Source organism: Prochlorococcus sp. MIT 1307, assembly GCF_034092395.1.
Taxonomy (GTDB): Bacteria; Cyanobacteriota; Cyanobacteriia; order PCC-6307; family Cyanobiaceae; genus AG-363-K07.
This window is the reverse complement of the sequence record NZ_CP139301.1, coordinates 1,549,718-1,665,060: the sequence shown is the minus strand read 5'-3', so window position 1 is coordinate 1,665,060 and position 115,343 is coordinate 1,549,718. Positions and strand designations below refer to the sequence as shown.

The following is a 115,343-nucleotide window of genomic DNA, read 5'->3' as shown; positions in this document are numbered from 1 at the left end:
ACTATTGATGATGATTTAGCTGTTAGTGGTACGACAACCATGACCGGAGCCTTAGATGCCAATGGTGGTGCCAGTATTGATAACGTTCAAATTGGTGTGACTGGTGATAATGAAATTGATACCGCTTCTGGAAACTTAACCATCGATTCGGCTGGTGGCACAACAACTATTGATGATGATTTAGCTGTTAGTGGGGCTGCTACTTTAAACAGTACATTAGATGTCTCCGGTGATGTAGATATTGATGACACCACTCAATCAACGAATTCAACCACTGGTGCTTTAAAAGTTGATGGTGGTGCTGGTATTGCTAAAAACTTAAACGTTGGGGGTACTTTAGAAGTCACCGGCAATACTTCCCTATCAGGAATCTTAGGAGTCACAGGCGCAACGACATTAACTGGAGCCTTAGATGCCAATGGTGGTGCCAGTATTGATAACGTTCAAATTGGTGTGACTGGTGATAATGAAATTGATACCGCTTCTGGAAACTTAACCATCGATTCGGCTGGTGGCACAACAACTATTGATGATGATTTAGTCGTCAGTGGTACATTGACAGTCAATGGAACAGAGATTACTGGTAGCGATTCAGCTCAAACGACAACCAACACATCAGATATTGCTACCAACAGAAACAACATTAATAATCTTGGAGCTGCAGTAGCTAAAGCTACTGCACTATCAGCGGCTCTAACAGCTTTACCTCAAGCATCTACTGATTCAAAATTTAGTTGTGGTATCGGCTCAGGTGCTTATAGCCGCAGTTATGCAATTGGGGTTGGTTGTGCCTCTAAAGTCAATGAGAAAATTAATTTTAACTTTGGTGGTTCCTATGTTAATGGTGGTTCTGAAAACTATGGAAATGGCTCTTTAGATAACGTTGCTGTTAAAGCTGGTTTTGTTTTCAAGTTTGGAAAACCCAACGAAAGCACTCTCATCAGCATGAATGAAAAAAAAGCACTGCAATCCAAAGTCAATCTTCTTTTAACAAGCAACAAGAGAATCAAAGAAAACAATCGGAAAATCAAATTAGAAAGCAAAGAAATGAAGCTAAGCAATCAAGAGCTTAGAGATTTAGTTACACTGCAAAATAATCAAATCCATAAGCAGAATCAGCGGCTGGACAAACTTGAGCGTATTGCTTTTAATTCTCAAAAAAACAATAAACCAATATTCACTTCCCTTAACTTATCCAACCCATTATCAAGCCTGAAAAACTTTCTAATCTCAAGTCATAACAGAATCTTCGTCTTTGCACTTAGAATCATCAAATGAAAAATGCAATTGCCTCCATAGCTTCTCTAAGCTTTCTTTCCGCTTGTGGATATCCTTCTTTCTACGAAGCTCAATATGATTGCGCTAAATGGATCAAAGATGGTGGTACTTACAACGGAATCATTAAGGCTATTCCAGAGACAAATAACAATAAAAATCAGATGAAAGAAGTTTTTATAGACACGTTGAATACCTTTTCATTAAGGAAGTGTCAAAAAGATCTAGAAACAAATCAGGTCTTAGGACTCATTCTCAAAAACAGAGTTGCTGGACAAACCTATGTTTTTAATGAGAATCAAAGGCTTGAAAATTCGCCAAGTCGATTAATTGACCGTAACCTCGACTGGCAAGTCGAGAAAAGATTTAGGTATTAAGAAGAGAGTCCTTAGTCTTCTTTACGGGTCACAAATAACTTAGAAATACTAGTTTTCATTTTTCCAGTGAAAACGAAATAACTGAAGATCCAAGGAACTAACAGAATGCAACCAAGTTAGGAACGATTCCACCATTAATTTGTTCCTCTCCAAATGAGAGAAAAATCACAACAATAAAAACTCTTTCCAATTATCAGCAAAGTTCACAGACTAACCAAAGGAGCAATCATCCTTGCCACTCCACAGGAGTGAGCCAACTAAAATAGCTAAAAAGAAAGTGCACAGAAGATCAGAAATTCAGTGTTTGGCGACCCCTATTCAGTTCTATTGCTAGTTGGACTCATCTTCTTGGGTTTACAGCTTTATGTGCTCCTCACAACGGTCAAGAACAACAAAGGCGAAAGATTTTTCTTTGATCGAACTCAGATGTATGCGATTCAACTCCGCATAGAAAAGCTCTTCGGTCAGATCCATACGAGAAAGGATTGAGCGATAATGTCAGCAGACAAGAAGCTTGTTCAAACAAGTTTTCCTTTGATGGTATTTTCACTTCTTAAAGTGATCGCCAACTAGGCAACCTTTGTCTCTAAAGTGTAGTTATTCTAACTTTATTCTAACCCTGTATTTTCCTCTTAATCCCTTGGCATGACTGAAATAAACTACTGGCTAATGAACAGTTACAAGCCAATGATACCAATGGATCTGAGCGATCTCGGTAAATCTATTCTAGCAAAATTCTAGCAAGCAAATAGGCGAGAAATATTCAATTACATCTATCACAACCTGGATATCGCTAAAGATGTTCGGTACTACTTAGCTTTCAAGTTATCTCAAGAAGTATGAGGAGCATTGAAGTAGTAATAGCGCTTGTAATGGGCTCTCCATTGCGTTTGTCTTTAGGAGAAAATGGCTTAATACCTAATTAAATCTCCTTGATACCTGAGGTGATTATCTTTAAAGTTCTTTTGGAGATTTTCTAGGCGAACTACAAGCTTGTTATATCTTCGTGCTGAAGCAGAATCATCAAGATCAACCAAATCAAGTCTGCAAGTATCTAGATATTCCAAAAAGTCTTTAGGTTCACATTTCCCTGCTCCTTTCCAGGAATGGAAATCTGAATGGACATTGCCTTCAACTACCAAGATATTTTCATGTAGATCAGCCAAGTCTGGCCGAGTATTCCTATCAAACAAATGGTGTCCGTCTAATTGCAACCTGTTTCCTTGAGTCCTTTTTCTCCCTGTCACCTCACAGGTTTCTCCTGTTGCTCGTTTTGCAGCTGAAATTGCTTTATCAATATTCTTAGGAGCAGCTTTTAGTCTTTTTATTTCTCTTTTAAAGCAATCTTCTACAACCAATCCCACTGCATCCATCCAAGCCGTACGAGCCCTTGATTTCTTCACAGAGGATTTCTCTCTCATGTTAATTGCCATCCTGGCTATTCCTTTTTGACTCCATAATCTTTCTTCTTCTATAAGCACAAAATGCTTATCTATTTCAAGTGCTTCTGGTCCTTCTGCTGATCCTTCTTTACGAAGACGGTCCAGAGTATTTTTGTATCCAATACCATTAGTTTGAAGGATGTAAATAGTGCTTTTCTTAGGAACAAATGCCAATTCATTTTTAATGATAAAATCCTCAGCAGATTCAACAAATTCTTGAGTAATTCGGCGAGAAACAAGAGTTTTCTTTCTCTTTATCCTTCTTCGAGTTAGAAGCTCTTTAATAAAGTCTAGGAAACCATTTTTATCTTTTTCTATATAAGCAGCAATAGCTTCAACACCAGCCTCTGTAAATCTCCTAGCACGTCTACTGCGTCTACCATTCCTAGTGACAAATTCGAAATCTTTACCTTCTTCAAGCTTCCACTTGCCCGTTAGATCTGAATCGAAAGTCTTTACAATCTTATAGAGACTTGGTCTACTAATACCAAGAATAGTTGCGGTTTCTTTGTCAGTAAGTAGATCCTTCATTAGATAGTTAAAAGGTCGTTAATCCATGAGGGCTATCAAGGAATCCTTCATCATATGTAAACGCTGAAAAACTCTTGGGTCGCCGCCAGTATCTGGATGATGGAGCTTTGCTAAAGCCTTGAAGGCTTTTTTGACATCTTCTTTAGAAGCCGTATTGCTATCCAAACCAAAAATATGCCATGGCCGATTGTTTTCTAAAACATCAATTCCGTTAATGCATGTTGGCCCCATCCTCCCTCTCTCTTCAGGAGGAACACCGATCCATCTTCTATAGAGCTTCATCCAATCTTCTCGGCTTCTTAACGCAAAAGTCTCTCCAGTCATTGACATCATGAATGTCTTGTCTTTTCTCAACTCCAGGGCATTACTACATCCAAATTTCAGCAAAACTGCTGACTTGGCTTGCGCTGCGGTCATTGGCTTTTTCTTTGGTTCTAAAAATGGAGCACCGTTAACTTTTTCAGCAAAATCAAAGAGGACTTCATCCGTCCACAAACCATCTCTCCTGAGCTGAGTAATCAACTCCATTACTTGAGATTTAGAGAGTCGCTTGCGCCTTGGTGCCATAACCAATTATTAGCAGATCAGCTTTTTGGTACATTTTATTTTGCCGGTCACTGAAAAGGCTTTCAGGACAAGGGAGGCTAGAACTTGCCACATGATTCTCCCAAAGCACTGCAAAAGCTAAAAGCTCAAACCAGATAATTGAGTCAAAATAGGGAAAGGGAAAACTTGCTCAAATTCCAGCAAAATTCGAGCAAGCCTCTAACCCTTAACAAGCTTTCTAACCTCTTTTATCGCAATGGCTGACAAAAATATCTCGTATTGGCTAATGAAGAGTGAGCCAGAGGCATACAGCATCAGTCAACTCAAAAAAGAAGTCACGACACTATGGGATGGGATTCGTAACTATCAAGCACGCAACTTCATGCGTTCAATGAAAATTGGAGATCAAGCTTTCTTTTATCATTCAAACTGCAAGCCTCCAGGAATAGTAGGAATGATGCAAGTAACTAAAACTAGAGTAATAGATCCAACACAATTCGATGTAAATTCGAAATATTATGACCCGAAGGTATCAATCAATAGTCCTCGGTGGGATTGCACTGAAATGAGATATATAGGAATATTTAAAAAATTCATGAGTCTTGAGGAATTAAAAGATATATATTTGCCTGAAGATTTACAAGTTGTCCGTAAAGGTAATAGACTCTCAATCATGCCAATCTCACAAAAAACTGCCAATGATCTCATGGAAAGATTAGGCAAGCCAATAGAGTAGATCAACAACAATTAATACTGGAGATTGTAGCCCCTAAATTCATATTTAAAGACGTATCAAATTAATTTAACTTGGCAATTAGAATAAATATTGCTAAAAAGCCATCAAGATCTCATAGCAGCAAGCCTGCCAGGCTGACTTAGTCCATAAGGAAGAAAGTCTTGTATTAACTAAGGAATTACTGAGAAGACTCATGAATACTTCTCATTGCAGATGTAATAGATTGGGCTGCGGGAATAGGCCAATAAACTTCAAACCCACGAATAGAGGTTCCATGGTCTCCAAGAATCAATTGAAGACTCCAGGAATCCCGATCACCATCCAGACAAGCCCACCACGGCTTTCTCTCGATTTCTAAGGAGATTGACTCCTCAGGAATTAGTTGATTTTCTAACTTTTTATGTTGCTCAATAAGGTCCTCTAATAATGGAATCAATGAAGTCCACTCCTCCTCTGTCAATTCTAATGCCCACCCATCACCTCCAATAAGCACTGGGAAGCTACTTCGTGAAGAATCCCTTGCTACGCGCCAGCCAGAGCCTTCATGTTGAATCATGCTTTACCCATTCGATTACCCAGGTAGCAAATCAGGCTGGTCTTGCTCATCACTTAATTCGACGATTGCTCTCTGTACTGGCTTAACACTAGATTCTTCTAGCAGCCCATCAAAATCATCGAATCTTCTCTGCTTAGCACGAAATGCTATGCGAACTGTAGTTAGATAACGATTGCTAGATTGACGAATGAGGCTCTCACCTCGTTTAGCAAGATCTTTTGAATCCAAGCCAGATTTAATCACTGAATTCTACAAATACCAAAGTTACTCTAGGGGAAGAATGTACCCATTCACTTCAAAAGATCACTTTTTAAAGCAGACTTCAATCGGATGAGAGTATTTGATGAGTCCAGGGGCTCGCAAAATGATCTGCCTACCAAGACCTAACAAAGCAAATGGAGGTTCTAAATAAATCAGTAATGCTTTGAGTGATTCTAAGTGTTTTAAATCTAAGCAATCAATCTGAATGCTTTCCCAGCTTCGTGTAATGCTGCATGAATGCAATGGATCAAGCAATTTCTTTATTTCAGGTTCTTCTCTATAAAAAGAAAAAACCAGAAGCTGCAACTTACACATCTTCTCGTCCCTCTTAATCTCATATAGCAACAAATTTGACTAGAGGCATGGAGAGATTCTCGCCAAGACAAGAGCAGAAGAAGAATTCCAAGGAATTTGGGACCCTTGCGATAGATCTTGGAAACTCAACAACAGTCGTAGCCTTCCAGGGAGAAAAAGATAGAAATTCACAACTCATAGATCTACCGCCCATAAGTCGAGCCAAAGGGGAAATCCCAAGTCTGGTGTGGGCCTGCCATGAAAAGAATCAAAATGTTTTCGTGGGACAAGAAGTTCTTGACTTAGAACTTACAGAACAAGAAAAAACACATATTTGTAGTGATTTCAAGCGTTGGATCGGAGCTGATAATCAACCACAATTGGGACATTCAAATCTCTTGCCAGAAAAAGCAGGTGAACTTTTGATTCACCAACTTTGGAAGAGGCTCCCCTCTCAATTAGCAATCAAGAGACTTGTCTTAACTGCTCCTGTATCGACATATCGTGCTTATAGAAAGTGGCTCAATGAAGTATGCCATTCACTTCCAGTCGATGAAATTGCCCTAGTAGATGAGCCTACAGCTGCTGCAATGGGGGCAGGCTTAGCAGCAGGATCCAAACTACTAGTAGTTGATGTCGGAGGATGCACAATTGATCTGTCATTAGTTTCACTAGAAGGTGGAGAAGGGAGAGCAGAACCAGTTGCTCAATTACTTAGATTTGCAGGCGAAGATCTTGAAGGCAAAAGCACCCAAATCATGCGATGCGCAAAGGTTCTTGGAAAAGCAGGACTGCGTCTTGGCGGAAGAGATTTTGATCGATGGATCGCAAATCATCTCTTTCCAGATGTACCTCTCACCGATTCACTTCTCAATGCAGCTGAGAAACTTAAATGTCGTCTCAGCCAAGAGGGACTAAATAGAAACGAATTCCTTGAAGAAACTGTTAATTATCCTTCAAAAGGTCACCAGCTAATTCTTCGACTAAATAGATCTGAACTAGAAGAACTGCTTATTGAGCGTGGACTTTTAAAAAGTCTAACCAGACTTTTATCCCAAACTCTGGAACTTGGATATACAAATGATTGCAGCCTTAAGGATCTTCATGGAGCAGTGTTGGTTGGAGGAGGCGCAAGAATTCCTCTAATTCGTAATTGGATACAAAAAAATAGCCAGCCAGCTCCATTTTTAACTCCACCGCCTATAGAGGCTGTTGCCAAAGGAGCCCTTAGCCTCACTCCTGGAGTCACAATACGAGATGTACTGCGAAAAGGGGCATCCCTACGTTGTTGGGACAAGAAAAGTGAAAGACATATTTGGCACCCTTTATTTGTTGCTGGTCAACCCTGGCCTACGACAACAGGACTGCAATTAATTCTATCTGCAAGCAAAAAGAATCAAAATGAGATTGATCTAGTGATTGGAGAACCTGAAGAGAAAGGGGTTCATGAGGTAATTTATATCAATGGAGTTCCAACGATTAAAGATGAATTGACAGAACCTGAAATGACAAGTTGGTCGCAAACAATAAATAGCTTTTCTCTAACTCCCCCAGGTGAGCCTGGAGAAGATTGCTTACAATTAAATTTTATCATTGACACTGAAAGCAACCTCCAAGTAGAAGGGAAAGATCTGCGTACAGGTAAAGAGCTAAAGAGAAAGAATCTGGGTCTAATTCGTTAGGCAATTTAAATAGATAAGTTCCAAGAAATCAAAAAGAAATTTAAGGCCATTAAGACAGAGTCTGACGCAAAAATACTCCTTCTTCACCATCTAAATCGCGAAGTCGCAATTCTATTGTTTCTGTTCGTCGTGTTGGAACTGTACGACCACAAAAATCAGGCTGAATAGGGAGCTCCCTATGCCCCCTATCAACCATCACCAATAGCATGACCCTTTGAGCCCTTCCCCATGATTGAAGAGCCTCAAGGGCTGCGCGCACAGTTCTCCCAGTGAAGATCACATCATCTACTAAAACCACACTTCGCCCCTCTACACTCGCAGGAAGCTGAGTTGGTTGGACCATTCTGGTCCCAATTCTGACGAGGTCATCTCTGTGAAAAGTTGGATCGAGGCTCCCATGATCTATAGGGTGACCAACTATTGCCTCTAATTGTGTAGCCAAGACGCTGGAAAGTTGGACGCCTCTAGTTGGAATACCAAGTAAAAAAAGGGTTCTGCTATCGGAAACTGTTTCTAAAACTTGGGAAGCAAGACGTGAAATAGTACGTCCAAGTTCATCTTCCGTCAGTATCTCCACCCTTTCATCGTTTCGAGTATTGGTCATCAAAATATGAATTGGAGATAGATTTTATTACGAACCCTTATTGGATATATTGCATTGCATTCGCAAAAGCTGACGGAAGTCGATAGAAAAGGAAGCAGAGACCTTTTAGGCAGTAATTTGATATTTGGAAGTAAAGGAAGCAAGATTTATCCCGGTCACAATGCCCAACATTAGCTCCGGAAAGTCCCTGCGTTCAGGACATGTAGCACCTGTTGTGCTGGCAATACTTGATGGATGGGGCCACAGCGAAGAAAAACAAAATAATGCGGTTAAGAATGCTCACACTCCAGTTATAGATGCCCTTACAAAGGCATATCCCCACACCTTAATAGAAGCCAGTGGTGCCGATGTTGGTCTGCCAGATAATCAAATGGGGAACTCTGAAGTTGGCCATCTAACTATTGGTGCTGGAAGAATCATCCAACAAGAGCTAGTACGTATTACTAATACCGTAAAAAATCAAGAGTTAGCTAAAACTCCTGCTCTTTTAGCCCTGTCGAAAAGATTAAAAAAGAAAGGCGGCACTCTCCACATGATGGGACTTTGCTCGGATGGTGGAGTCCATAGTCATGTTGACCATCTATGTGGCCTTTTGAACTGGGCAGCCTCAACTGGACTCAGCAAAATAGCAATTCACGTTTTCACTGATGGAAGAGATACACCAACCCAAAGCGCAGGTAATTATTTGCACCAAATCGAAGAGTCAATCAAAGTTAACGGGGTAGGTGAGATAGCAAGCCTTTGTGGAAGATATTGGGCTATGGATCGTGACAACCGCTGGGAAAGAACTTCAAAAGCATATGAGTTGCTAACCAACCCTGAAATCTCAATAAGTGAATCATCTGCTCATAAAAGCCTAGCCAAAAGTTATAAAGCTGGAACAACAGATGAGTTTTTAGAACCTATCAGGCTGTCGTCTTCGTATCTCAAAGAAGGGGACGGTCTAATAATGTTCAATTTTCGTCCTGACCGAGCTAGACAATTAATGCGCGCCCTAACATTAGAAGAATTTCAAAGTTTCAAGAGAAAACAACATCCAAATCTAGATATCGTCACCTTCACACAATATGAAGCTGAATTACCTGTATCAGTAGCATTCCCTCCTGAGTCGTTAGATCACTTACTAGGGCAAATAATTTCTGAGCATGGGTTAAAGCAATACCGCACAGCAGAAACTGAAAAATATCCTCATGTCACTTATTTTTTAAATGGAGGGATAGAAAAGCCTTTAGAAGGAGAAGACCGACATTTAGTGCCATCTCCACGAGTTGCAACCTACGATCTGTCACCGGCAATGTCTGCAGATGCACTCACTGAAAGTTGTATTTCTGCAATCGAAAAGGGTATTTACTCTCTTGTAGTAATCAACTATGCAAATCCAGATATGGTTGGTCATACAGGTGTTATGGAAGCAGCAACATCAGCAATCCACAAAGTTGACTGTTGTCTAGGGCGATTACTCGAATCCACAGGGAAAATGAGCGGAACATTACTAATAACAGCAGATCATGGGAACGCGGAACAAATGAAAGGCCCTGATGGACAACCATGGACAGCCCACACAACTAACCCAGTTCCAGTAATCCTTGTTGAAGGTGAACAAAGAAAATTGCCTGGACATGGTAATTGCATTCAATTAAGAAAAGATGGTGGCCTAGCAGATATCGCCCCAACAATTCTTCATTTACTTAATTTGCCTAAACCTGATGCAATGACAGGAGAATCCCTAATTGAGAAAATAGATTCGGCTTCGATATCTGCTCGAATGCCACAACCAGCATAAATACTGTCAATCATTCAAAATGAATTACCTTTTAAAAGGCTTGCTAATCAACAAATAATGATTAATTCTTTTCTATCTTGGGCATGGGCAGTATCTGGGGTAGTACTTATCTTGTTAGTCCTTCTTCATAGCCCCAAAGGCGATGGGATGGGAGGCCTCGCAGCAAGCGGAAGCTCAATGTTCACAAGTGCCAGTAGCGCTGAAGCCACACTTAAAAGAACGACATGGGCTTGCCTAACTATTTTTCTCAGCCTGGCAATCATTCTTAGTGCAGGTTGGCTCGGCTAAATAAGTAAAAAAATATATTAAGAGCATCCAGACTCAAAATAATTTCAAGCAATAAATAGGGAAAATTAAATATACCCTTATTTATTACCTTAAGAGAGCATAAATAAAGAAGATAAGCCATTAATCCTTTTATTAATTCAATCCTCAATGCATCTCTTAAAAAGTAAAATTATTGACATTATTAAAAAGTTAACCTGCCAAAACGAACAAATAATGCTTCAAATTCTGTTTCAAACTTTTAAAAACTAAAAACAAAGAAAAGAGACTAGCAAGAAGCAAATCCCTTTTCTTTGTTTTTAGTTTTCTATTGAAGAGGCTAACTCATCAATAATCAAAATCACCACCCATTCCAGCTCCAGGATTAGCTCCCTCTTTCTTCTCTGGCAGGTCAGCAACTATACACTCAGTAGTTAGAACCATTCCTGCTATTGAAGATGCATTTTGAAGACCAGAACGAGTAACTTTTGCAGGGTCCACAATTCCTGCAGAAAGCATATTTACGTATTCTCCAGTTGCTGCATTGTACCCTTCACTTATTGGCTTGCTTTTCACATTTTCTGCAACTACTGCACCATTTGCACCTGCATTTTCTGCAATACGCATTAAAGGTGATGTCAAAGCAGCTTCAACAATATTTGCTCCAATTAATTCTTCTCCATTCAGGGTATTTGAAGCCCAATCTTGAAGAACAGGTGATAAGTGAGCAAGGGTTGTTCCTCCTCCAGGGACAATGCCTTCCTCTACTGCAGCTTTAGTCGCATTAATCGCATCTTCAAGTCGTAGCTTTTTATCTTTCATCTCAGTTTCAGTAGCAGCTCCAACCTTCACAACTGCAACTCCTCCTGCAAGTTTTGCAAGACGTTCCTGAAGCTTCTCTTTGTCGTAAGTGGAATCAGTTTCATCCATCTGCTTCTTAATTTGTTCACAACGAGCCTTGACGGCCGCCTCATTACCTTCAGCAACAATGGTGCTTGTGTCCTTGTTTATGGTGACTCGACGAGCAGTTCCAAGCATTTCGAGCTTTGCATTCTCAAGTTTGAGACCAGCATCTTCAGTAATTAGTTGACCATTGGTTAGTACTGCCATGTCCTCAAGCATTGCCTTACGACGGTCACCAAAGCCTGGAGCTTTGACAGCCGCTACATTCAAAACTCCTCTAAGTCGATTCACTACAAGAGTTGCTAAAGCTTCTTTCTCAATGTCTTCAGCAATAATTAAAAGAGGTTTTCCAGTACGAGCAATCTGCTCAAGGACTGGAACAAGGTCCTGAACTAAAGCAATTTTTTTGTCGGTAAGCAATATATAAGGCTCATCTAATACAGCCTCCATTCTCTCAGTATCAGTTGCGAAGTAAGGGGAAATGTATCCCTTGTCGAAGCGCATGCCTTCAGTGACCTCAAGCTCAGTGGTCATTGACTTTCCTTCTTCAAGAGAAATAACTCCTTCTTTACCAACTTTGTCCATCGCATCTGCAATCATTTGACCAACTTCCTCATCATTTCCAGCCGCAATAGTTCCACATTGTGCAATTGCACTGCTATCGCTAATTGGATTAGCACTCTGCTCAATTTTCTTTACAAGGAAATCAGTTGCCTTATCAATTCCTTTTTTTAAGGTGATGGCATTTGCACCAGCTGCAACATTTCGTAGTCCAGCCTTGACCATTGCATGAGCAAGAACTGTTGCGGTGGTAGTGCCATCGCCTGCAGCATCATTGGTTTTAGAGGCAGCCTGCCTAATTAAGGCAACACCAGTATTTTCAATGTGATCCTCAAGTTCGATCTCCTTAGCGATTGTGACGCCATCATTAATAATCTGTGGAGCCCCGAACTTCTTCTCGAGCACAACATTGCGACCTTTTGGCCCAAGTGTTACTGCAACTGATTCGGCAAGGATGTCGATACCACGCTCTAGTGCGCGACGTGCTTGCTCGTTGTAAATAATGCGCTTAGCCATGGGAGGCGATTTCCTTGAAGTGAGAAATTGTTGGAGGTTAGAAGTCTGTAATTATTTGGGAACTGGAAAGTCTCAGTTCACGACTGCCAAAATGTCCTTTTCAGATAAAAGAACATATTCATCGCCACCAAGTTTGATATCAGTTCCAGCGTATTTGCTGTAAAGAACTTTGTCCCCTACACCTACTTCTGGGGATTGACGAGATCCATCATCATTGCGCTTACCAGGTCCCACCTGAGCGACTTCGCCTACCTGAGGCTTTTCTTTAGCGGTGTCTGGGAGAAGGATTCCCCCAGCAGTCTTCTCCTCTGATTCAGAGACTTTTACAAAAACACGGTCTCCAAGAGGCTTAACAGTGGAAACGCTGAGAGAAACAGCTGCCATGGATGAATGCAGGAGCAACAACAGGGCGTCGGAACGCCACAAAATGGACTGAGCTAGCACTCGTAGTCCATGAGTGCCAACTTATTCGGCTGAGTGGGTGGCCGACCATAGTCCCCCTGTGCGGTTGACCGAACCCATAGGCCAATTTGCATGCAAAGTGGTAATGTTGCGCGGCTCTGGAAGGGCATGCACTTTTAGCGCATCCCATCATTTTTTTAGTTTCTTATGGCCGCTGCTGCTACTGCCTCCGCCGGGACCAAAGGTGTTGTTCGACAGGTGATTGGCCCAGTTTTGGATGTGGAATTTCCTGCTGGTAAGTTGCCCAAAATCCTGAATGCTCTTCGAATTGAAGGGAAAAACCCCGCAGGACAAGACGTTGCACTTACTGCTGAAGTTCAGCAACTACTTGGTGACCATCGAGTTCGAGCAGTAGCCATGAGTGGCACAGATGGCCTTGTCCGCGGAATGGAAGCTCAAGACACAGGTGCTCCAATTTCTGTTCCTGTAGGAGAAGCCACGCTTGGCAGAATCTTTAACGTTCTAGGAGAGCCTGTAGATGAGCAAGGTCCTGTAACAACCTCAACAACATCACCAATACATAGAGCTGCTCCAAAACTCACCGATCTAGAAACCAAGCCAAAAGTATTTGAAACTGGAATCAAGGTCATAGACCTGCTCGCTCCTTACCGGCAAGGAGGCAAAGTAGGTCTCTTTGGTGGGGCTGGAGTAGGAAAGACAGTTCTAATTCAAGAACTTATTAACAATATTGCAAAAGAGCATGGTGGCGTTTCAGTTTTCGGCGGAGTAGGAGAGCGCACTCGTGAAGGTAACGACTTGTACGAAGAATTCAAAGAATCTGGAGTAATCAATCCAAACGACTTACCTCAATCAAAAGTAGCTCTTTGTTTTGGACAAATGAATGAGCCTCCAGGGGCTCGAATGAGAGTTGGTCTTTCAGCTCTAACAATGGCTGAGCATTTTCGAGATGTGAATAAGCAGGACGTACTCCTTTTTGTCGATAACATCTTCAGATTTGTTCAAGCTGGTTCGGAAGTTTCTGCTTTGCTAGGAAGAATGCCCTCCGCCGTGGGTTACCAACCAACGCTAGGAACTGACGTAGGAGAACTTCAGGAGAGAATCACCTCTACTCTCGAAGGCTCAATTACCTCTATACAGGCCGTTTATGTTCCAGCTGACGACTTAACTGACCCAGCTCCAGCTACTACCTTTGCTCATCTAGACGCCACAACAGTTCTTGCCAGAGCACTAGCTGCGAAAGGTATCTATCCAGCCGTAGACCCATTAGATTCCACCAGCACTATGCTTCAGCCAGCAGTTGTTGGAGAAGAGCACTACACAACAGCAAGGGCAGTCCAATCAACTCTTCAGCGTTACAAGGAATTGCAAGACATTATTGCAATTCTTGGTCTTGACGAGCTCTCTGAAGAAGACCGTAAAACAGTGGACCGTGCAAGAAAAATTGAAAAATTCCTTTCACAACCCTTTTTTGTTGCGGAAATCTTCACTGGTATGTCAGGCAAGTATGTGAAGCTGGAAGAAACAATTGCAGGCTTCAACATGATCCTCAGTGGGGAACTTGATCATCTTCCTGAGCAAGCCTTCTACCTTGTAGGCAATATTGATGAAGTCAAGGCGAAAGCTGAAAAGATAGCGTCAGAAGCCAAAGCTTAGATTTCCAATTCGAGAGCGGTGAGAATTAAACTCACCGTTCTCTCATCAGGGTAAAAGCCTTTTTGCACGCCCTGCCCCTCTAAAAAACCCCTGTTCTCTTCAACACCCTCTAAAAATGTCCCTCACCCTACGAGTGCTGGCACCCGACCAGAGCGTGTTTGATGGCAAAGCTGAAGAAGTAATTCTTCCAAGTACTACTGGACTGCTAGGCATTCTCCCAGGACACATATCAATGGTGACAGCCATTGATATAGGAGTCTTAAGAGTACTAACTAATGGGAATTGGAATTCCATTGCACTTTTAGGAGGATTTGCAGAAGTAGAATCCAACGAAGTGACAGTTCTTGTAAATGGTGCTGAATTAGGAAGCAAAATAGATGCAGCAAGTGCAGAAGCAGAACTAGAGACTGCCAAGAATGAATTCAATCAAGTTCAAGACCAAATCAACACCACAGAAAAAGTAAAAGCTCAACAAAACCTCAATCGAGCAAGGGCATGGTTACAAGCAACGAAATCAGCCAGTTAATGTTCCCAAAATCTAAATAACATTATTTTGAGTGAGTATTAGTCTACTTCTTGATAACGCAGATCCACGAATTTGGGCCAAACTTTTTAAGTCAGGCCTGTTTAATGGGATAACAACTAACCCAACCTTGCTAAAAGTTGCCGGTCAGCCATGTACCCTTTCAAATATCAAAGAACTAGTTAAAAAAGCAAAACTTATTGGCTGCAAAGAACTTCATATTCAAGCTTGGGGAGGCAACGCCAGTGAAATTAAAGCTTGTGGGGTTTCAATAGGCAGCCTTTCCAGCCCTGAAATGCAAGTACATGTAAAAATACCAATTACCAAGTCAGGAAGTGAGGCAGCTAGAGAGTTAATCAACGCAAATTTTTCGGTAACATTTACTGCATGCTATGAAATCAAACAAGTACTTATTGCTGCTGCAATTGGGGCAAACTATATAGCTCCTTATTTAGGGCGGATAAATGACCAGGGAAGGAATGGAATGATCGAGCTAAAAACTATGCAAGAGATCCTCCAAAGGACTAATAGTAATTGTCAAATACTTGTTGCTAGCCTTAGAAGTATTAGCGAGATAAATCATCTGGCATCTCAAGGGATTAAGATTTTTACTATTAATGAACGATTGGCTCAAGATTTATTTAATTGTGAAGAGACCTTAAAAGCATCTGAAAAGTTTGAAGAAGACGCCAGTAATTGCTAAAGAATAAAACTAATCAGTGTTGCATCTTTTCTCTTGACCTGTATAGATCAAGCAGTACCACAAAAAGTCACATCTGGGAACTTAAGTTTTGCCTCTTCAAGAGTTTTCCCTTTTCCTTCTTCTTGCCAATAATTAATTACTTCTGTGGCTTTATTTAAAACTTCAACTCTCTCATTGTCTGTAATCCAACTCTTTCCTTCTAACTCTCCTTTGAGAGTTTCCCATGCATCTTCCCTAGGCCAGAAGAAATAAGCCGTAAGAGGGCTGGGACCACCACCTACTATCTGGTCTACAGCCAATGCCACGTTGTCAGGAAGCCAAAGAATCTTCAACAAAAAGCGACCTTCATCCGCCTTAGGAGTATGGCCTGAAGGGACGCCATCTGCATCAATGGTGGCAGTCGCAAGAGCAGCAGAAGCTCCAAGCATGCCCGAACGGCCTGGTTTTGATTCTTCAGTACTAGCAGGCTTCCCCTGTGAGGCTGTTTCATCGACACCTGAGGAAGAAGTAGGGGCCTCTTGATCAGAAGCAAGGCCTTCAGGAACAGTCATGTTGCCAGCAATCAAGGAAGTTAAACAAACAACTAACCTAACAGCCCTACATCACAATCAATTCTCAGAACTTGAGAGGTTTTCTTCTATTCGACATCGATGGAGTGATCCGCGATGTAGCAGGCAGTTACCGTCTAGCGATTCAGGAGTCCGTAAATCACTTCAGCAACTGGCGGCCATCGATCGAAAAGATTGATCTTTTAAAAGCCGAAGGGTGTTGGAATAATGACTGGCAAGCAAGTCAGGAACTAATTAAACGCCATCAAAAAAGCCAAGGAGTAACAGATCGAACTCCTAATTTAAATGAGATCGAGCAAGTCTTTAGTCGTTTCTACTTTGGTGGGGATCCTGATGGGGATTGTTTGCAATGGAAGGGTTTCATAAGAAATGAGCCACTGCTAATAAATCAAGATTTCTTCAAAGAACTAACCCTCAATGACATCAAATGGGGCTTCGTAAGTGGTGCAGAACCTCAATCGGCAAAGTTTATTCTGGAAACTCGTCTAGGCCTCAAAAAACCACCATTAATAGCAATGGGAGATGCTCCTGACAAACCAGACCCAACAGGCTTTCTTAGGCTCTCAACTGAACTTGCAGGATGCCGTCTAGGAGCTGGGCTTCCACCTATTGCCTATCTTGGAGATACAGTTGCAGATGTACTGACGGTACAGAGAGCACGCAAAAAGGTACCTGATCAACTTTTTATAAGTCTTGCAATTGCGCCACCACATCTACATGGCCATCAAAATCAACCAGCACGAGATCAATATGAGAAAAAGCTCAAGGAGGCAGGTGCAGACTTTATTCTTAGTACTACTTATGAAAGTCTAAACGTCGCAAAGAGCTGGTTTGGTATTCATAAATAAACCATTTGAAAGTTTCAAATAAAACAGTCTAATTCAAACCCATAAGGGTTACAAATAGAATCAATAAAAATCTTTTAAGTTAGCTTAAGAGGGTTTAAATCAATTAAAGAAACAACACTGCAATCCTATTTCTGCATATCCTCTAGCGATTTCAACGCATCCTCACTAAGGACTTCAGGTCTTTTATCTGTAACTAGCACATCATCTTCAATACGAATACCAATTCCCTTCCAATGATTATCTATTTCTGGCTGTCCCTCGGGAACTGGGAATCTATCGCTGACATAAATCCCAGGCTCCACAGTCAATGTCATACCTGGCTCAAGTTCTACTGGATAGTCACCCAATCTATAAGCACCCACATCATGTACATCTAAACCAAGCCAGTGACCAGTGCGATGCATATAAATATGACGATAAGCGTCCTGCTCAATTAAAGAATCTATTGAGCCTTTAAGTATTCCAAGATCTAATAAGCCTTCCACTATTACTCTTACAGCAATTGCATGAACAGCCTCGGCATTCTGACCAGGAACTACACATTCCAAAGCAGCCTGCTGAGCAGCTAAGACCACTTGATATAAATCTTTCTGCTCCCCAGAAAAGCGGCCATTAATAGGGAAAGTTCTAGTTATATCTCCGTTGTAATAATCAAATAAAGAACATCCTGCATCAATCAAGAGCAATTCACCATCTCTAAGAGGAGCATTATTAGAGGTGTAATGCAAAATGCACGCGTTATCTCCACCTGCAACAATCGAGCCATAGGCTGGCCCTCTTGCTCCATGTTCTAGAAAACACTTTTCTATTAGAGCTTGGACTTGTCGCTCGTTCATTCCAGGTCGAGCAAAATTTCTTGCTAATTCATGAGCTTTCGCAGAAATCCGAGCAGCTTCTCTCATAAGCTCTAATTCCCAAGACTCCTTATAAAGCCTCAACTGATGCAGAATTGGGCAAGGTGCAATCAAAGAAAATGGCAGTGATCCGCATCGTTGAACACTGTCCAGTTGCTCCGTCAAGCACTTAAGAACTATTGGCTCGATCTTTGGATGTTTACCAACTCTAAAAGCAATGCCTTCTGCTCCTTTGAGGTAATCCTTCAATCTAAGAGGCAGCTCTTCTAAAGGATGAGCAACCTCTGCTCCAAAATGATCCACTACTCCTTGAGTTCCAGACCGAGAACCAGTCCAAGCTTCTAGGGCTGGGTCCCTGGGTAAAACAAACAATACAAAGCGCTCACCCAAAGCCCTATGTGGCAAAAAAAGTGCGACTGCATCAGGCTCATCAAATCCAGTGAGATACCAAAAGTCGCTGTTCTGTCGAAAGGGATATTCACAATCGGCATGGTGTACAACCATTGGTGCAGCAGGAATAATCGCCGCATAGCCACCTAATTGCCTCAAAAAGCGATCGCGTCGTTTCACCAAGCCATGCTGATCGATCACAGAAGGCACATCTTCTAACGACTTCAGGATGGCAGAAGAAAGACTTTTTTGAAGGCAATTTGGTCAGAACTTTGCCAAAGGCATCTGATCAAAAGATTGATTAGGCGCTGGACATCAAAGTGGTTACTAGTAAGTATTAGTTAATTCTTGACTTCAGCAAGAATTAACTAATTCATTTGCCTTATGACTGAAAAGCCAAAAGTTACGGCCTCATCCAAGCATCATGAAGAGGCGAGGACCACAGAGACAACACATCATTAATCATGAGCGAGGACCTTCTGCAACTAGCACTTCTTGTATTAGTGGTACTTATCGGTTCTGCATTGTGCTCAGGAGTAGAAGCAGCTCTACTTACTGTAAATCCCTTGCGAGTCCATGAATTAGCCGCAAGGCCAAAGCCAATCCCAGGAGCCAAGCGCCTTGCAAGACTCAGACAAAAATTAGGTCGCACACTCACAGTTCTCGTTATCGCAAATAACGGTTTCAACATCTTTGGCAGTTTGATGCTCGGCAGTTACGCAACCTTTGTATTTGAACAAAACGGCATCAATGGGATTGCCTTACCAATCTTTTCAGTTGGGCTAACGATTTTAGTTATCCTTCTAGGAGAAATACTACCTAAATCAATTGGCAGTCGCCTGGCTATAGAAGTCTCGCTTGCCAGCGCTCCAGTCCTTCATTTCCTAGGATTGATAATGCGCCCCTTATTGCTGTTTCTGGAAAAATTACTGCCAGTCATTACAGAAGAGAATGAGTTAAGTACAGACGAAGAGGAAATTCAACAAATGGCTCATCTCGGTTCTCAGAAAGGCCAAATAGAGGCTGACGAGGCAGCAATGATCACTAAAGTTTTCCAATTAAACGATCTTAAAGCCAGAGATTTAATGACCCCCAGAGTCTCTGCTCCAACTCTTGATGGAGCAGCAAGATTGAATGATCTAAAAACCACTCTGCTAAACAACAATGAGGAATGGTGGGTAGTTCTTGGAGCAGAGGTAGATAAGATTCTAGGTGTGGTCAATCGTGAGAAGCTGCTCACAGCTTTACTAGTTGGTGATGGTGAAGAAACTCCTGCAGAGCTAAGTGAAGCAGTGGAATTTGTCCCAGAAATGATCCGAGTCGATCATCTATTAACGAACTTTGACAATGACAAAAAGGGAGTCAGAGTTGTAGTTGATGAATTTGGCGGATTTGTTGGTTTAATAGGAGCGGAGGCAGTCTTAGCCGTATTAGCAGGGTGGTGGCGAAAGTCCAGCTCATGACCTCAACACCAACAACTGCAGAACGCTGCCGATTGCTCCTAAATGAATGGCGAAAGCAGTTAATACTTACCAAAAGAGAACAAACACAATTAATTGGAGAGCTAAAAACACTTGATGGGCAAATAAAACGACTAAATCAGAAGCGGCTTCGTGTAGCAGCATTTGGTCGAGTTGGAGTAGGGAAGTCCAGCCTCTTAAATGCATTGCTAGAGAAAGCAATTTTCGCGACAGATGTAGCCCATGGCTGTACACGCATTACGCAATCAGCTGTCTGGGGACAATCAATTAATACCCTAGAAAGCATTGAATTAGTTGACACTCCAGGAATCGATGAAATTGCATCTAAAGCAAGAGCTCGATTAGCAGCCCGAATAGCTCTTCAGGTTGATTTAGTCCTGCTTGTTCTTGATAGCGATATTACAAGGGTTGAATTGGAAGCACTAGAAATACTCCTAAGTAGTGGCAAGCCTGTTCTGCTGACTCTCAATCGTTGTGATCAATGGAACCCAGATGAATTACATCAAGTTGTCCAAAGCATTCGTAGACGACTACCAGCTAATGCTCGCAATTTAGAAATCAAAGCAGTAGCAGCAGCACCACGAACAGTAAAACTTCAGGAAAATGGTCGAGTAAGAAGTGAACTCTCACCACCCAGAATCAAACCTCTCCTAAATCATTTAAAAATTCTTCTAACGGAACAAGGAGAGACACTTTTAGCACTGAACTCACTTCGCCAAGCTGACCTTTTCTATCAAGCCATAAAGCTTGGTCGCTTAAAACGAGGTCAGGCTGCCGCCCAAAGTCTGATTGGGAAATTTGCCGCCCTCAAAGCATCTGGGGTTGCTGTCAACCCTCTAATCATGCTCGATCTTGCTGGTGGACTGGCTTGCGATACCGCTCTTGTCGTCCAACTGAGCAACTTATATGGCCTAAACATGAGAGGTTATGCAGCAAGAAGGCTGTTAAAACGCTTGTCCCTATATAACTCTTTTATTGGTGGAGTACAGCTTGGAGTCCAATTAGCTCTAGGGATTGTGCGGCAGCTTCTAATATTTGCAACTCCTTTTACTAGCGGGTTGAGCCTTGCTTCAGCTGCCCCAGTAGCTCTAGCGCAGGCTGCATTGGCGGTATATACAACAAAAATTACAGGACGACTAGCTGCAGAAGTGCTCTTCATGGGGAGTCAAGAGCTTGGCGGTCAGCCAAGTGCACTTTTAAATCGTTTGGTTAAAAAAGATCCCCAAATAAGAGTTTGGTTAGGAAGTTTGCCAGAAAAGAACACAAATAACACAATCAAGCTGCAAACACTCCTGCCGTGAGTCGCTTCCTAGGAACCATCGCCCTATTAGGAACTAGTGCAGATCCTCCCACATATGGGCATCAAGCTCTTTTAAAAGGATTGCTAAAAATTTTTCCAAAAGTTATCACGTGGGCTAGCGACAACCCAATGAAAAAACATGGTGCATCTCTTCAGAGTCGTCATGCACTACTAAATGCACTGGTCAATGAGATAGCTAATCCCAATCTTCAACTTAATCAAGATCTGAGCAGTCCTAGGACAATAAAAACTCTAGACAAAGCCTCTAAAATATGGCCAACAAATGAATTAGTTTTTGTTATAGGAAGTGATCTTGTAGGTCAAATCTCTTCCTGGGAAAATCCAAAAGCTTTAATGCAAAAGGCTCGCATTGGAATTGCGCCAAGAGAAGGGTGGCCTATTCAAACAGAGCACCTCAAAAGTTTGAAATCTCTTGGTGGAAGAGTTGATTTATTACCTTTACAAATTCCTGCTGCTGCAAGTTCACAGGTACGTCTGAATCCAACAACCTCTCAGATACCAGACACAGTTTTATCTATGGTCTTAGAGCAAAATCTCTATGGTCTCCGCAGTAAACAATGAGACTTGCTCTCGCTCAAATCAACCCTTTAATAGGAGACCTCAAAGGGAATTCACAAATCATATTGGAAGCATGCCGTAAGGCAGCTTCAGAAGATGCCGACCTTTTACTGACACCAGAACTATCTCTCTGGGGCTATCCACCGAAAGATCTACTTCTAAATACTCTTCTATTTGAAGAGCAACGCAACATTCTTGATGAACTCACCAGATCTATAGCTTTAGAAGCTAAAGGGTTACGTGCGGTAATAGGAATAGCAGAGCCTACTCAAGATATACACCTGCCAACACTTTTTAATTCAATAGTCTTAGTAGAAAGCTCTGGTTGGAAGGTAATAGCCCGCAAACAATTGCTTCCCACATATGATGTCTTTGACGAAAAGCGATACTTCCGTCCTGGTGAAGGTCTAGGAGCTTTAAATCTAGAAATCAATCAAAGAATCTGGAATATTGGAATAACAATTTGTGAAGACCTTTGGGTTGATGAAAAGCTTCAAGGTCAACGAGTCCTAGGACCAGACCCTATAGCAGAGCTAGAGTCACAAAAGATTGATTTACTAATTAATCTTTCGGCTTCACCCTTTAGCCACAATAAAACATATCTACGTCAAAGTTTAGCTTCAAAAGCTGTAGAAAGATTGCAATGTCCAGTTATCTATCTAAACCAAGTAGGGGGGAATGATGAGCTTGTTTTTGATGGTGCAAGCTTTGTACTTAATGCAAAAGGTGAGTTAGTTCTTACACTACCAATTTGCAAAAAGAGTTTAGTGATATGGAGTCCAACAAGTCAAGAAAAGTCAGGAATAGAAAGAGCTTCTAGTAAACAAGAAGAGCTTTTTCAAGCACTTGTTTTAGGTGTTAAAGATTATGCCAAAAAGTGCGGTTTTGATTCAGCCATAGTTGGTTTAAGTGGTGGAATTGACTCTTCTCTAGTCACAATTATTGCAACAGCTGCTTTAGGTTCTAAAAATGTCACCGCAGTACTTATGCCCTCTCCCTGGAGCTCAATTGGCTCCATTCAGGATTCTTTGGGACTAGCTAATCGCCTTGGTATTTGCACAAAGACCTTGCCAATTAACTCTCTAATGCAAACTTATGACGCGACCCTAAAGGATCCCTTAGGCCAATTACCTGAAGGAATAACAGCAGAAAACTTGCAATCTAGAATTCGAGGAACTTTACTCATGGCCTTAGCGAACCAAAAAGGACATCTACTGCTTTCTACTGGAAATAAGTCTGAATTAGCGATTGGTTATTGCACTCTCTATGGAGATATGAACGGAGGACTATCAGTTATCGGAGATCTATATAAAACTTGTGTATTTGATCTATGTAAATGGCTGGATAGTAAAGCCGCTTCTCCTTGCAAGTCAGCCTTAGGTCTTCCAAGTCATACAGAGCTTGTAGGAGAAACTATTCTGAAAAAGCCACCTAGTGCAGAACTACGTCCTGGACAACTTGATAGTGATTCAATACCTGCCTATGAAATTCTTGATCCAATTCTTAAAGGCTTTGTGGAAGATCGCAAATCTTCGCAAGAGCTAATTAATTCAGGACATTGCGCAAAGTTTATCAATCAAATAGAAAAGTTACTGAAAAAAGCAGAATTCAAAAGACGCCAAGCCCCACCTTCACTAAAAGTCAGCAATCAAGCCTTCGGCAGCGGCTGGCGATTACCAATAGCAGCCAAATGATCAAAACAAATACTGGCAGCCCTTGCATTACTTGTGCAACCTAAGAGAAGTTACAGCCGTCCATGCCGTCTTCAATCCTCTCGGCTCCGATGGCCAGCATCGGAGTTCCAAAAGAAATCAAAGCAGATGAGCTCAGAGTCGCTCTTACCCCAGATGGAGCAAAAGAGTTAGTAACTCAAGGCTTAGAAGTCCGAGTACAGGCAGGTGCTGGAGATGGAGCCGGTATTAGAGATGAGGCTTTTGCAAATGCTGGCGCAAAAATAGTGACTAGAGATGAGGCCTGGGCTGCACATCTAGTGGTGAAAGTGAAAGAGCCGCAGCAGGAAGAATTTGAATTACTCAGAAAAGACATGGTTTTATTTACTTACTTACATCTTGCGGCCTACCCCAAGGTTAGTGAGGCCTTAATAACTGCTGGGACCACCGGAATCGGCTATGAAACTGTCCAAATGGAAAATGGCAGCTTACCTTTACTTGCGCCTATGAGTGAAATTGCTGGTCGCCTAGCAGCACAAGTAGGTGCACATTTATTAGAACGTCCTCATGGTGGAAGTGGTGTTCTTATAGGAGGTTGTACTGGAGTTCGGCCCGCAAGGGTAATTGTTCTAGGAGCAGGTACCGTGGGCTGGAATGCAGCAAGGCTTGCTGCTGCAATGGATGCGGAAGTAATGCTCTTGGATCGATCCCCAGAAAGATTGCGCAACTTAGAAGCAGACAGAAGAGGGCGATTAATGAGTGTTGTAAGCAATCGTGCCCTCCTAGAAAGACTTATTCCAACTGCAGATCTTCTTATAGGTGCCGTACTAACGCCAGGAGGGCGCTCACCCACACTCGTTAGCGAGCAAATGGTGAAGCAAATGAAGCCAAATTCAGTGATAGTTGATGTTGCAATAGATCAAGGAGGTTGCGTAGCCACCAGCATTGAAACCACCCACACCAATCCAACTGTGAACATTCATGGTGTACAACACTACGCAGTAGGGAATATGCCTGGTGCTGTACCTTTTACGTCCACTGAAGCACTTGTCAGTGTCACTCTTCCATACATACTCGGCATGGCAGGTCGTGGATTAGAAGAAGCTATCACTGAACGACCCGAACTCCTGTCAGGACTGAATACAATAGGCAGTTCTGTTTGCCACCCTGGCGTTGCAAAAGCTTTAGGAATAACTCCACGACATCCGATGGCTTGCTTACGCTAAAATTGAGCACCCTCTAAATTGTTAGCAATATTGCAGAAAAAGTTATTTAACTCGCACAAAAAGCATCGATAAATAAGCTTATCAATTCTTCTAAGAGATATGTGAGATTGGCCTACACACAGATTCAATATTTATCCCTTCCCTCAAAAGAGTAATGAACCCTGCGGCCTCACAATAACTATTGGCATGAAGTACAACTCTTTTGTTATTAGAAAGAGAATCTTTGTCAAGCCCCAAAGCTTTTGCAGTAACACGAAGAACATTTGAGTTTGATACAACTATTAAAGGGACATTTCTTTCCAAACAAGATAAGACAGCCGCGCCTCCTAAGGCTCCGTCAGGAGCAACCAAAGCTCCCAATTGATCAACATGTAAAGACCCTTGAATCTGACAATCCTCCACGCCATTCGCTCTCTTCACTTGAACAAGGTCAGGTGCCTTATCCAAGCCTACTAAGACACAAGGAAGAAAAGTATGACCTAGCTCCTCGCCTGCAGCTCGTGGATCCAATCCTGCATCAAGTGGCAAGGCAGACAATGCGGGTGCATGCGCACAAGGTAAGTAAAGATGTTTCACGAGCAAGTGACTTATAACTGCCTCAGCACCTGCAAGGACATCAACCCCATTCCCCTTTCGGTAACTATCTAATACTGCACTCCCAAGATCATCTGGAAACCTCGTCACTACAGCTATTGCTGTTGATCCAGCCTTTTTGAGTTTCTCACCAGCTTCCAGCAAAGCATCTACTTGAGCAAGGAAACCCCAACTCGACCCACTACGTCCTTCATGAAAGCTGATGTCTAAAGGTACTTCTGTAGTCACAACAGGTCCAATATTTAATCCCAAACTTGCTTTACAAGCTTCTGCCACCTGTAAATGCCTCAGTCTCAATTCTGTTTCTATACCTGCATCCAAAAGCAAACCAATTCTTTGTTGTCTCACTGATCGCAACACAATTTCGCCTGTGGCGAACCCATCCAATCCGAATCCTTCTACATATTTAATGCGTGGGTCACTCCAATAAAGGGCAGCTCCATTCATTACATTTGGATGTGTAATCAAACAACCTGAAGCACCTGCCAATAATCGAGCAGAAGGAATAGCATCTCCTGCGTACCCTCCTACCGAGCAACCAATACCAGTAGGGATGACTAGAAGTGTGGGCAGTTCAATAGCCAAAAATAAAAAACAAAATGAAAGGTTTAGGACTCATCAACCCAAATCTAAAGGCTCAAGATTCATTACTATTGCCTCAACTCGTAGCTTTTTTAGAGAATCAGGAGAGTGAGTAGATTCAATTGAAGTAATAGCCCATCTCAAAGGATCTCCAAACTCGCTTAACCGCATAAAAATCCAAGACCTGAGATCTTCAAGAGAAACTTCATCAGGCCATTTCAAATCAAGCTCAACTACCTGCAATTTCACTTCTGGTATTTAACATCTTATAACTAATTTATAATCCATAATTTAAGCAAAAACTACATATATATAGATTTTAAAATATAAAAATTAACATCTAAGTTTTTAATGCTATTAACCCCTAAAGATATTCACAATTCGAACAATTAACTACGCGCAGGCGCCACCAACAACTTCCAAAATCTCCTGTGTAATAGCTGCCTGACGGGCCTTATTATAGTCAAGGGTAAGGGTTTTCGCTAATTCTTTTGCGTTATCACTTGCATTATTCATGGCTGTCATTCTACTTGCCAATTCAGAAGCAGCTGATTCTTGCAACGCACGAAGTAGTTGGTTCTGCAAGTAAAGAGGCAAGAGTGAATTGAGAAGTTGTTCAGGGCTTTGTTCAAAAACAATGTCAGAAGGAAGGGCAGGCTGCTCATTCGCAGGACCAACATCCTTCTCAATAGTTAAACGACTATCTTTCGTGGTCAACCTAAAAATCTCATCATCAGCTTCTGCAATCCCTTGTGGATCTAAAGGTAGCAAAGTCTGTACTACTGGATTACAGCTAACGAGATTAATAAATTTGGTATAGATAACCTCAACTCTATCTGTACTCTCTGAAAGGAACTCAGCCAAAATCTCACTAGTAATTAACTCTGCATCTTGAGCTGTGGGAACTTGTTCAAGTTCCTTAAAGGTTGCACGTATTGTAAATTGATTGGAGCGATTCTGGAAATAAGTAATAGCCTTACGACCAATTAGTACAAGATCTGGACTAAATCCTTGACCTTTTAATTCGGCATAACGCTGCTCAGTGCGTTTGATGATATTGGAGTTGTACCCACCACACAAACCTCGATCGCCTGTCACAGCAAGAAGAGTAATTGAGCGAACATCACGAGTTTTAAGCAAAGGTGCATCAGCCGCTTCAAACCTCATGCGAGATTGAATGTTTTCAAGCACTCGTGCTAAACGATCGGCAAAGGGACGACTACGAAGCACCTGTTCCTGAGCTCTGCGGACTTTTGCAGCTGCGACTAGTCGCATAGCCTCAGTGATCTTTCTTGTGTTTTTGACAGAAACAATCCTGTCTCTAATGTCCTTAAGGTTGGCCATAAATAAGATTCTCCGAAATAATCTCTAGAGTCAAGCTGACGCCAACATCGAGGATTTAACCTCGTTAATAGCATCTTTGAGCATGGACTCAGAATCTTCACTGAGTACCTTTTCTGAAAGTACCTTACTTATGTAATCGGCTTTATTAGTCTTTAAGTAATCCCTCAATTCACGTGCAAATTGAGTTACTTGTTCCTCAGGGACTTCATCAATAAGCCCTTTAACACCTGCATAAACAATTGCGACCTGCTCAGCAAGGTTAAGAGGTGCAAACTGAGGCTGTTTAAGTAACTCTCTGAGACGCTTCCCCCTTCCAAGTTGTTTTTGAGTAGCCTCATCAAGATCAGAGGCAAACTGAGAAAATGCAGCAAGTTCATCAAATTGCGCAAGTTCAAGCTTCAAAGTACCTGCAATTTTCTTAATAGCCTTTGTTTGAGCTGCACCGCCTACTCGACTAACTGAAATTCCAACATTAATAGCCGGTCGCAATCCTGAGTTAAATAGGTCTGAACTCAAAAAGATCTGACCATCAGTAATAGAAATTACATTTGTTGGGATATAGGCCGAAACATCTCCTGCCTGAGTTTCAATAATTGGAAGCGCAGTCATTGAGCCCTTACCCATTGAATCAGAAAGTTTTGCAGCTCTTTCAAGCAAACGACTATGACAATAGAAAACATCCCCGGGATAAGCCTCACGGCCTGGTGGGCGACGCAAAAGCAAAGACATCTGACGGTAAGCCTGTGCTTGCTTAGTTAAATCGTCATAAATAACCAAAGTTGCCTTGCCTTTGTACATGAAGTATTCAGCAATAGCTGCCCCGGTATAAGGAGCCAAATATTGCAATGCCGCAGCGTCAGAAGCACTTGCATTAACAACAACTGTGTATTCCAATGCCCCCTTTTCACGAAGGACTTCAACAACATTTGCCACAGAAGCAGACTTTTGACCAATAGCTACATATACACAAACAACATCTTCTCCCTTTTGATTAATGATGGTATCTATAGCGATTGCAGTCTTACCAGTTTGGCGGTCCCCAATAATCAATTCGCGTTGACCTCGCCCAATCGGGATCATCGCGTCTATGGAAGTAATACCTGTCTGCATAGGTTCGTGAACAGACTTTCTTTTAATAATTCCTGGAGCTATTGCCTCAATAAGACGGGAGTCATTAGTAGCTATTTCACCATTGCCATCAACCGGTTGACCAAGAGGGCTAACTACACGACCCAACATTGATTCTCCAACTGGTACTGATGCAATCTTCCCAGTAGCCTTAACGGTACTTCCTTCCTGAATGCCGATACCCTCACCCATTAAGACAACGCCAACGTTGTCATCTTCGAGATTTAAAGCAATACCTTCAGTACCATCCTCAAATTCAACCAGCTCTCCTGCCATGACCTTCTCAAGGCCATAGACTCTGGCGATACCGTCACCAATTTGAAGAACAGTTCCGACATTGCTGACGGATACTGACTTATCGTAATCAGCGATCTGCTGTTTGAGTATCGAACTGATCTCGTCGGGACGTATGGAAACCATGAGAGAAGGTAAGGAAGAGGAGGAGAAAAGGAAGAGAAAGCGTTAGAGAACTTAGACGAGCTAACTAACTTTCGCCAGAGCAAGCCCTAAACGACGAACTTGACCAGACAGGCTTGCGTCTATGACTTTTGAGCCGACACTAACTACGAAGCCACCAATCAAACCTGGATCAATCTTAATATTGAGCTCAAGATTATCTGTTCCAGCTACAGATTGAATCTTCTTGAGAAGATCAGCCTGTTGATCTTCATCAAGTGCAGATGCAGAGGTGACTGTAGCCAATGCAATATTGCGTTGTTCACGATAGAGCTCAAGCATCCTTTCAAGGACAGAATCCAAGAGCCCTATGCGCTGGCGATCAGCTAGCAACTTAAGGAGGTTAAGAAAAGACGGAGTTACTTGTTTAGCAAAAAGCTTTTCAAGCGCTGCTTTTTTGGCATCTACCTCCAATACTGGCGAAGCCATAGCTTCGCCAAATTCAGGGCAATCATTCCAAAGAATTAATACAGCCTTAGCCTGATCTACAACCTGATCAACCTCCTTGCGACTTGATGCCACTTGAAGGAAAGCTTCCGCGTATGGAGTTGTGATGGTGTTGAGAAGAGGCATCAGTCTTTACTCATATTTTTGATTGATTGATTTAGAAAATTTGTCTGAGCTCTTTCATCAAGCTTTGCAGGAAGGGTTGCCAAGGCTTTTTCAATAGCCAGACGAGCTGCTTCTCGTCTTAATTGGGCTGTCACTCTTGAGGCCTCTGCATTTAGATCAGAAGCAGCACCTTGCTTTATGCGAGCCATTTCTTCAACAGTTCTCTTTTCTGTTTCTAAACGAATTGCTTCTGCTCTTGTCTTTCCATCATTTCTGATTTTGGTGGCTTTCTGTTCAGCAGAAGATAGCTCTTCTTTTGCTTGAGATAGTGCAGTGGATGCCTCATCAAGACGATCTTCAGCGTCTTTTAAATCAGACAGAATTGCTGAGCGGCGGCGCTCAAGCATTCCTCCGAGAAAATTCGGAAGGAATTTATAAAGTCCAAAAATGACGACTGCCAAATTGATGATATTTGTCTCAAACACATTGAGGTTGAGACCAAAACCTTCAGAAGCGAAGAGTAATGAAGAAGTCATTTTGATGCCAATAGTCGTTCGACAATTAAATTGCCCAGATTGTCGGCATCAGCCTTCAACTGAGTAAGCGCAATGTCCCTTTGAGAGTCAATCTCGCGCCTTGCTTTTTCCCTAGAGGCGTTGGCTTCGTTAGTCGCCAAAGACAAAGCTTCCCTATAAAGCTTGTCAGAATCCTGCTCTGCATCATTAATGACTTTTTGAGCAGCTTGACGAGCTTCTTTAAGCTGATCCCTGAGCTCAGATTCAAGTCTTTGAACCTCAGCAAGTTTTTGCTTAGCCTCAGCTCGACTAGTGGTTATATAACCTTCTCTTTCCTCAACCACCCGTCCTACGGGCTTAAAGAAAAGAGCGTTAAGTATGAAAGTAAGGAGTACCACCTGAGCCGCCATAAGGGGAAGAGTGGCATCGAAGTCAAAAAGACCTCCTTCAGTAGCACCGAACAGTAACGAGCTGGTCATGTAACAAAGGCGCGAGCTTTTAAAGCAAGCATCAAGGTGGGCAAAGAGCTAAAAGCCAAGGAATAGAAGTCTGCTTAAGGCAGGAATCTGACAAAATCCAAACAAGAGAATTTGAGGTGGTCAGATTCCTAACCTCACAAGCTTTTCGATTAGCCCGCGAAAGGGTTAGCGAAAAGAAGCACCAAAGCGACCACAAGGCCATAAATGGTGAGAGATTCCATGAAAGCGAAGGATAGAAGCAAGGTGCCTCTGATTTTGCCTTCAGCTTCAGGCTGACGAGCAATACCCTCAACTGCACCCTGTGCAGCGCTGCCCTGACCAATGCCGGGGCCGATAGCGCCAAGGCCAACAGCTAGGCCAGCGGCTACAACGGAAGCTGCGGTGGTAATGGAATCCATGATTGAGGTAAAAATGTGAAGCGCCTTATGAGCGCGAATAGTAGGGACCGGGAGTTTATACCTGCGGCATGGACATCTCAAAACTATTGAGATGGGCCCGGATGTATACGGACCTTACCGCAAGGGATTTGCAAGAAATTAATTAAGAGCTGGAAATAAAAATGTATTAATGATGCTCCTCAACAGCTTCACCGATGTAATAGGCGGCAAGAGTTGCAAAGATCAATGCTTGAATTGCACTCGTAAACAGGCCAAGGAACATTACTGGAACTGGGAGCACCAAAGGGACCAAAAACACAAGAACTGCTACTACCAATTCGTCTGCAAGGATGTTCCCAAACAAACGAAAAGACAGAGATAGAGGCTTGGTGAAATCCTCGACGATCTTGAAGGGGAGCATTATCGGGGTTGGGTGCACGTAATACTCGAAATACCGCAATCCTTTATTGCTTAAGCCTGCGTAGAAATAGGAGAGAGAAACCAACAGTGCCAAAGCAACAGTTGTATTTATATCTGCGGTGGGTGCTCCAAGTTCTCCGCTTGGAAGATGAATCAATCTCCAAGGCACCAAAGCCCCACCCCAGTTACTAACAAAAATAAACAAGAAAAGAGTACCTATAAAAGGCATCCAATCGCGGTAAACCTTTTCACCAATTTGCGTTCTCGCTAAGTCACGGATGTAATCCCATAGGAACTCAAGAAGGTTTTGAACCCCTTTCGGGTCCCGTTCCATCTTTTTAGTTCCTGCAACGACAAGAGCAAGCAATGCGCCTATCACGATCCAGGAAGTTAAAAAAACCTGACCGTGAATTCTTAGGCTCCCAAGCTGCCAGTAGAGGTGTTGACCAACCTCTAATTCAGCAAAAGGTAGAAACAGTAGATAGGAACCCATTCGGCGTGAAGTCGGTGTCGCATATACGACAGGAGTATAAGGTTGCCTAAATAAAGGCTGTTTTAATTAATCAGCTACAAGAATCTGATCGAGACTCAAGCAAAATCTGAAAAATTAGTGAGGGTTTGTAGAGAAGAAAACCCAATAATGCAGGTAATAACTCGAGCTGAGACAGTTTTGAAACTGCTAGCACAAGCACTACAGGAACAACCAACTGAATCTTGCTTACAGACTTTGAACTCTTCCCAAGCTTTCCAATACTGCGAGCAAGTAGACGCAGATAAAGGATTCCTGACAAGGCACCTATTAGCAAACTAATAGATACATGGAGGTCAAAGAGTAAAGCTGTAATCGAAACTGCAAATGCAGAAACAATCAAAGCAGCCCTGAATATGCGCTGCTGTAGCAGCACATATTCGTCAGACGAATCTTGTAAAGGCTCATCTGACGGGCCAAGACTCAGATTGCTCTCGGTACTTTTACCAGAATCCTGTGATTTTCCCAGCATTAAGTCACCTCCCTTAGGGGGATCATTTTTAAGCTGGAGCAGCGGGAATGCCAGCAAGGGGCTCCGAGGCTCTCTACGTAAAGGCCCGCGGAATCTATCATGCAGGTGAAATTAAATCGGATAAAGCAATAGCAATTGCCTTTTCTGAAGATCCCTTGCTATAGAGGCAGTCAAAGATTTATCCCAATTCAAAGGCAAAAAATTCATGGGCTTCCCTGGATGATTCTTTATTGCCTTCAAAAGTTGGAGGCAATCGTCATTGATTTCAAGTCGGTTCATTTCCGAATCATAAAAAGTGGTTGTGCTAGGCCACCCCAAAATGCGGCGACTGACCACTCCGGTTGTCGCTAATAAATCATTATCATTTTTCCATTCATACTTTGGTAATTCACCTTTAGAAAGAAAAAATTCAAAATGACTAATATCTTGATCTAAGTTTTCTACTAAATGAAGTTGTTGTAATTTTGGTAATATTTTTGCTCTCTTTAACAGTTCTCCATTCAAGAAGCGTTCCAAAGACCAAACATTTGGATTAGAAAAACCTATAAATTCAAGGTCTGAATTATCGATTAATTCCCAAAGCCTATGAAGATTGAAAGTCATTTCTCTTGGGTGTAAATACATATCAGCAAAATTGACATCAGAGGTACATTCAAATGCCCATCTCTCTTCGTAATTTCTTCTCAAAGAATTATTTGGGGGGAGATTTCTAATCAAGTCTCGTGCCAGTTGCAGTCCAAATTCTGTATCCAATACTCCTAAAGTCTTAAGTGCTTTCCGAACATGAGTTATCTCACTTCGACCTCCCTCTGCATATAGAAATAAGTGCAAAATACCTCCTTCTTTCAAAAGTGAACCTAATTCATTTAATCCAGATAGGGGGTCTTGAAGATGGTGCAAAACTCCTACTGAATTTATATAGTCAAATGGTCCTTCACCCTTCAAATCAAAAAGGCTCCTATTTTCAAAGCGTAAACTGACTTGCTTATCTCCGCCAGAGCGCCTTAATCTCTCAATTGCGACTTTGAGAGCAACATTGGAAATATCTACAGCAAGAATTTGTGAACCTGGATTGAGATAAGCGAGATAATCTGTACTTACTCCACTCCCACAACCTGCATCAAGAATTTTCTTAATCCCAGAAGAACTATATTTGAAAGGAAGAGCACCCGTACAAAATGAATACACATCATTGAAAGACCATCGCCAATTAAACCCTTGCGGCGGCTCATCTTTCAAAGTTTCGTCAGGATAAGGGTGTCGATCATAAAAAGCACTAACAAGTGATGACTCATTATCACTAGCTAGTTGATTAAGAAATGGCATCTGCAGTGAGAGGCTATGTAGAAATCAATAAAAGAAAATTGAAATAACTGAATTAGTTTGAAAAAAGCAAAAAATTGGTGGTGGTGTTCTAAACGTCTTTTTATTGTTCATCACTTGGCAAAGAGCTTCTAAGTAGGCTCAATAGGAAAGATTCATCTAAGCATCTCCCTTCGGCAAAAAGCCTTAATGCCAATTCAGAAGCGCTATAAAACGAAAGGGAAAGGTAATCCCACCTTGTTCGAGAACGGCGAAAGAGTACCAATTTGGCAAAAGCTACTTCCACTTCCTTGGTCAGTCTGGCCAGCTGAAGCAAGACTGCTAATTACCCTTATAGCTTTTTGGAGCTTGGCAGGGCTTTTTATTCTTGGCTCAGCGAGTTGGTGGGTTGCCAGCCGAGAGATGGGCGATGGCACGTACTACATCAAAAGACAACTTCTTTGGCTAATAACAAGTTGGAGTCTTCTTTATATCATCATTTCTACCAATCTACGAAGATGGCTAAAACTTGCAGGACCATCTCTTTTCATATCAATCATTCTATTAATTGCAACTTACTTTGTAGGTACAACTATCAACGGATCTACCAGATGGTTATTAATTGGCCCAATACAAATACAACCATCAGAATTAATGAAGCCCTTTTTAATTCTTCAAGCTGCGAACCTCTTTGCTCAGTGGAAGCGCTTAAACAGAGATCAACAGTTCTTTTGGTTAAGTATTTTTGGGTCTCTTTTATTACTAATACTTATTCAACCCAATCTCAGTACTGCTGCACTTATAGGTATCCTGCTTTGGTTAATAGCTTTAGCAGCAGGAATTAGATTTAGAAGTCTTTTTGGGGTGGCTTTTATAGGAGGAATCTTAGGAACTACAAGTATCTTATTTAAGGAATATCAACGCATTAGAGTCATATCATTCCTTGATCCTTGGCAAGACCCTCAAGGGACTGGATATCAACTAGTGCAAAGTCTCTTGGCTATAGGGTCTGGAGGATGGTTTGGGGAGGGCTACGGATTATCAACACAAAAACTGCAGTACTTGCCTTTTAGAAGTACAGACTTTATTTTTGCTGTTTTTGCTGAAGAATTCGGTTTTTTAGGCTCGATGATGCTATTGCTATTTTTAATGTTAATAGCATTCCTAGGGTTACGAGTAGCCCTTCGCTGCAACACAAATCAAACAAAACTAGTTGCAATGGGATGTAGCACAATTCTTGTCGGCCAATCATTGATGAATATTGCAGTTGCCTCAGGAGTAATGCCAACCACAGGATTGCCATTACCAATGATCAGTTATGGAGGAAGTTCTCTTTTGTCAAGCCTATTAATCGGAGGTCTACTTATCCGTTGTTCAATAGAATCAACTGGATTAATTGGAGGTCCTAATTTAAAGAAAAAACTTAAGTAGAATTGATGTAGGACTGTATATGACCAGGTAAAGCCAATTACTTCTCTAGATCTGACATTATCCGATCTAGCCCGCGCGAGCGAGCACATAATGAGCCAGGGTCTGCTCGATCCAGGCCCACAAACATTATTCTTTGTTTTTTTGGGGGGCCTACTTACAAGTCTCGGGCCATGCTCTCTTTCATTGCTCCCGATAACAGTCGCTTTTTTAGCAGGGTATAAAAACAATCAAAAGCCCATCCAAAGTAGTTTCATTTTCTGCAGTGGCATAGTTTTTTCATTAATTTTCTTAGGAAGTCTTAGCGGACTTGTAGGGAAGGTTTACGGCCAAATACCTTTAATAATTCCAAAGTTAGTAGCTCTTTTAGCAGTACTAATGGGGCTAAACCTTCTTGGAATTGTCAAACTTCCGTTACCAAATGGGCCGGACCCAGAAACTTGGCAAAAAAAAGTTCCTAGTCCATTAGCACCAGTTGCGGCAGGCTTAGCATTTGGCCTGGCATCATCTCCTTGCACAACTCCTGTATTGGCAGTGTTACTAGGGTGGATTGCCCAAAGAGGAAGTCCTCTAATAGGTATAACACTACTGGCCTTTTTTGGATTAGGACAAACCCTCCCCCTCTTTATCGCTGGAAGTGCAGCAGCAAGCATTCCCAACCTTTTAGCCCTTCGACCTTTAGGACAGTGGATCCCTCCATTAAGTGGAACCATCTTATTAACTGCAGGTCTATTAACCCTTCTGGCAAATTGGATCTAACACATGCAGGTTTTACGAAAAATCATTGCCTGGGCCTCCAGTCTCAAGGTTGCAATCTTCTTATTGCTTGTCATTGCACTAGCAAGCGCAATCGGCACAGCGATACCTCAAGAAGAACCAATTGGAAACTATCTGGAAGTTTATGGTAAACATCCCTGGCTAGGTTTCATTAATGGAAAGACTCTAATCAGACTGCAGTTCAATCAGGTTTATTCCAGTAATTGGTTTTTAGCTCTACTTGGCTGGCTTGGACTATCACTAATGATTTGCAGTTGGCGAAGGCAATGGCCAATGGTTCAGGCCGCTCTTAATTGGATCGACTACAAAGATCCTCAACAATTAAGCAAGCTGGCAATTGCTGAAACAATTCCAACTGCTCAATCATCACAAGGGTTAAATCAACTTGCTGTACACCTTCAAAAAAAAGGATGGCAAGTCAAGCAAAAATCAGGAAGACTTGCTGCCAGAAAAGGAGCTCTAGGCCGCATTGGCCCCCCACTGATTCATCTAGGACTGATATTGATCTTGTTTGGAGCGTCATGGGGCGCTGTAAAAGGACAACGCGTTGAAAAGTTTCTCGCTCCTGGTAGATCTTTTCAGCTACTTAATCGCGAAGGAGTTAATCAATTAACACTAACCCTGAATACTTTCAAAATTGAACGTGATCCCGCTGGAAGAGTAGAGCAGTTTCGTTCTACTCTCGAACTAACCGATCAAAGGGAGGAGGATGGAGAGATAAGAGAAGTAAGTGTAAATCACCCGCTGCGTATAAAAGGAATGACGGTTTATCAAGCCGATTGGTCCCTTGCAGCAATCACACTACAACTGGGTAAAAGTCCAAAACTGCAACTACCTTTACAAGAGTTTCCTCAACTAGGAGAACAAGTTTGGGGATTGGTTATTCCAACTAATCAGAATGGGAAAGAGCCAATCTTGATGAGTGTTTCAAGCGAAGCAGGGCCTGTACAAGTATTTGACGAAGGGGGGCAACTCATTGCTGGTCTAAGACCTGGAGGAGATGCACAAGAGATAAAGGGGGTCCCTCTCCGTGTAGTGGATGTCATACCCGCAACAGGACTTTTATTGAAACGTGATCCAGGAGTGCCAGTTGTATATACAGGTTTTGCAATCACCTTACTTGGTGGTTTTCTAAGTATTCTTTCAACACGACAATTATGGGCAGTTTCAGAACCAGAAAACGAATATATACACGTTGGAGGGTTAAGCAATCGAAACTTATCAGGGCTAGCGAATGAAATGCCAGAGCTTTTGGCCACCATCTCAAACAATGAACTTAATGAGGCTGCCTTTCGCCGTGCTTAACACGAACCACCATGTGAACATTTCCACGAGGGTTGAAATCTGCTTCTAGCTGCATCCAAGAGGGATTGCATACTTTGACTAAATCATCCAGGATCTCATTAGCGACCTGTTCATGAGAAATCTTGCGATCGCGATAGCTATTTATATACAGCTTGATAGCTTTTAATTCCAAAACCTTTTTATCTGGTTGATAAAGCAATCGCAATACAGCGAAATCTGGATATCCAGAAAAAGGGCATAGGCATGTAAATTCCGGTAACTCTATGGAAATTTCATAAGGGCGGCCTTCATTTGGATTATCAAAACAAATCAACTCACCCTGAGCGATAGCTCGTTCGCCATAAAGTGGAGTTATGTTTTTTGAATCAAGGGGAATCACCTGAAAATCTCCTTTAATAAAGAATTGACAAAGCGTTTTTAAATTATTGAAGGAATTAGAGAGGTTCCTTCAATATAAAGATGTCACTTACTTGCCCCCATAGAAATTATGTGAAAGAAGCTTTTTTAAGAAGTCAGAAGTATTACTAATTGGATATCAAACGCGCAATCCGTAGCAACAAGCACAATTTAGTCTCGCCTTACCCCCCCTAATAGTAGGCAGTGAGCTCCTTTTATATGGATATTTGGCTGATCGACACCGAAGAAGGAACTCAGCTTCGTCCTGAAAGCGTGCATGGCATGCTCTGGTTGCAAACCCATTTTGAAGATGAGCATTGGGAAGCACTATCCTCAAAAAAAGTTCGGCTGACTACAGAAGATGCCAAAGCCCTTTCATCTGATGCAGAAGAAGCAGGTTTAAGAATTAATCATGTTCCTTCACTATCAATCACACGTAAATTCTAAGAAAGGTAATTTATCTCTCAAATTAGCTATTGAAAATCATGAAAAAAGTTGAAGCTATTATCCGCCCATTCAAACTTGAAGATGTAAAGCTTGCTCTGGTCAAAGCAGGCATAGTTGGAATGACAGTTACTGAAGTACGTGGTTTTGGGCGCCAAAAAGGCCAAGTAGAACGCTATAGAGGCTCAGAATTCACAGTTGAGTTCCTTCAAAAACTCAAGGTTGAGGTAGTTGTTGATGATGCAAGTGTTGACGCTGTTTTAAAAGCAATTGCTGAAGCTGCGAAAACCGGAGAGATTGGAGATGGCAAGATTTTCATCTCTGCAGTGGACTCAGTGCTACGGATTCGCACAGGAGATAAAGATGAAACAGCTCTTTAGTTTGAAAGCAAAGTGTTTTTGACAAGACTCTCAATATTTGGCAACTTCCGGCCTTCACTAATACCTAACCACAACAGATATTCATGATTACCAGCAGGTCCCGTAATTGGTGAAGCAACAATGCCTTTTGGCTCCCATCGCAGTTCACCAGCGCTTCTTATAACCGAATGCAATGCATCAACATGTGCAGCAGGATTGCGTACTACCCCGCCTTTACCAACTCGTTCACGGCCAACCTCAAACTGTGGCTTAACTAAAACCACTGCTTCTGCATTGTCTGGCTGAAGCAAAGATCTAATAGCAGGCAAAACGATCTTTAATGAAATGAACGACAAATCAGCTACAGCAAAGCTTGGCCATGGATCATTGGGTCCATACAGTTCCTCATGAGTAAGTGTTCGAAGATTAGTGCGCTCCTTCAATACAACTCTTTGATCTGTGCGAAGGCGCCAAGCAACTTGCCCATAACCAACATCAATGCCATAAACCCGAGCAGCACCATTTTGCAAAAGGCAGTCTGTAAAACCACCGGTGGAAATGCCTCCATCCAGACAAACTTTCCGATCTACTGTCAATGAAAACGACTTAAAAGCTTGAGTCAACTTCTCACCACCTCTGGATACAAATCTGGGGGATTCTTTAATAAGAAGCTCAAGATCAGCAGAAACTTGTTGTCCAGGCTTATCTAGTAATTTCCCACTATGATCACGAACTTTTCCAGCCCTGATTAATTGTTGGGCCTTTTGACGAGAAGTAGCCAAGCCTTTCGTCAGGAGGTGCAGATCAAGTCGGAGTTTTCGGGGCATTTAGTCATAAAAGCAGACAGGAAACCGAATAAAAACCACTGAAGTTATTCAATTTGACAAATAACCCGAGACAATCTTTCCACCTACCGGAAAAGGAAGTGTCTGACCAATTCACAAAGTCAGCCAAAAAACGCAATCACAGATGCAATCGACTGCATCTGTTACCAACCCTAAAAAAGGCAAATGTGCTTGACCTCCTTGCCCCAGGGAGCTTTGCAAAACTAGAAAATCAGCCTAATGATTTACCTCCATTCCAAGTAATCAATTGCAAAGGGGGCCGCTGTTGGGTTAGGCAACAATCTTGGGGTCGACACGTTCAATGGGAAGTTGAACATTGCCGACTTAAGTCAGCTTGAGCTTTAGGTCCTAAGTTCATAACTTCTAGTAAATTTGCGATCCGTTGATCGAACGTTACACACTGCCCGAAATGGGCAACATTTGGACCGACAAAGCCAAGTATCAAAGTTGGTTAGATGTCGAAATAGCAGCTTGCGAAGCCAATTGCCAACTTGGTCGTCTTCCAGAGGATGTGATGCGGCAAATACGTGAGAAAGCAACTTTCGATCCAGAACGAATTCTTGAGATCGAGGCAGAAGTAAGGCATGACGTTATTGCTTTTCTTACAAACGTCAATGAATCTGTAGGTGATGCTGGAAGGTACATCCACGTTGGGATGACCAGTAGTGACGTATTAGATACGGGGCTTGCCTTGCAACTAAAGGCCTCAGTAAAGCTTCTCCAAAAGGAAACAAAAGAATTAGAGGAAGCAATACGGAACTTAGCTAAAGCGCATAAGACAACTGTCATGATTGGGCGCTCACATGCAATTCATGGCGAACCGATCACCTTTGGCTTTAAGTTGGCTGGCTGGCTGGCAGAAACCAATAGAAATAGTGAAAGATTGATACGACTGGAAAAGGATATTGCTGTAGGCCAAGTAAGTGGTGCTATGGGAACATATGCAAATACCGACCCAGAAGTAGAAAAACTAACTTGTGAAAGCCTTGGTCTCACACCTGATGTAGCAAGTACCCAGGTAATTTCTCGTGACAGGCATGCGGATTACATTCAAACAATTGCACTGATAGGGGCATCATTAGATCGCTTTGCTACAGAAATTAGGAACCTTCAGCGAACTGACGTCCTTGAAGTCGAAGAAAGTTTTGCGAAAGGTCAAAAAGGGAGTTCAGCCATGCCTCATAAACGCAACCCAATTCGTAGTGAACGAATAAGCGGATTGGCCAGAGTTCTCCGTAGCTATGTCATTGCAGCTCTAGAGAACATAGCTTTGTGGCATGAAAGAGACATCAGTCATAGTTCAACCGAACGAATGATGTTCCCAGACTCCTCTGTTACTCTCCATTTCATGCTTAGAGAAATGACTGAGGTGATTAAGGGGCTAGGTGTTTATCCAACCAACATGCTCCGGAATATGAATATCTATGGAGGTGTTGTTTTTAGCCAAAGGGTACTCCTAGCTCTTGTTGAAAGCGGCATGAGTAGAGAAGAAGCCTATAAAGTCGTTCAGAAGCATTCTCACTCAGCCTGGAATCAAGAAGGAGGGGACTTCAAAGCAAATCTTGAATCTGACCATGAAGTAATAAAACGCTTAACAACTAATGGACTAGAGAGCTGTTTCAACACTGATATCCATCAGGCAAACTTAGATGTGATCTGGAAACGTCTTGGGATCTAAAAAATGATCTAACGGTCACCACAATTGCATTAATTTCTTTTAGTGATACATCGTGAAAGACTACAAGCTATTCGCTAATGAATTATTAGGACCTTTCATTGTTCCTACACAGCTTACTTGAGTACTTTATTGGACCTAGTACACACCAACTACTACCACCAAAAAATAGATGTCTAAACAGTTACGAATAGAACAAGACAGTATGGGGGCCATTGAAGTTCCTGCTGAGGCACTTTGGGGAGCTCAAACTCAAAGATCCCTCCTGAATTTCTCCATTAGCGATGATCGCATGCCTATGGAAATGATTTATGCATTAGCCACAATCAAAAAAGCTGCTGCGACTGTTAATCACCGTTTAGGTGTACTTGATACAAAAAAGCGAGACTTGATAATACAAGCATCGAACGAAATCGCAAAAGGACTACATGACGACCAATTCCCATTAAGAGTCTGGCAAACCGGGAGCGGTACCCAGACGAACATGAATGTAAACGAAGTCATTAGCAACATCGCATCACAATCAATTGGAGAACCATTAGGCAGTCATAGACCTATTCATCCAAATGATCATGTGAATCAATCACAATCAACTAATGACACCTTCCCGGCTGCAATCCATATAGCAACTGTTGAAGGGATTACCAAAAAACTCCTACCTCAATTAGCCAATTTAACAAAAGTCCTTGGACAAAAAAGCCTTGAATGGAAAGGAATAATCAAAATTGGAAGAACTCATTTACAGGACGCTGTTCCAATCACTCTTGGCCAAGAAGTTTCTGCCTGGCAAGAACAGTTGTCAACAGCTTATTCCCGCATAGAAGCAGCATTAAAAGAGTTATATTCATTGCCATTAGGAGGCACAGCAGTAGGAACAGGACTTAATGCTCCGCCCCAATTCGACTTGGAAATTGTTGCAGAAATCTCAGATTTAACTGGCCTCCCATTCAATCCAGCCTCTAACAAGTTCGCCTTAATGGCGAGTCATGATGGCTTAGTGAATACAATGTCTCAACTCAAGTTGTTGGCTGTAACTCTACTAAAAATTGTCAATGATATCCGCCTCTTGTCTTGTGGACCAAGAGCAGGGATAGCCGAGCTGAACCTACCTGCAAATGAACCTGGCAGCTCAATAATGCCTGGGAAGATTAACCCTACCCAATGTGAGGCAATGTCAATGATATGTACTCAAGTAATAGGTCTAGATGTAGCTGTTGCTATGGCTGGCAGTGGTGGTCATCTGCAAATGAATGCCTATAAACCATTGATTGCTTTTAACCTATTACATAGCATAGAAATGCTTCACGACTCTTCAAAAAGTTGCAGATCAGCAATGATAGAAGGCATGCAGCCCAATTATTCAAAAATTCAAGAAGATTTAGACCAATCACTAATGTTGGTTACAGCATTAACTCCTGCAATTGGCTACAAAAAGGCAAGTGAAATTGCCCAATATGCTCATCAAAAAAGAATTAGCCTACGAGACGCGGCAATAAAGCTTGACTATATAAATGAAGTCGATTTCGATCGTCTTGTCGATCCTACATCTATGATCTTTCCCCATGTCTAGCAATTAACTATTTCTTCTCTACTCCTGAAACCCTTTCAGTCGCAGGGTTAAGTCTTTGCTCTTGAATTGACGATGTCTTCAATATATCTTCTGCTTCACAAACTGGAAAGCGATTAATAGCTTGAAATGCCAAGCGAGCATTACTGCGTAATCGCTCACTAATCGCCTCGCAATAGGGAACTTGTGACAGTAGATCAATTGTTCTTCTCATGATTCTTACTACATCACCTTCATCCAGAGAAGTATTCGAAATAAGTTCAGCCCATGATGTTCCTCTTGCCCAAGCCTCGACTAGCCCCATTAGCTCGAGCTCCCACCAAATCGGAACAACTACTTTAGAGCGATTTTGAGCAAGTGATAACTCCCGCCTGATACCTAAAAGGTCATTTAATACCTCATCAGCTATAGGTGAATTAGTAAAGCCGCTCCAAAGATCAGGACGATTTACTTCAGTACTAATTGCCTCAATAACTGCTGCCAACACCGGAGGATCCAAGTCATCCAAATGGCCACTAATCAATGCTAACCCGAGCCAAAGTTCGTTATCTCCACGCAGTGAAGCAACTGTTCTTCCTATTTCGGTCGGGAGAAGATCATCTAGGCATCCAAAATGTCTCAAAATTTCGATTAAGGCTAAAAAGGTTTCCCAGTGACTGTTCGCCCGATGATGAAGCAATTGCTGACGTTCCCTAATCTCAAGTTCTAACTCTTCCATACGTCGACGATGTTTCTTGAGCTTTTTGCGATCACCCCATTGATGTACTGGTTGTTTTTCTAAGTCTTCTTCTAAGGTCTTGACCAATTTTGCTTGAGCCAGAACCTCACCAGCAAGATCATATTGAGGAGTCCTCATTTCATGCCGTGTAGCGATATGGGCAATAGCCAAAGCTAAAGCCTTGCTCTGCTCGTCCCCATGACGCAACTCCCCAATTTTCTTAATTGAAGGCTCATTTATACCGGTAAGAACCATGCAACTCAACTCAGCATGCAAACTAACCACCGCCTGACACGGAACCAAAAGCCAAATATTCTGATCAGTAAGACAAAGCAGTAAAGGGAATTGCCCTGGCCCATCTAACTTGTCAAAAATCACAGCAGGTGTAATGCGTCCATGCAGTTGAGGTGCTTTTAAACTCACCAAAGTCCCAACACTTGCAAACTGCAAAGCCATAGTGAGCTCATTTGCCAAAGTTTCGGCAGCTTGTTGTTGGAGAATCCGCAATAATCTTCTTTCTTCCTTAAGACGTCCTCGGCGTTTCTCATAATCTTCAAAATCTTCCCAAGAGACATCGCCAGCCACTCCCTGCAAAGTACCCAATTGATGTCTTAGTTGTTCAAGTAAGTCTTCCTCTTCAACAAGGTCTAAGCTGGCCAAATAACGTCCAAAACTACGCTCTACAAGCTGTTTAGCCTTATCAAGTTCATATCGCTGCAAAAGATTCAAAACCATTCCATAGCTTGGTGTGAACTGACTAACCAAAGGTTCAGCCGAACTTGTAGCTAGTTGTCCTGCCTCTCTTACTCCTTCAAAACGACTCTGGACTGTGACCACATAGCCCTGAGAGTCGAGTCCTCTACGGCCTGCTCTACCTGCCATCTGCAAGAACTCACTGCCCATCAAGGACCTATGTCCACGCTCAGTCCGTTTAGATAGCGTAGAAATAACTGTACTGCGAGCAGGCATATTGATACCTGCAGCCAAAGTCTCAGTTGCAAATACCACCTTCACCAAACCATCTTGAAATAAGCTCTCAATTAATTCCTTCCAGGCTGGTAATACTCCAGCATGATGTGCAGCAATTCCTCGCAACAACGCATCAGAGTGAATTCCACTACGAACAGCCTCAGAATTTGTTGCGGTATATTCAAAAAGACGGTTTTGAATCAAACTCTGCTCTTTAGGTGTAACCAAACAGAGTGATCCAAGATCCTTTACAGCCTTATCACAGCCACGTCGACTAAAAATAAAATAAATAGCAGGAAGCATATCTCGATCTGCCATTTGAGAAACCACAAAACTGGCAGGTGGAGATTCTGGTTGAGGCGGTTTAGAAGGTCGACCCTTACGCTTATAGCCCTTAGGCGCACGCCAAACTTTGCAATTAGGGTGTAATCCATTCCCCGCATCATTCAATAACGGGTGAAGACCTTTAGCACTGCAAAAGTTATAGAGAAGTGGTACTGGACGGAATTTACTGCTCACTAAATGGGTAGGACCATGGACCTGTTGAATCCAATCAGTTAGTTGACAAGCATTGGCTATTGTTGCTGACAGAGCAACTATTTGAACGGATGAAGGGCAATGAATAATTGATTCCTCCCAGACAGTGCCACGCTGAGAATCATTCATGTAATGACACTCATCTAGAACGACTGCCTCTACTTCTGCGAGAGGGTCCTCTTGCTCATCAACTTCCGCATAAAGCATATTCCGAAAGATCTCAGTAGTCATCACGACTATTGAAGCTTCTCTGTTTACACTTAAATCACCAGTCATTAACCCAACGTTTTCGGGGCCAAACTGTTTACGAAAATCTCGAAGTTTCTGATTCGATAATGCCTTCAACGGAGTTGTATAAAAAACCTTTTGTCTATGAGCAATCGCTCGATAAATCGCATATTCCCCCACTAATGTCTTTCCAGAACCAGTGGGAGCACTCACAACAACTGAATGACCCTGACTTAGAGCATCGATGGCTTCAATTTGAAAAGCATCCAATGCGAAAGGAAAGATCACTGAAGGATCTAATTGAGCATTGGAGAGATCTGAGGCAGTCGTAAGGTTCGCCGATTAACTCATTCACTAAATCCTATAGAACCTTGCAATACATCTCATGAAATATCTTCACTAGTAGAAAGATCACTTGAATTAACGCCCACACTAAAAAATGGAAATTATTCCCCTGGCAAGACGTCGCAAGCTCAGAACATGGAGTCATGGCAAAGGCCCTAGTGAATTGAAAGTTCATAGAAGGTCCGGAAAAGCCATTTCACTATTAGACCTTGCAAGTAATGACTACTTAGGACTGAGCAGACACCCTGACGTCATAGAAGCCGCGAGAACAAGTATCGATGCTGATGGTGTAGGTGCTGGAGCATCACCACTAGTTACTGGGCATCGGCCAATTCATCAAGAATTAGAGGAAGCCCTTGCTGATTGGCTCAGTCAAGAAAGTGTTTTACTTTTTCCTAGTGGATTTCAAGCAAATCTTGCGGCAGTAATTGCAATAACCGATAGACATACCACTGTCCTAGCCGACCGGCTTATTCATCATTCCCTTTTGTTAGGAGTCAAAGCCAGTGGTGCCAAACTAAAAAGATTTGCTCACAATGATCTTAATGATTTAGAGAAACATTTAAAAATCTGTAGAAATCATCAAACCAATAAATCACCACTAGTACTTACTGAAAGCCTTTTCAGCATGGAAGGCACAAGCCCAGCAATCAAAGAAATAGCAGAACTATGTGACAAATATGGAGCACAACTCATAGTTGATGAAGCGCATTCGCTTGGGACTATGGGAATCCAAGGTAAAGGACTGTGTTATGAACTAGCTGTGCAAACAACCATTTTGAGCGGAACATTTGGCAAAGCATTTGGCAGTGGGGGTGCCTTCTTAGCGGGGAGCAAAAAATTGAAGGAACAACTACTCCAAACAAGCGGGGCCTTTAAATACAGCACAGCCCTTGCACCACCACTAGCTGCAGCAGCATTGGCATCACTAAAATTAATTAAAAAAAACCCTACTTGGGGAGAGAAGCTACAACAACGTGCAGAGAAATGGCGCTCTAGACTTTCAATTGAAGGTTGGAGTCGCCCTCTAGGTAATGGTCCGATACTTCCTCTAATAATCGGCAGTGACGAAAAAACTCTTTTTTATCAACATCAACTAGAAAAGTCAGGCCTACTAAGTGTGGCAATTCGTCCCCCTACAGTCCCTGAAAGGACTTCCCGTCTTCGAATAGCACTACGTCAAAACTTACCAAAAGGGACACTAAAACGACTAATCAACGCCTTAAAGGCACAATGAAACAAGTAATAGCCATGCACGGATGGAGTGGCGACAGTAACACTTGGCAATTATGGATTGATCAATTTCAAAAAACCAAATGGATATGGCAAAGCGCAGAGCGAGGGTATGGAACAATTCCACCCTGTAGTCCAGATTGGCAAGAATCTTCTGACCCGGCTTCCCAGCGGCGGGTGGTCATAGCGCATTCTCTTGGCCTACATCTAATCAAAAGTCAAGTTTTGAGCAAAGCCACAGATATCGTTTTACTGGGAAGTTTCAGTCGTTTCATGCCTACTGGAATCGAACGCCGTTATCTAAACGCTGCTCTGCAAAGCATGAAAAAACACATCGGGACAACAAAAGAGAAAACAATGCTAAATAATTTTCTTCGAAAAGCTTGTGAACCAGAAAAAATGTGTGAGTACCCACCAGGACCAATAGATAAAGGTCTGTCCTTAGAAGGGCGCAAGCAACTGAAAGCCGATCTTGAATTACTTATCCAAACTCATGAGCTACCAACAAGTTTGAGCCCGCAAGCGAGAGTATTGGTTGTTCAAGGAGCGGAAGACGCCATAGTGGTTCCTTCTTCTCGGAATTTGTTAATAGAGGACTTGAAAAAACATCTTGATACTGGCCCAACCCATTGGTTGATTCCTGGGGCCAGTCACTTACTTCTAATTCCAGGATTAATAAATCGCGTAGAAAATTGGTTAAATACTTCGCCATGACCAGCAATTGGCCAAAAATCATTCTCAATAATTTTGGGGAAGCCGCTCCTCACTACAACGCAGAAGCAGAGCTACAAAGCACCTTCGCGTGGCGCCTGGCAAAAGAATGTTCAAAAGAATCAATTCCCCAAGGCATTTGGGTGGATCTTGGAGCAGGTACAGGACTACTTGCGGAAGCATTGGAAGCACTTAACCCAAATAAATCTGTAATTAGAGTTGATGGAAGCCCGCAAATGCTCGCTCAAAATCGATCCACAAGCCAAACACAACTCTGTGACTTAAATATTGGCCTACCAACTTGGCCCCACAAACCTGCCTTACTTGCTTCAAACTTTGCACTGCATTGGCTCAATCAACCTGCAAATCGAATCGCAGAGTGGTTTACTGCATTAACACCTGGAGGTTGGCTAGCAATAGCACTACCTGTTCATGGAAGCTTCGAAGAATGGCATGTTGCCTCAAGGAACAGTGGGGTTCGTTGCACAGCACTTCATCTGCCTTCGACAGAAGCCCTTCTACAGGGCTTAAGTATGAAGAATGTACGCTATCAAGAATTGCAAAGTTTCACACAAACAGCTTCTAAAGTCAGCTCTCTTTTAAAGCCAATGATAAACATTGGAGCGCACTCAACTCCAAAGCTTGGTCTTAGTGTTGGAGATTGGCGAAGATTGCAACGATCCTGGCCCTACTGCACAGAGAATGGAGCAGTAAGACTCACTTGGCTCATTCAATTACTATTAGTCCAGCGATGAATTCATCACCTTCTGGTTTGATTGTATGTGGAACAGACACAGATATAGGTAAAACCATCGTTAGCGCTTTACTAGTCCAAGGCCTGGATGCAATTTATTGGAAACCAATACAAAGTGGTTTAGAGCATGGAGGCGATACAGGCCAAGTCTCCAAACTTCTAAACCTTCCAAAGGAGCGGTGGATAAGAGAAGCATATAGATTCCACGCACCTGTCTCTCCTCATTGGGCAGCAGAACAAGAAAATCAATTCATAGACCCTGAAAAATTGCAACTACCTTTAGTCAAAAAAACTCTAGTAATAGAAACTGCTGGAGGATTGCTAGTGCCCCTCACTAGGCAATTTCTACAAATTGATCAACTCCTCTCTTGGAAGCTACCTGTTCTCCTAGTAGCAAAATCTGGATTAGGAACTCTCAATCACACTTTACTCAGCATTGAAGCCCTGAGAAGTAGAAATATCCCTCTACTAGGACTGATACTTAATGGGCCACATCATGCAGACAACCCGAAAACACTAGAGCAAATTGGAAATGTTCAGATAATTGGACAGCTCCCTACCTTGATGGAAATCAATGCCAAAACACTTGCTGAGGAATGGGAAAAGCAAAATCTTGGCCCAATCTTCAAACAACTACTCGCATGAGGCATTCTAAGCTAAACCACTAAAACATGAGCAATAAATCTCAGCAATGGAATCCTCATCTTTGGCCTCCATTCACTCAAGTTTCCACATCAACTCCTCCACAAAGGGTAATCTCTGGAGATGGAGCTTTATTGCTACGTGATGGCGCTCCACCCCTGATTGATGCCATAAGTAGTTGGTGGGTCACTCTTCATGGCCATACTCATCCTTATATTTCATCTGCCATCTCAAAGCAAACTGAAGAGTTAGAGCAAGTTATATTTGCTGATTTCACCCACCCACAAGCTGAAAAGCTAGCTGCGAGACTAAGCCATGTCACAGGTCTTGAACGCTTATTCTTTTCAGATAATGGCTCAACTGCAGTAGAGGTTGCTTTAAAGATCGCATGTCAATGGTGGAAGAACAGGTGTGAACCTAGACATCAACTAATCGCTTTTCAAGGGGCCTACCACGGCGATACTTTCGGAGCAATGGCGCTAGGAGAACGAACTCTCTTTAATGCACCGTTTGAAGATATGCTATTCCCTGTAAGGAGGCTCCCTTGGCCTGACACCTGGTGGGGAGATGACAATCTAGAAAAAAAAGAGAAGGTTGTCTTATCAGAACTGGAACAAAGCCTCGAAACACCAACAGCTGCTGTAATCCTTGAACCTCTTGTTCAAGGGGCAGGAGGGATGTCAATGGTGAGGCCCGAGTTTCTTCAAAAAGTCGAGAAACGGATTCAAGAAGCAGGCGCACTCCTTATTGCCGATGAAGTTCTGACCGGGTTCGGACGATGTGGCAGCCTCTTTGCATTTCAAAGAGCTGGCATAAAACCAAATCTGATTGCTCTTTCAAAAGGATTAACTGGAGGCTTTCTTCCTATGGGCGTAACAATGGCAAGTGAAGAAATATTTTCTGCGTTCATAGGAGAGGCGCCCCATTTGACTCTTTGGCATGGGCATAGCTTTACTGGGAACCCCCTCGGTTGTGCAGCAGCAAACGCAAGTTTGGATCTATTAGAAGCAAATCCTGAGCAATATCAAAAATTTGAATCAAGGCACATAGCACATTTACATATAATTGCGAAGCATCCAAGAGTAAAAAGAATAAGAGTTACTGGGACAATTGCAGCCTTTGATCTTGATGTTGAGGGACCTTCAGGCTATCTAAATACTGCAGGAAAAACTATTAAAGCCATCGCAATGCAAAATGGTGTATTTCTGAGGCCTTTGGGGAATGTGGTTTACTTACTACCTCCACTCTGCCTTAATAATTCACAACTAGAACAATGCTATTCAGCTATTGAGAAAGGTTTGGATATGCTTTAAAAGTCTCTTTAATAGAAGACAAGTTCATTTATGGGCCCTCAGTTATAGCAATTTGAACATCTTGCCGAGATAAGCCGTAAGGGAACGAACAGGAACTTGATTTACCATTCTGCTCCCAAGTAACCTTCAGTTCGTCCTGCTCAATTTTTATTTCAGCTGACCAGTTGGGCATTAGTAAAGTCCAGATACAAAGATCTTCTTTACTCTTTTTTGCTCCTAACTCATGAAGCCAAAGTTCTAATGCAGCTAAAGAGTGTTGATTCAAAGGTGTTTGAACTGGAGGCAACAGAGCCATTGCTGTTACGTTGAAAAATAATGTTGTGAGGTGTCTGACTAACTGTTAGCCAACTTGGTCGAACTTGCAATTCCCTGCCCTGAACGAATGCAAACCCTAATGCAAGCAACACACTAATCAAAAACGCTACTACCAATAATAGAAGTGAGAGCAATTCACCTCCAGACAGCGTCCGACGTACCTCCTTTGTAATGAGTTGTTTCGAGAACTTTTCTGGAGTAACTAATGACTTATGAGAATGCATCGTCTCATTCCAGTTGACTTCATTAAAACTTTTGTCGTAACTTAACCTTCGAATAGGATCTGAAAGTAATTCATAAGCTTCGCACACCTGCCGAAATTTCCGCGCAGCTTCATCAGGTGGCAAAACAGTGGTATCAGGATGCAATGCTTTAGTCAAATGGCGAAATGCTTTGTGAAGAGTTTCCCCGTCCACAGATTGAGCAACACCCAACACTTCATAGTGGCTTTTACGCAAGGTCAATTGATCAACAATCCATTATTCAAAAGGTCTTTGAAGTTCATCTGTGTTGCACAATTTTAGAAAAAGCAGCCACTTTTTACATGTCTATTAAAGACTGCTTCAACAAGCCCAGTCCAGCATTATGGGAAAAGTTGCTCTGGCATCCATCTTCAACACAACTTGAACAATTTTGTACTCTTCAGAATCTGCTCAGTCATTTCAACAAAGAAGTTAATTTAACAAGACTTTTAAATGGTGAGGATTATTGGATCGGGCATGTTTTTGACAGCTTATGGCCTATGCAAACGTTGCTAAGTGAGCCCCAAAAAGTACTGAATTGCATTGACGTTGGAACAGGATGTGGATTTCCTGGTTGGGCAGTTGCCATAGCTCTACCAAAGGCACACATCACACTGGTAGATGCAACCAAGAAAAAAACTACAATCCTCCAAAAGATCTCAGTAGAGCTTGACCTAAATTCGCGAATCAATATCCTTACTGACCGTATAGAAAATACAGGTCAGAATATGTCTTATAGAGGAGTGTTTGATCTGGCAATGGCTCGTGCCGTTGCGGATGCACCTATCGCAGCAGAGTATTTAATTCCACTCCTGAAACAAAAAGGCGAAGCCTTTTTGTTTCGAGGGAAGTGGAGCAAGATTGATGAAAAAAACCTCAACAAAGCATTGTTTTTACTTAAAGCGAGAATAAAAACAGTTGAAAGTGTGGAGCTCCCAGCGAAGAGAGGGAAAAGGCACTTGATAAAACTTCAGGCAAAGTTTCCTTGTCCAGAGAGCTATCCAAGACCAATTGGGATACCAGAAAAAAAGCCCTTAGGAATTTAAGTGGAAGAAAGTCTTTCCTGCCCACTACCACCTACACGATTTCGTAGCTTGCGAAGCAAACTAGGTATCTGATTACACCAAGGACTTTTTGCAAGAACTCTTCTTAATGCCTCCTCACTAATATCTCGATCAAGGCAATCAGCATTCTCTCCGGGAAACCAATGGCTCCCATTACCAAGAAGGCCATAACGGGCTTTTGCAAAACTGTCCATATCCCAAGCTTCCACAAGATTGTATAACCAAAGCAAAATAGGGATATTGATACGTCCTGGTGTTTCTTTCCAACTTGGCAATCCAATATGCCATGAAGACAGCCAAGACTCTCCAAGAATAATGCGAGCCTCGTTGTATAAGCTCTCTTCAATTCTAGGCACATATTCACCCGCTCTATTTAGTAGCTCTATCGCCTTAAGATGATGATCTAAGTCTTCGGGTTTTGCTGCACCCACACTAATAGTGTGCACTCTCGAATCCTTTAAGCAAAAAAGATCATTAAAAACAATTGGATGCAATGGTGCGCACAAATCTAAAAGCTTTGGTGAAGGTGTATGCAAATGTCCTCCTTTATCAGTGGGGCTGATAATGAAAACCCCAAGGTCTAATTTCGCTGCAGCATCTAAGGCAGGGTCATTGTCCTGACGAATGAAATACCAATGAAGATTCACATAATCGAATTCATCAGAATTAATCGCCTCCACAATTAATTGTTTTGAACCATGTGTAGAAAACCCAACATGGCCCACTCGGCCTAGATCTTGCCAGCGCCTTACGACTTCTAGACAACCTCCAGGTCGAAAAGTTTGAACCAAATGCTCACTAAGGTTTATTCCATGAATGGCCAAGAGGTCTAATTTCTCACAACCTAGTCTTTGAAAACTTAACTCAAGTTCTGCCTCAAATTTCTTAGAGTCCTCTCTAGGTGGAACTTTTGTCTGCAATATTCGATTTCTATCAGGCAGAGTTTTCAACCCCCAACCAAGCTGAAGCTCTGAACTGCCATAGTGCCTTGCAGTCTCGACATGAGTGAGTCCACAATCCTTCGCTTTACTCAGAGTTCTTTCTAATTGCTGTTGACTTTCAGGGGTAATTTCATCTGGCTGCAGTTCACTCCAACTTTGCTGAAAGCGCATACCTCCAAGCGATAACACTGGCATTTCAATACCTGTACGGCCAAAACGTCGAAGAGGCATTGAGGGTGAAGGTGCATCAGACAAGACCTTATAAATCACTTCACTCGACGTTGATTCCTCCTAGAAACTTGTGGAAGTTTCCCTAAATCTTGCAGGTCCAATGCATCTAAACGAGCACGGAGATCGTCCAGCTGCTCAAAGGGAACCCAATGAATACAATTCACAGGGCAAGTCCCAATTGCTTCCTGAATGAGTTCAGTGCTATCCCCATCTTGTCTAATTGCTCTTGAGCGACCCAGATCCGGCTCAATAACAAAGGTATTTGTCGCAACATGGGCGCAATAACGACAACCAATACAAATGGACTCATCTACCCAAACAGCTTGTTCACGAAGTTGCCCCCCTAGACATGGTTCTTTGCCATTGGGCTCAATAAAAACTTGAGCTCTGGCCTTAAAAGCTACTGAAGGATCAATGCTCAATGGATTAGTTAATCAAGGGTCCCAACGTGTAACGACCAATTCAATAGAACCATCCAAATTTCTTTTCTCTTCGGCAACTTGATAACCCTCCTCCACAGTTGCAGTTAACACTGTATTAAGGGCATATCTCTGCGTGAGTTGCGCCAAAAAACGTTCTATAGGAACTTGCTGCTTCCAAAGGTCCAAATCAGTCACTAATTCATAAGTTTTAGTTGCCTCATTCCAACGAAAACCAATATCTCCCCCCTGGGTCATAGTGACTGCTACTTCTGCTTTTACAGTTTGTCCTCTATAACCTCGAACCATCCTCTCTCCTTCTAGAGGGCAAAGCCCCAAATCAAGCAGTGCCTGAAGAAGCGGTGTCTTCTTACGCAGTTGTGTTTTAACAGTGCTGAAGTGTGACATCAGAGAAATTGTTCTGTTGAAATTGTCTCAACTTGAATCTCATCATTGAGATAAGACTCAGAAGTAGGTTCTCGGTGTTGAACAACACCTAAAGCCTCTTCAAGTTTTTCAGTCAATTGCTGACATGCATTACCAGCAACGCCTTCTACAGTCTCTTGAACCAGTCCATCTTGACTAATCTTGAACCGAAGAGTGCGTTGAGGCATCAACCTAGTTGTTGAAGTAAACGATGATATAGAAAAAAATCCTCCTTCGACATACAGTTGTTACAAGGATGGGGTTTTAAAACAAATCTAAAAATCTCAAGCTAGGTAACCTTGATCTCTTAAGCGTTTAAGCCTCTGCTCCAGAGGGGGGTTATCAATCTGCTCAAGAGCAGTGCGAGCCTCATACCTGACTGAAGGTTCAGAATCATTAAGTAAAACATTTAACAAAGTCTCCTCTATTTGATCTCTTGGAAGGGTCTCTAAACTTTCATAAAGCCGGCCAAGAGCCCAAATACAATTACTGCGAACTAAAGGTTCATTATCGATTTCCAAACTGGTGAGTAACTGATTAGCAGCAATAGAGGCCTTTTTAGGTGAATTAGCACCTGCTTCGGCTAATGAACCTGAAGCCCATAGCCGAACAGCAGCTACATCATTCTGCAAAGAATGAATTAAAGGTTTCAACACAGGTGCATCAGAATAATTTCCCAAACTCCAAGCAGTGGCCTTACGGACGTAAGCATTACTATCTGTTCGCAATAACTTGAGAAGAATTTTTACAGCACGAGGGCAAGGATTCCTTCCAAGTGCATAGACGGCACTCATCCTTTCTACAGGGCAAGGTTCTTGCAAAAGAGGTACCAACAATGGCAATGCTCTTGGATCCCTGTGCTCACAAAACACTCTTAGCCCCTGTAAACGTTCCTCATGTCCTTGTTTCAACCAATGCAACCCAAGCTCACACTCTTTCGCAACATTTAGAGCATCTGAATCAAAACCTTCAAGATCAATCTCATCTAATGGATCTCCAACCAGTTCAGCCTCTAGCTCTCTTGCTAGCAAATCAGGATCTATCGCAAGGCTTGCTAGCCCCTCATCTACTGGGTGTCCTTGCGCATCATTCATAAACAGATCCTAAACATAATTAAGCCCGATTCAATTCATTGGAGCTGGTGCAAGCATGTCACCAGGCAGCCAGATACGTGCACTGACAGCCAAGAAAGCAACTCCAAACAGAGCAACTATGAGAATTGGGAAAAGAGTGGAACGCAAGAAGCCCAAGATTTAAATAAATTTTCAATTACTCTGATCTTATTCATAGAATCAAGAAGAAATGGAAATATCAAACAACTTTTTCTTACTCAAAATACATAAGCTAACCACAGCAATTACAAGCCCTATCCAACCCCCTCTTTCCTGATGAAGAAGAAAAGCACCGCTACCTAATAACCCCCCAAAAAGCACAGCAGAAGCAAGGATGAAGCGCAACAACAATGCCCCCATAGGATCTACTGGTTGAACCCCAAGTCGAACACGTAAAGCTCGCCATCCTGGTCCTGGAGGACGTACCCGCATTACAAATCGCTCTAGCACCTCTTGAGATTCAGAAGGAGTTAACGCCAAAACAAACAACCAAACAACTCCAGTCAGAACTGTCGTCACCAATAACTTCAAACCATAATCATCAATGCGAATAATTGGGATGACAGATGTTGTGACTCCAATAAAAAAGCCACAAACCATTGCAGCCAACTCAGCGGCTGCATTAATCCTCCACCAAAACCACCGCAGAACAAGAACAACACCTGGTCCTGTTCCTATCGCTATCACTAAACGAAAAACTGTACCGATGCTGTCACTAATAAGAGCAGTGAAGACCCCAAAAAGTAGTAACAACACGCATGCAAGTTGACCTACAAAAAGTAATTCTCCTTTGTTAGCAGAAGGTCGAAAAAATCTTTGATATAGATCATGAGTCAGATAACTAGAACCCCAATTAAGTGAGGTACTGACAGTACTCATAAATGCTGCCACTAATGAAACAACAACAACACCTAGTGCTATTGGAGGTAGATATCTAACAGCTAATATGGGGTAACTAAGCTCCCAGTCCTCTTGAGAAGGGAGAAGGACAAGGGCCGAGAGTGCAACTAATATCCATAACCAACTTCGTATGAGGTAATTCACTACTAAAAAAACCCAACCTGCCAACTTTGCTTGCCTTTCATCACGAGTAGCAAGCATTCGCTGAATAAATTCCCCCCCCCCATCACTACGTCGAAAACTCCACCACTGCAATGTCAGAAATGAGATAAAAGTGGTGAAACTAATGCCTGCACCACCAATCCACTCAAAGCCATCTTTCTTAAAGCTCCACGGGAAGAGTGATAACAACTCAGGACGTCCTAATTCATCAATCTTGTCAAGCAAAAGGCTCATTCCACCTCCAGCAGAGACAACAGCAATAGCAACCGCTATTGCACCTAACAGAGCTAAAGCTAATTGAACTAGATCATTAACAACCACAGCCCATAGACCACCAACAACTGTATAAATGACCATAAAAACAGCTACGACTGTTAATAGAAGCAAAGTGTCACTAATCCAACCAAATACAAGATGGCCATCAACAATACCTAAAGCCTCAGCAACCTTACGCATTGCCAAAAAAGCATAGCCAATACCAATACAATTCACGGGCACTGCCAATAGAAATGCCTTAATACCTCGAAGCCAAGCAGCTGTTGCTCCTCCATAGCGCAGCTCAGTAAATGCAGCATCAGTTAAGACACCACTTCTTCTCCACATAGGAGCAAAAACAACCGTCATCGCAACATGAGCAAAGCCAAAGCTCCACCACTCCCAATTGCCAGCGAGTCCTCTAGTTGCGACTATTCCCGCAACATATAAAGGTGTGTCTATTGAGAATGTGGTTGCAGCCATCGAGGCCCCAGCCAGCCAGCCACTAAGGCGACGTCCTGCAACAAAGTAATCCTCATCATTCCTATTTCGATGTGCCAACAAAAGTCCAAGTACTAAAGAAAGCAACAAATAACTTATAAGAATGAACCAATCAATAACTGCCATATACCTAAGAGCTGCTATACAAAGTTCCCCCAGTTAAACCCCTTCAACAAGTATCTGCATGCTGACGACGCAACTGGCCACATGCTGCACTCTGATCAAGACCCCTACTGACACGGATACTTGCAGCTACTCCTCTTGTCTCTAATACATTTTGAAAGGCCTTAACCCTATTAAATGATGGGCGCTTGAATAGCTCTCCTTCAATAGGGTTGTAGGCAATAAGGTTGACATGACTCTGGAATCCTCCGACAAGATCTGCCAGTTGCTCGGCGTGCTCCAGTTGATCATTTAACTCCCCTAAAAGTATGTACTCAAAACTGACTCGTCTACCTGTAAGAGAAACATAATACCTACAATCTTGTAGCAATGAGTTAATCGGATAAGCTCTAGCTGTAGGAATTAATTTCTCCCTTAATTTTTGATTAGGGGCATGTAAGCTGACTGCCAAGGTGAACTGAGCACGCCCAAGACGTTCTATCGCCCTCTCAGCCAGTTGATGAAGAGAATTTGGGACACCAACAGTGCTTACAGTGATGCGACGTTGGCCAATGCCCAAATCATTATTAAAGCAGCGAATTGCCGAGAGCACAGCATCAGAGTTCATTAAAGGTTCACCCATACCCATAAAAACAACATGCGATGGGCGTCTAGCCATCACCTCTCGCACACTGAGAACCTGATCTACAATCTCATTGGTTGCCAAGGAGCGTTGAAAGCCACCCTTTCCCGTCGCACAAAATTGACATCCCATAGCACATCCAATCTGACTTGAAACGCAAACTGTTAGACGATGTTCAGTGGGAATGGCCACTGTCTCTAAATTATCGCCGTCAGTAGTGCCAAGCAAAAGCTTTGTCGTTTCATCAGAAGCAACAACTCGTTTAATTTCTTGCAGCCTTCCAACTATTACACCCCTCTCATGAAGATATCTTCTCCATACTTTTGGCAGCACAGTTATTGCATCGATATTTCTAGCCCCCTTTGAATAAAGCCAATCATGGATTTGGCGGCCACGAAACGCTGGCTGCCCTAATTCAACGGCAAAAGCCTCGAGTTGATTAACACTGAGACCAAGCAATACAACATTATCGCCTCCCAATGGCGAATTATTCACCAGACCAAGACACCATGTCCAAGCGTCATCTCCAATATTATCAATGCAATAAAAGCAATCATGGCAAGCCTTCCATTTAAATTCTCGATATGAGTATGAAACCCATAGCGTGGCAATCTCCTTTTGGGGACGATTTTGGGCTCAAGCATATAAATAAGCCTCAAAAAAAACCATTAGATGATAAACGCAAAGGTTTCGACTGACGCAGCATTTTCTACTCATCAGAAAGCAATCCCTCCTCCTGAAGACCTTCAAGTGCTGCTGGATCTGGCATCATTTGATCTTCTGGAAGTTCATCTTCACCAGTTGGGCGGGCAAAGGCCGCAAAATTACTCACAGAAGGGTCAATCCCATGTCGGCTCCTAGTGGCTTCAAGATCCTCAGCACTAGGATCATCCAAAACCGCAGTTGAACTAGCTGCAACAACAGGTGAAGCAGGCATCTCCACCGTGTAATCCGGGCGCAAGTTCTGCATACGTCTATACCCTGCTGGATCTTCCGCCAAGATGTCTGGATGAGGTCCTGCTTCTGCACGCAGTTCTTCCACAAAGCCACTGAAACCCGTTCCAGCAGGAATGAGGCGGCCAATAATTACATTCTCTTTGAGTCCACGTAGCCAATCAGATTTACCTTCAATAGCTGCTTCAGTTAGAACCCGTGTTGTTTCCTGGAAGGAAGCTGCAGAAATAAAACTATCGGTATTCAAGGATGCCTTAGTAATTCCAAGCAACACAGGTGTAAATTCCGCCGGAGCACCGCCTGTTATCGACATAGCTTGATTAGTGTCCTCCACCTGTCGAAGCTCAATCAATTCTCCCGGCAAAAGAGTTGTGTCTCCAGCATCCTCAATGCGAACCTTACTCGTCATCTGGCGAACGATTACCTCGATATGTTTGTCGTGAATAGAAACACCCTGAGACTTATAGACATTTTGAACTTCCGTTACCAAGCGATGTTGCAGCTTCGCTATAGCCTCCTGGGCAGCTTCCATCAATGGTTTCCTATCACGCAAATCAGAAAAGAAACAATCCAATAACTCATGTGGATTGATGGGACCATCAGTTAGCAATTCGCCAGCCATGACCTGTTGGGAATTACTGACCATTGCATTTCTACCAAGAAGAATTGGATATTCGGAAATTGAATCATCACTTTCAATAACAGTGACAGTTATAGATTCACCATCCTCTTCTTGCTTGATATCAACAACACCTGGCTTCTTCGCAAGAATAGCTGAATCTCGTGGGCGACGAGCTTCGAGTAACTCCTCGATTCTTGGTAGACCTTGAACAATATCGCCGGTCTTCTGTCTTTCAAAAACCAACAAAGCTAAGCCATCGCCTCTTTGGACTAAATCTCCATCACGAACATGCAACACTGAATCAGGAGAAACCATATAAGGCCTCCCAAGACGAAGAGTTATTTGCTTACTCGTAACAGACTCGACTTCACCACAACAATTAGCCCGCTCATCTTTTGCAAGAAACTCACCATCCACAAAGCGCTGACCTACTTCAACAACAGGAGTGCCCTTCGTAGTCAAAGTAATTGTATCTTCTGCTCGTTCCACTATGAGGCGGCGAATAGGGTCTCCTTCTCGCACATCCGGCAATTGTGCAATGCCTTCCTGCTTACAAAGGATTTGTGTAGTCGCAACGACATCTCCCGCCTTTACTTCCTGTCTATCCTCTATCTGTAGTTCAGTGTGGGTTGATCCATGGCTGGAATCTGACATGGTGTCACGACGAACAAGAATGCTCTCAAGAATTACCAATCGCAACCTTTCAATGGTTTTAGCCCGTTTATCTTGAACGGCCTCCACGTCAACGGTCATTTGAGGCGTAGTTTCAAATGTTTCAAGGTTTAGCTGAGTTTTCAGTAACTCCACACCCTCCACAGATTTAATAAGTTCGCCATCCTTAAAAGACAGTCGCTGAGTAGCCTTTAGCCCCAAATGAGGACCTTTAGGTTGCTTTACATGAGAAAGCTCAGGCAACTGAGCCTCATTAGGAATGGTGTATTCCTCGACTGGCCTCAGTAAGAGGCCCTTGCCCTCTGGAGTGTCAACCGTCTGAACAAAAACTATTGCATCAGTCTTAATTCCCTTGGCAATTGTCTCCCCAGGGTTAATCATCTGACCCTCACCATCAAAACGCTCTAGCGCTTTAGCCTCATTACAAAGATGAAAGCTTCCACTACGAACAATAATTTCACGCAAAATATCATTCTTCTGAGTAACAGTAACTATGCCTGCTGTCTGACTAAAAATATCTTTTACTACCTCAGTCCCTGCTTCTATCCATTGTCGATCTTTAATCATTAAAAGAGAGATGTCCTTGTTGATTTCATGAGTCTCTTGCGGAATCCAAAGCAAAGTGCCACCTTTACTTACTTCATAACCATTTTTAGCTGAGCGAGCTTTCTTAATAGAAAGACCAGGAGCAAATTTTGCTAAGCCACCAGTCTTAGTACGGAAACGATCATCAGCGAGCTCAGCTACAACTTCACCATGACCAATCTTGCTACCAGGAATTGTATTTAATCGATAATGGGTGCCATCTTTCGCCTCTAGGTGCCATATCTCCCCTGAATGCGTTGACTCCCCAAGCAACTTAAAGTCTTTTAGAGTCATAGAAGTGGTAACAATTTGCACTTCTCTGGAATCTCCAATGGAGTCACGCAAACGAACCTCCCCACCAAATTCACTTGCTTGACTAGCCTCTGCCAAAACCTGACCCTCTGTAACCTTGACGTTGCCTTTGACTACAGGTTGGGCATTGGGAGGAAGGTTATACACATCACCAGCAAGCACCCACATACGACCCAAGCGTTGCGCCTTAAGAGTGATATTCCCTTGCCTATCAGTTACCTCCTTGGGCTGAATAGCAGTCTCATATCTAACTTGTCCTGCTAAATCACAAATAACATCCTTAGTAGCTTTTTCAACGCTTTTCTTCACTGCACCTGCAGAAATCTGTGCAACAGTTACATCCGATTCAATCTCTTGTCCATCTTCAACAAACAACAAAGAGCCATTTGTTATCTCAATCTTTTGTCCCCTCGCCTTTCCTGAGGGCTTGACACTTAAAGTGAAATTCACCTCAGCTTGCTGGGCTTCAACTCCATGAGGAGTCCGATATCCTCGTACACGAGCTTTGGGGCCAAACTCCACTTTCCCCGCAACAGTAGATCTGACCACTCCAGTCTCAGCAGTAGATACACCCCCCGTATGGAAGGTCCTCATAGTGAGTTGAGTACCAGGTTCACCAATTGACTGCGCGGCAATGATGCCTACTGCTTCGCCTAAATCAACTAATTCGTTATGTGCCAAAGCCCATCCATAACACTTTCTACAAACTGAACGAGTGGCTTCACATGTGAGTGGAGAGCGAACCATTACTCCAGTTGTATTAGCCTTTTCCAGACGAGCAGAAAGAGGTGGATCGATTGCCGTATCACGTTCCGCTAAAACTTCTCCATCAGATCCCAAAATTTGTTCTGCAGTAAGTCGACCTACAAGACGATTCCCAAATTTCCCATCTTCAGCTTTAACCAAAATGGCTCTAGTTGTTCCACAATCTTCCTCTCGAACAATGACATCTTGAGCAACATCCACAAGTCGACGAGTTAGATAGCCTGAGTCGGCAGTGCGCAGGGCTGTATCGACCAAACCTTTTCGAGCACCATAAGAAGAAATCACATATTCAGTAACTGTTAAACCTTCTCTAAAGTTTGTACGTATAGGGAGATCAATAATCTCACCCTGAGGATTTGCCATCAGACCTCGCATGCCAACAAGCTGACGAACTTGAGACATATTCCCTCTTGCGCCTGAATTAGCCATCATCCAAACAGAATTCAGAGGGTCGTTCTGATTGAAGTTCTTCTTGACAGCATCCACCAAGCGCTCATTGGTTTCAGTCCATGTATCAATGACCTTGGTATGTCTTTCGACCTCAGTTATCTCTCCAAGGCGATAGCACTCCTCAGTAGCAGTAATTTGCTCTTCGGCTTGACCTAACAGATCTTGTTTTGCTTCAGGAACCTTTAAATCTTCAACTGAAATAGACACAGCTGCCTGTGTCGCATACCTAAATCCAAGATCTTTAAGGTTGTCAGCCATTGCTGCAGTAGCAGCAGTGCCGTGATGCTTATAAGCCCAGGCAACTAGTTGTTTAAGCCCTTTCTTATCAACTACTCGATTGCGGAAAGGTGGTGGAGTCTTTGCAAGAGCTGGAGAAGCGCTTACCTGAACTGACTTCTTCGATCCTCGAGAACCCTTCTTGGTGCCCCTAGTGGACTTAGTAGCAGATTTTTTTCTGGATTTAGGTGAAGAGGAAGTCATTAAATTGATAAGCGCTGAACTTGTGAATAAAGGATGTGAGAGTTTTTTCTTACAAAACTCAGGCTGCAGCTACTGCATCGATAATGGTGTAGTTCATGACAACACGCCCAACAGTGGTGAGTATGTAGCGACTTATTAGGGCACCGTCTTCATCTAAACGGTCTCGTCGATAAGTCCACTGTTCAAAGCGAGTTCCGTCTTCAAGAGTATTCGCAAGAATGGGCTTATCGATCTCATCATCATCTTCAACCTCACCGTTAAATCGAACCCAAACCCAATCATGCAAATTAATCCTCTTATCTTCAAAAGCATGAATAACATCTTCAAGCCCTGAAAAAGTACTGGAGCGATCTCCAAACTCCGGCTTCGAAGCATCTGGCTGTAAAGCTGTTAGATAGTAAGAGCCAAGAACCATATCTTGAGATGGCGTAACAATTGGATCTCCAGTTGCGGGTGAGAGGATGTTATTACTAGCCAACATCAACATACGTGCCTCTGTCTGAGATTCAATAGCTAATGGGACGTGAACCGCCATCTGATCTCCATCAAAATCAGCATTGAATGCTGGACAGACCAAAGGATGTAGTTGTATTGCACGACCAGCTACAAGCTTTGGCTCAAAAGCTTGAATACCCAGGCGATGCAAAGTAGGGGCTCTATTAAGCAAAATCGGATGTCCCTCTATCACCTCCTGCAAGACCTGCATAACCTCATCATCAGCACGATTTATCAACTTCTTAGCTGCTTTGATGTTATTAACAATGTTCTGACGAATCAGCCTATGAATCACAAAAGGCTGAAATAATTCGATTGCCATTTCCTTAGGCAATCCACATTGATGCATTTTTAATTTGGGGCCAACAACGATTACTGATCTACCGGAATAATCAACTCGTTTACCAAGAAGGTTTTGGCGGAAGCGTCCTTGTTTTCCCTCAATAATGTCACTCAGAGACTTAAGCGGTCGACTATTTGCACCAACTACAGTTCTTCCTCGTCGTCCATTATCTATCAGTGCATCAACAGCTTCCTGAAGCATACGCTTTTCATTTCGAACGATAATTTCAGGTGCAAGAATTTCCTGTAAACGTGCTAAACGATTATTGCGATTAATAACCCTTCGATAGAGATCATTTAAATCAGAAGTAGCAAAGCGACCTCCATCTAATTGAACCATTGGTCGTAAATCTGGAGGTATAACAGGAATCGCATCTAAAACCATCCAATCAGGACTTGCATTAGTTGCAATAAAATTATCTATTACCCTTAAACGCTTAATAAGCTTTGCTCGTTTTTGACCCTTACTATTAGCTATTTCTTCTCGCAATTGTTCTGCCACTTGAGACAATTCTAGATCTTCTAAAAGTTGCTTTAATGCCTCTGCACCTATACCAACTACTGGTTCATTTTCAATTGTAGAGTCTTCCGCATAGATTTCATCTTCTATTTCTAGCCATTCGTCTTCAGTCAGTAATTGTTTATACTTAAGGTCTTTATGATCACCTGGGTCCAATACTACATAACAGTTAAAATAAACAATTTGCTCAACATCCCTTAATGGCATATCTAATAAAATAGCCACATAACTAGGTATACCCTTCAAATACCAAACATGTGAGACAGGTGCAGCTAATTTGATAAAGCCCATTCTGTGTCTACGGACTCTGCTTTCCGTGACTTCAACACCACACCTCTCGCAAACAATGCCACGGTGTCTAACTCTTTTATATTTTCCACAATGACATTCCCAATCCTTTGAAGGGCCAAAAATCTTCTCACAAAAAAGGCCATCCATCTCAGGCTTTAATGTGCGGTAATTAATTGTCTCTGGCTTAGTAACTTCTCCAACAACTTGACCATTTGGAAGAGTACGTTGCCCCCATTCCATAACCCTATCGGGAGAAGCGAGTGTGATTTTGACGTAGTCAAAATGGTTCTCAGTGCGTAGATTACTGTTAGTCATGAACAAGTAGCAAGAAAATTAAGGGCGAAGAAAGTAATTAATAGGCTGAATTAATCTTCGTCGTAATCTGAGACTCCTAGTGATTCGTAAGTGGGTCTACTTGGGGTACTTCGTCGAGGATTTACATCCTGCATCAAGTCAACCTCTTTGCCTTCATCGGTATAAACAGCTATATCAAGTCCCAAAGATTGAAGCTCTCTCATTAAGACCTTGAATGATTCAGGAGTGCCAGGTCTTGGAATCGGCTTCCCTTTAACAATTGCATTTAAAGCCTCATTGCGACCTTGCATATCATCTGATTTAACCGTTAAAAGCTCCTGCAATGTATAAGCAGCGCCATAAGCCTCAAGAGCCCAAACCTCCATCTCACCTAAGCGCTGACCACCTTGCTGAGCTTTGCCTCCAAGAGGTTGCTGAGTGACCAAAGAATAAGGGCCAGTTGAGCGTGCATGAATTTTGTCATCGACCAGGTGGACTAATTTAAGTATCTGGGCATATCCAACTGTTACTGGCTGATCAAAAGGCTCACCTGAGCGGCCATCAATCAATTGCAATTTTCCAGGACTGTCTGGGTTATATACCCATTCCTTTCCTGGTTGTTTTGCAGCCTTTTGCAAATAGGCCTCAACAGTTTGCTGTGACTTTTCAGCACCGTACATTTCATCAAATGGAACAACCTTGACACGGCAATCCAAATTTGCCGCTGCCCAGCCCATCAAACATTCAAATACCTGTCCAACGTTCATACGACTCGGAACACCAAGTGGATTTAAAACAATGTCTACAGGAGTGCCATCAGGCAAATATGGCATATCTTCTCTAGGTAAAATGCGGCTAATAATTCCTTTATTCCCATGGCGACCAGCCATTTTGTCGCCTACTTGGATTTTTCGTCGTTGAGCCACATAAACTCTTACCACCATATTTGCGCCTGGAGGTAATTCATCTCCTTGCTCCCTTGTATAAATACGAACATCAACAACACGGCCTCTTTCAGTACTAGGAACCCTCAATGAGTTGTCACGTACATCACGTGCTTTTTCACCAAAAATTGCTCTTAAAAGTTTTTCTTCGGGCGGTTGGTCTGATTCTCCCTTAGGAGTAACTTTCCCAACAAGAATATCTCCACTCTCTACAAAAGCACCTGTTCGAATAATACCCATTTCATCTAAATTTCCTAAATTTTCTTCGGCAACATTAGGAATTTCTCTCGTAATTTCTTCTGGCCCTAATTTTGTTTGTCGTGCTTCGATCTCATACTTTTCTATATGGACAGAAGTATAAAGATCATCCTTAACTAAACGCTCGCTAACAAGAATTGCATCTTCATAGTTATAACCTTCCCACGGCATATATGCGACTAAAACATTTTGACCTAATGCAATTTCTCCACCTTCGCAAGCTGATCCATCTGCCAGAACTTGACCAATTATTACGGGGTCTCCTTGCCTAACAATAGGTCTTTGATTAAGGCATGTGTCTTGATTAGACCGCTGATACTTCTGAAGATAGTGTGTATGATCATCGCCATCTTCGTCACGCACAACAATAGCTGTAGCATCTACAAATGTGACCGTTCCGTTTACTCTGGAAATAGGTACCATGCCAGAATCTCTTGCAACTTGAGTTTCAAGTCCTGTTCCAACCAATGGGCGTTCAGGCCGCAAAAGTGGAACAGCTTGTCGCTGCATATTTGATCCCATAAGTGCTCTATTCGCATCGTCATGTTCTAGAAAAGGTATTAATGAAGTCGCTACTGAAATAACCTGAACAGGGGATAACTGGACATAATCGACTTGTTCTGGAGGAACTTTTTCAAAATCTTGGCGGTATCTAACTGGTATCAATTCTGCAAGAATTTTCCCTTCACTATCTGTTGCCACATCACCAGGCGCCACCCTGCATTCGTCTTCCAAGTCTGCTGAAAGATAAATCGGATCACCTTGCTTAATTACTCGTCCATTTTCAACTTTCCAGAATGGAGTTTCGATAAATCCATATTGATTAACTCTTGCATGAGTAGCAAGTGAGTTAATCAAGCCAGCATTAGGCCCTTCTGGTGTTTCTATTGGGCATAATCTTCCATAATGAGAAGGGTGAATATCGCGAACCGCAAAACCTGCACGCTCTCTTGTTAGACCACCTGGGCCCAATGCAGAGATACGACGTTTATGGGTCAATTCTGCCAAAGGATTAGTTTGATCCATAAATTGGCTCAGTTGACTTGAACCAAAAAATTCTTTAATCGCCGCAACAAGGGGCTTGGGGTTAACTAATTGAGCAGGAGTTAGTGAATCTGTCTCACCAACTGTCATTCGTTCTTTAATGATTCTTTCTAAGCGATTTAATCCGACACGTACTTGATTCTGAAGAAGTTCTCCGACTGATCTAACTCGACGGTTACCCAAATGATCAATATCATCAAGGCTAGCGCCACCTACATCTAGCTCTAGATTTATTAAGTAATCAAGTGTTGATAAAACATCTTCATGAGTCAATGTTCTGACTGTATTCGGAATAGTTAAACGTAGTTTCTTATTTATCTTGTAACGTCCTACCCTCCCTAGGTCATAACGCTTTGGATCAAAAAATCTAGTTTGCAAGAGTTGTTGGCCACCACTTACCGAAGGTGGTTCACCAGGTCTTAACTTTTTATATAATTCCAACAGAGCCTGATCTTCTGAACTAATTCCTTCTTCATTAGCAGCTTCAATGGACTTTTTATAATATTCGGGATGACGTAATTTATCCACCACGTCATTGTCTGAAAGGCCCATAGCCCTCATCAATACATGTGCATTGATTTTTCGTGTCTTGTCAACACGTACATGCAATAAATCATTTTTATCAGTTTCAAATTTGAGCCAAGCTCCTCTATTTGGTATTACACTTGCGTTATAAGTTCGTCTTCCATTTTTATCTTGTTCATCTTTAAAGTAAACACCAGGGCTACGAACTATCTGATTAACAATTACCCGCTCAGCGCCATTAATAATAAAAGTTCCACGCTCAGTCATTAATGGCAATTCACCAATAAAAACTTCTTGTTCCTTTATTTCGCCTGTTTCCTTATTAAGAAGTCTACAAGTTACATACATCTGAGAAGCAAAGGTTGCATCCCTTCTTTTTGCCTCTTCAACATCATGTCGAGGACGCTTAAGGCGGTATTCACTTCCTACAAAATGTAGCTCTAGCTTCCCCGTATAATCAGTGATCGGTGAAAAACTCTCCAGCTCCTCTATTAATCCTTTCTCTAGAAACCATTTAAAGCTTGCTCTCTGCACCTCAACCAAATCTGGCAGGTAAGTAGCTGTCTTAGCGACCTGAAGCGAGCTTCTGCTCATGCGAAAACCTGCAGTTGAAGAAGTTAGTAATTGAAAGCCTGAACTTGCGACTTTGAAATACAAACCGAATTAATAGAACCAAAGACAGCGGCAAAGACCCCCTATTCAGGACCTTTGCCGCTCTAAAAGGCTCAATGAAATCGGGTCAGAAAAGCTGACGTCGTCAATGCACGTGAAGGGGGAGGAATGGACTACTCTTCAGGCGGCGAGACGAAACAAAGCCCGTCGCACCCAGGCAATCATTAATTCTACACTTTAAGGGCCAAAAACTCGAAGCTTGCCAGCAAATCATGGCAAGGCAAATAATCTTCTCGCATTTTCCGTAGTGCTATTCGCTACTGAAGAAAAAGTCTGACCTCGAAGCTCAGCTATTCGAGAAGCTACTGCTGCTACGTATGCAGGTTCATTGCGTTTCCCTCTATTAGGGACAGGAGCAAGAAAAGGGCAATCAGTTTCGACTAAAAGCCGATCTTCAGGCACCTCGCAAGCACATTGATGTATCGATTCAGCTTTAGCGAACGTCACAGTCCCACTAAAACTGATGTAGAAACCAAGCTCAAGAAATTGTTCCATTTCTTCCTTGTTGCCTCCCCAACAATGCATAACACCTCTCGGACACCGCCCGAGGGTTTGGAGCTGCTGAAGTTCTTGCAGCATCTGACTGGCGGCCTCGCGACAATGAATAATTACAGGTAGATCCAATTCAACAGCAAGTTCAAGCTGTGGCCTCAGGACATCTAGCTGCTCGTCAAGATTTGAATCTCTAAAAAGGTCAAGACCAAGTTCTCCTATAGCTAAGACTCGAGAATCACTTAATGCTGAAGTGCGCAATACCTCAAGAGTTCCCTCTTTCCAGTGTTTTGTATCTAATGGATGGACACCCACGGAATATCGCAACTCTGAGAAACGATCTGCTAATGCGCGAATAGCTGGTATTTCAGAAGGTTCAACACAAGCATGAAGCAAACTCCTGACCCCTGCTTGTCTCCAACGAGCCGCCACTTCATCTAAATCGTCCTCAAAGCTAGGAAAAACGATATGACAATGACTATCTATCAGCGAGTAAGAAGTCACCTTCAGAAGAATATTTATTTAAGACTATTTTGCAAGCACAATAGGATTTGTAGTTGAATATAAAGAAGTTAAGTAAGGTTTTAAATTAAATTTTAGGTAGTCACAACTGGGTCAATTGCTTTTTTAACAGCCGAGCTAAGGCGAGATTTTTGATTAGCGCCAGTATTACGATGCAAAACTCCACGCTTTACAGCTTTATCAATTTTACTGAAAGCTTCACCCATGCTTTGCTGAATATTTGCTTTGGCCTCTTCTCCAGAGTCTGGGCTATAAGCGCCGCAAGCACTTAAACAACGCTTGATTAATGTGCGCATAGAAGACTTATAGGATTTGTTCTGTAATCGATTGCGATCGGCAATCTGAATGCGCTTCTTGGATGACTTGTTATTTGCCACTGAGGCTTAAACTATTTGAGAGAGACTTCACACTACCGCAGCACCGCTTCAATAGGGACTTTGAACCAACTACAAGACAACTAAGTAGGGCAGGCTATAGCTTAAATAAAGAATTAAAAGCAACCGTGGCTGAACCTAGCCATTTCGATTCAACTTCAAACAGGCCATTAATGCGATGTATTGATGGTCTGTTTGAAGCTTACAAAGCATTAGATCGAATATCTGAGCGCACTTCAGGGGCTGAACAAGATAAAGCAAGGTGCACTGTAGAAAACATCTTGAAAGAGGTTAAAGAAAATGGAGACGCAGCTCTTTATCGCTATACAGAGCTCTTTGACGGCTTCAAGCCAAATCCACTTGAAATAAGTCCAGATATATTGCAACAGGCTTGGGAAGAGACTCCACCGAAGCTTCAAACAGCCCTACAACTAGCGCACCGTCGTATAAAAGATTTCCATCAACATCAACGCCCAGCTGATTTATCAATCAAGGGTGTTCATGGGGAAACACTGGGTCGGAGGTGGAGGCCAGTTCAGCACGCAGGTATTTATATTCCAGGAGGCAGAGCCTCATATCCAAGCACGGTCCTAATGAATGCCGTTCCTGCACAAGTTGCAGGAGTCGAGCAAGTGACAATGGTCTCGCCAGGCGGGAAAAACGGGAAAATCAATACAGTCGTTCTGGCCGCAGCTCATCTTGCAGGTATCAACAAAGTATTTCGTATTGGAGGAGCTCAATCAATTGGCGCACTTGCCTTTGGGACAGAAACCATTGAGCCAGTTGATGTAATAACTGGGCCTGGAAATATTTATGTCACCTTGGCTAAAAAATCCGTCTATGGAAAAGTTGGGATTGACTCTTTGGCTGGGCCAAGTGAAGTTTTAATTATTGCTGACCATACAGCTCAAATTGAACAAATTGCAGCTGACCTACTTGCTCAAGCTGAACATGATCCACTAGCAGCATCAATTTTACTAACTACTGAATCAAACATTGCAGCAGCTATACCACGTGAGCTAAAGCGACAACTCAAAAATCATCCCCGCGCTAAAATATGCCAATCATCACTTGCGAATTGGGGCCTAATAGTTATATGTGAGGATCTAAAATCGTGCATAGAATTAAGCAATAAATTCGCTCCAGAACATCTTGAATTACTAATTGAAAATCCCCATTCACTTGTTGAAAAATCAACTAATGCAGGCGCAATCTTTATAGGCAATTGGACACCCGAAGCTATTGGAGATTATTTAGCAGGACCTAATCACACACTCCCAACCTCTGGAACCGCAAGATTTAGCGGGGCCCTTGGAGTAGAAACCTTTATGAAAAATACATCTCTAATTGAATTCACACAAAATGCTTTTGACCACACATCTGATGCTGTTATGGAATTAGCTAAAAGTGAAGGTCTCCACAGCCATAGTGAATCTATAAGAATTCGGAAAACCCTTTAATGAAGGTTAATTAACCAAGTTTTTCTAGATTACGAACACCTGGCACACCATTAGTTATCTCACCCACTAAAACCTCATCGGCCATATTTACAAAAAGGCCATTTTCCAAAACCCCTGGAATATTATTTATTTCGCTCTCAAGCTCCTCAGGGTTTTGAATGCCACCCTCAAAACTTACATCTAAAACAAGATTCCCTTGATCGGTGATCACTGGCCCAGCTTTACACTTAGCCATACGCAAATCAGCAATTCCATTCAATTTGGCCAAATTGTTTTGCACCTGTCGCCAAGCAGAGGGCAAAACCTCCACAGGTAACTTAAATGAGAGGTTTAAACATTCAACAAGTTTGGTTGAATCTACGACTATCACAAAGCGTTCTGCTAAAGAGGCAACAAGCTTTTCCTGCACATGACAAGCTCCCCCACCCTTGATCAGCTGAAAGTGGGAGTCAACTTCATCTGCACCATCTATAGCTAGATCTATATGGTCTACGGCAGAAAGAGTTCGCAAAGGTATTCCTAACTTCGCAGCCAAGACTTCTCCCTGGAAAGAGGTTGTAACTCCAATAATGTCAGTCAACTCACCTTCAGCCAACTTCGTCCCTATAGCCTGAATCATCAAAGCAGCAGTAGAACCTGAGCCCAGTCCTAAAACCATGCCATCTTTTATTTCCTCAACAGCTGCTTGAGCAACTGCATATTTCATCTGGGTTTGTAGGTCCAACATCATTTATGAATAAACCGCGCGACAGTAGCAAAGTTTCAACTCAATCCAGGTAATGGAGAAGGTTTGATCGAAAGACTGAGCTCAATGTTATTACGCATAACCCTCAAAGATAAAGGTACGCCTATCTCTGACTTATCCACTTGCTCCAGTAAAGATTGAGGGTCAGCAATATCAATTTCATCTGCGGCAATAACAAGGTCACCCCTTCTCAAGCCTGCTTTTTCTGCAGGGCTATCAGGCAAGACAGACTGAACTAAAGCTCCTGACCGTTCAGGAAGCTCAACTAAGGCATTTGGATCACGATTATGCTCTTTGGCTATACGAGCTGTAAGCGATATCAATTGAACCCCCAAATAGGGATGCACAACTTTCCCTGTAGCCAAGAGCTGATCAGAAACCCCTCTTGCCAGATTGATAGGAATTGCAAAGCCCAACCCTGCCCCTGGACCAGATCTAACCAAAGTATTAATCCCAATTACTTCTCCTAAACCATTCACTAATGGTCCTCCTGAATTCCCAGGGTTTATAGCTGCATCAGTCTGAATTAAATCAAGCCGTTTATCTGAAAAGCCCAAGCTACTTATATTCCTATGCAAACTACTAACAATCCCTAAGGTAACTGTGCGCTCTAACCCATAGGGAGTCCCCAAAGCAATTGCCCAGTCACCAACTTCGAGCGCATCAGAATCACCAAGGGGAGCAGCATTTGGCCTAATGCCATCAGACAAACGAATAATGGCAAGGTCCGTCACAGGATCCGTGCCAATCACTCTTCCATCGAACTCTTCTCCATCAGCAAGTGTGACACTGACTTCATCTACCCTTTCAACAACATGAGCATTTGTAAGTACTAATCCATTGTCATCAATCAAGACACCAGATCCCTGTCCTCTTTCCCGCTCGGGACCAAAAGAAGGATCTCCCAATAAGTCCCGAAGTAAAGGATCAATCAAACTTGGGTCAAAAGGCTGGTGTTCAACTGTTCGCTCGGTATCTATACGAACCACAGAAGGAGCAACTCGCTGGACTGCTTCAGCAACAAAACTATGAGTTTCTTTTCCTTCTAATTGAGGGATGTCCAAAGCAGATCCTTGTTCCACCCAAAAGACAGAAATAGAGAAAACTGCCGCTAATAAAAAAAGCAAAGAACTTAATAGGATTCTTCTGCGCAATGGGAATAAGCCCCTGTATAAATTTATTCTTCCCAGGCTATTGCAAAACCACAAAAAACCGACACAACAAAGGGCCATAGAGGCGAATATTTGGTTCCATTTCATACCGCAATATGTTGAATTGGTAATTGCCTAAAGAGATCTGTAAATTGCTTGAGGAGCAGCTGGCCATGCAATCACGTAGAATTAAAACAACCTGACGGTTACCTCCCTAAATGGAGGCAGGTAAAATCTGCAACCGATCGGGCTAGCAGTCCGATCAAAATCCTGCCCCTTGCCTCACCCCATCCTCACGGACTTGGAGACTATCGCGTCCAGTACTGCCGCTGAGAACGGCTTTGATCTGTGTGGCGTAAAGGTCTTTACTCATCTCAAGCCCATGACAATGCAGGTGCAAATCCGCCACATAGGAGGAGGCGATGTTTCTCTCGAGGAATGTGCAAGTTTTAGTGCTCCTATGGGCGAAGCCATAGAAACTTCTCAACTACTTAATGAAGCTTATGTCCTTGAAATCAGCAGCCCAGGAATCGACGACCAGCTAGTAAATGATCGAGATTTTCAAACATTTCGAGGTTTTCCAATAGAAGTGGCCTATCGCAATGATCAAGGTTCAGAACTCCGCCAAGCAGGTTTACTTCACAAAAGATCCACTGATCATGTGCATCTGAATATCAAAGGGAAAATTAACCGAATTCTTCGCAAAGATGTGATTGCAGTCCACTTAACAAGGCTTAAAGGATAAATCAAACAGGCATTCCTTTCCCCTTAAAAACTTCTTTCCCTTTTCCCATCTTCGATGGCTCTAGTTTTACTCCCCGGTCTGAATAACCTGATAGAAGATATCAGTGAGGAGAAAAAGCTCCCCTCGCAAGTCGTAGAAGCTGCACTTCGAGAAGCTTTGCTGAAAGGATATGAAAGGTATAGAAGAACACTGTATTTGGGTATTAGTGAAGATCCATTTGAAGAAGAATACTTCAGTAATTTTGATGTGGGCTTAGATCTTGAAGAAGAAGGATATCGAGTTCTAGCGAGCAAAATCATCGTCGAAGAAGTTGAAAGTGAAGATCATCAAATTGCATTGGCTGAAGTAATGCAAGTAGCCGAAGATGCACAAGTTGGAGACACAGTAGTTCTCGATGTCACTCCGGAAAAAGAAGACTTTGGGAGAATGGCAGCTGCTACTACAAAGCAAGTCCTCGCTCAAAAGCTTCGAGATCAACAACGGAGAATGATACAAGAGGAGTTTGCTGATCTTGAAGATCCAGTCCTTACCGCGAGAGTAATTCGCTTCGAACGTCAATCAGTAATCATGGCTGTAAGCTCCGGCTTAGGGCGTCCGGAAGTTGAAGCAGAACTACCCCGTCGAGATCAACTGCCAAATGACAACTATCGAGCCAACGCAACCTTTAAGGTTTTCCTTAAGGAAGTAAGTGAAGTTCCTAGACGCGGGCCACAACTTTTTGTAAGCCGTTCTAATGCTGGCCTAGTGGTTTATCTATTTGAAAATGAAGTACCTGAGATCCAAGAAGGGTCCGTTCGAATTGTTGCTGTAGCTCGTGAAGCTAATCCTCCTTCCCGTTCCGTAGGACCTCGCACAAAAGTGGCAGTTGACAGCATAGAAAGGGAAGTTGACCCTGTTGGGGCCTGCATCGGTGCCCGCGGTTCCCGCATCCAACAAGTAGTAAATGAACTCCGCGGAGAAAAAATAGACGTAATTCGATGGTCTCAGGATCCTGTTCAATACATTTGCAACTCCCTGAGTCCTGCCAGGGTAGAAATGGTCAGATTGGTCGATCCCGAAGGGCAACATGCTCATGTGCTTGTACCGCCAGACCAACTAAGTCTTGCAATTGGTCGTGAAGGACAAAATGTACGATTAGCTGCTCGGCTAACAGGCTGGAAAATAGACATCAAAAATTCACAAGAATATGATCAAGAAACTGAAGATTCTGCAGTCGCTGAATTAATTGCACAAAGAGAAGAAGAAGAAGCATTACAACGCGAGGCAGAAGAACGACTAGCCGCAGAGCAAGCAACCAGAGCCGAAGAAGACGCTCGTTTAAGAGAGCTTTATCCTCTCCCTGAAGATGAGGAAGAATATGGACAAGAACAGACCCAAGACATTCAAAATGGAGCTGAGGATTTGATAGTTACTGAAAACGAACCTATAAGCGAAGATATAAAAGATGAAGCTAATGAATCTTCAGATGAAGAGGATGGAGCCCGGTGAGCCAACGTCCCGTCCTGCGTCGCTGTGTTGCCTGTCGAAAACTGCTAGATCGCAAGCAGCTTTTGAAAGTCACAAAAGACTATCAGGATGGCATAGTTCTCGACGGAGGGATGGGACGATCAGCCTATCTTTGTCCGACTGAGACTTGCTTTAAAGAGTCCTATCGACGCAAACGTCTTCAAAAGGCTCTGCGTTGTCAGGTGCCAGCAAGCATTGTGGAGATGCTGCAAAAGCGGCTAAATCACTGCATTGATGCAGACATTGAGGCAATATGAACTATGGCTCCACGATAAGTGAAGTCCCACGGCAAACGTTGCACCGAACGATCGGAGAACTTAATGACCAGCAGCGGCAAAATCAGAATTTACGAGCTTTCCAGGGACTTGGGCCTGGAGAATAAGGATGTGCTCGATGCCGCTCACAAGCTTTCTATTGCAGCAAAGAGCCATAGCAGTTCTATCAGCGATGCAGAAGCAAAGAGAATCCGTGGGCATTTGTTAGCAGCAAAAAATGTTGGCTCGAGTAAGGCGCCAACCAAACAAAAGCCTCAATCTGAAAAGGTAATCCTTTCGGTCAAGAAAGCTTCCGACAAGCCCACTAAAGAGCAACTAGGAGATAGGAGAAGGATAGAAAAACAAACTCCAGAAATCCCCAAGAAACCCACCTCTCCACTAAAACCAGTACTTCCTAAGAAAGCTGATAAACAATCAGCTTCAACTAGCCCCCATTCACCAACACGACCTAAAGCCCTAGACATACCCAAACCTGCAAAAAGCACTCCAGCAACGACGCAACACTCTCCAAAAGCACCTGCTACCCGTCCCTCTCCTCCAACTAGACCATTAGCACCAACCTCAAGAGAAACAAACAAACCCTCTGCAAAACCCTCTGCACCAATTCGACCAGGTTTAGGAAATAAAAATCAAAACACCAATCGCCCCTCTTCTCCTAGCAACCCAAATCCAACAAGAGTTTCAGCTCCTAGACCCAAGATCGTTTCTAGGCCTCAACCAACACAAAGTGGCAATCGAGCCGCACCGCCAACCAAACCATCACCTCCTGCACAACGGCCAACATCAAAGCCAGAATTAGTTGGACGTCCAAAACCAAAACAGCCTGTAGCCCCCCCTAGCCGCCCAACTCCTCCTCCTCAAAGACGTCCTGGAGTGAGTCCAAGACCAATAGGGGGAGCCAGTCAAAGAAATAATTCACCTCAAAGGGGCGGCAACTCTCAGCGACCCAATCCACCTACTAGACAAGGCATAAGTCGCCCAGGTCAACCCAGGTCGACTGGAAATCCTGTTGAACTAGTAGGTAAACCTATTAGACGTGATAGGGGAGGAAATAGCGCATCATCTAGGGATAACAATACGAATAGCCGCCAAAGCCCAACCCCTAGATCAAACATGCCACAAGGCATGAGGAAGCCAGTTGCCCCTGGTGAGCTAATGCAGCTCCAAAAACCTACTGGACGTCCAGGAGTACCTTCTCCGAGACGTCCCGATGGATCAACTGTGGGGCCTAAAGGCTCAACATCAGACGGACCCAATCAACCAGTAAATCGTCCAACCCCTGCACCTGCTCCTAAAAGGCCAACTCATAGACCAGGCCCTGGAGGAGCAGGTGCGGCAAGAAGAACAGGTAAGCCAGACTGGGATGACAGTGCAAAACTCGAAGCTCTACGCAGCAAATCTCCCCAAAAACAACGTCAAAAAGTTCATATTATTGGCGAAAACGACGACGCACTTACAACAGAAACTAGTGGCTTTGCTGGCGAACAACAAGCTGTAGTACTTTCAGCAAGCCTAGCCCGCCCAGCCAAACAAAAAACCACTCAAAAAGCTTCCGCCAAGCCAATGGCGGCAATGCGAAAACGAAAGAAAGAAACTACTCGTCAAAGACAACGGCGGCGTGCAATGGAGCTTCGAGCAGCAAGAGAAGCTAAGCAAGTCAGGCCTGAAATGATCATTGTCCCCGAGGCAAATCTTACGGTACAAGAACTAGCTGACATGCTCAGCGTAGAAAGTTCAGAAATCATCAAATCATTGTTCTTCAAAGGAATAACGGCAACTGTTACTCAGTCACTGGACCTCTCAACAATTGAAACTGTCGCAGAAGAGTTTGGTGTACCGGTACTACAAGACGATGTTGAAGAAGCCGCAAAGAAAACATCCGAAATCATCGAGGAAACAGATCTCGCTCATCTAATCAGAAGGCCTCCCGTCGTTACAGTTATGGGTCATGTCGACCATGGAAAAACAAGTCTTTTAGATGCCATCAGGAAAGCAAGAGTCGCAGCTGGAGAAGCCGGTGGAATTACACAACACATTGGTGCATACCAAGTTGAAATCAAACATGAAGGAGAGCCACGCAAGCTCACTTTCCTTGATACTCCAGGCCATGAGGCGTTTACAGCAATGCGAGCAAGAGGAACAAAAGTAACAGACGTAGCAGTACTAGTTGTCGCTGCAGATGATGGAGTTCGCCCTCAAACATTAGAAGCAATTAGTCATGCCCGTGCAGCCGAAGTCCCCATAGTTGTTGCGATTAACAAAATTGATAAAGAGGGAGCTTCTTCTGACCGAGTAAAGCAAGAACTCTCCGAACACGAACTTCTATCTGAAGAATGGGGAGGAGATGTAGTTATGGTCCCTGTAAGTGCAATTAAAGGAGAAAACATAGATAAATTACTAGAAATGATTTTGTTGGTTACGGAAGTTGAGGATCTTCAAGCCAATCCTGATCGCCTCGCAAAAGGAACAGTTATCGAGGCACACCTTGATAAAGCTAAAGGCCCCGTCGCAACATTATTAATTCAAAATGGCACCCTAAGATCAGGAGATGTAATCACAGCTGGTGCAGTACTTGGGAAAGTCAGGGCTATGGTTGATGAACATGGCGGAAGGCTAAAAGAAAGTGGTCCTTCTAGTGCTGTGGAAGCACTTGGTTTTAACGAAGTTCCAACTGCAGGAGATGAGTTCGAAGTTTATCCAGATGAGAAGTCTGCAAGAGCAGTTGTAGGTGAGCGTGCCTCTGATGCACGTGCGACCCGACTAGCCCAACAAATGGCTTCTAGGCGTGTCTCACTTTCTGCTATGTCCAATCAAGCCAGTGAAGGTGAGCTGAAGGAACTAAATCTAATCTTAAAAGCTGATGTTCAAGGTAGTGTCGAAGCTATTTTGGGTTCTCTAGAGCAACTACCCAAGGACGAAGTCCAAGTCAGAGTACTACTTTCAGCGCCAGGAGAAATCACCGAAACTGATATCGATTTAGCAGCAGCATCAGGAGCAGTTGTTGTTGGTTTCAATACTTCAATGGCGTCTGGAGCAAAGCGTGCAGCTGATGCAACAGGTGTAGATGTTAGGGATTACGAAGTCATATACAAGCTGCTTGAAGATATTCAAGCAGCGATGGAAGGACTTCTTGAGCCAGAAATGATAGAAGAATCGCTAGGCAATGCAGAAGTACGAGCTATTTTTACTATCGGAAAAAGTTCAGTTGCTGGTTGCTATATAACCAATGGAAAATTACAACGTAATTGCAGAGTAAGAGTCAAGAGAAACAATCAAATTGTCTTTGAAGGAGATCTTGACTCTCTAAGGCGCAATAAAGATGATGTAAAAGAAGTGGCAACTGGTTTCGAATGCGGAATAGGTTGTGATCGCTTCTCAAGCTGGCAAGAAGGCGATAATGTTGAAGCTTATAAATACGTCACCCAGAAGAGAAAACTAACTACCTAAAAACTACAAATAGACAACTAATTATTTCCACGTAAATAATTAGTACAACCATAAGCATCAGAAAAGTATTGACATCAATGATTAAATACTTCTTTTTGTTTAATTACTACTAGGCCGGTCTAAATACAACAAGCCACTAAAAAGCAAAAGAGCACATATCTGAATTCCCGCATCACTCAAGAGAACAGTCTGGCCAGATAATGCCCTAAAAGTCATAACAAAAATACCAATACATGAAGAGCCCAAAAGAGCAAGCCATATTCCTCTTCTAAGACCTCGAAACGGAGTCCTTGATTCTTTAAGAAGTTTATCTCGAAGTTCATTGTTCAACTTAGAGGAGGAGCCAGAATTCTCAGTCAATCGATCAAAAGCAAAAGGAACTTACCAATAATGTTAAGTTCCTTTTGCTGCCGGTGTAGCTCAGAGGTAGAGCAACTGATTCGTAATCAGTAGGTCGCAGGTTCAAATCCAGTCACCGGCTTTCTAAGGCGCTTTACTCAAGGAAGAATAAATGTACCCATGACAAGCAAAAAACTATTTCCATCTATATAAAAAAGCCCCCTCAAAAGAGGGGGCTTTTAGCTCAGTCAAACCAAGCTTTTTCTAAGTAACCAATAATTTTACTTAGGCTCAACCAATTGCAGGAGCAACAAGTGCCACAGATGTGGTCTCAGCAGCTGCAAGGTCAAGTGGGAAGTTATGAGCATTACGCTCATGCATTACTTCCATACCAAGGTTGGCGCGGTTCAGAACGTCTCCCCAAGTTGGAACTACTTTTCCTTGAGCGTCAAGAATTGACTGGTTGAAGTTGAAACCATTCAAATTGAATGCCATGGTGCAAATGCCCATGGAAGTCAACCAAATGCAGACAACTGGGAAAATAGCCAAGAAGAAGTGAAGACTGCGACTATTATTGAAACTGGCGTACTGGAAGATCAAGCGACCAAAATAACCGTGAGCAGCCACGATGTTATAAGTCTCTTCCTCTTGGCCAAACTTATAGCCATAGTTCTGTGACTCATTCTCTGTGGTTTCGCGAATCAGAGATGAAGTAACAAGTGAACCATGCATAGCGGAGAACAAACTACCGCCAAACATTCCTGCTACACCTGCCATATGGAAAGGATGCATCAAGATATTGTGCTCAGCCTGGAACACAAACATGAAGTTAAAGGTTCCTGAAATACCAAGGGGCATGCCGTCAGAGAGTGAACCTTGTCCGAAGGGATAAATAAGGAACACTGCAAAAGCAGCTGATACAGGAGCCGAATAAGCAACGCAAATCCAAGGGCGCATACCCAAACGGTATGAAAGCTCCCACTGACGTCCCATCCAACCGCAAATTCCAATCAAGAAGTGGAAAACAATCAGTTGATAAGGGCCGCCGTTATAAAGCCATTCGTCTATGGATGCAGCTTCCCATATGGGATAAAAGTGCATACCAATAGCATTACTGGAAGGAACAACAGCTCCAGAAATAATGTTGTTGCCATACATCAGAGAACCTGCAACAGGTTCACGGATACCGTCGATATCAACCGGCGGTGCAGCAATGAAGGCAATAATGAAGCAAATGGTTGCCGACAGCAAGCAAGGAATCATCAATACTCCAAACCAACCGACATAAAGACGATTGTTGGTAGATGTGACCCACTCACAGAACTGAGGCCAACCTTTTAGCAGCGCAGAACGCTGCTGCTGAAGGGTGGTCATGAGGACGTGATAGAAGTCCCAAAGGGACGTTAGATAAGAACGGGCATTACCCGTCGATTGGATTTTAAAGGAAAATGATCCATTCTGTGGAAGAGAATTGAAAAGGTTTTGTAAATGAAAACAACTCTCTTTTCAATCTGGAGAAATTTGACCAAAAACTTTCGAGAAAGCTTTACTTCACTTCATTCTCTTCCCCAAATTGGAAGGGATTTTTCGGAAAATATTTTGTAGAAAAGTTTAAATCAATCAAATCTCATATCTCATATCAAGCAAATAGAATGGCAATCAAAAAGGGCTAGCAGTAGTTCCCCAATTGTTAGTGTCTTTTTCATTTGCAGCCTCTTACAAGAAAGCTAGGCATTACTAGATGAGTTCTGCTTCAACTATTGATTCGAATCTCATAAAGGCATCTGTCCATAAGCCAGACGCCGATAGGGTCCTATTAATTCGATTGCCTTGCAATCCTATTTTCCCTATAGGACCTATTTACCTTGCTGATCATTTACACAAGTCTTTTCCTGAAATAGATCAAAAAATCCTAGACCTAGCAGCAATACCAAGCCTGGATGTAGAAAGAGTTTTACTAGCGGTAATAGATGATTTTCGTCCTTCCTTACTGGTTTTTTCTTGGAGAGATATCCAAATATATGCACCAGTAGATGGAAGAGGAGGAAATCCTCTTCAGAATTCATTTGAAGTTTTTTATGCACGTAACCCTCTGAAAAGGCTAAGGGGAGCCTTTGGGGGAGTGAGATTAATGGCTAGCCATTACGGAGAATTACGTCGCAACCAACATCTAATAAGAAAAGGATTGCGATATGCACTTCGTCATAACAAAAATGCTCAAGCAGTCTTAGGGGGAGGCGCTGTCAGTGTTTTTTATGAGCAACTTGGAAAGACCCTGCCAAAAGGAACAATCATTTCTGTAGGAGAGGGAGAACCTTTATTAGAAAAATTACTGCGTAGAGAATCAATTAAAGGAGAAAGGTGTTTTGTTGTAGGTGAGGAAATAAGGCAAGGTCTTATTCATGAACAGCCTATTAGTCTTCCTAAAACAGCATGTAACTATGAATATATTCGTTCAATTTGGCCTCAACTTGATTGGTATCTTGAAGGAGGAGATTTCTACGTAGGTGTCCAAACAAAAAGAGGATGTCCTCACAATTGTTGTTATTGCGTTTACACAGTAGTTGAAGGAAAGAAAGTTCGAATAAATCCAATCGAGGAAGTAGTTTGCGAAATGCGGCAATTATATGAATTAGGAGTAAGAAGTTTTTGGTTTACTGATGCACAATTTATCCCAGCTCGTCAATATATCAAAGATGCGAAGGAACTCCTAAAAAGCATTCAAGATGCAGGGCTTAAAGATATACATTGGGCCGCTTATATCCGTGCAGATAATCTCGATTATGAATTGGCCGAATTGATGGTTGCAACTGGGATGAGCTACTTTGAAATCGGAATCACATCAGGGTCACAAGAGCTTGTCAGAAAAATGCGCATGGGATACAACTTGCGAACAGTTCTAGAGAACTGCAAAATGCTTGCCAAAGCAGGCTTTAAAGATAAGGTTTCTGTAAATTACTCATTCAATGTTATTGATGAGCGACCTGAAACTATTAGTCAAACAGTTGCTTATCACAAAGAGCTGGAGCGTATTTTTGGAGCCGACAAAGTTGACCCAGCAATCTTCTTCATTGGACTTCAACCTCACACACATCTAGAACAATATGGATTTGAACAAGGTCTAATTAAGCCTGGTTATAATCCTATGAGCATGATGCCTTGGACAGCAAGGAAACTACTCTGGAATCCAGAGCCAATGGGTAAAACTTTTGGAAGGATATGTTTAGAAGCCTTCGATAAAGACCCAACAAATTTTGGGAAAACTGTAATGGCATTACTGGAAAGAGATTATGGTGAGTCGCCATTAGAGGATGCCTTACGAGCACCTCTTAAAGGGCGACCAGCAATGGCGAGTGCAGTGCGCTGACGAAAAAGAATCATTATCAAAGCAAAAATAGCTATTAATCCTCCAAGAGGATTAATAGCTGCCCCCCCTGGTCCAAATAACCAACCAGGAGTTTCGGGAGAAAACTCAACCAAGCCAGCAGAAACCAAAAACCATCCGCCCACCAAGCCACCATGCAGACCCATGCACCCCCACAAGGATCCATGATCAATCATTCGCATAAAGGCCAACAACAACCCTAAAAGAAATAATCCAAGCAGAAGGCCAAGTAATTCCCAAAAGGCAAGGCTAAATCTTGTATGCACAAGACTAAAAACTACAGCTTGAATGATCACTCCCCAACGAGTCCCAACTAATTGATTCATTTCCAAAAATAACCAACCCCGAAAAATAATTTCTTCAGCAAAGCCAACCACAAGACCTAGGAATAAAGCATTAACCAAAATGTCGCCATTTGAATAACCCAACCACTTGCCATAAGGTGAAAAAAGTAAAGGAGTTAAAACAAAAGCCAGTAATCCAAATGACTTAAAAAGGCCTCTAAGAAACAATTTCACTGATACTTTCCTTCCTAGTCCAACTAGACCAAGAGGAATGAAACAGTCATCATTGCCCCAACGTATTTTCGACCAGCTTGAAAGAAGTGATACAAAGAGAACAAAGCTAACAATAGTTCCCAAAAGAGAAATATCTTGCTTTTGTAGGTCAGGCCAAAGCAATGCTAAGGGTTTAACACTTAGCCATCCACAAATATAAACTAATGGCATTAATGTAATAGTAGGAACCCAACGACTTCGTTGGGTTATCCAATTACTCCAGAAAATAGCAATAAAAGAGATCAGGTTTCTTTTTCAATGGTACTTGTTAAACCCTTAGAGTTAAGAGTTTGGGAATAAAACTCAGCTGGCTCAATATCACAAATAATAACTAATCCAATTCCTGTATTATGAGTTTCAAGCATGACTGCTATTGCATCTTGTTCACTAAGTTGTGGAACAACTTGGCGTAACGTCTTCACGACATATTCCATAGTATTTACAGGGTCATTATGCAGCAAAACTTTATACCTAGGCGATAACTTACGAACTCTCTCTACTTTCTTTTCTACAACTGTTGTCCCACCAGGTCTGGCTATAGTTCCTAACACCAAGACAGACGATCTTTTACATAGTCCTAAGCTTGAAGAATAGGTCAGTTGGTCAATAAAGTGTTTCATTTTAAATTGACGATTCTTTGCATTGCTTCTTCAACATTCATACGGCTATTAAAGGCCGACAACCGAAAGTAACCCTCTCCAGATACTCCAAAACCACTCCCAGGAGTACCTACCACATTAGCTTTTTCAAGTAAAAAATCAAAGAAATTCCATGAATTCATTCCTTCTGGAACCTTGATCCATACATAAGGGGCATGTTCCCCTCCATAAACTGTAAAGCCTGCTCCAATTAATGAGCGTCTAATTATTGCTGCATTTTCCATATAAAAACCAACAAGAGATTTTATTTGCAGCTGACCTTGCTCTGAATAAACAGCTTCTGCTCCTCTTTGAACAATATAACTAACTCCATTAAATTTAGTGCTCTGTCGACGATTCCACAGGCTCCAAAGTTCTACTGGATTACTATTATTATCTTTACCTTTCAAGGTTTTAGGAATGACTGTGAAAGCACAACGAGTTCCTGTAAACCCTGCATTTTTAGAAAAGGACCGAAATTCAATTGCGCAATTGCGTGCACCATCAATTTCATATATCGAATGAGGTAAAGATTCATCTTGAATAAAAGACTCATAGGCAGCATCAAAAAGAATTAATGCGTCATGCTTTTGAGCATAAGCAACCCATTCAGCCAACTGTTCCTTAGACGCAACTGCACCAGTAGGGTTATTAGGGAAGCAAAGATAAATTAGATCCACTGCTCCAACAGGGATCTGAGCCTGAAAATTATTATTTTCATTTATTGGTAAGTAAGTAAGGCCTTGATACTGTCCGACATCTAATGCGTCGCCTGTTCTACCTGACATGACATTGCTATCCACATAAACGGGATAAACAGGGTCGGTAACAGCAATTCGATTAGCTTCTCCAAGAATATCAAGAATGTTACTGCTATCACACTTGGAGCCATCAGAAATAAAGATCTCATCTGCACTTACCTGACAAGAACGTTCTTGATAATCCCATTTCGCAATCTTTTCTCGAAGCCACAAATATCCTTGTTCGGGGCCATAACCATGAAAGCCAGATTCTGTCCCCATTTCATCAATGGCTATTTTCATAGCATCTCTACAAACTAACGGAAGAGGTTCTGTGACATCCCCGATGCCCAACCGAATTAAATTGGCCTTTGGATGAGCCAAGCTAAAGGCTTTAACTCTTCTAGCAATCTCAGGAAAGAGATAGCCGGCTTTAAGTTTGAGGTAATTGGAATTGACCAGAACCACGTAGCAAATGCATTAGTCCTTCGCATCTTGCTATGAAAAGCGTCACTCTGTGGAGTACTTCCATACGATGTATTTCAGAGAGGACTTTTTTCGGCCATGCTTATTGCCTCAAACAAGTCTCTAAATCAATGTCTGCAACTAGAGCCAATTGATTTTAAAAAATTGGTGGATGTTGAAATCGCGAAACCTGCAAGATATATGGGTCATGAATTAGGAGTTAAAGAACGTGACTGGGACAGCGCAAAGGTGAGATGGGCACTAACTTACCCAGATCTTTACGAAATAGGAATAAGCAATTCTGGGCATATAATTCTGTATTCAATTTTAAATACAGTCCCCGGCCAACTCTGTGACCGGGCATATATGCCTGCAATTGATCTATCTAGACGACTAAGAGAACGCTCTATATCTTTATTTGCAGTAGAAAGTCGAAGACCACTTTATGCATTCGACATACTTGGCTTCAGTCTCAGTTATGAGTTAATTGCAACCAACATTTTAGACATGTTGGATTTATCAGCTATACCTTTGTACGCAGCAGATCGTACCGATCTACCTATAGATCACCCAAACTCGCCACCACTCATATTTGCTGGTGGTCCAACAGCTACAAGCAATCCTGAACCCTACGCAAAGTTCTTCGATTTTATTGCGCTTGGCGATGGAGAAGAGCTATTGCCAGAAATTGGTCTTGTAGTGGCCGAATCCAAAAAAAACAAACTTTCCCGTCATGCATTACTTCTAGATCTCTCTGAAATTCCAGGGGTTTATGTACCTTCTCTATACAAAGATGGGACAAATTCATGCTCACTTTCCCCTATTGAACCATCAATACAGAAAAGAGTAATAAGACGAGTAGCAACACCAATGCCCCAATATGCAATAGGTTTAGTCCCATATATCGAAACAGTTCATGATCGACTGACTGTAGAAATACGCAGAGGTTGTACACGTGGGTGCCGTTTTTGCCAGCCAGGGATGCTGACAAGACCGGCAAGAGATGTTGATCCAAAAGAAGTCATCAATGCAGTTGAAGCGGGTATGAAAGAAACTGGGTATAGCGACTTTTCCTTACTCTCCCTTAGTTGCAGTGATTATTTAGCCTTACCTGCAGTAGGAGTGGAGCTTCGAAAAAGGCTTTCAGACCAAAACATCTCATTGCAATTACCAAGCCAACGAATAGATCGATTTAATGACGATATTGCTCACATCCTTGGTGGGAACAGGAAAGCAGGACTGACCTTTGCCCCAGAAGCTGGCACTCAAAGATTAAGAGACGTAGTCAACAAAGGACTTACCGATGCTGATCTTCTGAAAGGAATTCGCACTGCTATGGAAAGCGGATACCGAAAGGTAAAGCTCTACTTCATGCTTGGACTCCCTAGTGAAACCTCTGAAGACGTTTTAGGAATTGCCTCAACCTGTCAAATGCTTCAAGAAAAATGTCTTGACTTAGGCAGATTAAAATTGCACTTAACCATTAGCAATTTCACTCCAAAGCCTCATACTCCATTTCAATGGCACAGTGTTTCTAAAGCACAATTAGAGCGCAAGCAAGAACTACTGAAGGATCAATTACTTTCTCTTAAAAACATCAAAGCAAACTTCACTGATATACGACTATCTGCAATGGAAGACTTCATTGGCCGAGGAGATAGACGGCTATCAGATGTCATAGAAAAAGCTTGGAGAGAAGGTGCTGGAATGGACGCATGGTACGAATCTTTGGATCGTACTTATGAAGCATGGCGAAAAGCTATTGCGCATGCTGGGCTCGAAGGTAAGTACAGAAAATTTGAAATAGGGGAATGGGATTCTGTAGAAGCTTTGAGAGGCAATGAACTAATCAAATTTTGTACCAAACCACTACCTTGGGATCACATTGATACAGGCATAGACAAGAGTTGGTTAGCAGAAGACCTTCAAAGAGCTCTAGATGAAAAAATAGTCCCAGATTGTTCATTTGATAGCTGCAGCAAATGTGGAGTTTGCGGTCCTGAGCTAGGGCATAACGTAATTGTTCCAGCCCCAAAAGTCCCGGCACAGGTACCTCAACAATCACCTCCAACACAGCGACTCTGTCGAATTCGATTCCAATTTTCTAAGCGAAATCCTATAGAACTCCTAAGTCATCTGGATATTTTGCGCCTATTTGAAAGAGCTCTTCGACGAAGCCAGTTACCAGTGAGTTATAGCGGTGGGTTTCATCCCCTTCCACGATTACAAATTGCTCTTGCTTTACCGCTAGGAGTTGAAGCCTTAGGAGAATGGGTAGATATTGATTTCTTCCAGCCAGTTGAGGCCGAAATCGTCAGGCAAAAGCTACAAAAAAACCTTCCACAAGGCCTCAATCTAATTAATGCAAAAATTAAACCTATAAGTAAAACCAGTCTTGCACAAGAAATAGCTGCTTCGATTTGGAGTTTTAACCTAACAGTGATTTCAAAATGTAATCCAACTCAAGCCGAGTGGAAGGCAGCAATTAACTCACTTTTAATGGCAAAGGAATTAATTTGGAATGATACGGACAAAAAAGGAAGGCCCAGGAAACGAAACTGTCGTCCAGAACTATCTTCCTTGGGAATGGATATCAATAGAAATAAAGGAGAAGCATTAATCGCACTTAAAGGAGTCCGAATGCAACTCAATGCAGTTATAGATAAACAAGGAAGGAGTATTAAGCCTATACAAATCAAACACTGGGTAGAGGAATCCCTTGGTCTCCCACTGGAAATATCCAACGTGCAAAGAGATGAAATCCAGTTACTTAAATGCTAGGGTCATATATAGACGCAAAGGATACGGCAGCTTTTGTCGCAAGTGCGTCCAGGCCTTATTTAACCCCAATTTTGAGGAAATCGAGGCCTGTTGCCCCTCACAGATTCCAGTTCGTTAGTTACGAATAAGCAAGCCCCTACTCCCAAGGGGTAATTGCTCCTTTCATTTCTGCAATCGACCTTTGGTCGTTAACCATTCATTTTTCAAAACTTCGCAGAGTTACTGCAAGTTTGCAATCGTTTCTGAGCCAAGTAGGGCTCCTACTTTCTTCTAATATATGCCCCAGCAAATTGTCATCGCAGAGCAGTTGCGTATAGCAGCAGTGCTCACAGATGAGCGAGTAGATGAATTAATCGTCGCCCAAGGTCGCTACCAAATTGGAGATGTCTATCTAGGGACGGTTGAAAACGTTCTCCCTGGAATAGATGCAGCTTTTGTAAATATCGGAGAAAGTGAAAAGAATGGATTTATTCATGTCACGGATTTAGGCCCCTTAAGGCTTAAAAAAGGGCAAGCAGGAATTACTGAACTGCTAGAGCCTCGGCAGCCTGTATTAGTGCAGGTAATGAAGGAACCAACAGGAACCAAAGGTCCCAGACTCACAGGGAACCTGTCTCTACCAGGTCGTTACTTAGTACTTCAACCTCATAATCAAGGAGTCAATATCTCTCGACGAATAAGCTCTGAGGGAGAGCGAAATCGACTTAGAGCTCTTGGAGTCTTAATTAAGCCACCTGGCAATGGCCTTTTAATTCGTACTGAAGCAGAAGGTGTCACCGAAGAATTATTAATCGATGACCTTGAAAGTCTTCTTCAACAGTGGGAAGCTATCCAACAAGCCTCTGAAAGCTACCCACCACCAGTACTACTAAATCGAGACGAAGATTTCATTAATCGCATACTCAGAGATCATATAGGTCCTGATTTAATACGAGTTGTAGTTGATCAAGCTAAGGCCGTTGATCGTGTCAGTAGTTTTCTAGCTCAAGATAGTCCTAATGTATTAGTTGAATCTCATAGCGGTGCAAATAGTTTACTTGATCAATTCAGAATAAACACAGCAATTAATGATGCGCTAAAACCAAGAGTGGATCTTCCTTCAGGTGGTTATATCATTATCGAGCCAACTGAAGCTCTCACAGTTATCGATGTCAATTCAGGCTCTTTTACACGGTCAGCAAATGCTCGAGAAACTGTCTTATGGACGAATTGTGAAGCAGCAATCGAGATCGCTAGGCAATTAAAGCTTCGCAATATCGGGGGGGTAATCATTATCGATTTCATAGATATGGAGTCAAGAAGAGATCAATTACAGTTACTAGAATATTTCACTTCAGCAGTCCGAAATGACTCTTCGCGTCCACAAATTGCACAGCTTACTGAATTAGGACTTGTTGAACTAACTAGAAAGCGCCAAGGCCAAAATATTTATGAGTTATTTGGGAAGACATGCCAAAACTGTGGTGGTCTTGGACACATCGCTTCCTTGCCTGGCATTGACTTACTACAACCTCTAGCCACAGCTAGTGGTTTAGTGAGATCTACTAGTACTACCAAATCAACTGAACAAATTTCATTAGAGAGCAACAATCTTCCTCGAAAACGGTTAGGAAAAAACCGTAGCAATGAAGTCAACTCACTCTCAGTTCAAGGCGGGGCCCAAAGACTCCAAGAAACTTCAACGGAAACAACTTCTTCAGAAGTCTCAAGTCATAGGCAAGAGCCAGAACTCATTGGCGTCCAAATGAGTTCTGAACAGGAAGAAGTTTTTAGTTATTTGGGGTTAAATCCTGTTCTCTTGCTGGAACCTACACCAACCAATGACAACTTGTTAGTACGCATAGTTAGACCTGGAGAAGAAGTAGAAAAAGTTTTAGAAGAGTCCCAAAATCAAATGGCTGCAACAGCGCAACGTCGCCGGAAAAGAGGCAGAAGTGGCAATGGGAATACCAATCGAGTAATTACCCGAGGCACTATTGACCATCAATCATCAATTGGTGGAGAAGAAATCACTCCCACCATTTCTCAAGAGACACAAAAAGAGGCTATAAGTATCCCGACCACTTCAACTGAAGAAAATGACCAATTAACAACCCCTGAATTTTCAGAATCTGATCCTTCCGCACAAATAGAAAAAGAAGTCGAAGATCCTCGTCGTCGTAGGAGACGTTCGTCTGCTACCAACGAAAATGGTTCTTAATGAAAGCCAAATCGTAGGAGTAGATGAAGTTGGCAGAGGGGCTTTATTTGGGCCAGTCTTTGCAGGTGCAGTTGGTCTAAATAATGAGCTTGCTCGACAAACTTTGCTAAACGCTGGTTTAAAAGACAGCAAAGCCTTAACAGCAAAGAAAAGAGCAATGCTTGTTCCTCTTATTAAACAAAACGCTAAGCACTGGGCTCTAGGTCAATCATCTGCTAAAGAAATCGACTCAATTGGTATCAGGAAAGCCACTGAGCTAGCAATGCTAAGAGCCCTCCAAAAACTTAACCATCCAATCAGTCTGCTTTTAGTTGATGGAGTGCTGCCCCTCAGGCTGTGGTATGGACCTCAAAAAACATTGGTACACGGAGATAGTAAATCTGCTGAAATTGCAGCAGCAAGTGTTCTAGCCAAAGAAGGACGTGATGAAGTTATTAAACGCTTAGCAACGCGATACCCCGCATATGGTCTTAAAACAAATGTAGGTTACGGAACCCAATTGCACAGAAAGGTACTTCTAACTCTAGGCCCAACCTCTTTGCATCGTAAGTCGTTTCTAACCAAACTAAGTCTTTAATTTGTCTAAAAAACAAATTTACTCTTCACACCAATTCCTAAAATCATCAACTAGTTGCTGCCTAACACGAGCCTTAATGCCAAGCAGAATAGTACTAAGAATGGATTGACCTGTACTTTCCAGCACTTGACCTGGAATCAATCTCAAAAGTGGAGGAGGACTAACTGTCACCCCCAGCAAGGCTTCGCCCTCAAGGCCTTGGGCAGTAGCCTCCAAAGTTGCATTTAGTGTTAAGACAAAGTCATCCACCAAGCCAAGTCCATCAAGCTGACTATCAGTAGCACTCATAGTGAGTGCGCCCTCACTATTCACGGCAGCTATTGATACAACTGGATTAACTTCCAACTGAAACACCTTAAAGCTGGTGACGTTATATCTATAACTTCCTGGGCCAAGCAGAGTAAGTTTTTTCGAATCCAACATGGCACCAACCACTCTCTCCTGTTGTAGGAGATATTCAGAGAGACGATCTGCGTTCCTCTTTATCGGGAGATCAAGTTTCTGCCGAGCTTCGAAAGCCAGAGGCATAATCGGCGAGTGACGCGCCATGATCCTATCGACCCTTCAGTGCTTTTTTTGTAATGCCGACTCGAGTGGCCTTTCTTGGACCTGAGGGGACCTACGCCGAAAAGGCCGCTTATAGCCTTATAAAGCTAGAAAAATTAGATAAGCCTGAGTTTGTTCCTTGTGTCGGGTTACGCTCAGTTATTGAACATGCTGCAAAGAAACTTTGTGATGTTGCAGTAGTTCCAATAGAAAACTCAGTAGAAGGTGGGGTGACTGCAACTCTTGATGCTCTCTGGAACTATCCAAATTTATTTATTCGGAGAGCATTAATACTTCCTATACGTCATTGCTTATTAAGTAGTGGATCAATAAATGAAATTTCTGAAGTTCTTTCTCATCCTCAAGCTCTTGCCCAATGCAGCGGGTGGTTGAATAAAAATCTCCCTAATGCACTTCAACTTCCAACAAACTCCACTGCTGAAGCAGTCCGAATGGTGAAAAATAGCAAATTTCGTGCGGCAATTGCCTCAAAGCCTGAAAAAAGCTTGAGAGACCTAAAAGAACTTGCTTACCCAATTAACGATGTTGCTGGGAACAGGACAAGATTTGTTTTACTGCAACATGTTGTTCCCCTCCAAAAGGGAAATATCGCTAGCCTCGCCTTTTCACTTAAAGCAAATGAACCTGGAGCACTATTAAAAGCTCTTTCTTATATTGCAAATCTAGGATTGAATATGAGCCGAATTGAATCCAGACCGTCTAAAAGAGAGCTAGGGGAATATGTTTTTTTTGTTGATCTAGAATTATCTAACTCTTCTGAAGGATCCCATCTTAAATTAATAAATACATTAGAACCTCTATGTGAACATCTAGTGAATTTTGGGGCTTACACAAGTACTGAAATAGATGTTAACTAACAACTAACTATCCACGAGAACGAAAAACACCAAATTGCATTAATCCATTAGCAAATGCCCATCGCATCAATACAATTGTTGGAATCTCTCTAAGTCCCTTGAGCAAAGCTCCTGGGCCAAGACTAAGAACAGCGCCAGGACGCCGAAAACCTTCCAAAATAGAATCTATCCAGGAAGGCAAAGTAAATTTTGTCCAGTCTTCGCTGTCAACAAAGCCACCAGAGAAACGACTATTTATCAAATTTTGACGGAACCCATGAATAGTTGCAAAATCAGGGTGAGCCCATTGATTAAGGAGTTGGCTCATAACAAACCTCTCGAAACCGCTCCTAATTCCAGTAACTGATTCTCTTGAGTTCCAATCTGCAACAGCCAAAACTCCACCAGGTCTAAGAACTCTTAGCATTTCATCTGCATAAAGCTGCTTGTCAGGCATATGAGGACCAGCTTCAACACTCCAAACACCATCAAAACTACTCTGATCAAACTTTAAATCGAGAGCATCCATTACCTCAAAATGGCACAGAAGATCCTTTGGTGTCAGCTCCTTTGCACGCTGAACTTGTGCATGGCTAATTGTTATTCCTATGACATCAAAACCGTACTCCCTAGACAAAATTCTTGAACTTCCGCCAATGCCACAGCCAACATCCAGAACTCTCGAACCAGGAGGGAGTTGATCCAAACCACTCCATCGCACTAAATGATGAACAAAGTCAATCTTTGCTAACCGAAAATCAATTCCCCTGCCTAAATCAGGGTAATAGCCAAGATGCACATGCTCACCCCACAATTGTTCTAAAAGCCGATCATTTGTCCAAGAATCATATGCATTAGCAACAGTGCTACTAGAGGTGTATCTTCTCACTTGAGTGCCCCAGGCCAACAAATAAAAGACCAATAGAACGATGAGAGAAGTGAATACCCAAAACGAAATACTCATCAATTATTGGCCTTATCAACATTAGGGAAGGTCTCTTTAAGAACTGAGCGAGCTGCAAGTTGTTTGCGAGTGTGATCTAACATTTCGAATTCACGTTGCAAACGATCAAAAGTATTATTTAATTCCAATAAATACTGTTGTTCCTTGGCTACAGGTCCTGCAAGATGAGCTGCAATCCAAAATGATAATTCCCTAGGCAAGTCGGGGAGATCTTCAGGTAATACTGTTTGCGAGTCTCGCAATTTGCCTGTTAGAGAAACAACATCTCCAAGAGCAGTCAAAACCGCATCCGAAAGCTTATTCAATTCATCAGAGTTTTTGACCTCTTCATCCTCGATCCAACTAACCATGGCAGTAGCAAAAGGAGCTTCTCTAATCACCTCAAGGATGCGGAATCTTTGCTGCCCCATTGTGATGATGTTGCTACGTCCATCTTCAGATGTATGACATTTGATAATTTCTGCACAACAACCTACGTCTGACATTGTCTTGTTCAGTGGGTCCCAGCGAACAACACCAAAACGGCTATCACTCTCCAACACACTCCTAAGCATAATTCTGTAGCGAGACTCAAATATATGCAGAGGTAAAACTTCTTGTGGAAAAAGGACTACATCAGGCAGGGGAAAAAGTGGTAACTCCCTGACAGCCAGGTCGGTCACTGGAAGCTTTCCAAACAGAACTAAATCCTAAGAGAATTTAGCTCCAATTGGTTGAAAAGAAGGTATTAGAGCTTAACTTCAATATCAACGCCACTTGGTAAATCTAACTTCATCAGTGCATCAATCGTCTTAGCAGAAGGGCTATAAATATCTATAAGCTTTCTATGAGTACGTGTTTCAAAATGCTCCCTTGAATCCTTGTCAACGTGAGGTGACCTCAAGACGCAATAAATTTTTCTTTTAGTAGGAAGAGGTATCGGACCAATTGCAGTGGCAGCAGTATTATCAGCAGTCTCTATAATTTTTTCACACGAAAGATCAAGCATTCGTCTATCGAAGGCTTTAAGGCGAATACGAATCTTTTGTTGAGCAATGGCAGCAGACATAAAAGTTTCCTGGGTAGTTGCCTTAAAGGGTTAAAAGATTGATTATCAAGGTTCGTTAGAAATTCAGTTAAGTGAATTTATCAAAACCAAAGGTTACACATTAGAGGATGACCAGTGAAAAATCTAGCCATCCTCAAGAAGGATCTACTCAATAATTCGAGAAACAACCCCTGCACCAATAGTGCGACCACCTTCTCTAATTGCGAAACGCATACCTTGCTCGATAGCTACTGGGCAAATTAATTCACCAGTCATCTTGATTCGATCACCTGGCATGACCATTTCAACATTGCTTCCATCGTCAGAAGTAAATGCAGTGATTTGCCCAGTTACATCAGTAGTGCGGATATAAAACTGTGGGCGATAACCTGCAAAGAATGGGGTATGCCTTCCACCCTCTTCCTTCTTAAGTACATAAACCTCACCTTCGAATTTGGTATGAGGAGTAATCGAACCTTTCTTAACTAGAACCATCCCACGTTCAATATCTTCCTTTTGTATTCCTCTAAGCAGCAGGCCAACGTTATCACCAGCCATACCCTCATCAAGAAGTTTACGGAACATCTCTACACCGGTAACAGTTGTGAGGCGAGTGTCTCGAATTCCTACTATTTCGATTTCTTCCCCGACTTTTACTTTTCCTCTTTCAATACGACCAGTTGCAACTGTTCCTCGGCCTGTAATGGAAAAAACATCCTCCACAGCTAACAGAAATGGCTTATCAACTTCTCTTTCAGGTTCGGGGATGGAATCATCCACAGCTTTCATTAATTCCTCAACTTTTGCTTCCCATTCAGCATCACCTTCAAGAGCCTTAAGGGCTGAAACCTGAATGACAGGAAGGTCGTCGCCAGGGAAGTCATAACTTGTGAGGAGCTCGCGTATCTCCATCTCAACAAGCTCAATCATTTCCTCGTCATCCACCATGTCGCATTTGTTAAGTGCCACTACCAATGAAGGGACACCAACTTGCTTAGCGAGCAGGATATGCTCTTTTGTCTGCGCCATGGCACCGTCTGTAGCTGCAACAACAATTATTGCTCCATCCATCTGAGCGGCCCCTGTGATCATATTTTTCACATAGTCCGCATGGCCAGGACAGTCGACATGGGCATAGTGACGTCCATCAGTCTCATATTCCACGTGAGCAGTATTAATTGTGATACCACGTTCACGCTCTTCAGGAGCACCGTCGATATCTCCATAATCTTGAGCTTTGGCTTGCCCCTTTTTGGCAAGCACATTTGTAATCGCTGCAGTTAGGGTTGTCTTCCCATGATCCACATGACCAATGGTGCCAATGTTTACGTGAGGCTTGTTCCTCTCAAATTTCTCGCGAGCCATTTTGTTAAAGAATCGGGGGGTAAATAAGGGACGTTCAGAGATCAGGAATTGCCCTGATTCTTGGAGATGATGGCTTCAGCCACATTACGGGGAACTTCCTCGTAATTGCTGAACTCCATTGAAAAGATACCCCGACCCTGGGTCATTGATCGGAGTGTAGTGGCGTAGCCAAACATTTCAGCCAGAGGCACTTTTGCATTCACTTTAGACAGTCCATCGTCAATGGACTGTCCTTCGACCTGACCACGTCGGGAGGAAAGGTCGCCAATGACAGAGCCAAGAAAATCCTCAGGCACCTCAACTTCAACCTTCATCATTGGCTCCAGCAGTACAGGTTTACACTTTTTGACGCCATCTTTGAAGGCCATTGATCCGGCAATTTTAAAAGCCATCTCAGATGAGTCAACATCGTGATAGGAACCATCAACAAGGGTTACCTTCACATCAATCAATGGATAACCAGCAATAACTCCAGACTCTGAGGTTTCCTTCATCCCAGAAGCGGCTGGTTTGATGTATTCCTTAGGAACAACTCCGCCCACAATTTTGTTAACGAACTCGAATCCTGAACCTGGCTCGCCTGGCTCAACTTCTACAACAACATGTCCATATTGACCTTTACCACCAGTTTGCCTTGCAAATTTACCTTCTCCAGATGCACTAGCACGAATAGTTTCCCGATAAGAAACCTGAGGAGCACCAATATTTGCTTCTACCTTGAACTCTCGCAACATACGATCTACCAGTATTTCAAGATGAAGTTCTCCCATTCCTGCAATAACCGTTTGATTGGTTTCAGGATCAGTAGCCACACGGAATGTGGGATCTTCCTCTGCTAAAGCCGTAAGTGCTTTAGAAAGTTTCTCCATATCACCCTTAGTCTTTGGCTCTACAGCGACTGAAATAACAGGTTCTGGGATAAAAAGCGTTTCAAGAACAATTGAATCATCTGTATCGCATAAGGTATCGCCAGTGGTGGTATTTTTCAGACCAAGGACTGCACCAAGATCACCTGCTCGAAGTTCATCAACTTCTTCACGGTCGTCAGCTTTAAGGATTATCAAACGGGAAATTCTCTCTTTCTCATCTTTAGTTGAATTAAGCACGTAGCTCCCTTTAGAAAGAACTCCTGAATACATCCGCACAAAAGTCAGCTTGCCATAAGGGTCTGACATAACTTTGAACGCTAAAGCGCTAAATGAAGCATTGTCATCAGAAGCACGTAATGCCTCATCCCCATTAGGAAGCAACCCCTGTATAGGAGGGACATCTACAGGGGCTGGTAGATAATCCACAACTGCATCAAGAAGCAATTGCACTCCTTTATTTTTGAAAGCTGACCCACAAAGCATTGGGACAAGACCATGCTTTAAAACTCCTTCCCGAATTCCTTTCTCAAGCTGATCTTGAGTCAGTTCCCCTTGATCCAGGAATGTCTCAATAAGAGTTTCATCTGTTTCCGCTACAGACTCCATCAACTTTGAGCGCCACTCAGCAGCAAGCTCTTCCATATCTGCAGGAATGTCCGTTTCTTCAATGTCCTTTCCAAGGTCATCTTTATAAATAAAGGCCTTATTCTTAACAAGGTCAACTATTCCCTTCAGATCATTTTCTGCTCCGATTGGTAACTGAATAGGAGCTGCATTTGCCTTTAAACGATCTTTAATCTGCCCATAAACTTTTAGGAAGTCCGCTCCAGTACGATCCATTTTATTAACAAAAACCATCCTCGGAACTGAGTAACGGTCAGCCTGTCTCCAAACAGTTTCTGATTGAGGTTGAACACCACCAACAGCGCAAAAAACAGCAATAACCCCATCCAGTACACGCATGGAGCGTTCAACCTCAATAGTGAAGTCAACGTGACCAGGAGTATCAATGATATTTATTCTGTGATCTAGCCAAGTTGTTGAGATCGCAGCAGCAGTAATTGTGATGCCGCGCTCTCTTTCCTGCGCCATCCAGTCAGTTACAGCTGCACCATCATGAACCTCCCCCATTTTGTGAACGACACCGGAATAAAACAAAATCCGCTCTGTGCAAGTTGTTTTGCCAGCGTCAATATGGGCTGCGATTCCAATATTTCTGACGCGTTCCAAGGGGAAGGCACGAGCCACGGGAAAATCTCCGGAATGGGGGGATAAAATGCGGGTGTGACTCTACAGGCCAGCCCCCTCGATTTTGATATCTCGATAATTGAAGTGCTTTATTAAAAATCAATAACGGTAATGAGCGAAGGCTTTATTCGCTTCAGCCATCTTATGAGTTTCCTCCCGTTTGCGAACAGCACTACCAGATTCGTTAGCTGCATCCATTAGTTCTGAAGCTAGCTTTTGGGCCATGCTGCGACCATTTCTTGACCTAGAGAAATTAACTAACCAACGAAGTGCCATGGCAGTGCCGCGCTCCTGACGTACTTCCATAGGAACTTGATAAGTAGCACCACCTTCACGCCGTGCTCGCACCTCCACAAGTGGAGTTGCATTTTTAATAGCTGTCTCAAATAGCTCAATAGGATCAGTCCCAGTGCGCTCATGAATCAATCCAAACGCCTCAGCCAAAATTCTTTGGGCTGTGGATTTCTTTCCATGTTTCATAAGTCTTGCGACCATCATTGTCGCAAGACGATTATTGAACTGAGGATCTGGAAGAACTGGGCGTTTTTCAGCAGCGTTACGACGAGACATAAAACGTCAAAATTGAATGAAATGAACTAGGAAAAAATTCAAAAACTTAAGTCGCCTGGATTGTTACTCCTTTGGCGCTTTAGCACCGTACTTTGATCGTGCCTGACGGCGGTCCTTTACTCCAGCGGTATCAAGTGTTCCTCGGATTATGTGATATCTGACACCAGGAAGATCTTTCACTCTGCCTCCTCGCAGCAAAACAACAGAGTGTTCCTGGAGATTGTGACCAATACCAGGGATGTAAGCAGTAACTTCAAAGCCTGAGGTCAAACGAACACGAGCTACCTTTCGGAGGGCTGAATTAGGCTTTTTAGGTGTGGATGTATAAACCCTCGTGCAAACTCCCCTCCTTTCAGGACAAGCTCGCAAGGCTGGTGATTTGGTCTTACGCGTAAGGCGCTGACGCTCAGTTCGAATTAACTGTTGAATGGTTGGCATCGACGTTCAACATATGGCCGGACTCCCGACCTATCTCCAGAATCCATAACATTACTTGTTCACCTGACCAAGTGCCTAATTAAGCAATTCAACTGAGCAAAAACTATTGATGTAAAGAAACAAAATTTTTTAAGAAGGGTGCCACTTCAAAGAAGTAATTCTTCAACTAAAAAAAATCACTCTTTTTAAGGATGACAAAGTCATTGCAAAGTGCAGCATGTCACCAACTTCAGCTATAGAAAGATTGAATCATCCATTGATTTCTAACAAATTACTTCTCTATCCCTATTCCTTTAAAGCACTCTCCTCCCTAGGATTCTGATTTGCCCTTTCCAAACTTTCCCATTCGCACCTGCACAGGGAAAGAGTTCGATTGAAGTTTATGTCCGATCTCCCGCGTAGCCCGAATTGGCCATACTGCGACAGCAGCTCACCTAATGCCTTATCTGGTGAAAAGGATGCCTGCGGTGTGGGCTTTTTAGCTCAAATAAATGGCCAAACCAGTCATTGGGTTCTTCAACAAGCACTTCGCGGACTTCAATGTATGGAGCATAGAGGTGGTTGTGGCGGCGATAGTGATTCTGGAGATGGAGCAGGACTACTTTGCGCAATCCCTTGGAACTATCTAAAAAGCGTTTGGCCTGAAGCAAACTGTGTAAGCAACTTCACTGGCTTAGGCATGATGTTCATGCCTCGTGAATCTGTACTTAGAAATAAAGCTCAGCTTCTATGTGAAGAAGAAGCAAAGATTCTGGGTCTACATTCGAAAGGATGGCGTGATGTTCCAATCAACAGTGCAGTACTAGGACCTCTTGCTCACAAAACAGCGCCATTTATTAAGCAGTGGCTCATAGAAAGTTCAGAAGATGGAAATAAATTAGAAGCCCAATTATTCAGACTTCGCAGACGCATAGGAGAGAGATCTAGACAAGAGTTACGAGAGCACTCCAATGATCTTTATATAGCCTCTTTAAGCAGCAGAACAGTTGTTTATAAAGGCATGGTGAGATCAGAAATACTTCCAGATTTTTATTCAGATTTAAGAGATAAGAGATTTGAAATTGCATTTGCTGTTTATCACAGACGTTTCAGCACTAACACGCTACCAAGGTGGCCACTTGCACAACCAATGCGATTACTTGGGCATAACGGGGAAATCAATACTCTTTTAGGAAACCTCAATTGGGCCAGAGCAACTGAAGTCAATCTTGATGAAGTATGGGGTGAAGCCGCAGCTGATTTGAAGCCAGTCGTAAACCCTGCCTTTAGTGATTCGGCCAACCTTGATGCAACATTAGAGCTACTAGTGCGTAGTGGGCGCCCTATTACAGATAGCTTGCTAAGTCTTGTACCTGAAGCATTTCGAGAGCAGCCTGAATTAAAAAAACAACCAGAAATTGAAGCTTTTTATGAATTTTCTGCATGTACACAAGAACCTTGGGATGGACCAGCATTATTAGTTTTTTCTGATGGCTGTTTTATTGGCGCAACACTTGATAGAAACGGGTTAAGACCTGCACGTTATTGCATCACAAAAGATGGCTTTGTGATCATGGGTTCTGAAACTGGTGTTGTAGACATTGAAGAGACTCAAATCATCGAAAAAGGGCGGCTAGGTCCTGGCCAAATGCTTGCAGTGGATCTTGAAAAGGGTCGTATTCTTCGGAACTGGGATGTAAAAAAAGAGGCTGCTAATCGTAATCCTTATGAAGCTTGGCTAACTCAAAACCGTAAAAATCTCCTCAAGGAACCTTGGTTAAAGCAAACTCAATTATCCAGCCTTGAACTACTACGACAACAAACCGCCTTTGGATTCTCTGCAGAAGATTTCGACTTAATTATCGATGCCATGGCTGGCGGGGCCAAAGAACCTACTTTCTGTATGGGGGATGATATCCCTCTTGCGGTGCTTTCAGATAAGCCTCACATCCTTTACGACTACTTCAAACAAAGATTTGCTCAAGTCACCAATCCCCCCATAGACCCATTGCGGGAAAAACTTGTAATGAGCCTAGAAATGCATCTAGGGAAACGAGGTTCCCCACTATTACCTAAGGCAAATGCAGCGTGTGTACTTCACCTAAAAACACCAATTCTTAATGAAACTGAGCTTGATCAAATAGGTCAACATGGGCTGCCAACAGTAACTCTTTCAACATTAATGCCTGTGGATAATGGTCCTTTAGGCCTAGCAAAAAACCTCAAGGCTTTATGTCTCAAGGCTGAAGAGGCTATATGCGAAGACAATCAAATCATTATTCTTTCTGATCGTGGTGTAAGCCCCAGTACTACCTTCATCCCACCTTTACTAGCGATTGGTGCGGTTCATCATCATTTACTTAAACAAAAGTTGAGACTCAATGCCTCAATAATTGTCGATACAGCTCAGTGCTGGAGTACACACCATGTAGCTTGCCTGATTGGCTATGGCGCAAGCGCAGTTTGCCCATGGCTAACTTGGGAAACTACCAGACATTGGTGGAAAAGTCCTAAAACTCAAAAGCTAATAGAAACAGGAAAACTAAACGATCTAAAGATCGACGAAGCACAAGCCAACTTACAAAAAGCTTTAGAAGATGGAGTGCGCAAGATACTTTCGAAAATTGGAATATCTTTGCTAGCTAGTTACCACGGTGCACAGATTTTTGAGGCAATCGGCATCGGTGCTGACTTAATTGATATAGCTTTCAAAGGAACTACCAGCAGAGTGGCAGGGTTAAGTCTCAAAGAATTAGCCAACGAAATGCTGAGCTTTCATAGCAAAGCCTTCCCTGAGTTAGATAGGAAAAAACTTGAATTTATGGGCTTTGTGCAATATAGAAATGGTGGTGAATTTCATCTCAATACACCTGAGATGTCTAAAGCACTCCACAAAGCAGTTAAAGCTGGTCCAAATTATGACCATTTCTCTACATATAAAACACTGCTCGAAAGCAGACCTTCAACATCCCTGCGCGATTTACTAACCTTTCGAAAAGCATTAAAGCCAATCCCATTAGATCAAGTTGAAAGTGTAGAAAACATTTGCAAGCGCTTTTGCACAGGAGGAATGAGCCTCGGTGCACTCTCAAGAGAAGCTCACGAAGTACTTGCCATAGCAATGAATCGTATTGGCGGAAAAAGTAATAGTGGCGAAGGAGGGGAAGATCCAGCAAGGTTCAAAGTTCTAAATGACGTAGATACAGAGAATTGCTCAGCAACTCTTCCAACCATTAAAGGGCTGCGGAATGGTGACACTGCTTGCTCTGCAATCAAACAAATTGCTTCGGGACGTTTTGGGGTAACTCCTGAATACTTAAGAAGTGGAAAGCAATTAGAGATCAAAGTTGCTCAAGGAGCCAAGCCTGGAGAAGGAGGTCAATTACCAGGAGCAAAAGTTGACCCTTACATAGCGAAATTACGTAATAGCAAAGCTGGCGTAGCTCTTATCTCACCACCACCACACCACGACATTTATTCGATAGAAGATTTAGCTCAATTAATTCATGACTTACATCAAGTACATCCATCAGCAAAGGTCAGTGTGAAGCTTGTAGCAGAAATTGGCATTGGAACAATTGCCGCAGGTGTCGCAAAAGCAAATGCTGATGTAATCCAAATTTCTGGGCATGATGGTGGAACAGGTGCATCACCTCTAAGTTCGATTAAACATGCAGGAGCACCTTGGGAGTTAGGCCTAAGAGAAGTACACCGTTCTTTACTGGAAAACGGCTTGCGTGATCGTGTTTTACTTAGAACAGATGGTGGATTAAAGACTGGCTGGGACGTTGTAATAGCTGCCTTACTGGGTGCTGAGGAATATGGCTTTGGATCAGTTGCCATGATTGCAGAAGGTTGCATCATGGCTCGTGTTTGTCACACCAACAAATGCCCTGTTGGAGTGGCAACTCAACAAGAAGCATTGCGCAAACGTTTCACTGGAGTTCCGGAAGATGTTGTTAACTTCTTCCTTTTTATAGCCGAGGAAGTTCGACAAATAATGAGCGTTCTAGGGGTTAGTCATCTAGAAGATCTCATTGGCCGAACAGACTTACTAGAAAGAAGAACAGTCCAGCTCTCAAAAACTAAGTCGCTGGATCTCTCATGCCTGCTGAATCCAATCAAAGAAGAGGAAGATAGAACATGGCTACGTCATAGTCCAAATGCGCATAGCAATGGTGAAGTTCTCGAAAACAGTCTGCTGAATGAGCCAGAACTAATAGAAGCAATGCAGAATCATGGCAAATTCACTAAAGCAATACCTATTGTCAATACTGATAGAAGTGTGTGTGCTCGTATTGCAGGAGAGCTTGCAGGCATACATGGCAACAAAGGATTCCATGGGCAGCTCAATCTGAATTTTGAAGGTGCGGCTGGCCAAAGTTTTGGGGCTTTTGTAATGCAAGGAATGAATATTCTTCTTACTGGTGAAGCAAATGACTATGTAGGCAAAGGGATTAATGGAGGTCGAATAACAATTATTCCACCATCAACAAATAAAAACGCAGGCAATCAGGTCATTCTTGGGAATACATGTCTTTATGGAGCCACTGGTGGTGAGCTGTTTGCTCTAGGAAAAGCTGGTGAACGTTTTGGTGTTCGCAATAGCGGAGTCAAAGCCGTTGTCGAAGGTGCTGGCGATCACTGTTGCGAATACATGACTGGAGGGGTTGTAATAGTTCTAGGTTCAACTGGTAGGAATGTAGGCGCAGGGATGACAGGAGGAGTCGCATTCCTACTTGATGAAAACAACCAAGTAGCTGATCGAGTTAACCAAGAAATTATTGGCACCTATGAGCTTTCGAATAAAACACAAGAAACTATTCTTAAGAACATGTTAGAAGCCCATTTTAAATACACAAAAAGCCAAAAGGCAGAGACAATTCTTTCTAACTGGTCCGAATGGAAAAAGAAGTTTAAGATCCTTATTCCTCCCAGCGAAAAAATCAAACTTGGCCTACAAAATATTGAGCAATTAATCACTTAAATTATGCCTTTATTTATAAAAACTGAAAAATTTACATCAGAAACTATGCAATTGCTACCAAGTCAACGAGAACATTACCTGAATGAGCATCGTTCTTGGGTTTCAAGCTTAAACCAGTCAGACAAAAAAGTTTCAAGTGGTTATTTAGTCAATGAAGAAAAATTGCCTGGCGGTGGAGGCTTAATGGTTATTAAGGCAAAATCATTCGCAGAAGCAAAGTCTCTGATTCAGCAAGATCCAATTATAGTTGCTGGCCTAGTCAATTGGAATCTTCAAGAATGGATTCCAGTTGTTGGAATGCTACTGGAATAAACTTAGCGTGGAAACTTTTCCATAAGTCTTCGAACCTCTCCAGCGTGATAACTGCTTCTTGTCAATGGTGAACTAACAACCTGAAGAAAGCCAAGTTTTTCTTCGCCATATTTTCTAAAAAAAGCAAATTCATCCGGTAATACAAAACGTTGTACCGGTAAATGCTTAGTTCCAGGGGATAAATATTGCCCAATAGTTATGATATCCACTTCTTTACTTCGAAGCTCAGAAAGAACCTGCAAAACTTCGTTTTTTGTTTCACCAAGGCCAACCATTAAGCCAGATTTAGTATAAACTTTTGGCCAAAGTTCTCGAACCTTCTTCAAGAGCTCTAAAGAACGTTCATATAAACCCTGTGGTCGAACCTTCTTATAAAGTCTAGGAACAGTTTCAATATTATGGTTTAGAACATTTGGCGCTGCATTCATGACACTCGTTAGTGCATCCCAATTGCCACAGAAGTCTGGTATCAATAATTCAATTGTGGTTAGAGAAGATCGCTTACGCACCTGTTCAATACAAGCAACAAATTGACTAGCTCCTCCATCAATCAAATCATCACGGTTAACAGAAGTAATAACAACATGACTAAGACCCAAACGAGCCACTGCTTCACCAAGCCGTTCAGGCTCGGTAGCATCCAAAGGTCTAACACTTTTATCAAAATCAATATCACAGTAAGGGCAAGCACGAGTACATCCAGGCCCCATGATCAAAAATGTCGCCGTACCTCCCGCAAAACATTCACCTATATTTGGACAACTCGCCTCTTGACAAACTGTATTTAGCTTCAAATCGCTCAATAAATCAGATACCCCTCCTATGCGTTCCTGTTGAGGAGCCTTAACACGCAGCCAACTTGGTTTCAGCAAGGTCAAACGTCTAACAAAAAGACTCTAGAAACACTCACAATAAATCAATGTAAATGTTCGGAATCTTCTAAAATGAGATGATCGGGATGTAGCGCAGCTTGGTAGCGCACTTCGTTCGGGACGAAGGGGCCACAGGTTCAAATCCTGTCATCCCGACTAGAGAAGAATTTACTTGGTTAAATAACCACGAGGAGTAAAAAGATAACTTTGATTTAATAGGCTCTGACTATTTCCTATCAAAACAAGAGTAAGCATATCGACTTCATTTACTGGGCAATTTTCGAGAGAGTAGTAATCTATCTTTTCAGCATCTCTTCCGATCTGCCTTGCTAAAGCCATAGGAGTATCCTTGGAGCGATATTGTCTAATTATCTCTAGCGCATCTTGCAACTGCCAATCTCGATCTTTTGACCTTGGATTATAAATAGCAATTACAAAGTCTCCAATAGCAGCCCCCCTAAGTCTCTCTTGAATTTTCACCCAAGGTGTTAACCTATCACTAAGGCTTATCGCACAAAAATCATTCATAAGAGGGGCTCCAATATGAGCAGCAGCTAGTTGAATTGCAGAAATTCCAGGATGAATATTAAAAGTAGGACGTTCAGCTTGAGGCTTTTCAAGCCACAATTCCAAAGCCAAACCAGCCATGCCATAAATCCCACTATCTCCTGAAGAGACAAGAGAAACACTGACTCCTTGGGTTGCCAAATCAAGTGCTTGATTGCATCTTTCACGCTCAAAAGTCAATTGTCCATCTATACGCACTTGATCACTTCGCCGTATTGGATCCAAAAGGTCTAAATAACGCCCATAACCAATCCAGACAACGCTCCTTGAAAGTGCAGCCCGAGCATCATGAGTTAAATAAGTCAAATCTCCTGGGCCACTACCAACTAAATGCAATTCACCACGTTGTGGAGCAAAAGGTTGCATTGCCTCTGCAATAGCAATTGTGACAGCTCCTTTTTCATAAGCATTAGCGTGATAAACCTGCTTCTTCATTATTAGTACGCCATCTGCTCCAGCAGCTAAAAGAGCAGAAGCTTCAGCAACAGAAGGTGTTCCTGTCACTAGTTCAACTTCTCGAGAAGGAGAAGGAACGGTAACCTGCCTAAGCTGATCCGCTGAAAAAAAACGAAGAATCACACCTTGTCGCTTTGCAAGAGAAAGCAAAGCAGGCTCATCAGATTTGAGCTCAAGACTCACTAGACCTGCTATCGCTTCTTTAGCTAAGCCAGCTTTTGCCAAAGCATCTGTCAAAGATCTATCAAGAAGCTCTAAGCTTGACCCTCTTTCACACCCAATTCCAACCCAAAGGGTTGGTGGATGCCAAGAACACTTATAAATAGACTTTGAACCAATGCTGAAATTATTAAATCCTTGAACATTTTCTCGTTTTCGATCTCCTAAAGAGTTTTTAGCAGCAAGAGAGTTGACCCATAATTTTGTGCCTGACGATTGATCAAAAATTATTTTTTTTTCACTAGCTTGCTTCATCATCAACTTATTCCAATCAGAACTATCTCCTGACCTCTTCCACCCCCATACCTCCCCAAAACTATCTATTGCAAGACAATCTTGATTTTTTGAATGCCCAGTTAGAACAGGATTACCGCCTAATTCTTCAGCTAACTCCAAAGCGATTTTTTCAGCCCCAGCCTTATGACCGCCTAAAAGAGGGACAATATTCATTCCTCTGGCATCCATTACAAGTACTGCTGGATCCTCTTCTTTACTTTTTAACAAAGGGCCAATTAAGCGTGTAACCGCTCCTATTGCCCCAACTACAAGCAATACCCCACCGGGATGCCAATATTTGTGAAGTATTTCAGCAGCAGAGGCAACCAACAAGTCTTTTGGTGGAAACTCCAAATTCGATGCCGCTTTCGGTGTTAGAGCAAGCTGATCAACATGCTTGCAAGTTTTTAATCTTTGAAGCAATGTCCAAGAGCTGACTGAAAGTCCAAGTGCGACTCTGTTCTTGGTAGGTGAGGTGTAGTTGTTAGTCAGGGGAGTTGTTTGTAAAAAAAAGCTAATGGAGTCTGAAGTGTTAGGAGAGGTTTAAGACTGAAGCAAAAACAGTGTAAATAAACATTATCAAGAGTAAAAACTATAGAGCGAAATCTTCTTGGAAGCTTGCAAAGAAGATTCCATCAATCCATCTACTTAGGGAAAAGCAACTCATAATCGACAATAGAAGGATCATCTGTTTCAGCTACTGAAGATATACCATTTGATTGAATTGGTGTTATCAATTTCTCTTGAGATAAAGGCATTAAATCTGTTGATTCAAACTCACCTACAAATCTTGCAATTTGTTTTTCACTCAAATCAGACAACATCCATAATGGCTTTTCTAATTGAGAAGTCGAAATAATCCTTAGTTTGTTATTAAAGATTGGATTAATTGGATTCCCTTGAAGGTCCAAAAGTTCAAACTGAATATCAGATATATCAGAAGAGATTCCTTTAATCCAAATAGATTCAAGAGAATCCATCAAAATTGCTTGACCATTAACACTAATTCGTAAGCGCCATTGATCATCTCCTTCAGTTAAACCTTGAAGAGGTGCATTCCAAATTAAAGAATCAATTAATAATGGCTCATCAAAACTAAGAGAGGAGGGACTAGCTATGGTTATCCATGGTTCACCAGTATCCGGTTGTGTCCCTGGAAGTTCTTTAAAAAAGTGAATACGACTTTCAATATTCGTTTCAGGTGCCTTCAAAGCTTCACCCCATGGATAAGACAAATAAGCAACTAATCGATGACTTCCTGGGCTTAATCCATCCATAGGGACAACAACCCTTTCGCCCTCAGCTTTACTAATACGGAGAGGTTCTAAATCATCAACTTGAACAACCACATGAGGTCCTAATCCCACCTCTGGATCTTCAACTAAGGGCCAATTCTTGACATTTAGAACAAGTGACCATTTGTCATTAATTTCCTTCCTCATAATTTCTCCTTCAGGAGGGTATTCGATTCTCAGTTGGGGCTTGTAATGAGCCAAACGTGACCGAATTTTCTGAACAGCTTTGGGAGGAGAAACTTCTCGAAGTTGGCCCTTTAAAGGCTCAACTTCCTGCAACTTATTTAGTGACAATGCATTCAGACCCTCTGATTCATCCAGAAATTCAGAAGTAGCTGTAACAGGGGAGACAAAAGAAAAAGCTAAAGCCAGAAGAACAATCAAAAAAACAACAGTTCCTGAAAGCCTTCGAAATGGGAAAAGACTACAAGTCAGCTTCACTTCTATCAGGTTCGCCAAATCAGGTAATTAATCGTAAGAACAAAAATCAATCGCATTTCACAAAACCTCAAAAATCAACAGAGCTCAATCTGAAAATCAGAATTGATTGAGTTCATGGGATTTACGCGTAAAAAGTTTCCTTCTGACACTAAAAGCTTCGCCAAATCTCCAAGGTTTCGATTGCAAAAAACCTAATCGCATCGAAAAAAGCCGCTCAAGGATGCCCAAGGGATAGAACATTTGTTACGTGCCTAGGTAGTAACAGGCTCGCGGTTCTAAGCTTTCTGGATGCGGACCCCAAAAAGGGAACCCTCTCATTGGTGATAGCGAAGGTCTTCTCCTTTGCTAACACTCAATCCACAAGTCAGATCTACTCAAAAGGTAGTTATGACTTATGGCAAAAAACAAGCCTCTGGCTTGTTTCTGCGGTGGCAAATCCACCTGGACCCCATACCTCGAGGAACCTCTCGATGACCATTAGCCCACCAGAAAGTGGGGAGAAAGTGAACGCTTCAGGAGTTCCGACTCCGTATAACCAGCCTGTCGACAGGGACCACGTCCCAGCCGATCTTGAAAAAGCCGGTAACGCCGGTTTCTGGTCGAGAAGCCTCGCTAAAGGACCCAAAACCACAACTTGGATTTGGAATCTCCACGCTGACGCACACGACTTTGACACCCATATAGGTGATCTTGAAGAAACAAGTCGAAAGATCTTTTCGGCCCACTTCGGTCATCTAGCAATCGTCTTCATCTGGATGAGCGGTGCCTTTTTCCATGGCGCTCGCTTCTCTAACTACTCCGGTTGGTTAGCAGACCCAACGCACGTGAAACCTAGTGCGCAGGTTGTCTGGCCAATTGTGGGGCAAGAAGTGATGAATGGTGATGTGGGGGCCGGTTTCCATGGCCTTCAGATCACCTCAGGTATTTTCCAGATGTGGAGATCTTGGGGCATCACCAGCGAGACACAGTTAATGGCCTTAGCCATTGGTGCTCTTGTCTTTGCGGGCTTAATGCTCCATGGAGGTATTTACCACTATCACAAGGCAGCTCCAAAGCTTGGTTGGTTCCAAAAAATCGAACCAATGATGCAGCACCATCAAATAGTGCTGTTTGGTTTGGGATCAATAGCCTGGGCTGGTCACTTAATTCACATTGGTGCACCAGTTGCAGCAATGATGGATGCGATAGACGCTGGCACGCCTCTAGTTGTTGACGGCGTAACTATTGCTAGCGCTGCTGACATTACTAATCTTTCAACCAGACTCTGTGACCCACAAGTAGCAGGTCAGATTTTTCCTAGCCTCGCCGGTCGCACCGTTGAGAATTTCTTTACTCTCAATTGGTGGGCCTTTAGCGATATCCTCACAAACAAGGGGGGATTAAATCCAGTGACTGGAAGTCTCTGGATGACAGACATTTCCCATCATCATTTGGCATGGGGAGTGTTTGCAGTTTTCGGTGGCCACATGTGGGGCAACAATGTCCACGGAGTAGGTCACAGAATGAAGGAAATCATGGATAACCACAAAGGTGATCCAATCCTTTACCCAGCGCCAAAAGGCCACGAAGGAATCTTCGAGTTCTTAAGCAATAGCTGGCATGGTCAACTCAGTATCAATCTGGCGATGATTGGTTCTGGAAGCATTGTTGTTGCCCATCATCAATATGCGCTTCCTGCCTATCCATATTTATCGATTGATCATCCAACCGTACTTGGACTTTTCACCCACCATATGTGGATAGGTGGATTGTTTATTTGTGGTGCTGCAGCACATGGCGGTATTGCCATGATTCGCGACTACGACCCTGCTCTCCATGTAGACAACGTTCTAGACCGAATCCTCAAAGCAAGAGACGCAATCATCAGTCAACTGAACTGGGTTTGCATGTTTATTGGCTTCCATAGTTTTGGCCTTTACATCCATAACGATGTAATGCGTTCTTTGGGCCGTCCAAATGACATGTTCAGCGATACTGCTATTCAATTACAACCAGTTCTTGCTCAATGGGTTCAAAACCTTTGGAAAGGATCTGTAGGAACTGCTGACCTTGTAGGAGCTGGAGCCCTGCCGGGTGGAGTCAGTGAGGCTTTCTCAATACCTTTGGGAACAGCTGACTTGATGGTCCACCACGTTCATGCTTTTACAATTCACGTAACACTGCTCATCCTTCTGAAGGGTGTGCTTTATGCAAGAAGCTCTCGCTTAATCCCTGACAAGGCAAAGCTTGGATTCCGCTTCCCTTGTGATGGACCTGGTCGTGGTGGTACATGTCAAGTTTCCTCTTGGGACCACGTCTTCTTAGGCCTCTTCTGGATGTACAACTCCCTATCAGTTGTCATCTTCTACTTCTCATGGAAGATGCAAAGTGATGTATGGGGGCTAACAGGTGGAAACTTTGCTCAAAGCTCCATTACCATTAATGGCTGGCTAAGAGATTTCCTATGGGCTCAATCCTCCCAGGTTCTTACTGGTTATGGCAGCGAAACTGCTGGATACAGCCTTTTATTCCTTGGCGCTCACTTCATCTGGGCTTTCAGCCTGATGTTCCTATTCACAGGCCGTGGTTATTGGCAAGAATTGTTTGAGTCCATTATCTGGGCTCACAGCAAGCTGAAGTTGGCTCCAACGATCCAACCTCGTGCCCTTTCAATTACTCAAGGCCGTGCTGTGGGTGTTACCCACTTCCTCCTCGGTGGAATAGTCACCACCTGGGCCTTCTTCCATGCCCGCCTTATTGGGCTCGGCTGACCTCTCCTGACCTTATTCCCACATGGCAACGAAATTTCCTTCGTTTAGTCAGGGTCTGGCACAGGACCCAACAACCCGCCGTATCTGGTACGGCATAGCCACGGCTCACGATTTCGAGAGCCACGATGGCATGACCGAGGAGCGTCTTTACCAAAAGATCTTCGCAACACACTTCGGTCATCTTGCAATCATTGGTCTTTGGGTTGCTGGAAACCTGTTCCATATCGCCTGGCAAGGCAACTTTGAACAATGGGTCACAGACCCACTTCATGTTCGCCCAATTGCTCACGCAATCTGGGACCCCCACTTTGGACAAGGCATAACCGATGCCATGACCCAAGCTGGTGCTAGTGGCCCAGTGAACATTGCATATTCCGGTCTATACCACTGGTGGTACACAATCGGAATGAGAACAAATGAGCAGCTCTTCCAAGGTGCAATTTTTATCAACATCTTGGTTTGCTGGCTACTTTTTGCAGGTTGGTTGCATCTTCAGCCAAAATTCCGACCTTCTTTGGCATGGTTCAAAAACGCTGAAGCTCAACTAAACCACCACATTGCTGTTTTATTCGGTTTCAGCAACATTGCATGGAATGCTCACCTAGTTCATGTGGCCATTCCTGAATCACGTGGACAACACGTTGGTTGGGACAACTGGCTCACAGTTCTTCCTCATCCAGATGGTTTAGCTCCTTTCTTTACAGGAAATTGGGGAGCATATGCGCAAAATCCCGATTCTTTGGAACATGTTTTTGGCACCTCAACAGGTGCAGGAACTGCCATGTACACCTTTATGGGTGGACTGCATCCAGGGACTGAATCTCTTTGGCTTACTGATATAGCTCATCATCACCTAGCTCTAGGTGTAGTAATGATCATTGGTGGCCATATGTACCGAAACACATTTGGTATCGGACATACACTCAAAGAGATCACCGAAGGGCATAACACTGACCATCCCAATGATCCTCATACAGGTCATTTTGGTATTAGTCACAAGGGCATTTACGAGACAGTTAATAACTCTCTCCATTTCCAACTAGGTCTAGCCCTTGCATGTCTAGGTACTGTTTGTAGCTTAGTAGCTCACCATATGGGTGCACTCCCCTCATATGCCTACATAGCTAGGGATTACACAACTCAAGCGGCTCTTTATACCCATCATCAATACATCGCAATTCTCTTGATGTGTGGGGCTTTCTCTCACGGTGCAATCTTCTTTGTCCGTGATTACGATCCAGAACTCAATAAAGACAATGTTCTTGCAAGAGTTTTAGGAACAAAAGAAGCTCTAATCAGCCACCTAAGTTGGGTATGCATGCTCCTCGGTTTCCATACCTTGGGCCTTTACGTCCACAATGATGTAGTAGTTGCATTCGGAACTCCTGAGAAGCAAATCCTTATTGAACCAGTTTTTGCACAGGCCATTCAGGCATTTAGTGGAAAAACAATGTATGGCATAGATGCATTACTTGCTAACGCAAATAGTGCTGCCACCATCGCTTCTCAGCAAATCCCTGGTAATCACTATTGGATGAACATGATCAACGCGTCAGACGCGACGAGCAATTTCCTTCCAATTGGTCCAGCTGATTTCTTAGTTCACCATGGCATTGCACTAGGTGTTCACACCACAGCTTTGATACTTATCAAAGGTGCTCTTGATGCAAGGGGTTCCAAACTGATTCCAGATAAAAAGGACTTTGGATATGCCTATCCATGTGACGGTCCAGGTAGAGGAGGTACATGTGACTCCTCAGCTTGGGACGCAACATACATGGCTCTCTTCTGGGCAGTTAATACAATTGCTTGGGTTCAGTTCTACTGGCACTGGAAACACTTGGCAATCTGGCAAGGCAATGTTGCCCAATTCAATGAGTCAGGTACATATCTAATGGGTTGGTTTAGGGATTATCTGTGGCTCAATAGTTCACAGCTAATTAATGGCTATAACCCATTTGGTGTTAACGAGCTATCTGTCTGGGCCTGGATATTCCTATTCGGCCATTTGATTTGGGCTACAGGATTTATGTTCCTTATTTCCTGGCGTGGTTATTGGCAAGAGTTGATTGAAACTCTAGTTTGGGCTCATCAACGCACACCAATTGCCAACCTTGTTGGATGGAGAGATAAGCCAGTAGCTTTATCAATCGTTCAGGCTCGTTTGACTGGTGTTACCCACTTCGTTGTTGGAACAGCAATCACTTATGCGGCCTTTGTGATCGGTTCAACTGCAGGTAAATTCGGATAAGTACATTTAAAAGGTCCACTTAATGAGAGGTAACCCCCCCGTCAGCAAATAGCTGACGGGGGGGTTTTCTTTTATCAAATCGGAAAAGCCTTCCTAATTCAAGAAACCAATACCAATCAATTAACCAATTCCAAAAGGTTTAAAAGGTTCAGGCTCAGATTGGGCAGAATCTCCATTTGCCAGTTTGACCAAATAATCATTCAGCTCTTGCTCTGAAATTCCAATATCTTCGCCACAACCTTCAAATGTTTTCGTCGTCACAAATGTAGCCATCTCTTCTTTAGGGACTGACATGACTTCTTTTAAAAGGCCTGAAAAAATCAAGCTCCTAATTATTTGTTTTGAAGCAACCTCAACAGCGGTTTCTGCAGCAATTCCATCTGCAATCGCTAAGCAATAGTGATCTGTAAAGTTCTGAACTACTTCAGAAACGGCTGGACTTAAATCAGGCTGCTTGGCAAATGCTAAAGGTGGCAATACTGCAAAGGAAAAGAAGAAGATAGAAGAAAAGATTGCAAGAATAGTTTGGATCCAAGTGCTTAGGATCGCTTTCATGCTAATAAAATTACAGGCCAACTTCAAGCTAGATCCCTATAGCCACAAGTATCTAAAAACTGAAGAAGCTGAAACTTTTAGGCCTCTTCAGAAAGGGGACAATCTTTATTTATAGCCCTACACGAAGCAACTTTTATCAAAGTATTACTACGTTAAAATTTCTACAAAAAAAGAATTATCTATTTCTTCAAGACTACTCGTTTCATCATTCTGTAGAATTAATACCTCAACTTCTCTATAGTTTTAGACTGATTAGCCAAGTACTTTACTCAATAAATAATTTAAAATGCGAAACATATACTAATTACAGTTAGCGAGTAGTCCATAAGCCACTAAGTTCAATAATCTGGTTAGAAGTCATTTCTTGATGGAAGCAATTGATTTAATTATGGATGAGTCAGACTCCTTCTAGGACGTGCATTCTAAGCTTACAGATTTATCCACCACCATCAATCAAAGCATTAGAAGCATAGTTAGCAATGCCAAGAAAGCAATAGACATTTTAGTAGAAATAAGACTTGATATCCGGCCACTAAGGATTATTAAAGGCCGAATTCATCATCCTTGCTAGCATCAAAAACACAAAACAAAGCAATGAATATAATGACTTTATTGTTTTAATATATTCAAATAAAATAAAGACGATTAGACTCTAATTCTTACATGGTAATCATTGCCTCTCACCATTAAATGAACAAGAGGCATTGGGTAAGAGGATTATAATTTTAAAGTTATTTGTTCAATCCAGATTCCTCTTCCTGGTGAGCACAATCAGTTGATTCAAGTTTTTCATTAATGATTGACGAGGAAATTAAAGAAGATTCAGAATCTTTTTCCAAGTTATTTTTTACAGGTGCTGAAATTTTTTTGAGAAAATTATTCCAAATATTTGGCCATCTCCATCTAAAAAGCAAAGCAAGCAGAAATAAGTAGAAAGTGCCTTCTATGGGATGGCTGATATCAGAAAGAGCTGAATAAATTTGACTAGTTAAAGATTCAGTGCTCGCCATAAATGATTAGGCTTTCTTAATTGGCCAAGTGAACTAGATTTATGAGCCAAAAACTACATCAAATATTGGCAAATATTCCGGCATCAGTCAAAAAAATTGTCCTGTGACAGTTTTACTGCCCAGGACAATCAATCGGTCCAACAAGTTGATTCTTGATAAAAAATGAGGGCTAAAAGTTAGCCTACCCAAGGGAAAAAAGCACCTTGCTTCATCAGGGTGTCTACATGCAAGGTGCCACATAAGAGCCATGCAAACACTGCGCCACCACAACCTCCAAGCCAGAAACCACTTGTGAAATCTGCCCAGCCAGTTCTGGTAAACAAGTCGGTGGGCGGGTTATCTATAGTTGAATCAGCGGGTTGAACGTTTGGAGCTTTACCAGGAGCGTTATAGAGAACAAGAAGAGCTGTAAGAATGTGCATCGCACCCACAGCGCTCAAAAGGCCTGCGGTCAAAGCAAAGTCACTATTGCGGAATGGACCTGTAATAGTAAACGGTCCATATAAAAAATATCCAAAGATCGCACCTACTTCGAGGCCACGGAAATTTGGAGAAAGCCCTTCACGATAAAAGGGTAAGTTGTTTAACCAAGCTTTAGTGAAATATCCACTATTGACGGGAGTTAATAAGTCGCCAACGCAGGGATCAGCTGCTGGTTTCACAGCCCACTGATCAGCTATGCCGATATCATCAGGGCGTACGTTGCTATCAACGTACTTTGGATTGATTTTAACGGGCTCGCTGGACTTTAAGAATGGGTCTTGGAAATCAGTCATTGGCTGGAAAAAACTGGGTTGGCTGAAATGAAGAGACTGAGGTTTTTCAGTCAGTTGCAGTAATGTGGCGACCAACAAGAACAATGAAAACCGCTGGTGTCACAAGCCCTATAAGAGGGACAAAAACACCGGGCAACCAGTTGGCAGCGAACTCGCTAGACATGACTTATACCAATAGATCCATAGTTACTGTATAGATTGCTGTTGTGATGATGCACCTTTAGGCACATTGGTGACATAAAAGTTCAATCCAACTCATCTAAATTCACCATCGAGCAACCATCGATCAATCAACATTTGTGCCATGAACCAGGTTATTGCTGGAGCTAGTGCTCTAATCCTTGCCCTACTGCTTTGGGGCATCGGCAAGAAGCCCCTTAGAGGTCGGATTAATAAAAATGGCCTACAAAATATCGGAACTGCAAGCCTTCCACAATTAGCTCTAGTTGAAACCACTAACGAATCTGCTCATAAAGAAAAGCACATGGAATCTCCTTCCACTAATGAAATAGTTTGGAGCCCTCCAACTTCCCTACAAGAACGCATCATTCTTCAGCAGCACCTCTATCAACTAATGGTTAATGGCCCTGAAAGCCGTCTTCAAGCAATAATCCTGGCTGATCTTTGGGGAGATAAGGCTGTTTTACCGATCCTTAGAAGAGGTTTAAAAGATTCAGATAGTCGAGTCATGAAAGCCGCAGCTAGCGCAATCCAAAAATATCGAATCATGCCTAGTTTGCTCGACAATCAGGAGCCAGTTACTCCCCGCCCTCCTCGTAATGTGGCCCTGATGCGATAAATCGGGCGACCTTGACTTTCGTGATAAGTGCGAATTTGCAATTCTCCAAGCAGACCAAAACAAAAAAGCTGAACTCCTGTAATCCCAAGTACTAACGCAAAAGTAAGTAGCGGACGTGTCCCAATATCTTCACCCAAAACCTTAAGGGTCAACAGATAGCCACTAGCCAATAGGCTCCCAAAAATGGCAACAATGCCTCCAAAACCAAATACATACATTGGTCGAGTCAAAAACCGATTCATAAACCAAACAGTTAGCAAGTCCATGAGTACACGAAACGTACGATCTATCCCATACTTGCTACTACCAAATTGCCGCGAGCGATGATTCACCTTGACCTCGGTAATTTTTGCTCCTTCAATATTTGCCAACACAGGCAAAAAGCGATGTAACTCTCCATAAAGTCGAATATCAGCAAGAACCTCTCTCTT

At 42.7% G+C, this 115,343-nt stretch carries 106 protein-coding genes and 2 tRNA genes (2 of these 108 running past the window's edge); 46 read left to right on the top strand and 62 right to left on the bottom strand.

From position 1 onward, the window contains the following. Positions 1-1,278, top strand: the 3' portion of a protein-coding gene (locus SOI82_RS08480; protein WP_320666990.1) for a YadA-like family protein. The gene continues 1,056 nt to the left of window position 1, outside the view; the window shows 1,278 of its 2,334 coding nt (coding positions 1,057-2,334); its start codon lies off the left edge, out of view; it ends in the stop codon at positions 1,276-1,278. Then, a complete protein-coding gene (locus tag SOI82_RS08475; protein WP_320666989.1) occupies positions 1,275-1,652 on the top strand; it encodes a hypothetical protein in 378 nt (125 codons plus the stop codon). The genes SOI82_RS08480 and SOI82_RS08475 overlap by 4 nt, the downstream gene beginning before the upstream one ends. Positions 1,653-2,563: 911 nt before the next feature. Here the strand turns inward: SOI82_RS08475 and SOI82_RS08470 are convergent. Then, positions 2,564-3,625, bottom strand: a complete 1,062-nt coding sequence (locus SOI82_RS08470) for a hypothetical protein (protein WP_320666988.1) — start codon at positions 3,623-3,625, stop codon at positions 2,564-2,566. An 18-nt stretch (positions 3,626-3,643) separates the two neighbouring features. Beyond that, positions 3,644-4,192, bottom strand: a complete 549-nt coding sequence (locus tag SOI82_RS08465; protein WP_320666987.1) for a J domain-containing protein — start codon at positions 4,190-4,192, stop codon at positions 3,644-3,646. Positions 4,193-4,427: 235 nt separating this feature from the next. Between SOI82_RS08465 and SOI82_RS08460 the strand changes: the two genes are divergently transcribed. Then, the gene (locus SOI82_RS08460) at positions 4,428-4,907 is read left to right on the top strand and encodes an EVE domain-containing protein (protein ID WP_320666986.1); all 480 of its coding nucleotides are present in this window, start codon (positions 4,428-4,430) and stop codon (positions 4,905-4,907) included. Positions 4,908-5,085: 178 nt separating this feature from the next. Here the strand turns inward: SOI82_RS08460 and SOI82_RS08455 are convergent, their stop codons facing one another. From SOI82_RS08455 to SOI82_RS08445, 3 genes are read right to left on the bottom strand one after another with little or no spacing between them, the layout of a single operon-like run. After that, a complete protein-coding gene (locus SOI82_RS08455) occupies positions 5,086-5,463 on the bottom strand; it encodes a DUF1818 family protein (protein WP_320666985.1) in 378 nt (125 codons plus the stop codon). A 15-nt stretch (positions 5,464-5,478) separates the two neighbouring features. After that, a complete protein-coding gene (locus SOI82_RS08450) occupies positions 5,479-5,706 on the bottom strand; it encodes a DNA-directed RNA polymerase subunit omega (protein WP_320666984.1) in 228 nt (75 codons plus the stop codon). Between the two features lie 60 nt (positions 5,707-5,766). Beyond that, positions 5,767-6,039, bottom strand: a complete 273-nt coding sequence (locus SOI82_RS08445) for a hypothetical protein (protein ID WP_320666983.1) — start codon at positions 6,037-6,039, stop codon at positions 5,767-5,769. 47 nt (positions 6,040-6,086) lie between these two features. On the opposite strand from SOI82_RS08445, the gene SOI82_RS08440 reads away from it, so the two are divergent. After that, complete coding sequence (locus tag SOI82_RS08440) at positions 6,087-7,700, top strand: Hsp70 family protein (protein ID WP_320666982.1); 1,614 nt, start codon at positions 6,087-6,089, stop codon at positions 7,698-7,700. A 49-nt stretch (positions 7,701-7,749) separates the two neighbouring features. On the opposite strand, the gene pyrR is transcribed toward SOI82_RS08440, so the two are convergent. Beyond that, a complete protein-coding gene (gene pyrR / locus SOI82_RS08435) occupies positions 7,750-8,304 on the bottom strand; it encodes a bifunctional pyr operon transcriptional regulator/uracil phosphoribosyltransferase PyrR (protein ID WP_320666981.1) in 555 nt (184 codons plus the stop codon). A 160-nt stretch (positions 8,305-8,464) separates the two neighbouring features. On the opposite strand from pyrR, the gene gpmI reads away from it, so the two are divergent. Further along, positions 8,465-10,087: a 2,3-bisphosphoglycerate-independent phosphoglycerate mutase gene (gpmI, locus tag SOI82_RS08430; RefSeq protein WP_320666980.1), complete on the top strand. Its 1,623-nt coding sequence runs from the start codon at positions 8,465-8,467 to the stop codon at positions 10,085-10,087. Positions 10,088-10,144: 57 nt separating this feature from the next. Beyond that, on the top strand, positions 10,145-10,375 hold the full coding sequence (gene secG / locus SOI82_RS08425; RefSeq protein ID WP_320666979.1) for a preprotein translocase subunit SecG: 231 nt from the start codon (positions 10,145-10,147) through the stop codon (positions 10,373-10,375). Positions 10,376-10,699: 324 nt separating this feature from the next. Here the strand turns inward: secG and groL are convergent, their stop codons facing one another. Both groL and groES read right to left on the bottom strand, forming a co-directional pair. Beyond that, entirely contained in the window at positions 10,700-12,331 is a 1,632-nt protein-coding gene (gene groL / locus SOI82_RS08420) for a chaperonin GroEL (RefSeq protein WP_320666978.1), read from the bottom strand. Between the two features lie 72 nt (positions 12,332-12,403). Continuing rightward, the gene (gene groES, locus SOI82_RS08415) at positions 12,404-12,715 is read right to left on the bottom strand and encodes a co-chaperone GroES (protein ID WP_320668404.1); all 312 of its coding nucleotides are present in this window, start codon (positions 12,713-12,715) and stop codon (positions 12,404-12,406) included. Between the two features lie 225 nt (positions 12,716-12,940). On the opposite strand from groES, the gene atpD reads away from it, so the two are divergent. The 3 genes from atpD (at position 12,941) to SOI82_RS08400 (ending at position 15,633) form a co-directional block, all read left to right on the top strand. Continuing rightward, on the top strand, positions 12,941-14,407 hold the full coding sequence (gene atpD, locus SOI82_RS08410; protein WP_320666977.1) for a F0F1 ATP synthase subunit beta: 1,467 nt from the start codon (positions 12,941-12,943) through the stop codon (positions 14,405-14,407). Positions 14,408-14,522: 115 nt separating this feature from the next. Next, a complete protein-coding gene (gene atpC / locus SOI82_RS08405) occupies positions 14,523-14,933 on the top strand; it encodes an ATP synthase F1 subunit epsilon (RefSeq protein ID WP_320666976.1) in 411 nt (136 codons plus the stop codon). Between the two features lie 31 nt (positions 14,934-14,964). After that, positions 14,965-15,633: a transaldolase family protein gene (locus SOI82_RS08400; RefSeq protein WP_320666975.1), complete on the top strand. Its 669-nt coding sequence runs from the start codon at positions 14,965-14,967 to the stop codon at positions 15,631-15,633. Between the two features lie 47 nt (positions 15,634-15,680). Here the strand turns inward: SOI82_RS08400 and SOI82_RS08395 are convergent, their stop codons facing one another. After that, positions 15,681-16,184 carry a 30S ribosomal protein PSRP-3 gene (locus SOI82_RS08395; protein ID WP_320666974.1) on the bottom strand — a complete coding sequence of 168 codons (504 nt, stop codon included), beginning with the start codon at positions 16,182-16,184 and terminating at the stop codon, positions 15,681-15,683. A gap of 71 nt (positions 16,185-16,255) precedes the next feature. Between SOI82_RS08395 and SOI82_RS08390 the strand changes: the two genes are divergently transcribed. Beyond that, entirely contained in the window at positions 16,256-17,050 is a 795-nt protein-coding gene (locus SOI82_RS08390; protein ID WP_320666973.1) for a TIGR01548 family HAD-type hydrolase, read from the top strand. Positions 17,051-17,175: 125 nt separating this feature from the next. On the opposite strand, the gene SOI82_RS08385 is transcribed toward SOI82_RS08390, so the two are convergent. Then, the gene (locus SOI82_RS08385; RefSeq protein WP_320666972.1) at positions 17,176-18,504 is read right to left on the bottom strand and encodes an aminopeptidase P N-terminal domain-containing protein; all 1,329 of its coding nucleotides are present in this window, start codon (positions 18,502-18,504) and stop codon (positions 17,176-17,178) included. A 254-nt stretch (positions 18,505-18,758) separates the two neighbouring features. Between SOI82_RS08385 and SOI82_RS08380 the strand changes: the two genes are divergently transcribed. From SOI82_RS08380 to ald, 5 genes are all read left to right on the top strand, one after another. After that, the gene (locus tag SOI82_RS08380) at positions 18,759-19,757 is read left to right on the top strand and encodes a CNNM domain-containing protein (protein WP_320666971.1); all 999 of its coding nucleotides are present in this window, start codon (positions 18,759-18,761) and stop codon (positions 19,755-19,757) included. Further along, the gene (locus SOI82_RS08375) at positions 19,754-21,076 is read left to right on the top strand and encodes a DUF697 domain-containing protein (protein ID WP_320666970.1); all 1,323 of its coding nucleotides are present in this window, start codon (positions 19,754-19,756) and stop codon (positions 21,074-21,076) included. Before SOI82_RS08380 ends, SOI82_RS08375 begins: the two co-directional genes overlap by 4 nt. Next, positions 21,073-21,657, top strand: a complete 585-nt coding sequence (locus SOI82_RS08370) for a nicotinate-nucleotide adenylyltransferase (protein WP_320666969.1) — start codon at positions 21,073-21,075, stop codon at positions 21,655-21,657. The genes SOI82_RS08375 and SOI82_RS08370 overlap by 4 nt, the downstream gene beginning before the upstream one ends. Then, positions 21,654-23,348: an NAD+ synthase gene (locus tag SOI82_RS08365; RefSeq protein WP_320666968.1), complete on the top strand. Its 1,695-nt coding sequence runs from the start codon at positions 21,654-21,656 to the stop codon at positions 23,346-23,348. Before SOI82_RS08370 ends, SOI82_RS08365 begins: the two co-directional genes overlap by 4 nt. A gap of 62 nt (positions 23,349-23,410) precedes the next feature. Continuing rightward, the gene (gene ald, locus SOI82_RS08360) at positions 23,411-24,550 is read left to right on the top strand and encodes an alanine dehydrogenase (RefSeq protein ID WP_320666967.1); all 1,140 of its coding nucleotides are present in this window, start codon (positions 23,411-23,413) and stop codon (positions 24,548-24,550) included. Positions 24,551-24,640: 90 nt separating this feature from the next. On the opposite strand, the gene SOI82_RS08355 is transcribed toward ald, so the two are convergent. From SOI82_RS08355 to SOI82_RS08305, 11 genes are all read right to left on the bottom strand, one after another. Continuing rightward, positions 24,641-25,729: a DUF3326 domain-containing protein gene (locus tag SOI82_RS08355; RefSeq protein WP_320666966.1), complete on the bottom strand. Its 1,089-nt coding sequence runs from the start codon at positions 25,727-25,729 to the stop codon at positions 24,641-24,643. A 33-nt stretch (positions 25,730-25,762) separates the two neighbouring features. Further along, on the bottom strand, positions 25,763-25,975 hold the full coding sequence (locus SOI82_RS08350) for a hypothetical protein (protein ID WP_320666965.1): 213 nt from the start codon (positions 25,973-25,975) through the stop codon (positions 25,763-25,765). A gap of 144 nt (positions 25,976-26,119) precedes the next feature. Continuing rightward, the gene (locus tag SOI82_RS08345) at positions 26,120-27,070 is read right to left on the bottom strand and encodes a F0F1 ATP synthase subunit gamma (protein ID WP_320666964.1); all 951 of its coding nucleotides are present in this window, start codon (positions 27,068-27,070) and stop codon (positions 26,120-26,122) included. Positions 27,071-27,100: 30 nt separating this feature from the next. Beyond that, complete coding sequence (gene atpA / locus SOI82_RS08340; RefSeq protein ID WP_320666963.1) at positions 27,101-28,618, bottom strand: F0F1 ATP synthase subunit alpha; 1,518 nt, start codon at positions 28,616-28,618, stop codon at positions 27,101-27,103. A 60-nt stretch (positions 28,619-28,678) separates the two neighbouring features. After that, positions 28,679-29,227, bottom strand: a complete 549-nt coding sequence (atpH, locus tag SOI82_RS08335; RefSeq protein ID WP_320666962.1) for an ATP synthase F1 subunit delta — start codon at positions 29,225-29,227, stop codon at positions 28,679-28,681. Beyond that, complete coding sequence (locus SOI82_RS08330; RefSeq protein WP_320666961.1) at positions 29,227-29,742, bottom strand: F0F1 ATP synthase subunit B; 516 nt, start codon at positions 29,740-29,742, stop codon at positions 29,227-29,229. Before SOI82_RS08330 ends, atpH begins: the two co-directional genes overlap by 1 nt. Next, positions 29,739-30,200 carry a F0F1 ATP synthase subunit B' gene (locus SOI82_RS08325; protein ID WP_320666960.1) on the bottom strand — a complete coding sequence of 154 codons (462 nt, stop codon included), beginning with the start codon at positions 30,198-30,200 and terminating at the stop codon, positions 29,739-29,741. Before SOI82_RS08325 ends, SOI82_RS08330 begins: the two co-directional genes overlap by 4 nt. Positions 30,201-30,349: 149 nt before the next feature. Beyond that, positions 30,350-30,598, bottom strand: a complete 249-nt coding sequence (gene atpE, locus SOI82_RS08320; protein ID WP_011125758.1) for an ATP synthase F0 subunit C — start codon at positions 30,596-30,598, stop codon at positions 30,350-30,352. A gap of 166 nt (positions 30,599-30,764) precedes the next feature. Further along, positions 30,765-31,490 (bottom strand): F0F1 ATP synthase subunit A, encoded by a 726-nt coding sequence (atpB, locus tag SOI82_RS08315; RefSeq protein WP_320666959.1) that lies wholly within the window; start codon positions 31,488-31,490, stop codon positions 30,765-30,767. 70 nt (positions 31,491-31,560) lie between these two features. Then, the gene (locus tag SOI82_RS08310) at positions 31,561-32,055 is read right to left on the bottom strand and encodes an ATP synthase subunit I (RefSeq protein ID WP_320666958.1); all 495 of its coding nucleotides are present in this window, start codon (positions 32,053-32,055) and stop codon (positions 31,561-31,563) included. 54 nt (positions 32,056-32,109) lie between these two features. Beyond that, positions 32,110-33,324, bottom strand: coding sequence for a class I SAM-dependent methyltransferase (locus tag SOI82_RS08305; RefSeq protein ID WP_320666957.1), 1,215 nt, complete (start codon positions 33,322-33,324; stop codon positions 32,110-32,112). 186 nt (positions 33,325-33,510) lie between these two features. Between SOI82_RS08305 and SOI82_RS08300 the strand changes: the two genes are divergently transcribed. The 3 genes from SOI82_RS08300 (at position 33,511) to SOI82_RS08290 (ending at position 36,810) form a co-directional block, all read left to right on the top strand. Continuing rightward, positions 33,511-34,731, top strand: coding sequence for a putative peptidoglycan glycosyltransferase FtsW (locus SOI82_RS08300; RefSeq protein WP_320666956.1), 1,221 nt, complete (start codon positions 33,511-33,513; stop codon positions 34,729-34,731). 90 nt (positions 34,732-34,821) lie between these two features. Next, positions 34,822-35,487 carry a cytochrome c biogenesis CcdA family protein gene (locus tag SOI82_RS08295; protein WP_320666955.1) on the top strand — a complete coding sequence of 222 codons (666 nt, stop codon included), beginning with the start codon at positions 34,822-34,824 and terminating at the stop codon, positions 35,485-35,487. A 3-nt stretch (positions 35,488-35,490) separates the two neighbouring features. Continuing rightward, complete coding sequence (locus tag SOI82_RS08290; RefSeq protein WP_320666954.1) at positions 35,491-36,810, top strand: cytochrome c biogenesis protein ResB; 1,320 nt, start codon at positions 35,491-35,493, stop codon at positions 36,808-36,810. Here the strand turns inward: SOI82_RS08290 and queF are convergent. Further along, entirely contained in the window at positions 36,782-37,189 is a 408-nt protein-coding gene (gene queF, locus SOI82_RS08285; protein ID WP_320666953.1) for a preQ(1) synthase, read from the bottom strand. The two genes, SOI82_RS08290 and queF, sit on opposite strands and share 29 nt — an antisense overlap. Before the next feature lie 236 nt (positions 37,190-37,425). On the opposite strand from queF, the gene SOI82_RS08280 reads away from it, so the two are divergent. Both SOI82_RS08280 and SOI82_RS08275 read left to right on the top strand, forming a co-directional pair. Beyond that, positions 37,426-37,653: a hypothetical protein gene (locus SOI82_RS08280; protein WP_320666952.1), complete on the top strand. Its 228-nt coding sequence runs from the start codon at positions 37,426-37,428 to the stop codon at positions 37,651-37,653. A 38-nt stretch (positions 37,654-37,691) separates the two neighbouring features. Then, positions 37,692-38,030, top strand: coding sequence for a P-II family nitrogen regulator (locus tag SOI82_RS08275; protein ID WP_320666951.1), 339 nt, complete (start codon positions 37,692-37,694; stop codon positions 38,028-38,030). Here the strand turns inward: SOI82_RS08275 and SOI82_RS08270 are convergent. After that, positions 38,027-38,836 carry a TlyA family RNA methyltransferase gene (locus SOI82_RS08270; protein ID WP_320666950.1) on the bottom strand — a complete coding sequence of 270 codons (810 nt, stop codon included), beginning with the start codon at positions 38,834-38,836 and terminating at the stop codon, positions 38,027-38,029. The genes SOI82_RS08275 and SOI82_RS08270 overlap by 4 nt on opposite strands. Before the next feature lie 185 nt (positions 38,837-39,021). On the opposite strand from SOI82_RS08270, the gene SOI82_RS08265 reads away from it, so the two are divergent. The 3 genes from SOI82_RS08265 (at position 39,022) to fumC (ending at position 42,099) form a co-directional block, all read left to right on the top strand. Next, positions 39,022-39,192, top strand: a complete 171-nt coding sequence (locus SOI82_RS08265) for a hypothetical protein (RefSeq protein ID WP_320666949.1) — start codon at positions 39,022-39,024, stop codon at positions 39,190-39,192. Positions 39,193-39,236: 44 nt separating this feature from the next. Next, positions 39,237-40,532, top strand: a complete 1,296-nt coding sequence (gene purB, locus SOI82_RS08260) for an adenylosuccinate lyase (protein WP_320666948.1) — start codon at positions 39,237-39,239, stop codon at positions 40,530-40,532. 169 nt (positions 40,533-40,701) lie between these two features. Then, positions 40,702-42,099, top strand: coding sequence for a class II fumarate hydratase (gene fumC / locus SOI82_RS08255; RefSeq protein WP_320666947.1), 1,398 nt, complete (start codon positions 40,702-40,704; stop codon positions 42,097-42,099). A gap of 7 nt (positions 42,100-42,106) precedes the next feature. Here fumC and SOI82_RS08250 read toward each other — a convergent pair whose 3' ends face one another. Next, positions 42,107-44,836 carry a DEAD/DEAH box helicase gene (locus SOI82_RS08250; protein ID WP_320666946.1) on the bottom strand — a complete coding sequence of 910 codons (2,730 nt, stop codon included), beginning with the start codon at positions 44,834-44,836 and terminating at the stop codon, positions 42,107-42,109. Between the two features lie 151 nt (positions 44,837-44,987). On the opposite strand from SOI82_RS08250, the gene SOI82_RS08245 reads away from it, so the two are divergent. Genes SOI82_RS08245 through bioA form a run of 5 tightly spaced genes read left to right on the top strand, consistent with a single transcriptional unit; the run spans position 44,988 to position 49,546 of the window. Then, positions 44,988-46,130 (top strand): 8-amino-7-oxononanoate synthase, encoded by a 1,143-nt coding sequence (locus tag SOI82_RS08245; RefSeq protein ID WP_320666945.1) that lies wholly within the window; start codon positions 44,988-44,990, stop codon positions 46,128-46,130. Beyond that, on the top strand, positions 46,127-46,840 hold the full coding sequence (locus tag SOI82_RS08240) for an alpha/beta hydrolase (RefSeq protein WP_320666944.1): 714 nt from the start codon (positions 46,127-46,129) through the stop codon (positions 46,838-46,840). Before SOI82_RS08245 ends, SOI82_RS08240 begins: the two co-directional genes overlap by 4 nt. Continuing rightward, positions 46,837-47,592 carry a methyltransferase domain-containing protein gene (locus SOI82_RS08235; RefSeq protein ID WP_320666943.1) on the top strand — a complete coding sequence of 252 codons (756 nt, stop codon included), beginning with the start codon at positions 46,837-46,839 and terminating at the stop codon, positions 47,590-47,592. The genes SOI82_RS08240 and SOI82_RS08235 overlap by 4 nt, the downstream gene beginning before the upstream one ends. Then, entirely contained in the window at positions 47,589-48,236 is a 648-nt protein-coding gene (gene bioD / locus SOI82_RS08230; protein WP_320666942.1) for a dethiobiotin synthase, read from the top strand. The genes SOI82_RS08235 and bioD overlap by 4 nt, the downstream gene beginning before the upstream one ends. A gap of 26 nt (positions 48,237-48,262) precedes the next feature. After that, entirely contained in the window at positions 48,263-49,546 is a 1,284-nt protein-coding gene (gene bioA / locus SOI82_RS08225; RefSeq protein ID WP_320666941.1) for an adenosylmethionine--8-amino-7-oxononanoate transaminase, read from the top strand. Positions 49,547-49,574: 28 nt separating this feature from the next. On the opposite strand, the gene SOI82_RS08220 is transcribed toward bioA, so the two are convergent. Beyond that, positions 49,575-49,841: a DUF3143 domain-containing protein gene (locus SOI82_RS08220; protein ID WP_320666940.1), complete on the bottom strand. Its 267-nt coding sequence runs from the start codon at positions 49,839-49,841 to the stop codon at positions 49,575-49,577. Beyond that, positions 49,768-50,325 (bottom strand): J domain-containing protein, encoded by a 558-nt coding sequence (locus SOI82_RS08215; protein ID WP_320666939.1) that lies wholly within the window; start codon positions 50,323-50,325, stop codon positions 49,768-49,770. Before SOI82_RS08215 ends, SOI82_RS08220 begins: the two co-directional genes overlap by 74 nt. Before the next feature lie 80 nt (positions 50,326-50,405). On the opposite strand from SOI82_RS08215, the gene rsmG reads away from it, so the two are divergent. After that, complete coding sequence (rsmG, locus tag SOI82_RS08210; RefSeq protein WP_320666938.1) at positions 50,406-51,149, top strand: 16S rRNA (guanine(527)-N(7))-methyltransferase RsmG; 744 nt, start codon at positions 50,406-50,408, stop codon at positions 51,147-51,149. On the opposite strand, the gene SOI82_RS08205 is transcribed toward rsmG, so the two are convergent. The 13 genes from SOI82_RS08205 to rpsT all read right to left on the bottom strand — a co-directional run bounded on the left by SOI82_RS08205 (position 51,146) and on the right by rpsT (position 68,475). Further along, positions 51,146-52,339: an aldo/keto reductase gene (locus SOI82_RS08205; RefSeq protein ID WP_320668403.1), complete on the bottom strand. Its 1,194-nt coding sequence runs from the start codon at positions 52,337-52,339 to the stop codon at positions 51,146-51,148. The two genes, rsmG and SOI82_RS08205, sit on opposite strands and share 4 nt — an antisense overlap. Positions 52,340-52,374: 35 nt before the next feature. After that, complete coding sequence (locus SOI82_RS08200; protein WP_320666937.1) at positions 52,375-52,761, bottom strand: ferredoxin; 387 nt, start codon at positions 52,759-52,761, stop codon at positions 52,375-52,377. Positions 52,762-52,773: 12 nt separating this feature from the next. Beyond that, complete coding sequence (locus SOI82_RS08195) at positions 52,774-53,166, bottom strand: DUF1257 domain-containing protein (protein WP_320666936.1); 393 nt, start codon at positions 53,164-53,166, stop codon at positions 52,774-52,776. After that, positions 53,166-53,372, bottom strand: a complete 207-nt coding sequence (locus SOI82_RS08190) for a DUF2997 domain-containing protein (protein ID WP_320666935.1) — start codon at positions 53,370-53,372, stop codon at positions 53,166-53,168. Before SOI82_RS08190 ends, SOI82_RS08195 begins: the two co-directional genes overlap by 1 nt. Positions 53,373-53,468: 96 nt before the next feature. Further along, complete coding sequence (locus tag SOI82_RS08185; RefSeq protein WP_320666934.1) at positions 53,469-54,278, bottom strand: HEAT repeat domain-containing protein; 810 nt, start codon at positions 54,276-54,278, stop codon at positions 53,469-53,471. Positions 54,279-54,476: 198 nt separating this feature from the next. After that, a complete protein-coding gene (locus tag SOI82_RS08180; RefSeq protein ID WP_320666933.1) occupies positions 54,477-56,240 on the bottom strand; it encodes a sodium:solute symporter family protein in 1,764 nt (587 codons plus the stop codon). Between the two features lie 43 nt (positions 56,241-56,283). After that, positions 56,284-57,354 (bottom strand): 23S rRNA (adenine(2503)-C(2))-methyltransferase RlmN, encoded by a 1,071-nt coding sequence (rlmN, locus tag SOI82_RS08175; protein WP_320666932.1) that lies wholly within the window; start codon positions 57,352-57,354, stop codon positions 56,284-56,286. Next, positions 57,351-57,503, bottom strand: coding sequence for a high light inducible protein (locus SOI82_RS08170; protein WP_320666931.1), 153 nt, complete (start codon positions 57,501-57,503; stop codon positions 57,351-57,353). Before SOI82_RS08170 ends, rlmN begins: the two co-directional genes overlap by 4 nt. A 65-nt stretch (positions 57,504-57,568) precedes the next feature. Next, positions 57,569-61,699 (bottom strand): DNA-directed RNA polymerase subunit beta', encoded by a 4,131-nt coding sequence (locus SOI82_RS08165; protein WP_320666930.1) that lies wholly within the window; start codon positions 61,697-61,699, stop codon positions 57,569-57,571. Positions 61,700-61,757: 58 nt separating this feature from the next. Next, positions 61,758-63,662, bottom strand: coding sequence for a DNA-directed RNA polymerase subunit gamma (locus tag SOI82_RS08160; protein ID WP_320666929.1), 1,905 nt, complete (start codon positions 63,660-63,662; stop codon positions 61,758-61,760). A 50-nt stretch (positions 63,663-63,712) separates the two neighbouring features. Next, positions 63,713-67,006, bottom strand: a complete 3,294-nt coding sequence (gene rpoB, locus SOI82_RS08155) for a DNA-directed RNA polymerase subunit beta (RefSeq protein WP_320666928.1) — start codon at positions 67,004-67,006, stop codon at positions 63,713-63,715. 288 nt (positions 67,007-67,294) lie between these two features. Then, positions 67,295-68,080 (bottom strand): TatD family hydrolase, encoded by a 786-nt coding sequence (locus tag SOI82_RS08150; RefSeq protein WP_320666927.1) that lies wholly within the window; start codon positions 68,078-68,080, stop codon positions 67,295-67,297. 92 nt (positions 68,081-68,172) lie between these two features. Continuing rightward, a complete protein-coding gene (gene rpsT / locus SOI82_RS08145) occupies positions 68,173-68,475 on the bottom strand; it encodes a 30S ribosomal protein S20 (RefSeq protein WP_320666926.1) in 303 nt (100 codons plus the stop codon). Positions 68,476-68,645: 170 nt separating this feature from the next. Between rpsT and hisD the strand changes: the two genes are divergently transcribed. Further along, the gene (gene hisD / locus SOI82_RS08140) at positions 68,646-69,932 is read left to right on the top strand and encodes a histidinol dehydrogenase (RefSeq protein WP_320668402.1); all 1,287 of its coding nucleotides are present in this window, start codon (positions 68,646-68,648) and stop codon (positions 69,930-69,932) included. A 10-nt stretch (positions 69,933-69,942) separates the two neighbouring features. Here hisD and rpiA read toward each other — a convergent pair whose 3' ends face one another. Further along, the gene (gene rpiA / locus SOI82_RS08135; RefSeq protein WP_320668401.1) at positions 69,943-70,659 is read right to left on the bottom strand and encodes a ribose-5-phosphate isomerase RpiA; all 717 of its coding nucleotides are present in this window, start codon (positions 70,657-70,659) and stop codon (positions 69,943-69,945) included. Between the two features lie 35 nt (positions 70,660-70,694). Beyond that, on the bottom strand, positions 70,695-71,831 hold the full coding sequence (locus tag SOI82_RS08130; RefSeq protein ID WP_320666925.1) for a trypsin-like peptidase domain-containing protein: 1,137 nt from the start codon (positions 71,829-71,831) through the stop codon (positions 70,695-70,697). 274 nt (positions 71,832-72,105) lie between these two features. Between SOI82_RS08130 and rimP the strand changes: the two genes are divergently transcribed. From rimP to infB, 4 genes are all read left to right on the top strand, one after another. Further along, on the top strand, positions 72,106-72,573 hold the full coding sequence (rimP, locus tag SOI82_RS08125) for a ribosome maturation factor RimP (RefSeq protein WP_320666924.1): 468 nt from the start codon (positions 72,106-72,108) through the stop codon (positions 72,571-72,573). A 54-nt stretch (positions 72,574-72,627) separates the two neighbouring features. Next, positions 72,628-74,061 carry a transcription termination factor NusA gene (gene nusA / locus SOI82_RS08120; RefSeq protein ID WP_320666923.1) on the top strand — a complete coding sequence of 478 codons (1,434 nt, stop codon included), beginning with the start codon at positions 72,628-72,630 and terminating at the stop codon, positions 74,059-74,061. Further along, entirely contained in the window at positions 74,058-74,336 is a 279-nt protein-coding gene (locus tag SOI82_RS08115; protein WP_320666922.1) for a YlxR family protein, read from the top strand. The genes nusA and SOI82_RS08115 overlap by 4 nt, the downstream gene beginning before the upstream one ends. A gap of 63 nt (positions 74,337-74,399) precedes the next feature. Beyond that, the gene (gene infB, locus SOI82_RS08110; protein WP_320666921.1) at positions 74,400-77,801 is read left to right on the top strand and encodes a translation initiation factor IF-2; all 3,402 of its coding nucleotides are present in this window, start codon (positions 74,400-74,402) and stop codon (positions 77,799-77,801) included. Between the two features lie 99 nt (positions 77,802-77,900). Here infB and SOI82_RS08105 read toward each other — a convergent pair whose 3' ends face one another. Next, positions 77,901-78,161, bottom strand: coding sequence for a DUF3493 domain-containing protein (locus tag SOI82_RS08105; protein ID WP_320666920.1), 261 nt, complete (start codon positions 78,159-78,161; stop codon positions 77,901-77,903). Between the two features lie 49 nt (positions 78,162-78,210). Here SOI82_RS08105 and SOI82_RS08100 point away from each other — a divergent pair. Then, positions 78,211-78,282: transfer RNA gene (locus tag SOI82_RS08100), tRNA-Thr, on the top strand. Between the two features lie 149 nt (positions 78,283-78,431). Here SOI82_RS08100 and psbA read toward each other — a convergent pair. After that, positions 78,432-79,514: a photosystem II q(b) protein gene (psbA, locus tag SOI82_RS08095; protein ID WP_320666919.1), complete on the bottom strand. Its 1,083-nt coding sequence runs from the start codon at positions 79,512-79,514 to the stop codon at positions 78,432-78,434. 367 nt (positions 79,515-79,881) lie between these two features. Here psbA and SOI82_RS08090 point away from each other — a divergent pair, with 367 nt between their 5' ends. Further along, positions 79,882-81,507: a photosystem II high light acclimation radical SAM protein gene (locus tag SOI82_RS08090; protein WP_320666918.1), complete on the top strand. Its 1,626-nt coding sequence runs from the start codon at positions 79,882-79,884 to the stop codon at positions 81,505-81,507. On the opposite strand, the gene SOI82_RS08085 is transcribed toward SOI82_RS08090, so the two are convergent. The 3 genes from SOI82_RS08085 to SOI82_RS08075 all read right to left on the bottom strand — a co-directional run bounded on the left by SOI82_RS08085 (position 81,429) and on the right by SOI82_RS08075 (position 83,928). After that, complete coding sequence (locus SOI82_RS08085) at positions 81,429-82,253, bottom strand: CPBP family intramembrane glutamic endopeptidase (protein WP_320666917.1); 825 nt, start codon at positions 82,251-82,253, stop codon at positions 81,429-81,431. The two genes, SOI82_RS08090 and SOI82_RS08085, sit on opposite strands and share 79 nt — an antisense overlap. 71 nt (positions 82,254-82,324) lie before the next feature. Beyond that, complete coding sequence (gene clpS / locus SOI82_RS08080) at positions 82,325-82,636, bottom strand: ATP-dependent Clp protease adapter ClpS (protein ID WP_414153508.1); 312 nt, start codon at positions 82,634-82,636, stop codon at positions 82,325-82,327. Positions 82,637-82,698: 62 nt separating this feature from the next. Further along, a complete protein-coding gene (locus SOI82_RS08075) occupies positions 82,699-83,928 on the bottom strand; it encodes an LL-diaminopimelate aminotransferase (RefSeq protein WP_320666916.1) in 1,230 nt (409 codons plus the stop codon). 96 nt (positions 83,929-84,024) lie between these two features. Between SOI82_RS08075 and SOI82_RS08070 the strand changes: the two genes are divergently transcribed. The 3 genes from SOI82_RS08070 (at position 84,025) to SOI82_RS08060 (ending at position 89,483) form a co-directional block, all read left to right on the top strand. Beyond that, positions 84,025-86,706, top strand: a complete 2,682-nt coding sequence (locus SOI82_RS08070) for a TIGR03960 family B12-binding radical SAM protein (RefSeq protein ID WP_320666915.1) — start codon at positions 84,025-84,027, stop codon at positions 86,704-86,706. Between the two features lie 277 nt (positions 86,707-86,983). Next, positions 86,984-88,906, top strand: a complete 1,923-nt coding sequence (locus tag SOI82_RS08065) for an Rne/Rng family ribonuclease (protein WP_320666914.1) — start codon at positions 86,984-86,986, stop codon at positions 88,904-88,906. Then, positions 88,896-89,483, top strand: coding sequence for a ribonuclease HII (locus SOI82_RS08060; RefSeq protein ID WP_414153507.1), 588 nt, complete (start codon positions 88,896-88,898; stop codon positions 89,481-89,483). Before SOI82_RS08065 ends, SOI82_RS08060 begins: the two co-directional genes overlap by 11 nt. An 18-nt stretch (positions 89,484-89,501) precedes the next feature. On the opposite strand, the gene SOI82_RS08055 is transcribed toward SOI82_RS08060, so the two are convergent. Further along, complete coding sequence (locus SOI82_RS08055) at positions 89,502-90,011, bottom strand: DUF1997 domain-containing protein (protein WP_320668398.1); 510 nt, start codon at positions 90,009-90,011, stop codon at positions 89,502-89,504. Between the two features lie 53 nt (positions 90,012-90,064). On the opposite strand from SOI82_RS08055, the gene pheA reads away from it, so the two are divergent. Then, positions 90,065-90,907, top strand: coding sequence for a prephenate dehydratase (gene pheA / locus SOI82_RS08050; protein WP_320666913.1), 843 nt, complete (start codon positions 90,065-90,067; stop codon positions 90,905-90,907). A 7-nt stretch (positions 90,908-90,914) separates the two neighbouring features. Here the strand turns inward: pheA and SOI82_RS08045 are convergent, their stop codons facing one another. The 7 genes from SOI82_RS08045 to rpsL form a co-directional block, all read right to left on the bottom strand. Next, a complete protein-coding gene (locus SOI82_RS08045; RefSeq protein WP_320666912.1) occupies positions 90,915-91,850 on the bottom strand; it encodes a methyltransferase domain-containing protein in 936 nt (311 codons plus the stop codon). Continuing rightward, positions 91,850-92,512 carry an LON peptidase substrate-binding domain-containing protein gene (locus tag SOI82_RS08040; protein WP_320666911.1) on the bottom strand — a complete coding sequence of 221 codons (663 nt, stop codon included), beginning with the start codon at positions 92,510-92,512 and terminating at the stop codon, positions 91,850-91,852. The genes SOI82_RS08045 and SOI82_RS08040 overlap by 1 nt, the downstream gene beginning before the upstream one ends. 65 nt (positions 92,513-92,577) lie before the next feature. Continuing rightward, positions 92,578-92,898 carry a 30S ribosomal protein S10 gene (gene rpsJ / locus SOI82_RS08035; RefSeq protein ID WP_320666910.1) on the bottom strand — a complete coding sequence of 107 codons (321 nt, stop codon included), beginning with the start codon at positions 92,896-92,898 and terminating at the stop codon, positions 92,578-92,580. Positions 92,899-93,042: 144 nt separating this feature from the next. Next, positions 93,043-94,242, bottom strand: a complete 1,200-nt coding sequence (tuf, locus tag SOI82_RS08030; RefSeq protein WP_320666909.1) for an elongation factor Tu — start codon at positions 94,240-94,242, stop codon at positions 93,043-93,045. A 41-nt stretch (positions 94,243-94,283) separates the two neighbouring features. Beyond that, positions 94,284-96,359: an elongation factor G gene (fusA, locus tag SOI82_RS08025; RefSeq protein WP_320666908.1), complete on the bottom strand. Its 2,076-nt coding sequence runs from the start codon at positions 96,357-96,359 to the stop codon at positions 94,284-94,286. 99 nt (positions 96,360-96,458) lie between these two features. Then, positions 96,459-96,929: a 30S ribosomal protein S7 gene (gene rpsG / locus SOI82_RS08020; RefSeq protein WP_320666907.1), complete on the bottom strand. Its 471-nt coding sequence runs from the start codon at positions 96,927-96,929 to the stop codon at positions 96,459-96,461. Positions 96,930-96,992: 63 nt separating this feature from the next. Then, on the bottom strand, positions 96,993-97,367 hold the full coding sequence (gene rpsL / locus SOI82_RS08015) for a 30S ribosomal protein S12 (RefSeq protein WP_320666906.1): 375 nt from the start codon (positions 97,365-97,367) through the stop codon (positions 96,993-96,995). A gap of 382 nt (positions 97,368-97,749) precedes the next feature. On the opposite strand from rpsL, the gene gltB reads away from it, so the two are divergent. Together gltB and SOI82_RS08005 are read left to right on the top strand one after the other, a co-directional pair. After that, positions 97,750-102,333, top strand: coding sequence for a glutamate synthase large subunit (gene gltB / locus SOI82_RS08010; RefSeq protein ID WP_320666905.1), 4,584 nt, complete (start codon positions 97,750-97,752; stop codon positions 102,331-102,333). 3 nt (positions 102,334-102,336) lie between these two features. Then, a complete protein-coding gene (locus SOI82_RS08005) occupies positions 102,337-102,645 on the top strand; it encodes a YciI family protein (RefSeq protein ID WP_320666904.1) in 309 nt (102 codons plus the stop codon). 2 nt (positions 102,646-102,647) lie between these two features. On the opposite strand, the gene lipA is transcribed toward SOI82_RS08005, so the two are convergent. Further along, the gene (gene lipA, locus SOI82_RS08000; RefSeq protein ID WP_320668397.1) at positions 102,648-103,517 is read right to left on the bottom strand and encodes a lipoyl synthase; all 870 of its coding nucleotides are present in this window, start codon (positions 103,515-103,517) and stop codon (positions 102,648-102,650) included. 82 nt (positions 103,518-103,599) lie between these two features. Between lipA and SOI82_RS07995 the strand changes: the two genes are divergently transcribed. Continuing rightward, positions 103,600-103,673 (top strand) — tRNA-Pro (locus tag SOI82_RS07995). A 12-nt stretch (positions 103,674-103,685) separates the two neighbouring features. Here SOI82_RS07995 and cobJ read toward each other — a convergent pair. Both cobJ and SOI82_RS07985 read right to left on the bottom strand, forming a co-directional pair. Beyond that, positions 103,686-105,458 (bottom strand): precorrin-3B C(17)-methyltransferase, encoded by a 1,773-nt coding sequence (gene cobJ / locus SOI82_RS07990; protein ID WP_320666903.1) that lies wholly within the window; start codon positions 105,456-105,458, stop codon positions 103,686-103,688. A gap of 221 nt (positions 105,459-105,679) precedes the next feature. Next, on the bottom strand, positions 105,680-106,789 hold the full coding sequence (locus SOI82_RS07985) for a hypothetical protein (RefSeq protein WP_320666902.1): 1,110 nt from the start codon (positions 106,787-106,789) through the stop codon (positions 105,680-105,682). A 452-nt stretch (positions 106,790-107,241) separates the two neighbouring features. Here SOI82_RS07985 and psaA point away from each other — a divergent pair, with 452 nt between their 5' ends. Together psaA and psaB are read left to right on the top strand one after the other, a co-directional pair. Then, a complete protein-coding gene (psaA, locus tag SOI82_RS07980) occupies positions 107,242-109,521 on the top strand; it encodes a photosystem I core protein PsaA (RefSeq protein WP_320666901.1) in 2,280 nt (759 codons plus the stop codon). Positions 109,522-109,543: 22 nt separating this feature from the next. Next, positions 109,544-111,772, top strand: a complete 2,229-nt coding sequence (gene psaB, locus SOI82_RS07975; protein ID WP_320666900.1) for a photosystem I core protein PsaB — start codon at positions 109,544-109,546, stop codon at positions 111,770-111,772. 120 nt (positions 111,773-111,892) lie between these two features. On the opposite strand, the gene SOI82_RS07970 is transcribed toward psaB, so the two are convergent. The 4 genes from SOI82_RS07970 to SOI82_RS07955 form a co-directional block, all read right to left on the bottom strand. Continuing rightward, complete coding sequence (locus SOI82_RS07970; RefSeq protein ID WP_320666899.1) at positions 111,893-112,327, bottom strand: hypothetical protein; 435 nt, start codon at positions 112,325-112,327, stop codon at positions 111,893-111,895. A gap of 731 nt (positions 112,328-113,058) precedes the next feature. Then, a complete protein-coding gene (locus tag SOI82_RS07965; protein ID WP_320666898.1) occupies positions 113,059-113,337 on the bottom strand; it encodes a hypothetical protein in 279 nt (92 codons plus the stop codon). A 176-nt stretch (positions 113,338-113,513) separates the two neighbouring features. After that, the gene (locus SOI82_RS07960) at positions 113,514-114,113 is read right to left on the bottom strand and encodes a photosystem I reaction center protein subunit XI (protein WP_320666897.1); all 600 of its coding nucleotides are present in this window, start codon (positions 114,111-114,113) and stop codon (positions 113,514-113,516) included. Positions 114,114-114,159: 46 nt separating this feature from the next. Then, on the bottom strand, positions 114,160-114,276 hold the full coding sequence (locus tag SOI82_RS07955; RefSeq protein WP_320666896.1) for a photosystem I reaction center subunit VIII: 117 nt from the start codon (positions 114,274-114,276) through the stop codon (positions 114,160-114,162). A 141-nt stretch (positions 114,277-114,417) separates the two neighbouring features. On the opposite strand from SOI82_RS07955, the gene SOI82_RS07950 reads away from it, so the two are divergent. Continuing rightward, a complete protein-coding gene (locus SOI82_RS07950) occupies positions 114,418-114,912 on the top strand; it encodes a HEAT repeat domain-containing protein (protein WP_320666895.1) in 495 nt (164 codons plus the stop codon). On the opposite strand, the gene SOI82_RS07945 is transcribed toward SOI82_RS07950, so the two are convergent. Then, on the bottom strand, positions 114,861-115,343 hold the final stretch of the coding sequence (locus tag SOI82_RS07945; RefSeq protein ID WP_320666894.1) for a glycosyltransferase family 2 protein. 492 nt of this gene lie beyond the right edge of the window; the window shows 483 of its 975 coding nt (coding positions 493-975); the start codon falls outside the window, past its right edge; the stop codon is at positions 114,861-114,863. The two genes, SOI82_RS07950 and SOI82_RS07945, sit on opposite strands and share 52 nt — an antisense overlap.

Coding starts and splice junctions, on each gene's coding strand:
- SOI82_RS08475 (WP_320666989.1), top strand. CDS start 1,275: ATGAAAAATGCAATTGCCTCCATAGCTTCTCTAAGCTTTCTTTCCGCT.
- SOI82_RS08470 (WP_320666988.1), bottom strand. CDS start 3,625: ATGAAGGATCTACTTACTGACAAAGAAACCGCAACTATTCTTGGTATT.
- SOI82_RS08465 (WP_320666987.1), bottom strand. CDS start 4,192: ATGGCACCAAGGCGCAAGCGACTCTCTAAATCTCAAGTAATGGAGTTG.
- SOI82_RS08460 (WP_320666986.1), top strand. CDS start 4,428: ATGGCTGACAAAAATATCTCGTATTGGCTAATGAAGAGTGAGCCAGAG.
- SOI82_RS08455 (WP_320666985.1), bottom strand. CDS start 5,463: ATGATTCAACATGAAGGCTCTGGCTGGCGCGTAGCAAGGGATTCTTCA.
- SOI82_RS08445 (WP_320666983.1), bottom strand. CDS start 6,039: ATGTGTAAGTTGCAGCTTCTGGTTTTTTCTTTTTATAGAGAAGAACCT.
- SOI82_RS08440 (WP_320666982.1), top strand. CDS start 6,087: ATGGAGAGATTCTCGCCAAGACAAGAGCAGAAGAAGAATTCCAAGGAA.
- pyrR (WP_320666981.1), bottom strand. CDS start 8,304: ATGACCAATACTCGAAACGATGAAAGGGTGGAGATACTGACGGAAGAT.
- gpmI (WP_320666980.1), top strand. CDS start 8,465: ATGCCCAACATTAGCTCCGGAAAGTCCCTGCGTTCAGGACATGTAGCA.
- secG (WP_320666979.1), top strand. CDS start 10,145: ATGATTAATTCTTTTCTATCTTGGGCATGGGCAGTATCTGGGGTAGTA.
- groL (WP_320666978.1), bottom strand. CDS start 12,331: ATGGCTAAGCGCATTATTTACAACGAGCAAGCACGTCGCGCACTAGAG.
- groES (WP_320668404.1), bottom strand. CDS start 12,715: ATGGCAGCTGTTTCTCTCAGCGTTTCCACTGTTAAGCCTCTTGGAGAC.
- atpD (WP_320666977.1), top strand. CDS start 12,941: ATGGCCGCTGCTGCTACTGCCTCCGCCGGGACCAAAGGTGTTGTTCGA.
- atpC (WP_320666976.1), top strand. CDS start 14,523: ATGTCCCTCACCCTACGAGTGCTGGCACCCGACCAGAGCGTGTTTGAT.
- SOI82_RS08395 (WP_320666974.1), bottom strand. CDS start 16,184: ATGACTGTTCCTGAAGGCCTTGCTTCTGATCAAGAGGCCCCTACTTCT.
- SOI82_RS08380 (WP_320666971.1), top strand. CDS start 18,759: ATGAGCGAGGACCTTCTGCAACTAGCACTTCTTGTATTAGTGGTACTT.
- SOI82_RS08375 (WP_320666970.1), top strand. CDS start 19,754: ATGACCTCAACACCAACAACTGCAGAACGCTGCCGATTGCTCCTAAAT.
- SOI82_RS08365 (WP_320666968.1), top strand. CDS start 21,654: ATGAGACTTGCTCTCGCTCAAATCAACCCTTTAATAGGAGACCTCAAA.
- ald (WP_320666967.1), top strand. CDS start 23,411: ATGCCGTCTTCAATCCTCTCGGCTCCGATGGCCAGCATCGGAGTTCCA.
- SOI82_RS08345 (WP_320666964.1), bottom strand. CDS start 27,070: ATGGCCAACCTTAAGGACATTAGAGACAGGATTGTTTCTGTCAAAAAC.
- atpA (WP_320666963.1), bottom strand. CDS start 28,618: ATGGTTTCCATACGTCCCGACGAGATCAGTTCGATACTCAAACAGCAG.
- atpH (WP_320666962.1), bottom strand. CDS start 29,227: ATGCCTCTTCTCAACACCATCACAACTCCATACGCGGAAGCTTTCCTT.
- SOI82_RS08330 (WP_320666961.1), bottom strand. CDS start 29,742: ATGACTTCTTCATTACTCTTCGCTTCTGAAGGTTTTGGTCTCAACCTC.
- SOI82_RS08325 (WP_320666960.1), bottom strand. CDS start 30,200: ATGACCAGCTCGTTACTGTTCGGTGCTACTGAAGGAGGTCTTTTTGAC.
- atpE (WP_011125758.1), bottom strand. CDS start 30,598: ATGGATTCCATTACCACCGCAGCTTCCGTTGTAGCCGCTGGCCTAGCT.
- atpB (WP_320666959.1), bottom strand. CDS start 31,490: ATGGGTTCCTATCTACTGTTTCTACCTTTTGCTGAATTAGAGGTTGGT.
- SOI82_RS08305 (WP_320666957.1), bottom strand. CDS start 33,324: ATGCCATTTCTTAATCAACTAGCTAGTGATAATGAGTCATCACTTGTT.
- SOI82_RS08300 (WP_320666956.1), top strand. CDS start 33,511: ATGCCAATTCAGAAGCGCTATAAAACGAAAGGGAAAGGTAATCCCACC.
- SOI82_RS08295 (WP_320666955.1), top strand. CDS start 34,822: ATGAGCCAGGGTCTGCTCGATCCAGGCCCACAAACATTATTCTTTGTT.
- SOI82_RS08290 (WP_320666954.1), top strand. CDS start 35,491: ATGCAGGTTTTACGAAAAATCATTGCCTGGGCCTCCAGTCTCAAGGTT.
- SOI82_RS08280 (WP_320666952.1), top strand. CDS start 37,426: ATGGATATTTGGCTGATCGACACCGAAGAAGGAACTCAGCTTCGTCCT.
- SOI82_RS08275 (WP_320666951.1), top strand. CDS start 37,692: ATGAAAAAAGTTGAAGCTATTATCCGCCCATTCAAACTTGAAGATGTA.
- SOI82_RS08270 (WP_320666950.1), bottom strand. CDS start 38,836: ATGCCCCGAAAACTCCGACTTGATCTGCACCTCCTGACGAAAGGCTTG.
- fumC (WP_320666947.1), top strand. CDS start 40,702: ATGTCTAAACAGTTACGAATAGAACAAGACAGTATGGGGGCCATTGAA.
- SOI82_RS08245 (WP_320666945.1), top strand. CDS start 44,988: ATGGAAATTATTCCCCTGGCAAGACGTCGCAAGCTCAGAACATGGAGT.
- SOI82_RS08240 (WP_320666944.1), top strand. CDS start 46,127: ATGAAACAAGTAATAGCCATGCACGGATGGAGTGGCGACAGTAACACT.
- SOI82_RS08235 (WP_320666943.1), top strand. CDS start 46,837: ATGACCAGCAATTGGCCAAAAATCATTCTCAATAATTTTGGGGAAGCC.
- bioD (WP_320666942.1), top strand. CDS start 47,589: ATGAATTCATCACCTTCTGGTTTGATTGTATGTGGAACAGACACAGAT.
- bioA (WP_320666941.1), top strand. CDS start 48,263: ATGAGCAATAAATCTCAGCAATGGAATCCTCATCTTTGGCCTCCATTC.
- SOI82_RS08220 (WP_320666940.1), bottom strand. CDS start 49,841: ATGGCTCTGTTGCCTCCAGTTCAAACACCTTTGAATCAACACTCTTTA.
- rsmG (WP_320666938.1), top strand. CDS start 50,406: ATGTCTATTAAAGACTGCTTCAACAAGCCCAGTCCAGCATTATGGGAA.
- SOI82_RS08205 (WP_320668403.1), bottom strand. CDS start 52,339: ATGCCTCTTCGACGTTTTGGCCGTACAGGTATTGAAATGCCAGTGTTA.
- SOI82_RS08195 (WP_320666936.1), bottom strand. CDS start 53,166: ATGTCACACTTCAGCACTGTTAAAACACAACTGCGTAAGAAGACACCG.
- SOI82_RS08190 (WP_320666935.1), bottom strand. CDS start 53,372: ATGCCTCAACGCACTCTTCGGTTCAAGATTAGTCAAGATGGACTGGTT.
- SOI82_RS08185 (WP_320666934.1), bottom strand. CDS start 54,278: ATGAATGATGCGCAAGGACACCCAGTAGATGAGGGGCTAGCAAGCCTT.
- SOI82_RS08180 (WP_320666933.1), bottom strand. CDS start 56,240: ATGGCAGTTATTGATTGGTTCATTCTTATAAGTTATTTGTTGCTTTCT.
- SOI82_RS08170 (WP_320666931.1), bottom strand. CDS start 57,503: ATGCTTGAGCCCAAAATCGTCCCCAAAAGGAGATTGCCACGCTATGGG.
- SOI82_RS08165 (WP_320666930.1), bottom strand. CDS start 61,699: ATGACTTCCTCTTCACCTAAATCCAGAAAAAAATCTGCTACTAAGTCC.
- SOI82_RS08160 (WP_320666929.1), bottom strand. CDS start 63,662: ATGACTAACAGTAATCTACGCACTGAGAACCATTTTGACTACGTCAAA.
- rpoB (WP_320666928.1), bottom strand. CDS start 67,006: ATGAGCAGAAGCTCGCTTCAGGTCGCTAAGACAGCTACTTACCTGCCA.
- hisD (WP_320668402.1), top strand. CDS start 68,646: ATGCGATGTATTGATGGTCTGTTTGAAGCTTACAAAGCATTAGATCGA.
- rpiA (WP_320668401.1), bottom strand. CDS start 70,659: ATGTTGGACCTACAAACCCAGATGAAATATGCAGTTGCTCAAGCAGCT.
- nusA (WP_320666923.1), top strand. CDS start 72,628: ATGGCTCTAGTTTTACTCCCCGGTCTGAATAACCTGATAGAAGATATC.
- infB (WP_320666921.1), top strand. CDS start 74,400: ATGACCAGCAGCGGCAAAATCAGAATTTACGAGCTTTCCAGGGACTTG.
- psbA (WP_320666919.1), bottom strand. CDS start 79,514: ATGACCACCCTTCAGCAGCAGCGTTCTGCGCTGCTAAAAGGTTGGCCT.
- SOI82_RS08090 (WP_320666918.1), top strand. CDS start 79,882: ATGAGTTCTGCTTCAACTATTGATTCGAATCTCATAAAGGCATCTGTC.
- SOI82_RS08085 (WP_320666917.1), bottom strand. CDS start 82,253: ATGCCATTAGTTTATATTTGTGGATGGCTAAGTGTTAAACCCTTAGCA.
- SOI82_RS08070 (WP_320666915.1), top strand. CDS start 84,025: ATGCTTATTGCCTCAAACAAGTCTCTAAATCAATGTCTGCAACTAGAG.
- SOI82_RS08065 (WP_320666914.1), top strand. CDS start 86,984: ATGCCCCAGCAAATTGTCATCGCAGAGCAGTTGCGTATAGCAGCAGTG.
- SOI82_RS08060 (WP_414153507.1), top strand. CDS start 88,896: ATGGTTCTTAATGAAAGCCAAATCGTAGGAGTAGATGAAGTTGGCAGA.
- SOI82_RS08055 (WP_320668398.1), bottom strand. CDS start 90,011: ATGCCTCTGGCTTTCGAAGCTCGGCAGAAACTTGATCTCCCGATAAAG.
- pheA (WP_320666913.1), top strand. CDS start 90,065: ATGCCGACTCGAGTGGCCTTTCTTGGACCTGAGGGGACCTACGCCGAA.
- SOI82_RS08045 (WP_320666912.1), bottom strand. CDS start 91,850: ATGAGTATTTCGTTTTGGGTATTCACTTCTCTCATCGTTCTATTGGTC.
- rpsJ (WP_320666910.1), bottom strand. CDS start 92,898: ATGTCTGCTGCCATTGCTCAACAAAAGATTCGTATTCGCCTTAAAGCC.
- tuf (WP_320666909.1), bottom strand. CDS start 94,242: ATGGCTCGCGAGAAATTTGAGAGGAACAAGCCTCACGTAAACATTGGC.
- rpsG (WP_320666907.1), bottom strand. CDS start 96,929: ATGTCTCGTCGTAACGCTGCTGAAAAACGCCCAGTTCTTCCAGATCCT.
- rpsL (WP_320666906.1), bottom strand. CDS start 97,367: ATGCCAACCATTCAACAGTTAATTCGAACTGAGCGTCAGCGCCTTACG.
- gltB (WP_320666905.1), top strand. CDS start 97,750: ATGTCCGATCTCCCGCGTAGCCCGAATTGGCCATACTGCGACAGCAGC.
- SOI82_RS08005 (WP_320666904.1), top strand. CDS start 102,337: ATGCCTTTATTTATAAAAACTGAAAAATTTACATCAGAAACTATGCAA.
- psaA (WP_320666901.1), top strand. CDS start 107,242: ATGACCATTAGCCCACCAGAAAGTGGGGAGAAAGTGAACGCTTCAGGA.
- psaB (WP_320666900.1), top strand. CDS start 109,544: ATGGCAACGAAATTTCCTTCGTTTAGTCAGGGTCTGGCACAGGACCCA.
- SOI82_RS07970 (WP_320666899.1), bottom strand. CDS start 112,327: ATGAAAGCGATCCTAAGCACTTGGATCCAAACTATTCTTGCAATCTTT.
- SOI82_RS07965 (WP_320666898.1), bottom strand. CDS start 113,337: ATGGCGAGCACTGAATCTTTAACTAGTCAAATTTATTCAGCTCTTTCT.
- SOI82_RS07960 (WP_320666897.1), bottom strand. CDS start 114,113: ATGACTGATTTCCAAGACCCATTCTTAAAGTCCAGCGAGCCCGTTAAA.
- SOI82_RS07955 (WP_320666896.1), bottom strand. CDS start 114,276: ATGTCTAGCGAGTTCGCTGCCAACTGGTTGCCCGGTGTTTTTGTCCCT.
- SOI82_RS07950 (WP_320666895.1), top strand. CDS start 114,418: ATGAACCAGGTTATTGCTGGAGCTAGTGCTCTAATCCTTGCCCTACTG.